Raw genomic sequence first — 104031 nt, 5'->3', positions numbered from 1 at the left:
GCGCGGCGGCCGCGGGGACGAGCACCGCGGCGGCGCAGGCGGCCGCGGCGAGCGCGGCGGCCGGACGGGCGGGGGGACGGGGGGTCCTCATGCTGGCGGGGGCCTTCCGTGTCGGCTGCGTCACATTAACGTTCACGTGATCGTTCACACACCATCGATGCGCAGGCCCCGCCCTGTCAAGAGCGAATCGAGAACGCGGGTCAGCGGCCTCCGCCGCCGAGGCGGGCGGCGGCCTGGTCGGAGAGGGCTCGGGCCAACTCGGTGGCCTGTGCCTCGCCGAGCGGCTCGTGGCCGACGAGGACGCGGTACCAGAGCACGCCGTAGACCTGGTCGACCATCAGGGCGAGGTCGGCGCCGGCCGCGATCTCGCCGCGGTCGCGAGCCCGTTCCAGCAGCCCGGACAGGACGCGGCGCCGCGACTCGGCGAACGTGCGCATGTGCTCGCGGGCGTGCGGGTCGCGCTGCGCCTCGGCCATCGCGTTGCGCAGCACGGACGCGGTGAGCCGCCGGCCGGCGCCGCGGAACGTCGCGGTCAGGAACGCCTCCAGGTCGCCGCGGAGCGTGCCGGTGTCGGGCACGGGGATGTCCGCGCCCGCGCGCTCGGCCATCGCCTCCAGCAGCACCGCGCCCTTGGACGGCCACCAGCGGTAGATCGTCTGCTTGCCGACGCCGGCGGCGGCGGCGAGCGTGTCGATCGTGACCGGGGCGCCGTCGTCGCGGGCCAGCAGGTCGACCGCGACGTCGAGGATCGCGCGCCGCGCAGCCTCGTTGCGGCGCCGCCCGGTGTGCGGCCGTTGCCTGTCACTCATGGCACCACCCTACCCATTTGACGAGACCTGTGGTCTCGACAATACTTGTCGAGACAGAAAGTCTCGGCAAGAGGAGTTCGGCCATGACGCTCACCGGAAAGCGCACCCTCGTGTTCGGCGGCACCTCGGGCATCGGCGCGGCCACCGCCGCGCTGTTCGCCGCGCAGGGCGCCGACGTCGTGATCACCGGCCGGGACGAGGAGCGGCTCGCCAAGGCCGCGGCCGGCGGCCTCATCGCCCGCCGCGTCGACGCCTCCTCGCCGGAGGAGGTGACCGCGTTCTTCGCCGAGGACACCCGCTACGACCACCTGATCCTCGCGCTGAGCGGCGGTTCGGGCGCCGGCCCGTTCGCCACCCTCGACCTGGCCGACCTGCGGCACGGCTTCGAGGCGAAGTTCTGGCTGCACCTGCGGATCGTCCAGGCGGCGCTGCCCCGGCTGGCCGGGGACGGCTCGGTCACCTTCATCACTGCCTCCTCGGCCCGCGCCGCGCTGCCCGGAACCGCCGGGCTCGCCGCGATCAACGGCGCGCTGGAGGCGATGGTGCGGCCGCTGGCGACCGAACTGGCACCGCGGCGGGTCAACGCCGTCTCCCCCGGCGTCATCGAGACGCCCTGGTGGGACGGCATGCCGGCCGAGCAGCGCGAGGCGATATTCGCCGAGCACGCCGCCGCGCTGCCGGTCGGCCGCGTGGGGCGGCCCGAGGACGTCGCGCAGGCCGTCCTGCTCGCCGCCGCCAACGGCTTCGTCACCGGCCAGGTGATCGAGTGCAACGGGGGGCTCAGCCTGCCGACCGGCAGGTGACGGTCTACGCTGTCGCTTCCGATCACCTCCGGAGGACGACGTGGCCGACGACGAGCCCGACGAGGCGGGCGGACCGGGCGAGGCGGGCGGACCCGACGCGCCGGACGGGGCGGCGGGCGAGCCCGTCACCCCGGACCGGCTGCGCGCCTTCAGCGACGGCGTCTTCGCGATCGCCGCGACCCTACTGATCCTGGAGGTCAAGGCGCCGGCCGCCGACGAGCGCGTCTGGCACGCGCTGCGGCACGAGTGGCCGGCGCTGGCCGCCTACGCGGTGACGTTCCTGGTCATCGGCATCGCGTGGATCCACCACCACAACCTGTTCCACCAGGTCCGGACGGTGGACCGCGGGATGCTGCTGCTCAACCTCGGCATGCTGGCGACGATCAGCTTCCTGCCGCTGCCGACCGCCACCCTCGGCGGGCATCTGCGCGGCGGCGACGCGTCCGCCGCCGCGGTGTTCTACTCGGTGTCGATGGCGGCGGCGTCCGCCTGGTTCACCCTGTTCTGGCACCATCTGCACCGGCGGCCGTGGCTGATGCGCCCCGCCGCGCGCGGCTCGGCGCGCACCGCCCGCCGCAACTCGCTGCTCGGCCCCGTCGGCTACGTCGTCGCGGCGCTCGTCGCGCTCGTCAGCCCGTACGGGTCGCTGGCCCTCAGCGCGGCCATCGTCGGGTACTTCGTCGTCGGGCGCCGCGCCCCCGCGACCCGCACCCGCATCCCCGCCGCCCCAGGCGAATGACGACGGGCCGCCTCCCCGCAGGGAGACGGCCCGATTTCGCGTCGTGCCTTACTTGATGAGGTTCCGCAGGACGAACTGGAGGATGCCGCCGTTGCGGTAGTAGTCCGCCTCGCCGGGGGTGTCGATGCGGACGTCGACCTTGAACTCCTTGCCGTCCGCCTTCACCGTCACCTCGTCCGGGATGCCGCCCTCGTTGAGCGCCGTGACGCCGGTGATGTCGAACGTCTCGGTGCCGGTCAGCCCGAGGGACTCGGCCGAGTCGCCGTCCTTGAACTGCAGCGGCAGGACGCCGAGGCCGATCAGGTTCGAGCGGTGGATGCGCTCGTAGGACTGCGCGATGACGGCGCGGACGCCCAGCAGCGCGGTGCCCTTGGCGGCCCAGTCGCGGGACGACCCGGAGCCGTACTCCTTGCCCGCCAGCACCACCAGCGGGGTGCCCTGCGCGGCGTAGTTCTGCGCGGCGTCGTAGATGAACGCCTGCGGCGCGCCGTCCTGGGTGAAGTCGCGGGTGTAGCCGCCCTCGACGTCGTCCAGCAGCTGGTTGCGCAGCCGGATGTTGGCGAACGTGCCGCGGATCATCACCTCGTGGTTGCCGCGGCGCGAGCCGTAGGAGTTGAAGTCCTTCACCGCGACGCCGTTGTCCTGGAGGTACTGCGCGGCGGGCGTGCCGACCTTGATGGACCCGGCGGGCGAGATGTGGTCGGTGGTGACCGAGTCGCCGAGCTTGGCCAGCACGCGCGCGCCGTGGATGTCAGAGACCGGCTCCGGCTCGGCGCCCATGCCGTCGAAGTACGGCGCCTTGCGGACGTAGGTCGACGCCTCGTCCCACTCGAACAGGTCGCCGGTCGGGATGTCGAGGCCGCGCCAGCGCTCGTCGCCCTTGAAGACGTCGGCGTAGTCCTTGGTGAACATCTCCTTGCCGATGGACGACTCGACGATCTCGGCGACCTCCTCGGAGGAGGGCCAGAGGTCGCGCAGGTACACCGGGCCGTCGGTGCCCTCGGCGATCGGGTCGTTGAGGATGTCGATGTCCATCGTCCCGGCCAGCGCGTAGGCGATGACCAGCGGCGGGGACGCCAGGTAGTTCATCTTCACGTCGGGGCTGATGCGGCCCTCGAAGTTGCGGTTGCCCGACAGCACCGCGGTGACCGCCAGGTCGTTGTCGTTGACGGCCTTGGAGATCTCCGGCTGCAGCGGGCCGGTGTTGCCGATGCAGGTGGTGCAGCCGTACCCGACCAGGTTGAACCCGATCTTGTCGAGGTACGGGGTGAGGCCGGCGCGCTCGTAGTAGTCGGTGACGACCTGGGACCCGGGCGCCAGCGAGGTCTTCACCCACGGCTTGCGGGTCAGGCCCCTCTCCACCGCGTTCTTGGCCAGCAGCGCCGCGCCGATCATCACGTACGGGTTGGAGGTGTTGGTGCAGGAGGTGATGGCCGCCACGGCGACGTGACCGTGGTCGAGCTCGAAGCTCGTGCCGTCCTCCAGCGTGACCGGCACCCGGTTGTGCGGGCGGCCCGAGCCGTTCTCCTCCAGGTGGCGCGGCTTGTCGCCGTTGCCGCCGTGGCCGATCGCCGGGGAGTCGGAGGCGGGGAAGGACTCGTCGGACGCCTCGTCCGCCGGGCCCTGCACGCTCTTGACGTAGTTCTGCACGTCGCGCCGCCAGGTCTGCTTGGCGGCCGACAGCGAGATGCGGTCCTGCGGGCGCTTCGGGCCGGCCAGCGACGGGACGACCGTGCCGAGGTCCAGCTCGAGGTACTCGGAGAAGTCCGGCTCGACCGACGGGTCGAGCCACATGCCCTGCTCCTTGGCGTACGCCTCGACGAGCGCGATCTGCTCGTCGCTGCGCCCCGTCAGCCGCAGGTACTTCAGCGTCTCGTCGTCGATCGGGAAGATCGCGCAGGTGGAGCCGAACTCGGGGCTCATGTTGCCGATCGTGGCGCGGTTGGCCAGCGGCAGCGCGTGCACGCCCTCGCCGTAGAACTCCACGAACTTGCCGACCACGCCGTGCTCGCGGAGCATCTCGGTGATCGTCAGCACCAGGTCCGTCGCGGTCGTGCCGGCGGGCAGCTCACCGGTCAGCTTGAAGCCGACCACGCGCGGGATCAGCATGGAGATCGGCTGGCCGAGCATCGCGGCCTCCGCCTCGATGCCGCCGACGCCCCAGCCGAGCACGCCGATGCCGTTCTCCATCGTCGTGTGCGAGTCGGTGCCGACGCAGGTGTCGGGGTAGGCGACCCCGTTGCGGTCGAACACCACCCGCGCCAGGTGCTCGATGTTCACCTGGTGCACGATGCCCGTCCCCGGCGGGACGACCTTGAACTCGTCGAACGCCGTCTGCCCCCACCGCAGGAACTGGTACCGCTCCTTGTTGCGCTCGTACTCGACCTGCACGTTGCGCTCGAACGCCTGCGGCGAGCCGAAGTACTCGACGATGACGGAGTGGTCGATGACCATCTCGGCCGGCGCCAGCGGGTTGATCTTCGTCGGGTCGCCGCCCAGGTCCCGCACGGCCTCGCGCATCGTCGCCAGGTCCACCACGCACGGCACGCCGGTGAAGTCCTGCATGATCACCCGGGCCGGGGTGAACTGGATCTCCTTGCTGGGCTGGGCCTTGGCGTCCCACCCGGCCAGCGCGCGGATGTGCTCGGCGGTGACGTTCGCACCGTCCTCGGTGCGCAGCAGGTTCTCCAGCAGCACCTTCAGGCTGTACGGGAGACGGGCCGAGCCCTCGACGGCGTCCAGCCGGTAGATGTCGTACGACTTGCCGCCCACCTGAAGCTTACTCAGGCTGCCGAAGCTGTTCGCGGACACGGACTCCTCCTCCGTCACACGCCGCGCGTCCGGTCCGGGACATGACCGCGCGGCGCACGCTCATCGTGATCTTCAATGTGCGCCCGCCCACGCGGCCGGCGCGAGTCGGGCGTCGCGGCGCGCGACGAGGCGGGTGTGCTCGTCTACCTTGATCCTGCCCTAGTCAAGCCCCTGACCGGGAACCGGGTCCGCCTAACTTCCGCAGGATTTTTCTTGATGTCAAGATACATCCAATTTATCTCGACATCAAGTTACCTAGCCTCGATCGCCTGCCCGAACCGCCTGCCACCAGCGGCCTTGGCCCTATCCGCCCCGTCCGCCGGGGAGCCACGAGCGCCTCACCACGGCGGAGGCCACCTCCACAGGGTGAGCGCGATCAAGGCCCGCTCCGACGATCTCCTCGCCGACATTCGATGCGTCGCCTTGGTTCTGGGTGTACTCGTCGTTGGGATGCCCGAGAGAAACAGCACGACAACGATCTACGCCCCGATGGTTCTATCTAGCGACACATTGGAGGCGCGGTTGTGTAGTACGAATGCATTTCCTCAAGAGTCATGCATTCTTAGTGTTCTTCCTGGCGGTCCAGGTGGCCTTCATCCTCTGGCTGGCCAGCGGGGCCACCACGTATCAGTCCTGTTCCGACCAGGACGTCAACTGCCAGGCGGGCCAGGTCGGAACAACTATCGGTTTGGGCCTGATGATCGGACTATGGGTCGCCGTGGACCTCATCCTCGGCATCACTTACGGCATCTACAGGCTGGCCACTCGGGGGCGGCGTAACGTCGACGGCGATGCGCGGAGCCACTCCGCCGAGCACCGCGCTCGAACCGCTCCGGCGCAGACCCCTTCGAATTTTCAGGGTGACGTCAACGGCCCATGGCATATCACCACCACCGAGGTCACGTACATCTCCGCGCAGGAGGCCACGAACTTTGTCGCAGGCGTCCAGACCTTCAACCCGAGCGAGCCGGTCGCGAAGATCCAGTACTGGTACAGGTCTGACGCCAGGATTCCGATCGAGGTGAACGCCGACGCCGTGATCGATCAGCAGGGACGTGAGTTCGATGCCACGGCCGGATACGAGACAACGCCGAACAATGTCACCACCCTCAATCCCGGTACGAGCAATAACTCGATCCTGTTCCTGTCGGTTCCGCAGGGGGATCACGTCAAACTGCTGCGCACTACTGGATTTGCCGAGAACGACCCCACCGACGACCTGGGCAGGGTCACTGCGTCGCTGAAGGGCTAGCCGCATGCTAGGGGTGGCTGCATGCGGGGACAGGACTGCCACTCTCGGTCACAACCTGGCGGTGGTGTGCTGGCAGTTCCGCCCGATCGTCGTCCTGGCAAGATGGGGCCATGGAACGTGTGCTTGGCATCGGTGGATACTTCCTGCGGGCGGCCGACCCTGCGGCCTTGAGTGCGTGGTATCGCGATTTCCTGGGCCTGGAGGCTGACGAAAACGGCCTGTGGCGTCAGGAAGCCGGGGTGACGGTGTTCGCGACGTTCGACTCCGAAACCGACTACTTCGGGTCGCGCGCCCAGCAGACCATGCTCAACTTCCGCGTCCGCGATCTGGATGCGATGCTCGCGCAATTGCGCGCCAAGGGGGCGGAGGTAGCCCAGGAGACTCAGGACATGGAGGGCGTTGGTCGATTCGGCTGGGTCACCGATCCGGAGGGCAACCGGCTAGAGCTGTGGCAGCCTGCCTGACCATCACACAGGCACCGCGCGGTCTCCAACCGGCTTGCCACGGTGGCAACTCCGCCGCTGATCTGTACTGATTGCCCCTGATAAGTCGTTCTGCCTCGACATCAAGCTACTCGCGTCGGGTCAGGTTCGGTCGGGGCGGACGATGTACCAGGCGCCGGCGGGGGTCGTCCAGATGAGGAGACCGGGCCAGAGTTGCAGGAGCGTCCAGCCCGGGCTCTGCTTGAGCCGGTGGTGCCTCCGGCAGAGCGGCGCGAGGTTGCAGCGGCAAGTCGTCCCCGGCCGCCACGGGATCGTGTGGTCGAGGTCGCACCTGCGCGAGGGGCGGTTGCAGCTCGGGAACACGCAGGTGGCGTGCCGGGTCTCGATCTCACGCCGCAGAGCCGCCGAGGGTCGGTAACCGGGCCGCCCGTGGGCCTCGTCGTCGCCCTGGCATACCGCGTCGCGCCGTTGCGCGAGCTTGCCGTGCATCTCTTGCGCCGCCTGCCTGATGGCGACGGGCAGCTCGTCCGGGGGCACATGGTCACTCACATCGGCAAGGCGCCGTTCGACCATGGCTGCCAACGCGGGAATCGCGACGTCGTCGGCAGGCTGCGGCGAGGATTCGGTGTCGGCCGCCTGAGCAAGTAGCGCACTGACCGCGGCGGGAAACTCGGGACCGCCGAGAAGCTGCTTGGCCAGATCAACGCGAAGGACGCCAAGGGGCCGAGGGTCACCATCCGCCTTCAGACCACGTGCCGCTGCACTGATCTTGTTGTAGATGGCGTGGATCTCTTCCGGTGGAAGGTCGCACAGGGCCAGGCTCGCCGTTCCGGACGGGTTCTCCCACACTTCCAGCCGCCGTCCGCGCACCGCGTCACGCTTGCGCTCCTCAATCGCATCGGGCGCGAGCCGACGAGCCATCCGCGTAATGCGACGACGCAACTGCCCTGAAGTCTGACCGGACGCCTTATCGAGGGCCACGGCTTCGAGGTGTTCGACGACGTCCCCCGAAAGGCTCTCGGTGACATCGCAGATGACCCGGGCCTTGGCGAGATCGATGCGCCCGGCCTCAAGTGCTTGCCGAGTCGCGGGCAATTCGTCTGCCAGCCGCTCGGCCAGATGCACGAGCGTGGCGGCGGCGTTACCGGTGACGGTCAGCGCAGCCGCCACCTCATCGGTTACCGACTCATGCGCTGACAGGACCCGCGCATCGTCCTCGGAATCCCCATCGGCGCGCCGCCCCGCCAGCTCGGCGATCGCGGCCAGCTCACGGGCCTGCGCCCACGATGTCTGACGACGAGCAGCGGCAGCTACCTCCAGCAGCTCCCCGTCGGTCAGATCCGCCAACCGCTCTTTACCGCCCGAGAGGCAAACGGCCAATTGAGGCCCCGGCGGAAACCAGCTCCGCCCCTCCCACTCCCGCGCATCGCCAACCACTTCGGCGATCTCAGCAGGCAACGCCACCACAACTCACCCCCGATCAAACGGCTTCTTCAAATTATAATGCCCCACTCGATACCAGGCGACCGACAATCCAGGCAAGCCGCGCAATTATCACAACTTTTTTCAAGATCCCAACCAAAAGAAGGAGCCAATCCCTGCCCTAGGCGACCGCTTTTAAGCGCAGCGCGCAGCGCGAAGCGCTGCGCTGCACTAAGCATCACCACGCAGGACCAGCACCGAAGACCAAAACCCAAACCCCACTACCGCAACCACGACACAGCAACCACCGACCAAGAGAAACAAGCGCACAGACCCGCAGGGGCCACCTCAGCCACCCACCCGCCGCAACCACACTTATCCGATAAAAAGAGACCAGCCACCAACGCAACAACAGGAGCCAGCAACAGAAAAACAACACCCACCCCCACTACCCCCCCCACGAACGGTAGCGATCAACGCGTCGCCGGCCTCCGGTTTGCGGGCTAGCCGTGCCGCCTCGCGGATCTCCTCGTCCGTCATGGTCTTCGCCAACTGCACGGCGTGGTGGACGCCGTTGCCGTCGCCCATGGTCAGCATCGCGATGAACCACCGGACGGCCTGGACGCGGTCGGCCGGTCCGCCCAGGCCGTCCCGGTACCAGTTCGCGGCGGCGAGCATGGCCGGTACGTGGCCGCCCTTTGTACATGGCGTATCGGTCGCCCGCCGTCGCGGCCGCGCTGAAGAGCCGTTCGGCCTTCGCGAGGTCGCGCGGTACGCCCTGCCCGGACGCGTAGAGATGGCCGAGGCCGCACTGTCCGGCGGGGTCGTTCTGGTCGGCGGCGAGGGTCCAGTATCTCGCCGCCGTCTGCGGGTCCTGCCGGTATTCGAGGGCGATGCCGCCGAGGAGGTTCTGCGCGTGCCGGCCGTTCCAGCGGACTCGCCTCTTGACGACCGAAATCTGACAGTGCACTATCAGTTGATAGTTCACTGTCACTTTGAAGGAGACGGGCACCATGACGAACCAGGCACCGGACCGGGACCGCTCGCCCCGCCGCTGGTGGGCGCTGGCGGCGCTCACGCTGAGCGTGCTGATCGTGGGACTGGACGGGACGATCATCAACGTCGCGCTGCCGACGCTGTCGGACGAGCTGGGCGCCACCAGCGCGCAACTGCAGTGGATCGGCGGCGGCTACCTGCTGGCGCTGTCGGTCGGGATGCTCCCGGCGGGCCTGCTGGGCGACCGGTACGGCCACCGCCGGCTCCTCCTCGCCGGTATCGCGCTGTTCGGCCTGGCGTCGGCGGCCGGATCGCTGGCGGGCAGCGCCGGGGAGGTGATCGCGGCGCGCGCCGTCCTCGGCCTCGGCGCCGCGATGATCACGCCGCTGTCGATGGCGATCCTGCCGCGCGTGTTCGGCAGGGACGAGCTGCCGCGCGCCATCGGCGTGTGGACGGCGGCGACGGCGGTCGGCATGCCGATCGGCCCGCTCGTCGGCGGATGGCTGCTCGACCACTTCTGGTGGGGTTCGGTGTTCCTGTTCAACGTCCCCGTGACGGTGCTCGCCGTGGTCGCGTGCCTGCGGCTGCTCCCTGCCGACGGCCCGCGCGTCCGGAACACCAAGCCGTTCGACTACCTCGGCACCCTGCTCGGCACGCTCGGCATCACCGCGCTCGTCTACGGGACCGTCGAGGTGCCCGGGCACGGCTGGGTGAGCCCGTCGGTGCTGGCGCCGCTCGCCGCCGGCGCGGTCCTGCTCGCGCTGTTCGTGCGGCGGCAGCGGCGGACGGCCGCGCCGCTGGTCGATCTCGGCCTGTTCACGGACGGGACGTTCCGCTGGGGATCGGTGATCACCGTCTTCGTCAACTTCGCGGTGATGGGGCTGCTGTTCGTCGTCCCGCAGTACCTGCAGGCCGTGCTGGGCAACGACGCGTTCGGCAGCGGGCTGCGGCTGCTGCCGCTGATCGGCGGACTGATGGTGGCGGCGACGCTGGCCGAGCCGCTCGTCCCGCGGCTCGGCGCCCGCGTCGTGATCCCGGCGGGACTGCTGCTGCTGGCCGGCGGCGCGCTCCTCGGCGCGACCACCGGCCCCGATGACGGCTACGGCCTGGCCGCGGGATGGCTGTCGATGGCGGGTCTCGGGTTCGGGCTCGCGGTCGTCCCGGCGACGAGCATGGTGATCGGGTCGCTTCCCGAGGACGGCCCCGGCACCGGGACGAGCCTGCTGGAGACGATCCAGCAGCTCGGCGGGGTGCTGGGCGTCGCGGCGCTCGGCAGCGTGCTGAACGCCGGGTATCTGGCGCGGCTGCCGGTCAACGGCCTCCCGGACGCGGCGGCGGACGCGGCGCGCGGCTCGGTGACCGGCGCGGACGCGGTGGCGGAGCGGCTCCACGACCCCGCCCTGCTCGTCTCGGCGCACGGCGCGTTCGTCCACGGGATGAGCCTGACGCTGCTGGTCTGCGCCGCGGCGGCCGTGCTCGCCGCCGGTCTGGCGCTCGCGTTCCTGCCCCGCCGCTCGACCACGACGGAGCCGGCAAGCGCGCCCACCACGCGACCGGACACCACGGCACGCGCGGGAGAATTGCCGGCATGAGCACCAGGGAGACCCCGGCCAAGGCGCACGGGCTGCGCGAGCGGAAGAAGGCGAAGACCCGGCTGGCGATCCGCCGCGCCGCGTTCCGGCTGTTCGCCGAGCAAGGCTATGAGGCGACGACCGTCGACCAGATCGCCGAGGCGGCCGAGGTCTCCCCCAGCACGTTCTTCCGCTACTTTCCGGCGAAGGAGGACGTGATCCTCTCGGACGAGTACGACTCGGCGCTCGTCGAGGCGCTCGCCGCGCGTCCGGCGGACGAGCCGGTCGTGCAGTCGATCCGGCATTCGATGACCGAGTCGTTCGGCCGGGTGCTGGAGGCCGACCGCGAGGAGCTGTTCACCCGGGTCCGGCTGTCCTTCACCGATCCCGGCATCCGGGCCCGCGCGATGGACGAGCAGCTGCGCAACCAGGACGCGGTGGCCGCGGCGATCGCCGAGCGGACCGGCCGGGACGCCGCGGACCTGGAGGTGCGGTGCGCGGCGGCGGCGCTGATCGCGGTGTCGATGACGGTGATGCGGCACTGGGTGGAGGCAGGTGGCAGCGAGGACCTGGTCGCCCTGTACGACCACCATCTGGGCATCCTCTTCGAGGGCCTGCGCATCTGACCTGCCTTCGGCACCTGCCAGCGGCACCCGCAGATCAAGGAGGCCGCGATGACGCTGCTCACCCCATGGGCCGCAACCCTCGATCCCGACGCGGTGCTGCCGGAGTACCCGCGCCCCCAACTCGCCCGCGACAGCTACCTGAACCTGAACGGCCGCTGGAACTACGCTTTCACCAACGGCGAGGAACCGACCGAGTACGACGGCGAAATCATCGTGCCGTTCTCACCGGAATCCCCACTGTCGGGCGTAGAACGGCAACTCCAACCGGACGAAACACTCTGGTACCGGCGCGAGGTAGTCCTACCAGACGGCTTCCAAGCCGACGACAACGACTGATCCTGCACTTCGGGGCGGTGGACCGAACCTGCCGGGTATCGCTCAACGGCACGACGGCAGGCACCCACGAAGGCGGCTACCTCCCCTTCTCCTTCGACGTCACCGACCTGCTGCGGGACGGCCCGAACACGCTCGTCGCGGAGATCCGCGACCCGTCCGACACCGGCGACCGGGGATGGGGCAAGCAGAAACTGGACCGCGGCGGCATCCTCGACCAGGGCTACTGGCCGGACGGCCTGTACACGGCGCCGTCCGACGAGGCGCTGGTGCACGACATCGCCACGATGAAGCGGTTCGGGCGCGGTGACGCGGCCGGACGCGAACGCTTCCGCAACGAGATGCGCGCGACGCTCCAGGCCGGTGACCTGCGCAGCCTGCACGTCTATCTGCGGCGCTTCCGCGTCCCGCGCGGCGCCGACCCGCGGGTGCTCGTGCTGTCGGAGTACGGCGGCTACAACCTGCGGGTGGACGGGCACGCGTTCAACGACAAGGACTTCGGTTACCGGCGCTACGGCTCCGCAGAAGGGCTCAGCGAGGCGTTCGTCCGGCTGCACGAGGAGCAGATCGTCCCGGCCATCGCGCGCGGGCTGAGCGCGACGGTCTACACGCAGCTGTCCGACGTCGAGGACGAGCTGAACGGGCTGCTCACCTACGACCGCGCGGTCGTCAAGCTGCCCGAAGAGCTGGTCCGCTCAGCAACGAAGCGGCTACGGCTCGACGGCTGACGAGAGGCGGTCACCAGCGCTGCCGGGCCTCCTCGGCCCAGCCGGTGAGCCCGTCGAACTCGATCCAGGCGCCGTCGTCGGTGCGGACGCGCCCGCCGAAGTGACCGAAGCACTGGTGCGTCTCGGAGCCGACGACGCCGAGCTCGGTGCGCGAGGCCCGCTCGTGGAACGGCCGGAACTCCACCTCGACGCGCTCGCCGGTGATCGCCCACGGGCGGGTCCAGCCGGACCGGTCGTAGGTCCACTCCAGCTCTTCGCCGATCTTGTGCAGCCGGCCCTCGACGAGGACGCCGTTCTCCGTCATGCCGGTGCCGGCCGTCCACTTGCCGCCGAGCTGGAGCGCCAGGCCGGGGCCGGCCGCGGCGGCCCAGTTCCACGTCATCCGGTACGGCCACTTGCCGCGCCCGTGGTCGAGGACGGCGAACGCCCAGTCCCCGCCGACGGCGTGCTCGCCGGACGGGAGGACCAGCCGCCCGTGCACGGGGCGCCCCACGTCCTTCACCGTGTACTGGAACCGGGTGTCGCTCCACGGGATCACCACGCCGAGCGACTCGTGGCCGTCCGGCAGCGGGACCTCCAGCTCGATCCGGACGTCGCGGGCGGCGGCGCGCAGCGAGGTGCCGTCCGGGCGCTGCCGGATGCCGATCGCCACTCCCCCGCCCCGCACGGCGGCCTCGCCCTCGCCGCTGCGGTCGGGGAACGCGGCGCCGCGCGCGAACGGGACGACCGCGTCCCGGGTGAGCTCCTCGCCGGTCTCGCGGTCGAGCACGTAGAGGCCGTGCACGCCCGCGTAGTCCAGGGACGAGGCGACGAGCCCGACGATGTGCCGCGGCGTGACGACGCCCCAGTACTCCCAGCGCTTGGCGCGGCCCCAGCCGCGCAGGTTCGCGCGGTGCAGGGGCCGCCGCGTCCAGCCGACCGCCGCCGGATCGAGGCGCCCGCCGGGCAGGCACAGGTCGACGGGCTCGGTGATCTCGCGCTCGGGGGTCGGCATGGCCCCGAGCCTAACGACCCGGCCGCCCCGCCTACCTCCCGGTGGCAGGGCCCCGTTTCCGTCGAGTACCACGACGCCCGAAATGTTCATTTCACTGCTCGCCCGGCGGCACGGACACGAACCACCACCAGCAATTCCCAGCATGTCCGTATTTCGCAGCCGAAAGGGCTCTACGCGAGGGATGGCCTGGTCAATGCCCTAGACGCCGGGGACTCTGGAAGGGTTCAGCCCGGGACACGCGGCGCTTCAATAAGTCCATACCTTGGCCAGAGTTTCTTTAGTGCCGGACCGGCGAATCTCACAAAGGTGATCACCGATTCACCCTGGAGCGCGTTCGACCACGATCGCATGCTGGACGCGCTGGCGGCGCGGGAGAACTTTCCCGTCGCCGCCCGGCTGCTGCCCGCGCGGCACCGCGACGACCTGCGGGCCGTCTACGGCTTCGCGCGCCTCGTCGACGACATCGGGGACGAGGCGCCGCGCGGGCAGCGCGCGGACCTGCTCGACCTGGTCGACGACGACCTGGACCGGGTCTTCAAGGGCGGGACGCCGAAGCTGCCGCAGCTGCGCCGGCTGGCCGGCACGGTGCACGCGCACCGGATCCCGGCCGAGCCGTTCCGGCGGCTGGTCGAGGCCAACCGGCAGGACCAGGTCGTCCACCGCTACGAGACGTTCGACCAGCTGGTGGAGTACTGCACGCTGTCGGCCGACCCGGTGGGCCGGATCGTGCTGCACGTGTTCGGCGCCCGGGACACCGGGCTGGAGCGGGCGTCGGACAAGGTCTGCACGGCGCTGCAGATCATCGAGCACTGCCAGGACGTCGCGGAGGACCACCGCGACGGGCGCGTGTACCTGCCGGCCGAGGACCTGCGCCGGTTCGGCTGCCAGGACGGCGACCTCGCCCGGGCGGTGACGCCGACGCGGCTGCGCGGGGTGCTGGCGCTGGAGGCCGGGCGGGCCCGCGACCTGCTGGACGAGGGCGCGGCGCCGCTGCTGAGGGGGCTGTCCGGCTGGGCGCGGGTCGCCGTGGGCGGCTACGTCGCCGGCGGGCGGGCCGCGCTGGCGGCGCTGGCCGGCGCCCGTTACGACGTGCTCGCGCATCCGCCGCGTCCCCGCCGGGCCGCCGTGCTGGCCGGGTGGGCGCGCGCACTGGGAAGGGGCTGAGCGATGACGGTTTCAGAGACGTGTGAGCGCACCGACCAGGTCGCCGAGGCGTACCGGCACTGCGAGCGGGTGGTGCGCGAGGAGGCCCGCAACTTCTCCTACGGGATACGGCTCATGCCGCCGCCGAAGCGCCGCGCGATGAGCGCGATCTACGCGTTCGCGCGCGGCATCGACGACATCGGGGACGGGCCGGAGCCGGCATCGGTGCGGCTGGACCTGCTGGACCGGTCGCGGCGGCGGCTGCTGACCGTCCAGGAGGTGCTGCGGCACCGCAGCGACGTGCGGGCGCTGGAGGGCCATCCGGTGCTGACGGCGCTGGCGGACGCGGCGGGCCGCTTCCCGATCCCGCTCGCCGCCTTCGACGAGCTGATCGACGGCTGCGAGAGCGACGTGCGGGGCGCGCGCTACGAGACGTTCGACGACCTGCTGCGCTACTGCCAGCAGGTCGCGGGCTCGGTGGGGCGGCTGTCGCTCGGGGTGTTCGGGTCGGACGGCCGGCAGCGCGCCGAGGGGCTCGCGGACTCGCTGGGCGTCGCGCTGCAGCTCACCAACATCCTGCGCGACCTGCGGGAGGACCGGGCGGCCGGGCGGGTGTACCTGCCGGCCGAGGACCTGGAGCAGTTCGGCTGCACGCTGGAGCTGGACGAGTCGGGGATGTTCATCGACCCGCCGTGGCGGCTGCACAAGCTGGTCGGGTTCCAGGCCGAGCGGGCCCGCGCCTGGTACGCCGAGGGGATGCGGCTGCTGCCGCTGCTGGACCGGCGCAGCGCCGCGTGCACGGCGGCGATGGCGGGGATCTACCGGCGGCTGCTGGAGAGCATCGCGGCGAACCCGTCGGCCGCGCTGAACTCGCGGGTGTCGCTGCCGACGTGGCAGAAGGCCGTGGTGGCGGCCCGCGCGCTGACGGGGGTGGAGCGGTGAGCGTCGTCGTCGTGGGCGGCGGGCTGGCCGGCATCAGCACCGCGATCGCCCTGCAGGAGACGGGCGTCCCGGTCACGCTGCTGGAGGCGCGCCCGTGGCTGGGCGGCGCGACCCACTCGTTCCGCCGCGCCGAGCTGAGCGTCGACAACGGCCAGCACGTGTTCCTGCGCTGCTGCACCGCCTATCAGGGGCTGCTGCGGCGGCTGCGCGCCGAGCACCTGGTGCGGACGCAGGACCGCTTCGACGTCCCGGTGCTGCGGCCGGGCGCGCGGCCCGCGCGGCTGCGCAGGTCGCCGCTGCCGAGCCCGCTGCACATGCTGCCGTCGCTGGCGCGGTACTCGCACCTGCCGGTCGCCGACCGGCTGCGCGCGATGCGCGCGTCGGCGGCGCTGCAGCGGCTCGACCCCGACGACCCGGCGCTGGACCTGCGGTCGGCCGGCCGGTGGCTGGCCGAGCACGGGCAGCGGCCGTGGGCGCGGGAGGCGCTGTGGGGGCTGTTCATCACCGCGGCGCTGAACGCGGAGGTGGACGAGGCGGCGCTCGGCCTGTCGGCGATGGTGTGCCGGCGGGCGCTGTTCGGGCGCCCGGACGCCGCCGACATCGGCGTCCCGACCGTCCCGCTCGCCGAGCTGCACGGCGGCCCGGCGCTGCGCCGGATCGCCGAGATGGGCGGCACCGTCCGGCTGAAGGCGAAGGTCGAGTCGGTCACCACCGACCCGAAGGTGGTGGTGGACGGGGTGCCGATCGCGGCGGACGCGGTGGTGCTGGCCGTCCCGCACGAGGCGGCGGCGCGGCTGCTGCCCGCCGAGGCGCTGCCGCGGCCGCTGCGCTGGCACGAGCTGGACGCCAGCCCGATCGTGAACGTGCACGTCGTCTACGACCGGCGGGTGCTGGACGAGCCGTTCGCCGCGGCGGTCGGCTCCCCCGTCCAGTGGCTCTTCGACCGGAGCGGGACGGCCGGGCTGCGCGACGGCCAGTACCTGGCGATCTCGCTGTCGGCCGCGGACCGCTGGATCGACCGGCCCACCGCCGAGCTGCGCGAGCGGTTCGTGCCGGAGCTGGCGCGGCTGCTGCCGGGGGCGCGCGGGGCGCGGGTCCGGGAGCTGTTCGTGACGCGGGAGCGGCGGGCGACGTTCCGGCAGCGGCCGGGCAGCCGGTCGCCGCGTCCGGGGGCGGCGACCCGGGCCCGGGGACTGTTCCTGGCCGGCGCGTGGACCGACACGGGCTGGCCCGACACGATGGAGGGCGCGGTGCGCAGCGGCCTGACCGCCGCCCGCCTGGTCCGCCGCCACCTGGAGGGGGTGAGGGACCGGTGACCGCCGCGTCCGCCACGGCTCACCCGACCCACCGCCATTCGGAGAGGTGTGATCGATGACGGCCGTACCGGTCTCGATGACCGACGTTCGCGGGCTGGTCGACGGGGCGCTGCGCGCCGCGGTGGGCCGGCTCGATCCGCGTACCTACCGGGTCGCGGCCTACCATCTCGGCTGGGCCGACGAGGAGGGCCGCCCGCTGACGGCGCCCGCCGGGAAGGCGCTGCGGCCCGCCCTCGCGCTGCTGTCGGCGCGGGCGGCGGGGGCGCCGCCGGAGAGCGCGCTGCCCGGCGCGGTCGCGGTGGAGCTGACGCACGCGTTCTCGCTGCTGCACGACGACATCATGGACGGCGACCGGACGCGCCGGCACCGTCCGGCGGCGTGGACGGTGTTCGGGGAGCCCGCCGCGATCCTGGCGGGCGACGCGCTGCTGGCCCTGGCGCTGGAGGTGCTGCTGGAGGCGCCCGGGCAGGGGTCGGCGCGGGCGGCGCGGTCGCTGGCGGTCGCGACCCGCCGGCTCATCGCGGGCCAGTCGCTCGACCTGGAGTTCGAGACGCGCCGGCACGTCGGCCTCGACGAGTGCGCGGCGATGGCGTCCGACAAGACCGCCGCGCTGCTGGCCTGCTCCTGCGCGATCGGGGCGGTGCTGGACGGGGCGCCGGAGCGGCTGTGCGCCGCGCTGGAGGCGTTCGGCGCCGACCTCGGCCTGGCGTTCCAGCTGGTGGACGATCTGCTCGGCATCTGGGGCGACCCGGGGACGACCGGCAAGCCGGCGCTGTCGGACCTGCGGTCCCGGAAGATGTCGCTGCCGGTGGTGGCGGCGCTGGAGTCCGGCACGCCGGAGGGCGCGCGGCTCGCCGAGCTGTACGCCAGGCCGCCGGACCCGGAGGGCCCCGACGAGGACGAGCTGGCCGAGGCCGCCGCGCTCGTCGAGGCGGCGGGCGGCCGGGCGTGGGCCGAGGCGGAGGCCGACGAGCGCATCGCGAGCGCGACCGCGCAGCTGGCGTCCGCGGGGCTGCCCGAGCCGGTCCGCGCCGAGTTCCTGCACATCGCCGCCTTCGTCACACGCCGGGACCACTGATGACCGCGACCGACCCCGCCGGGACCACCGCGTCCGCCGGAACGACCGGAACCCCTGGAACAACCGGGACGCGCACGGCCGCCGAGGCGATGGCGGCCGCCCGCGACCGCCTGCTCGCCCTCCAGGCGCCGGAGGGCTGGTGGAAGGGCGAGCTCCAGACCAACGTGACCATGGACGCCGAGGACCTGCTGCTGCGTGAGTTCCTCGGCATCCGCACCGACGCCGACACCCGCGAGGCGGCCCGCTGGATCCGCTCGCAGCAGGCGCCCGACGGCACCTGGGCGAACTTCCACGACGGGCCGCCGGACCTGTCCACGACCGTCGAGGCGTACGTGGCGCTGCGGCTGGCCGGCGACGAGCCGGACGCCGCGCACATGCGCCGCGCCGCCGCGTTCGTCCGGGGCGAGGGCGGCATCCCCGCCACCCGCGTCTTCACCCGGTTCTGGCTGGCGATGTTCGGGCAGTGGCCGTGGGACGAGCTGCCGGTGGTGCCGCCGGAGATGGTGTTCCTGCCGCGCTGGTTCCCGCTGAACGTCTACGACTTCGCGTGCTGGGCGCGGCAGACGATCGTGCCGCTGACGGTGGTCGCGGCGAAGCGGCCCGTCCGGCCGCTGCCGTTCGAGCTGGAGGAGCTGCGGTCGGGACGGCCCGTGCGCCGCGCGCGGCGGGTCCTGCCCGGCTGGGAGGAGGCGTTCGGCGCGCTCGACCGGGTGCTGCACGCCTACGAGCGGCGGCCGCTGCGCGGGCTGCGGAAGGCGGCGCTGCGCCGCGCCGGCGAGTGGATCATCGCGCGGCAGGAGCCGGACGGCTCGTGGGGCGGCATCCAGCCGCCGTGGGTGTACTCGCTGCTCGCGCTGCACCTGCTCGGCCACGGCCTGGACCACCCGGTGGTGCGCCGCGGCCTGGAGGGGCTGGAGCGCTTCACCATCCGGGACGCCGGGGGGCGCCGGCTGGAGGCCTGCCAGTCCCCCGTCTGGGACACCGTGCTGGCGATGAACGCGCTGGTCGACGCGGGCCTGCCGGCCGGGCACCAGGCCCTGGAGGCGGCGGCCGAGTGGGTGATCGGCGAGGAGGTGCAGGGGCCGGGCGACTGGTCGGTGCGCCGCCCCGACCTGCCGCCCGGCGGCTGGTCGTTCGAGTTCGACAACGACTACTACCCCGACACCGACGACACCGCCGAGGCCGTCCTCGCGCTGAGTCGCGTCGACCACCCGAAGGCCGAGCCCGCGATCGAGCGCGGCGTGCGGTGGATGGCCGGGATGGTGTCCCGGGACGGCGGGTTCGGCGCGTTCGACGCCGACAACACCCGCGCGCTGTGCCGCCGGCTGCCGTTCTGCGACTTCGGCGAGGTCATCGACCCGCCGTCCGCCGACGTCACCGCGCACGTCGTGGAGGCGCTCAGCCACCGCGGCATGGCCGACTCGACGCTGGTGAAGCGGGCCGTCGTGTGGCTGCTGAAGGCGCAGGAGGACGACGGCTCGTGGTTCGGCCGGTGGGGCGCCAACCACGTCTACGGGACGGGCAGCGTGGTGCCCGCGCTGGTCGCGGCGGGCGTCCGGACGGACCGGCCGGCGATCCGGCGGGCCGTCCGCTGGCTGGAGCGCCACCAGCGCGAGGACGGCGGCTGGGGCGAGGACCTGCGCTCCTACCGCGACCCGGAATGGATCGGGCGCGGCGTCTCGACCGCGTCGCAGACCGCGTGGGCGCTGCTGGCGCTGCTGGCCGCCGGGGAACGCGGCCCGGCCGTGGAGCGGGGCGTGCGGTGGCTCGTCGAGCACCAGCGCCCGGACGGGACGTGGGACGAGGACCACTTCACCGGCACCGGGTTCCCCGGCGACTTCTACATCAACTACCACCTGTACCGCCTGGTGTTCCCGCTGTCGGCGCTGGGCCGCTACGTGAAGGAGACGGGGTCCTGAATGGCCATGCCACTGCGCCAGAGCCTGCGCGTCGGCGGGTACGTCCTGCGGAACAAGCTGGCGGGGCGGAAGAAGTTCCCGCTGATCGTCGAGCTGGAGCCGCTGTTCGCCTGCAACCTCGCGTGCGCGGGCTGCGGGAAGATCCAGCATCCGGCGAGCGTCCTCAAGCAGCGCATGCCGGTCGAGCAGGCCGTCGCCGCGATCCGCGAGTGCGGGGCGCCGATGGTGTCGATCGCGGGCGGCGAGCCGCTGATGCACCCGCAGATCGGCGAGCTGGTCCGCGAGCTGACCCGGATGAAGCGGTACGTGTTCCTGTGCACCAACGCCGCGCTGATCCCGAAGAAGATCGACGACTTCGAGCCGTCGCGGTACTTCGCGTGGGCGGTGCACATCGACGGGCTCCGCGAGCGGCATGACGCGTCGGTGTGCAAGGAGGGCGTGTTCGACGAGGCGGTCGCGGCGATCCGGATGTGCCAGGAGCGCGGCTTCCGCGTCACCACGAACACCACCGTGTTCAACACCGACACCCCGCAGACCGTCATCGACGTGCTCGACTACCTCAACGACGAGCTGCGCGTCGACCAGATGATGATCTCGCCCGCGTACGCCTACGAGAAGGCGCCCGACCAGGAGCACTTCCTGGGCGTGCAGGAGACGCGGTCGCTGTTCCAGAAGGCGTTCGCGGGCGGCAACCGCAAGCGCTGGCGGTTCAACCACTCGCCGCTGTTCCTGGACTTCCTGGAGGGGAAGGTCGACTTCCCGTGCACGGCGTGGGCGATCCCGTCGTACTCGCTGAAGGGCTGGCAGCGTCCCTGCTACCTGATGGAGGACGGCTACGCCGAGTCCTACCGGGAGCTGCTGGAGGAGACCGACTGGGACTCCTACGGCCGCGGACGCGACGACCGCTGCGCCAACTGCATGGCGCACTGCGGCTACGAGCCCACCGCCGTGTTCGCGACGATGGGCTCGCTGAAGGAGTCGCTCCGCGCGGTGCGGAGCGTCTGATCACCTGATCACTCGTCCCGCAGTTCGCGGACGACGTCGCGGACGGCGGCGGCCAGCGCGCCGGCGTCGTCCACCAGCCCGGTGTCGGCGCAGATGCCGAAGCACAGCTCGCGGTCGACGCCCAGCGCGGCGACCGCGAGCGGCGCTCCGGGCGCGAGCGGCACGACCGGGTAGACGCCGGTCACCGGGACGCCCGTCAGCAGCAGCCGCTCGCGGCTGGCCGGCAGGCTCGACACGATCCCCTGCAGGAACCGGCCGCCGTAGACGGCCCGCGCGAACCGCGCGTGCAGCGGCGCGGGCATGAGCCGTCCCACCTGCCGCATCACGAACCACGCCGCGAGCGCGCGGGTGCCGGACCGCAGGACGCGGCTGCGCCGGGCGATCTCGGCGAGCCGCTCGGCCTCCGGCATCGCGCCGATCGGCAGGTCGACCATGACGGCGGTGGTGTGGTTGCCCTCCATGCCCTGGCCGGGCGACCGCATCATCAGCGGCACCGCGACGCGGCACTCCCGCGGCGGCTCGCCGCCCGCCGGCCGGACGGTCCGCGCGAGGCCGCCGGCGACCGCGCACATCACCACGTCGGAGACCCGGGTGCCGTGCCGCCGGGCGATCGTGCGGGGGTCGTCGAGCGGGATCCGCAGGGTGCCGAAGCGGCGCTCGGCCGTCCCGGCGGCGGGCAGCCGCGCGGGCGGCGCCGCGCCGACCCCGCTGTCCGCGGCGAGCTGCGCGAGCCCGACGACGCCGGCGAGCGCCTCCCGGACGCGGCGGCGCGGCGGCGGCGCCGCCTCCTTCGGGCCGTCGGGCACGGCGGACGCGCCGGGCGCGGGCGCGGCGGGCTCCATCAGCGAGATGGCCTGCGCGACCACGCCGACGCCGTCCGCGACGACGTGGTGCATCAGGAACACCAGCGTGGTGCGGCCGGGCGCGGCGCCGGTGACCAGGATCATCCGCCACAGCGGCCGGTCGCGGGGCAGCGGCTCGGCCTGGATTTCGGCGATCATCGCGCGCAGGCCGTCCATGCCGTCGACGTCGCGCTCGGTGACGTGCCAGGACCAGTCGACGGCGGGGTGGTCGAGCCAGACCGGCCGCCGCCAGCGGCCCCGGTCGGCGAGCCGCTGCCGGAACCGGGGCAGCCGGTCGAGCCGGTCGCCGATCAGCCGGACCAGGTCGAGGCGGCCGAGCGCGCGGCGCGAGGTGTCGAGCATGATGACGCCGCCGGCGTGCTGCGGCGCGGTGCCGGTCTCCACCGCCAGGAAGAACGCGTCCTGCGCCGGGACGCGCTCGGCCGCCTGGGGCCGGGCGGCCAGCCGTCCGGCGGCGAGCACCGACAGCGCCACCAGCGGCACCGCCGCGACCGCGTCCAGGACGTGGTGGTCGGCCGCGGCGACGATGACGTACGCGGTCACCGCGATGTGCGCGCCGTTCAGGGCCCGCACCCACCGCCGCGCCTTCGCCCGGGCCAGTTCGGCGCCGACCCACAGCGTCCAGGCCATGGGCAGGGACGGGACGGCCGCGAGCCGGTCCGCGCGCTCGGCCGGCGGCGAGCCCCACGGCGCCACCGGGAACAGCGCGAAGCACGCGATCGCGACCACGTTGATCATGACGAACGCGTTGCGCGCCGTCCGGTACCGCTCGGGATGCCGCAGGAACAGCCAGACGAGCAGCGCGAACGCGGCCGCGGCGTAGGTGGTCGCGTACTCGTAGTCCGCGAGAAGCCGCAAGCCGGGCCGTCCGGCGAGCCAGCCGTTGAGCGCCGGCTCCACGTCGAGGTGCAGGGCCCGCTCCAGGCCGTGCACCAGCGCGCCGTGCCGGCGGGCCGCGTGCTCCCTGGCCTGCTCCGGCAGCATCGCCACCAGGGAGTACAGCCCGAACAGCGCCAGCCCGAGCAGCACCTCGCCGCTCGCCCGGGCCCGCGTCCCGGTGCCGTCCCGGGCGAGGACGGCGTCCTGCGCGGTCACCGCGTCCTGAGTCCCCATGGTCCCCCCGCACGGCTGTTTACCCAGCATTTCCGCCGGTCAGACGGCCATGACCGGAATAAAGGATCTTGTCTGGGATGTCGGCGAGAACCGGCCGCGTGGGGCCGCGGCGGATCCGGGAACCCTCTGGCCTTCCGACGCGTCTTCGATATATCGTTGTCGTATCGCGAGGGATCAAAGAGAGATCTCAGAAGGAAGGTCCAGAACATGGGAGCGGCACACGCGCACGGGGGACCCGACTGGCGCTGGGCGTTCGCGGCGGCGGCGCTCGGGGCGAAGGCCGCGCACGCGGCGTCCCGGCACCACGCGCACGCGCACGGGCCCGGGCCCCGCGGCGAGTTCCCCGGCTTCGGCCCGATGTTCGGCGGCGGGCCGGGCGCCCCCTGGGGGCCGCCCGGCGGGTTCGGTCCCGGCCGGGCGCCGTGGGCGCGCGGGCGCGGCCCGTGGGGCCGGGGCCCCAAGGCGCGCAAGGGCAACGTCCGCGCGGCGATCCTCGTCCTGCTGGCCGAGGAGCCCCGCAACGGCTACCAGATCATCCAGGAGATCAACGAGCGCAGCGACGGCGCCTGGAAGCCCAGCCCCGGCGCGGTCTACCCGGCGCTGCAGCAGCTCGCCGACGAGGGCCTCATCGCGGGCGAGGAGGGCGGCGGCCGCCGCACCTTCCGCCTCACCGACGAGGGCCGCGCCCACGTCGAGGAGAACGCCGAGCGGCTCGCCGAGCCGTGGGCGGAGATGACGCCGGAGTTCGGCGAGGGCGTCCCCGAGCTGTTCAAGCAGGCCGCGCAGACGGGGGCCGCGGTGATGCAGATCGTCCATTCCGGCAGCCCCGAGCAGGTCGCCCAGGCCCGGGACGTCCTGTCGGACGCGCGGCGGAACCTGTACCGGATCCTGGCCGACGACGCCCCCGACACCGACGCGGGCCCGACGGCCGACGACGACGAGGAGTAGGACTGTGACTCGCCCGGACGACATCCGCATCGGCGACGCCGAGCGGGACGCCGTGATGGTCGCCCTGCACGACCACTTCGCGGCGGGGCGGCTCGACCGCGGTGAACTCGACGAGCGCCTGGACGCCGCGCTGTCCGCCAAGACGCGCGGCGACCTGCGCGCCCTCGTGCGCGACCTGCCCGCGCCGACCGGCCTGCCCGAACCCGAACGGCCCGCGGCGGCCCTCGGCGAGGTCCCCTGGGACCTCGGCCCCGGGCTCATGTTCGGCGGCCCGGGGCGTCCGATGCGCCGGCATCACCGCCACCACGGGCACATGGCGCACCGGCACGGGCCGCGCTTCCCGGCGTTCCCGCTGATGATCGCCGTGTTCTTCGCGGTCGCGTTCACGGTGGGCGTGGGGACGGCGGCCCTGGCCGTGCTGCACGTCGCGCTGGTGATCTGGCTGGTCCGCGCGGTGATGCTGCTGACCGGCGCCCGGCGCTCCCGCCGCCACCTCACACCCGGCGCCTGACGCCGGGGAAGGCTAGGCGGCGGGCGGCTCGGACAGGAGGGTGCAGCGGGACGGGACGGCGGCGCGGAGCGCGTCGAGCGCGCGGACGATCAGCGGGTTCGCGCGGCTGCCGCGCCGCACGCAGGTCAGCACCCGCCGCATCGGCACGGTGCCGCCCGCCAGCGGGACGCGCACGACCGGCTGGTCGGCCGGGCCGTCCGCGAGCCGCGGCACGAGCGACACCCCGAGCCCGTTGGCGACCAGCGCCCAGATCACCGACCAGGTGGTGGCGTTGTGCGCGATCCGGGGCGTGAACCCGGCCGCCGCGCAGTAGGCCATGACCTGCTGATGGTGGGCGCAGCCCTCGGGCTGCACGCTGATCCACGCCTCGGCCGCGGCGTCCTCCAGCCGGACGCCGCGGCGCCCCGCGAGCGGGTGCCCGGCCGGGACGATCAGGTCGAGCGCCTCCGCCATCAGAGGCTCGCGGTCGAACCGCGGGTCGCCGGGCGGCGGCGCGTCCGCGGTCGGCTCGATGACCGCGATGTCGGTCTCGCCGGCCGCGAGCAGGCCCAAAGCCACGTCGGTGTCGCACTCGCGGATCTCGACCGTGAGGGCCGGGTCCGCGCGCAGCAGGGCGCCGGCGGCCGGGGCGACCAGCCCGCCGACCGCCGTGGTGAACCCGCACATGCGCAGCGGCCCGGCGGCCCCGGCGCGGTGCGACTCCAGGTCGGCGAGCGCCTCCTCCCACCGCGACAGCATCGCGTCGGCGTGCTCGATCAGCAGGTGCGCGGCCGGGGTGAGCCGCACCCGGCGGCCCTGCGGCTCCAGCAGCGGCACCTTGAGCTCGCGCGCCAGTTCCCGCAGGTGGTGCGAGACGGCCGACGGGGTGAGGTGCAGCGCGTCCGCCGCCGAGGTGACCGTCCCGTACTGGTGGACGAGCCGGAGCGGGGTGCGGCTGGGCGCCGGGCCGTGCTCGCACCGGGACGGGGGTCACGCGTCGAGCGTCAGCTCGTAGTGCAGGGTCCTGTAGTGCTTCATCCGGTGGAGCAGCGGGACCGCGATGCCCTGCTGGAGGCGGTGCTTGCGCGCCAGCATCCGGCGGACCGGCTTCGCCTCCTCCTCGGTGAGCAGCCGGACGCGGCCGTGCACCGCCGGTCCGGTGACCTTGCCGCGGTAGGTGCTCGGCGCGACCTCGACCTCGGGGTTACGGGCCAGCCGCTTGGCCTTGTAGGCCTTGTCGTAGGTGCGGAAGTAGGCGTGGTCGCCGCGGACCACGATGTTCACCGGCGTCCCGACCGGCGTGCCGTCCTTGCGGTAGGTGGTCAGCAGGACGGTGCGCTGCCGGGCCAGGCCGTCCAGCGTCTCGCGGATCCTCGTGGTCTCCATTGCGGGCCTCCCTCGTTCTCGCTCCTGCCCAGGAGACGGGAGGGAGACCCGCGGATGTGACATCAGGCCGGGCGGAGCTTCGCGGCCTCGGCGGCGAGGACGCGGACGCGGTCCCAGTCGCCGGCGCCGAGGGCGTCGGACGGGGTGAGCCAGGTGCCGCCGACGCAGCCGACGTTCGGCAGGGCGAGGTAGTCGGCGGCGTTGCCGGGCCGGATCCCGCCGGTCGGGCAGAACCGGATCTGCGGCAGCGGCCCGCCGAGCGCCTTGAGGTAGGGGACGCCGCCCGCCGGCTCGGCGGGGAAGAACTTCATCGCGGTGATCCCCTCCTCCAGCAGCGCCATCGCCTCGGAGGCACTGGAGACGCCCGGCAGGAACGGCAGGCCGGTCTCCGCCATCGCGGCCCGCAGCCGGGGCGTGCAGCCGGGGCTGACCAGGAACCGGGCGCCCGCCTTGCGCGAGCGTTCGGCGTCCTCGGCAGTGACGACCGTCCCGGCGCCGACGACGGCGTCCGGCACCTCGGCGGCGATCCGCTCGATCGACTCGACGGCGGCGGGCGTGCGCAGCGTCACCTCGATCGCCGGGAGGCCGCCCTCGACCAGGGCGCGGGCCAGCGGCACCGCGTGGTCGGCGTCGTGCAGCACGACGACGGGAACGACGGGCGCGAGGCCGAACAGGTCATCGGTGTTCATGCGGTCTCCAGTGTCTCCAGGACGGCCGGGTGCCGCGCCAGCCGGGCGGTGGCGCCGGCGAGCGCCGGGCGGGGGTGGACGATCAGCGCGGTCGGGACGGGCCGCACGTAGTCCTCGACGGGCGGCTTCGCCTCGAAGCGGGCGCGGAAGTCGCTGCGGGCGAGGGCGCCGGCGATGCGCGGGAGGATACCGCCGCCGAGGTAGACGCCGCCGCGCGCGCCGAGCGTCAGCGCGACGTTCCCGGCGAGCGAGCCGAGGAGCGCGCAGAACATCGCGACGGTCTCCGCGCAGCGCGGGTCGCCGTCGTGCGCGCAGATCCGCGCCGGGTCGAGGGGCTCGGCCCGCACGCCGTCGATGATCGCCAGGTAGCGGTGGATCGCGGCCAGGCCGCCGCCCGACAGCAGGGACTCGGCGCGGGACGCGCCGGTCTCGGCGCGCAGCAGCCGGACGACCTCCAGTTCCCGGTCGGTCGCGGCGGGCACGTCGACCTGGCCGCCCTCGCCGGGCAGCGGCACCCAGCCGGCGGGCGTCGGGACGAGCCCGGCGACGCCGAGCCCGGTGCCCGGGCCGAGCACGGCGAGCGGGGCCGCCTCGCCCCGGCCGGTTGTGGTCGGCCCGGCGGGGCCGATGGGGACCACGTCGTCCGGGCCGAGGCGCGGCAGTGCCAGCGCGAGCGCCTCGAAGTCGTTGATGATCTCCAGGTGCGGGACGCCGAGGCGGTCGCGCACCTGCTCCGCGGTGCCCTTCGGCCAGCCGGCGTTGGTCAGGTGGTAGGTCCCGTCCGCGACGGGGCCCGCCACGGCCAGGCACGCGGCCGACGGGCGGACGTCCGGTGCGTGCCGGTCGAGGTAGGCGGCCGCCGCCTCCGCCAGGCCCGCGTGCTCGCGGGTCGGCAGCGACGCGACCTGGTACGGGACGCCGTCCGGGCCGTCCACCAGCGCGAAGCGGGCGTTCGTGCCGCCGATGTCGGCGACCAGCCACACCCCGCTCACGCGAACACTCCAGCGCCGAGCTCGGCGGTGCTGACGGAGCGGCGGAACGTGTCGAACAGCTCGCGTCCGGTGCCCGTCCACTCCGCGGCGGACGGCGCCGCGCCGCTGGGGATGCGCGCGTCGAACTCCTCGTCGGGGACGAGCACCTCGAGCAGCCCCTTGTCGGCGTCCAGCCGGACGATGTCGCCGTCGCGGACGCGCGCGAGCGGCCCGCCCGCCGCCGCCTCCGGCGACACGTGGATCGCGGCGGGCACCGCCCCCGAGGCGCCCGACATGCGTCCGTCGGTGACCAGCGCGACCCGGAACCCGCGGTCCTGGAGCACCGACAGCGGCGGGGTGAGCCGGTGCAGCTCCGGCATCCCGTTGGCCCGCGGGCCCTGGTACCGGACGATCGCGACGACGTCCCGGTCCAACTCCCCGGCCGCGAACGCCTCCTGCAGCGCCTCCTGCGACTCGAACACCCGCGCGGGCGCCTCGACCGTCCGGTGCTCGGGCCGCACCGCCGACACCTTGACCACCGCGCGGCCGAGGTTGCCGGACACGGTGTGCAGGCCGCCGTGGGTGTCGAACGGCTCGGCGGCCGGGCGCAGGACGCCGGTGTCGCCGGACTCGGCGGGCGCGTCGCGCCACACGACCTTGCCGCCCTCCAGCTGCGGCGTCTTCCGGTACGCGGCGAGGGTGGCGCCGCCGACCGTCCGGGCGTCCTCGTGCAGCAGGCCCGCGTCGATCAGCTCGCCGATCAGGAACGCGGTGCCGCCCGCGGCGTGGAAGTGGTTCACGTCGGCGGTCCCGTTCGGGTAGAGCCGGGTGAGCAGCGGCGTCACCTTCGACAGCTCGTCGAAGTCGTCCCAGGTCAGCTCGATGCCCGCGGCGGCGGCCATCGCGACCAGGTGCAGCGTGTGGTTGGTCGACCCGCCGGTCGCCAGCAGCGCGACGATCGCGTTGGCGAACGCCCGCTCGTCCAGCAGCTCGCCGATCGGGGTGTACTCGCCGGCGAGGTCCGTGATCTTCAGGACGCGGCGCCCGGCCGCCTCGGTCAGCCCGTCGCGCAGCGGGGTGCCCGGCGGGACGAAGCTGGCGCCCGGCAGGTGCAGGCCCATGACCTCCATCAGCAACTGGTTGGAGTTGGCCGTCCCGTAGAAGGTGCAGGTGCCGGGCGAATGGTAGGAGGCGGCCTCGGCGGCGAGCAGCTCGTCCCGCCCGATCTCGCCCGCGGCGTACCGCTTGCGGACCTTCGCCTTCTGCGCGTTCGGCAGCCCGGACGCCATCGGCCCGGCCGGCACCAGGATCACCGGCAGGTGCCCGAACGCCAGCGCGCCGATCACCAGGCCGGGGACGATCTTGTCGCAGACCCCGAGCAGCAGCGCGCCGTCGAACATGTCGTGCGACAGCGCCACCGCCGTCGCCATCGCCACCACGTCCCGGCTGAACAGCGACAACTCCATGCCGGCGCGGCCCTGGGTGATGCCGTCGCACATCGCCGGGACGCCGCCGGCGAACTGCGCGGTGCCGCCCGCCTGCCGGATCGCGGCCTTCAGGATGTCCGGGTAGTCCTTCAACGGCTGGTGCGCGGACAGCATGTCGTTGTACGCCGACACGATCGCGATGTTCGGCGTGACGTTCCCGCGCAGCCACAGCTTGTCCTGGACGCCGCAGGCCGCGAACCCGTGCGCCAGGTTCGCGCAGCCCATGCCGCCGCGCGCCGGGCCCTGCGTGCGGGCGGCGGCGATGCGGTCGAGGTAGGCGGTGCGCCGGGCGGCGCTCCGCTCGGCGATGCGCTGGGTGACGCGTTCCAAGACGGGATGCAACAGGGGTTGCCGAGCGGGTTGCAGGGCCATCGCAAGCTCCAGATCAGGGGGATCAGTTGATCGCCAAACTATCGAGACATACGTCACGCTTACAAGCCGACTTATGAACTTCAACTGACAAAAGTCGGTCGGTTCGCCTAACTGGACGTACCGAACGGGGCCGTGCTTCACTGACCGGATGCCGCGTCCCCTCACCCGCCCGTGCACGACCGGCGACGTGCTGCGCCTCATCCGCGAGGACGGCGTCGCCACCCGCGCCGAGCTGGGCCGCGTCACCGGCCTGTCCCGTCCCGCCGTGGCGTCCCGGGTCGCCGACCTGATCGGCCGCGGCCTGGTCGCCGAGCGCGCCGACGGACCGTCCACCGGCGGCCGCCCCCCCGCCCGGCTGGAGTTCAACGCCGCCGGCGGCGCCGTGCTGGTCGCCAACCTCGGCCAGTCCCGCGGCCAGCTCGCCGTCTGCGACCTCGCCGGCCGCGTCCTCGCCCAGACCGACGCGCCGCCCGCCGACACCAGCGCGGGCAAGACCCTGCCGCGCCTGCTCGACCACTGGGCCGACCTGCTCGCCGGCTCCGGCGTCGACCCGGCGGCGGTGCGCGGCGTCGGCCTCGGCGTCCCCGACGCCGTGGAGCACGTCCCCGGACGCTGGGACGGCGTCGAGGTCGGCCCCCCGGTCCGGGACCGGTTCGGCGTCCCCGCATACCTCGACAACGAGGTCAACACCGCCGCGCTCGGCGAGCACCAGGCCCACCCGGGCGTCCGCGACCTGCTGTTCGTCAAGGTGTCCACCGGCATCGGCGCGGGCGTGATCGCGGGCGGCGCCATCCAGCGCGGCGCGCTCGGCGCCGCCGGGGAGATCGGCCACGTGCCCGTCCCGTCCGGCACCGAGGCGCCGTGCCGGTGCGGCAACACCAACTGCGTCGAGGCCGTCGCGGGCGGCACCGCCCTGCTCGCCCGCTCCCCCGCGGCCGACCTGCCCGCCCTGGCCGCCCTCGCCCGCGCCGGCGACCCCGCCACGGTCGCGCTGCTGCGCGAGTCCGGGCGCCGCATCGGCGAGGTCGTCGCCACCGCCGTCAACCTGCTGAACCCCGCCGTCGTCGTCCTCGGCGGCGACCTCGTCGGCGCGGACGAGGCCCTCATCGCGGGTCTGCGCGAGGTCGTCTACCAGCGCTCCACGGCCCTGGCGACCCGCAGCCTGCGCATCGAGCCGAGCCGCCTCGGCGAGACCGCCGGCCTCACCGGCTGCGCCGCCATGGTCCTGTCCAACGTCCTCTCCCCCGAGGCCATCGACACGCTGTGACCCGCCTCAGGGGGCGGTGGGGGCGAGGTCGTCGGCCACCTTGCCGTCGGCGACGGTGAGGCGGCGGGTGGTGCGGACGGCCTGGAGCATCCGGCGGTCGTGCGTGACCAGCAGGAGCGTGCCGGTGTAGCCGTCCAGCGCGGATTCGAGCTGCTCGATCGCCGGGAGGTCGAGGTGGTTGGTCGGCTCGTCCAGCACCAGCAGGTTGACGCCCCTGCCCTGGAGCAGGGCGAGGGCCGCGCGGGTCCGCTCGCCGGGCGACAGGGTGCCCGCCGGGCGCAGCACGTGGCCGGCGCGCAGCCCGAACTTCGCCAGCAGCGTCCGGGCGGGCTCGGGGTCCAGGCCGGACGCGGCGCCGAACGCGTCCAGCAGCGGCTCGTCCCCGAGGAACAGGCCGCGCGCCTGGTCGACCTCGCCGACGACCACGCCGGAGCCGAGCGCCGCGTCGCCCTCGTCCGGGGCGATCCGGCCGAGCAGCACGCCGAGCAGCGTCGACTTGCCCGCGCCGTTCGCGCCGGTGATCGCGACCCGGTCGGCCCAGCCGATCTCCAGGTCCACCGGGCCCAGCGTGAACGCGCCGCGCCGCACCACCGCGCCCCGCAGCGTCGCCACCACCGCGCCGGACCGGGGCGCCGCGGCGATCTCCATCCGCAGCTCCCACTCCTTGCGCGGCTCCTCGACGGTCTCCAGCCGCTCGATGGCCCGCTCGGTCTGCCGCGCCTTCGCCGCCTGCTTCTCGCTGGCCTCCGACCGGAACTTGCGGCCGATCTTGTCGTTGTCGGTGGCCTTGCGGCGCGCGTTGCGGACGCCCTTGTCCATCCAGGCGCGCTGCATCTGCCCGCGCTCGCGCAGGGCCGACAGCCTGCCCGCGTACTCCTCGTACTCGGCCCGCGCGTGCCGCCGCGCGACCTCGCGTTCGGCCAGGTAGGCGTCGTATCCGCCGCCGTACAGGTTGATCTGGTGCTGGGCCAGGTCCAGTTCCAGGACGCTCGTCACCGTCCGGGCGAGGAACTCGCGGTCGTGGCTGACGACGACCGTCCCCGCCCGCAGCCCGGTGACGAACCGCTCCAGGCGTTCGAGGCCGTCCAGGTCCAGGTCGTTCGTCGGCTCGTCCAGCAGGAACACGTCGTAGCGGCTGAGCAGCAGCGACGCCAGGCCCGCCCGCGCCGCCTGGCCGCCGGACAGCGCGGTCATCGGCTGGTCGAGCGCGACTCCCAGGCCCAGCTCGCCGGCGACCTCGCCGGCCCGGTCCTCCAGGTCGGCGCCGCCGAGCGCGAGCCAGCGCTCCAGCGCCACCGCGTAGGCGTCGTCGGCGCCCGCGCGTCCCTCGACCAGGCCCTCGGTCGCCGCGTCCAGGTCGGCCTGCGCCTTCGCCACGCCCGTCCGGCGCGCGAGGAACCCCGCCACCGACTCCCCCGGCCGCCGCTCCGGCTCCTGCGGCAGGTACCCGACGACCGCCGACGCCGGGCTCAGCTGGACGGTGCCGTCCTCCGGCGTCTCGATCCCGGCCAGCAGCCGCAGCAGCGTCGACTTGCCCGCACCGTTACCGCCGACCAGCCCGACGACGTCACCGGGGGCGACGACGAGATCGAGGCCGTCGAACAACGCCCGGTCCCCGTGGCCGGCCGCGAGATCCTTGACAACGAGAGTGGCGCTCATAGACCCCCAACGCTATCCGTCCCGGCCCGCGGGCCGCCCCGCCCGTTGATCGCCAGGAGTCATCCGGCCCCTCCCGGGCGTTGGGGTGGACATGAACCCGCTTTACCTGCAGACCGGAACGGCTTGGCCCCCCGATGGCACCGCCGGTTCCCGCGCGTCCGCGCAGGTCCGAGCGTTCACCGAGAGCGACCGGACGGAACTGCTCGCCCTGTTCGGCCGCGCCCGCGAGGGCTCCCCGTCCGCGTCCGTGTGGGGTCATGAGGAGTCCGAGGCGGCCATCTACCTCACCCCCTACATGGATCGTGAGCCGGAGTCGCTCTTCGTCGCGGAGTCCGGTGGACGGCTCGTGGGCTGCCTGACCGGATGCCCCGACTCGTCCCGCCTCCCGAGCGAGGAGGAGCGCACGCTGCAGGCCATCCGGCGGCACCGCCTCATGCTGCGCCCCCGGCTCGCGGCCTTCTTCGCGCGCAGCACCGCGGACCTGCTGTGGGCCGCGGCCCGCCGCCGCCCCCGGGCGACGGCCTTCGAGGACGCCCGGTGGCCCGCGCATCTGCACATCAACCTCGTTCCCGAGGCGCGCGGGACCGGTGCCGCCGAGAACCTCATGACCGCCTGGTTCGACCGGCTCAGGTCCATCGGTTCCCCCGGCTGCCACCTGCAGACCCTCTGCGAGAACACCCGCGCGGTCGCCTTCTTCCGGCGCATGGGCTTCACCGAGCACGGCCCCGCCCGCCTCGTCCCCGGCCTCAGACACGGAGGCGAACGCCTCCACCAACGAACCATGGTCTGGACCCCCTGATCGCTGCCTGACCTCCTCCACGCCAGGTTCACCGCCGATCGAGAAGATCGACGAACCGGTGAGCGACACGCAACAGGCGGGGCTGCCGCTATGGCGGGACGAGGCGATCACGTCCGAGATCGCGCCACGACGGCCCGGGTGTGGCTGCTGGAGGGCGCAAGCCTCTGGCGCGGCCGCGGCATTACGCTGACACTGTTGCGGCGGTGACGGCCGCCGGTTACGGCTCGTCCCGAAAAAGATCGGCCCCGCGTGCAACATCGGCGCCCCGGGTGCGTCTCTTCCCCGTGAGCCTCCTCAAATACCGCGAGGACGACCCTCCGGACCTGGCGGAGCCCTCCGCCGAGAGGGCCGTTACGCAGCTGTACGAAGCGCACGCCCTGAGCCTCGTCCGCCTGGCGCTGGTGATGGTCGGGGACAGGCAGACCGCCGAGGACGTCGTCCAGGACTCCTTCCTCGGCCTGTACCGGCGCTGGGGGCGGCTGAAGGACACCGGCAAGGCGCTGACGTATCTGAGGTCGTCGGTGCTCAACAACTGCCGGTCCGTGCTGCGGCGCAGGGGGCGCCGCCTGCCCGGCACCCGGGACCTGCCCGCTGCGTCGGCGGAGAGCCGCGTCCTGGACCTGGAGCAGGGCAGGGAGATCCTCGACGCGCTGCGCCGCCTGCCACACCGGCAGCGGGAAACCCTGGTGCTCCGGTTCGTCCTCGAACTGTCCGAGGAGGAGACCGCGCAGGTCATGCGCGTGAGCAGGGGCACCGTCCGGTCCAACACGTCCCGCGGTCGCACCGCCCTTGAGCGCATGCTGGGAGACAAACCGTGAACATCGAACGCCTGCTGAAGGACGCCGCTGCCGACGAGATGCGCGAGGTGACGCGCGAGTCGCTGCCGCCGCTGGCCCTGCCCGCCGCCCGCCGCCGGTCGATGGGATGGTGGCCCGTGCCCGTCGCCGCCGTCCTCACCGTGATCGCGGTCGTGACCGTGACCGTCGCACTCCGCAGCACCGTGCGCGACGTGGACGCGCTCGGCGCGCACGAGGGCGGCCCCCCGTACTTCCTGGCGACCCAGCACAAGGGCGTCGTCGGGGTCTTCGACTCCTGGACGGGACGCAAGACCGCCGACATCGAGCCCAGCGCCGGGCACTACACCGCGCTCGCGGCCGCGGCCGAGCGGCGCACCTTCTTCCTGGCGGACGAGGTAGGCACCTGCCGCACCCGCATCGACAAGGTGACCCTGCGCCGCGACGGCTCCGTGGCGCGCAGGACCACGCTGCCGGGCGAGTTCAGCGCCCAGGTGGAGGAGATGGCCGCCACGGCGGACGGGCGCCGCGTCGCCTTCACCGACGCGAACACCGAATGCCGCGGCGACGATGTGACGATCGTCGAATCCCCGTCCGGCCGCCATCAGGGGTGGCGCGCACCGAGCGGCGACCCACCGATGTACGTGTGGTCCCTGGCATGGGAGGCCGACGGCCACACCCTCCTCATCGGCACCGCTCCCCCGGAGAGCATCGCCCGGAAGGACGACTCCGTCAGCGGGGTCCTGCGTACGCTCGACACCCGAACCACCGACCCGACCCTCGCCGCCACCAGCGTCGCCCTGACCATCCGGGACGACGACCTCGACCTCTCGTCCTTTCGGCCCTCCCAGGACGGACGGACGGTCATGGCCGTACAGAAGGACTCCTTCGAGGATGTGTTCGGCTCCGTCGCGGTGGTGGAGCTGCTTCTGTCCAGGGACACCGATCGCAAGACGTCCGTCCGCATACTGGGCCGCATGACGGCCCAGCAGATAGCGCCTGCGACACCGACCGATTTCCGCACCACCCTCGACGCGACCGGTAAGCATCTTCTCGTCAGCTCCCGACACGACCGGGCCATTTTCCGCATGGACGAGGGAAGGTTCCACCGCCTCCCCGACATGCACCGCACCGACCTGGGCCTGATCGCCTGGTGAATCGGAAAATTCTTTTGTCGCCGGCATGCAACAAACGGGGTCCGCCGACGTCTCTACTATGTGAAAATCGAACAAGAAGAAAACGCTCGGCCCGATACCGGGGCTCATGCAGCGAACGCCAGTGAAAAGAGAGCTTCGGCAACGCGGATTTTACGGGTCGGGCGGGCCTGGGTACGGGTTCGATTCGCGCGCGATGCCCTGTTCCTCGCGCTTCTCGTAGCCGGTACCGCTCTCCGGGTGGTCGCGGCGCTCGGGTATCGCCCCGCACTGTGGTTCAACGACAGTTACGACTACGTCCGCATCGGACTCTCCCCGTTCCCGCATCCACTGCGCGCCGACGGCTACGGGCTGATGCTGTGGCTCCTCAAACCATTCCATTGCCTGGCATTGGTGGTGGCCGTCCAGCATATTCTGATGCTGGGCACGGCCGTTCTGGGATATCGGCTCATGGTGGGCGCACTGGGCGTCGCCCGGCCGTGGGCGTCGCTCGCCGGCCTTCCCGTGCTCTTGGACGCGTACGAGATCGACCTGGAACACCTCCTGCTGTCCGACACGCTGTTCACCGCCCTGCTCTTCGCCGCGACGGCCGTGCTGGTGCGGACGGAACCGGCGTCCTGGCGGCGGGCCGCGGCAGTGGGCGTCCTGCTGGGCGCGGCCGCCGTCACCCGCACGGTGGGCGTGCCGCTGATCTTCGTCGCGGCGTCCTACCTGCTGCTGCGGCGACGGCCCCGCTGGGCGGCCGCGGCGGCACTGTGCGCGGCCTTCGCACTCCCCCTGGGCGGGATGGCACTCTGGTTCCACGCCGCGAACGGCCGTTACGAACTGTCGGGAGCGGACGGCATTTACCTGTGGGGGCGGACGGCCGCGTTCGCCGACTGCTCCAAGCACGCTCCGCCCAGGCACCTGTCCCGAATGTGTCCCGCCCTTCCTCCCGAGCAGAGACTGGCGTCTTCAAGCCAGATCTGGGCGGCCGGTTCCCCGACCGGATGGCGGCACGGGCACGCCTTCACGCCGGAGACCAACGAGCTCGCCTCGCAGTTTGCCGTGTGGGCCCTGACGCATCAGACCGCCGCCTATGCAAAAGTCGTGGCCTACGATCTGTTCGTCCGGACGTTCTCCTGGAACAGGGCGGGATATCCGACTCGGGGCACCGAAGCGCTGTACCACTTCCCGGCGTACTCGTCACCGAACGCCTCCTTCCCCGTCATCGGCGGCGGCACCGCCGACAGCGTGGCCCGGGCTTACGAGAAAGGGCCGGCCGAGACGCATGCCTCCGATCCGTACGCCGTCTTCCTTCGCGGCTACCAGAAGATCTTCTACACACGCGGAACAATCCTCGGACTGATCGCTCTCGTCGGCCTCGCCGGGCTCGTCCGGCCCCGTAACCGAGCCCGCGCGACCCGCCGCCCAGCCGCACTCCTCTGGACGACCGGCTTCGGCCTTCTCGCCATCCCGCCGCTGACCGTCGATTTCGACTACCGCTACACATTGCCGGCGCTGCCGTTCCTGTGCATGGCAGCGGCAGCCGCATGGCGCCGTCCGCACGACGCCCCTTCACCGGGCCGTCTACCGCAGGGACGACGGGCGCTTCCACCGTCTCCCCGACATGCACCGCACCGACCTCGGCCTGATCGCCTGGTGAAGCGTGCCACCTCTGGCCGCTCCTTCACGCCGTGGGGTTCTGGGCGGGTCAGGGGTCGGTTACGGCGCGGGTGAAGACGAGGTCGCGGGCCGTTTTCAGGCCCGTCGCCAGGGCGCCGAGGACGACGGCGTCGTCGCCGAGGGCGGAGACCTCCACGCGGGGCGCGCCGAGCGGGGTCATCGTCTCCAGGCGGTCGCGCACGGCGCCGAGGAGCACGTCGGCGCCGTGCCCGCCGATGCCGCCGCCCAGCACGATCAGGTCGGGGTCGAGGAGCGCGACGACGCTGGCCAGGGCCCGGGCGACGTGACCGGCCTCGTGCGCGACGGCCTCCGCCGCGAGCGGGTCTCCGGCGCGGGCCTCGTCGAAGACGCGCTTGGCGGTGATCGGCCCGGTCATCCCGAGCCGACGCGCGGCGGCCACGACGCCGGGGCCGGACGCGACCGACTCCAGCATCCCGTGCGAGCGGGCCTCCCGCGGGTCGGCCTCACCGAACGGCAGCCACGCGATCTCCCCGGCCGCGCCGCGGGAGCCGCGGTGCAGCTCGCCGTTCAGGACGATCCCCATCCCGATGCCGGTGCCGATCGACATGAACGCGAAGTTCGCCACGCCCTCGCCCAGCCCGTACCCCTGCTCCCCCAGCGCGGCCAGGTCGATGTCGTTCTCGATGGTGCAGGGCGCGGGCAGCCGCCGCGCCAGCCGGCCGGTGACGCCCGGCGCGTCCCAGCCGGGCAGGTTGGGCGCCAGGCGCAGGCGGCGGTTCTCGACGTCGTGGACGCCGGGGGTGCCGAGCACGATGGTGGTGACGGCGCCGTCCGCGGCCTTCGCCAGGTCGTCGACGATCCGGCCGATCCGGTCGATGAGCGCGGCCGGTCCGGCGCCGGCCGAGCGGACGTCCTCGCGCACCGCGATCTCGCCGGACAGGTCGGCGAGCGCGGCGCGGATCCATTCCCGGCCGACGTCGAGCCCGATCACCCAGCCCGTCTCGGGCCGGATGCCGTACAGCCGGGCGGACCGTCCGGCACCGCCGGCGCGCCGGCCGGTCGCCTTGACCAGCCCGACCCGCTCCAGGTCGGCGAGCGCGAGCGAGATCGTGGGCTTGGACAGCCCGGTCGCGGTGGCGAGCTGCGGGCGCGACACCGGCCCGAGCAGGCGGATCTGCTCGTAGACGGCGCGCTCGTTCATGATCCGCAGCACGCTGGTGGTGTTGGCGGTCTCCCGGCTCGGCACGTGTAAAGACTGACATATCCCGGCACGGCGCTCGCCTCGGGTGTTGATTTGTTAGGGAGCCTCCCTTACATTCGCACCGGCGTCGAGCGGGGGGGAGACGTCCCGATCGACAGGAAGGGAGAGACCGCGATGACCGCTCCCGCGGGTTCGGGGTTCGAGCGGCGGCTCGGCGTGTTCCAGGCCACCACCGTGAACATGACCCAGATGTGTGGAATCGGCCCGTTCGTCACCATTCCGGCGATGATCTCCACGATGGAGGGCCCGCAGGCCATGTTCGGCTGGCTGGTCGGCGCGCTGATCGTGCTGGCCGACGGCCTGGTCTGGGCCGAGCTGGGCGCGTCCATGCCCGGCGCCGGCGGCACCTACCTGTACCTGCGCGAGGCGTTCCAGTACCGGACCGGACGGCTGATGCCGTTCCTGTTCGTCTGGTCCGCGGTGCTGTTCATCCCGCTGATCATGTCGACCGGGGTGATCGGGCTCGTGCAGTACGCGGGCTACCTGTGGCCCTCGCTCGTGGACGGCTCCGGCCTGTCGACCGCCGGCCACGTCCTCGCGATCGCCGTCGTCGCGGTCGTCGTCGCCGCGCTGTACCGGAAGATCGGCGACATCGGGCTGCTCACGACGGTCTTCTTCGTCGTCATGCTGGTCTCCGTGCTCGGCGTCATCCTCGCCGCGTTCACGCACTTCCACTCCGACCTGGCGTTCACCTACCCGCACGACGCGGGGTCGAAGTTCTTCCACGGCCTCGGCGCCGGGCTCGTCATCGCCGTGTACGACTACCTCGGCTACAACACGGCCGCCTACCTCGGCGCGGAGGTCCGGCAGCCGGGCCGGGTGATCCCGCGGGCGATCATCTTCTCGATCCTCGGCATGATGACGCTGTACTTCCTGCTCCAGGTCGGGATCCTCGGCGTGATCCCGTGGGAGAAGACGCAGGAGTCCAGCTCGTTCGCGTCGCTCGTCCTGGAGTGGACGTGGGGCAAGGGCGCCGCGCGGGTCTTCACGGTCGGGATCATCGTCACCGCGTTCGCGTCGGTGTTCGCGGGCCTGCTCGGCGGCTCGCGGGTGCCCTACAACGCGGCCCGCGACAAGCTGTTCCTGCCGTGGTTCGCGCGGATGCACCCGCGCCTGAAGTTCCCGACGTTCGGGCTGTACGCGATGGGCGTCATCACCGCGATCGGCTCGCTGTTCACCCTGACCGCCGTCATCAGCATGCTGACCGCGGTGTTCGTGCTGGTGCAGTCGGTGGCGCAGATCGTCGCCCTGACCGTGCTGCGGCGCCGGCAGCCGGACCTGCCGCGCCCGTACCGGATGTGGCTGTATCCGCTGCCGAGCCTGGTCGCGCTGGCGGGCTGGATCTACATCTACAAGTCGGCGGGCACCAAGCCGATCGTGCTGTCGCTGGTCTGGCTCGCGGCCGGCGTCGTCGCGTACCTGGTCTGGGCGCGGCTGGAGCGGATCTGGCCGTTCGGGCCGAAGGAGATCAGCGAGCCCTTCACCGAACCCGGCGGCGCCGAACCGCAGGCCGCATGATCCTCGGGATCGACTTCGGGGGGACCAAGGTCGCGCTGGCCACCGCCGACCCGACCGGGACGCCGCTGCGCCGCGCCCGCCTGGAGACCCGGGCCGCGGACGGTGCGAAGCGGGTGCTGCGCCGGGCGCTGGACGCGGCGCACCGCCTGCTCGCCGAGACCCCCGGCACGCTGACCGCGGTGGGCGTCTCGACGTTCGGCGTCGTCCGCGAGGGGCGGGTGCGGCTGGCGCCCAACGTCCCCGGATGGGAGGACCTGCCGCTGCCCGACCTGCTCTCCGGCGATCTCGGCGCGCCCGTGCGCATCGACAACGACGTGAACGCGGCCACCGCCGCGGAGGCGCGCTGGGGGCGGCTCGCGGGCGTCGGCACCGGCGTCTACGTGAACCTCGGCACCGGCCTCGGCGCGGGGCTCGTCGTCGGCGGACGCGTCGTGCCGGGCGCGCACGGCGCCGCCGGCGAGATCGGGTACCTGCTGCGGCGCCCCGGCGAGCCCGGGTGCGCGGACGGCCGCGCGCCGCTGGAGGAGTACGCCTCGGGCAGCGGCCTGGCCACGCGGGCCTCGGCCCTTCTCGGTGAGCCGGTGACGGCCGCCGGCCTGTTCGCCCGCCGGGACGAGCCGCAGGTGGCCGCGCTGCTGGACGACGCCGCCGGGGCGCTCGGCCTGGCGGTCGCCAACCTCGCGACGACGCTCGATCCCGAGCGGGTGGTCCTCGGCGGCGGCATGGCGGCCGAGCCGTCCCTGCTTCCCGCGATCCGCGCGACCGTCGCGCGGGCGGTCCCGTTCCCGCCGGAGGTGGTGACGGCCCGGTTCGTCGACGACGCCGCGCTCATCGGCGCTATCGCGCTCGCGGGGACCGGGTCGTGAACCCGCTCCTCGCGTCTACGGCGCAGCGGGAACGGTACGAAGCGGCAGGTTCATCCCGGTCAGGCTGACGACCGGGACGGCGCCGCGCAGGTCGGAGGCGCGGTAGCGGGCGGTCAGCGTCTGCGACTGCCCGGGCCACAGCGTGACGTCGTTGTCGTTCCAGCGGATCGGCAGCACCTGGTCGTCGCCGGGCAACCGGCGCCCGCCGGACGCGCCCCGCCGCACGTCCGCCCTGGTGAAGACCGTCGGTGCCGTCCCGGTCGCCGTGATCGTCACGGTGGTCACCAGGTCGGCGCCGTCGCGGCGGGTGGCGGCCGTCGCGCGCACGGCGGCGCGGGGCAGGCCGCGCAGGCCGGTCAGGTCGGCGTATCCGTCCGGCCGGAAGGCCGTGCCGCTGCCCTTGCCGAGGGTGTTCTTCCAGTCCACCGCGTCCGGCTTCGTGGACAGCCAGTAGACGTTGCGGCTCACGGTCGCGCCGCGCCGGGTCAGCGTGAGCTCGAGGAAGTAGGTGCGGGAGATGCCCTTCGGCGCCCGCGCGGCGGTCACGGTCCGGACGTCCTGGGTGTCCAGTGCGGGAACGGCGACGAGGGAGGTCCCCTTCACGGTGCCGTCGATGTCGATCAGCCGCGCCCGCGCCGTCAGCCCGACCTGCCGGCTCCCGGTCAGGTTGGCGACCTTCACCGCACCGGACGCGTAGTCGTACATGACGTGCACCGGCTCGCCGGCCTTCTTCGCGCCGAAGTACACGCCGGGCTGGTCGAAGTCCTGGTTATACAGGTTCCACTGAAGCGACGGCCAGGCCTTGTTCAGCATCCAGTAGATGACGCCGGTGCTCGGGTTGGCGGGGTCCTTGGAGTTGCCGAGGTACGCCTCGAACTGCGCGCGGGCGGCCTCGTACCCGCCCATCTGCGCGATCCGCTGGTAGGAGGCCATGTCGGACCAGGGTCCGTACCGGTGCCACAGCGGGGTGTTGTACTGCCCCATGCGCGCGGTCCGGGTGTAGTCGTTGTAGGCGTACACGTGGAAGAGGTCCCGGCCGGAACGCGGACCGCGCGCCGTGGCCGGGTCCCAGATCGCGGCCTGGTCCTGCGGGGTCAGGAAGCGGTCGAGCGAGTCCTGCGTCGGGACGGTGTTGCCCGCGCTCGTCTCGGTGTCGAAGCCCCAGGCGCTTCCGGCGTTGGTGTACGACGGGTCGTTCACGGCGGCGGTCTCGCGGCCGTTGCTCCACCAGTAGACGGGCGGCACATAGTTGTACGGCCCCTCCTTTGCGCCGGACGGGCCGAGCCGCGGCGACGCCTTGTCCTCCGCGGACGCGATCTGCGGCGTGCCCCAGTCGGCGGCCTCGAACGCCGGCACGTACACCGACTCCTTCGCCGCGTCCGGCGCCGCATCGCTCCCTTGGAAGAAGGTGAACACGCTCGGGTGGTCGCGCAACCGGCGGGCGACGGCCGCGGCTTGGACGGCGGCGTTGTCCTGGAGCTCCTTGCTCCACTTGGCGTACGGGTCCTCCCAGCGGTCGCAGCACTGCCAGCCGGTCATGGCGAGCAGCCCGTCGCGGTCCATCTGCCGGAACATGTCGTCCGGCGGGAAGTTGCCCTCGAACCGCAGCGCGTTCAGGCCCAGGTTCTTGACGTAGGCGAGCTGGTCCCGGACGTTCCGGGGCGAGTAGCGCAGGAACATGTCCGGCGACCAGCCGCCGCCGCGGATCACGATCGGCACGCCGTTGATCTCGAACCGCCGGTAGCCGTGCGGCACGTGCGTCCGGCCGGGGACGGCGCGGGTCAGCGACGAGGTGACCGTGCGGATGCCGAAGTCCTCGGCGTACCGGCCGGTCTCCCGCCCGTCCGTGCGCAGGTGCGCGGCGAGGCGGTAGAGCGGCTGGTCGCCGAGCTGGTACGGCCACCACACATCCGGATGGTCGAGGCGCAGACCGAGCGCGACCGGGCGGACGGTGTTCGGCGGCAGGGTCAGCGCCGTCCTGAACGGCAGCCGCGTCGCGCCCCGGCCGACCGTGCCGGAGAACTCGGCCCGCCGCACGGTTCCGGTGTTGTTGCGCAGCAGCGCCTTGACGGTGAGGTCGGAGCGGGAGAGGTCGCGGGCGTTGCGCTGCACGACGTGGACGTCGCGCAGCGACACCGGGCCGTCCTGGACGATCTTCGGCGGGCGGTCCAGGCCGGTCCCCTGGTCCGGCGCGGCCGGGTTCCAGTCGAGGCGGCTGCCGGTGAGGTAGGTCTTCGCCTTGTTCGGCGCGATGTCGAGCGCGATCGCGTTGGCGCCGTCGCGCACGTACCGGGTCACGTCGTACTCGAAGCGCGCGTAGGAGCCCTGGAGCCGCGAGCGGCCGTCGATCCGGGCGCCGTTCACCCACAGGTCGGCGGTGCCGGAGACACCGTCCATGATCAGGAAGGTGCGGCCGCCGCGCCGCGGGTGCAGGATCACCTCGTCCCGGTACCACCAGTTCACGGCGAACTGCCCGGTCGGCACCGACTTCAACCGGTCGGAGTAGAAGACGTGCGGGTACCGGCCGTTCTCCAGCAGCCCCGCCATCAGCGTCCCGGGACGGCCGATCGGCAGCCAGCCCGACGTCCGGTATCCAGGCCGGGAGATCCGCGCGCCGTCGCTCCCGGCGACGGCCGAGGACTGGATCCGCCAGCCCCGGACCAGGTCGGAGGCGCCGTCCTCGCCCGGCGGCGCGAGGGCGACGGGCTCCGCGCGCTCCCGCGCGACGCCGCTCGCAGCCCACGGCGGGGCGGCGACGGCGAGGACCGCGCAGGCGGCCAGGGCCACCGGCGGTCGTCCGAGCTTCAACATGGGCGCCTCCGCCGCACAATCAGGTCAGCTCGTCAGTTCGTTTCGTTGGACTTTGGGGAGGCGGGCCACCACCAGGTCGTAGGAGTGGTCGATCAGCTCCCGGAGTTCGTCGTCGGGGACGGAACCGTCCAGCGCGACGGTGTTCCAGTGGCGTTTGTTCAGGTGGTAGCCGGGGGTTATCGCGGCGTGGCGGGCGCGCAGGTCGAGGGCCAGGCCGGGGTCGCATTTGAGGCTGACGCTGCCCGGGGGCGGGCCCAGTGACACGAGCGCGAACATCCGTCCGAAGACCTTGAACACGGCCACCTGGTCACCGAACGGGTAGTCCTCCACCGCGCCCGCCTTGGCGGTGCATTCGTCGAGGACGCGGTCGCGCAGGGAGGGCATCGGGGCTCCGTTCTCCAGGGGCGTCTTCAGGATTCCATGCGCCGGCCCCGGCTCCGCGCCAAGCGGGGCCGGGGCCGGTGCCGGTCAGGGGTTGCGGTGTGCTCCCTGGGAGCCGGGGATCAGGGACGCGTAGACGATGATGTTGTCGTCGTAGTGGCCCCGCTTGCGGTCGAAGTCGCCGCCGCAGGTGACGAGGCGCAGTTCCGGGCCCCCTTCCTGCCCGTAGACCTTGTCGGTCGGGAACTTGTCCTTGGCGACGCGCTGGACGCGGTCGATGCGGAAGGCCGGCGCGGTGCCGTCCTTGCGGGCGACCTCGATCCGGCGTCCCGGCCGGAGCGCGCCGAGCCGGTAGAAGACGCCCGGCTTGGTCTTGGAATCGACGTGGCCGACGAGGACGCTGCGGCCGTTCTCCCCCGGGGTCGGACCGTCCTCGTACCAGCCGACCTCGTCGACCCTGCTCAGCGGCGGCACCCCGAGCTCGCCGTCCTGGCGGGTCGCGACCGGCACGACCGGGGCGTCCACCTTGATGGACGGGATCTCGATCCGCTCCGGCGCGGACGGGGAGAGCGCCTGCTCCGGGTTCGGGGCCGCATTCTCGGGCGCCTTCGCGACCAGGTCGGACGTGGGCGGTTGCGGTGGCGCGTCGGGGCCGCCGAGCCGGAACCCGACGACGCACATGGCGGTTCCTGTCGCGATGAACACGGCGGCCAGCCAATACCACAGGTGGTTCGGCCGGCCGCTGCGCCTTGCTCTGCTCATGGGCTCAGGAAAGACCCTTCGCCCGGCGGCGCAGTGCGGCGATCGCGACGCCGCCGCCCAGCGCGATGACGCCGAGGCCGGCCCCGGCCAGCAGCGGGCCGTTCGACGCGGCGGCGGTGCCGCCGCCACCGGCCATCACGCCGCCCCTGGGCGTGATCGGCTTGAGGTAGGTGCGCGAGACCCACTTGCCGATCTGGTTCGCCGGCACGCTCTGGCGCAGCCGCACCCAGCCCTTCGTCGCGGTGCAGTCAGCGCCGATGTGCTTGGCGTAGGGCAGCGGCGGCGGCACGAGCTTGCCGTTCGGCGTCTCGCGGACGTTCAGGCCGTGCCGGGCGGTGACCTCGTACCGGCAGATCCCGCCGGTCGTGATCGGCCTGAGGTAGGTCGTGGAGACCCACTTGCCGATGTCCTTGGCCGGCACGCCGCCGCGCAGCTGCGTCCAGCCCGACGCCTTGCAGTCGGCGCTGAGGTGCTTGCGGTACGGCAGCGTGTCGACGACGGCGCCGTTCGGCTTCGTGCGGACGTTCAGGCCGTGCCGGGCGGTGACCTCGTACCGGCAGACCTTCGCCGCGGCCTCCGCCCGGTGCGGCGCCGCCGCCGCCTCGGCGGCCGTGCCGCCGCCCAGCAGCGACAGACCGCCCGCCGCGCCGGCCACCGCGAGCGCCATCCCGGTTCGCGCACTTGTCCTCATTCTTCTCCCTACCTAGTGATCTCGTCGATTGCCGGACGTGTCCAACATCGTTTCGTTGATCACACTTCCCGCAGAGAATTCGGCGCATGTCGTCCCGGTCGCAAACAATCGGGATAGCGTTCGGAGCGCATCATGAAAAGCATGCCGGACGATGCCCAAGTGAAATTTCCATGGCGTCCCGCAAAAATACGAATACCGGGACATGCTGATCATGTACGACAAGGCGGGAGCGGCGGGCGGATGGCGGCCGGCCGTCACCCCGGGTGAACCGGCCGGCCGCCGTGCGAGCCTCGCTCCGCGTCAGGCGGTGCCCCGCACCTGGCGGCGCCGCGCCGCCACGGCGATGCCGGCGCCCAGCGCGATGACGCCGGCGCCTCCCCCGGCCAGCAGCGGGTTCACCGCCGCGGACGTGCCGCCGCCACCGGCGGACACGCCGCCGCTGGGCTTGATCGGCTTGAGGTACTGGCGGAAGACCCAGCCGCCGATCTGGTTCTTCGGCACGCTCTGGTGCAGCTGGACCCAGCCGCCGTGGCTGGACTTGCAGTCGGCGCCGATGTGCAGGCGGTACTTCAGCGGCGGCGGGATGAGCTTGCCCCGCGGCGTCTTGTGGACGTTCAGGCCGCTCCGCGCGGTGACCTCGTACCGGCAGATGGTGGCGGCGGGCCCTCCGTGCGGCGCACTGGGCGCCGCCAGGGCGGCGGCGCCGCCGCTCAGCAGGGTCAGGCCGCTCGCGGCCCCGGCCACCGCGAGCGCCAGGCCGGTACGCGCGCTTGTCCTCATTCGTCTCCCCCAACTAGTGATCTTGGTGTTTGCCGGAGCTGTCCGACATGGTTTCGTTGATCACACTTCCCGCAGAGAATTCGGCTGATGTCGCACTGATCGCAAACATTGGGGCGCGGTTCCGGCGGACATCGTGAAGGCTCCGTCCGGCGATCTCCAAGGGAAATTTCCTCGCCGCCGCAATGCCCCGCATTGCGGACATGCTGATCATGTACGACAAAGAAGATAAGTAATGCGAGGCCGCCCGGCGGTGCTCCCGGCCGTAGGGTGGGGCGCATGGTGCCGATGCACACGAGCACGGAGGAACGGGACGTCCGGGTGGCGCTGCTGCCGGTCGGGAGCTTCGAGCAGCACGGGCCGTTCCTGCCGCTGGCCACGGACACGGTCGTCGCCTGCACGGTCGCGGCGGAGATCGCCGAGGCCCATCCGGTGCGGCTGCTGCCGCCGGTGACGATCTCCTGCTCGCACGAGCACGCGGGGTGGCCCGGGACGGTCAGCATCTCGGCGGCGACCCTGCACGCGGTGGTGCGGGACGTGGCGGAGTCGCTGCGCAGGGCGGGCGTGCCGAAGCTGGTGCTGGTCAGCGGGCACGGGGGCAACTACGTGCTCGGCAACGTCGTCCAGGAGTCGGGCGGCGACATGGCGCTTTTCCCCGGAATGGACGAGTGGGAGGACGCGCGGGCCGCGGCGGGAATGGAGACGTCCGGAATCAGCGATATGCACGCCGGTGAGCTGGAGACGTCCATCCTGCTGCACGCCCATCCGGAACTGGTGCGGCCCGGATACGAGGGTGCCGACCACCTGGCCGACGACCGGCGGCACCTGCTGACCGCCGGAATGGCGCGCTACACCGGGTCGGGGGTCATCGGACGGCCGTCACTGGCCTCCGCCGGCAAGGGCCGGGATGCGCTCGCGAACCTCGTCGGTGCGTTCGGGCACTGCCTCGCGGTGCTCGACGAGCAGGGTCAGGGCGCCCGGCAGGGCGGAGACGAACGTCAGGACGCCGTAGACGACGGAGATGGTGAGGCCCGCGGCGGAGCCTAGGCCGGCGGCGCCGAACGCCAGTGCGGTCACGGCCTCCCGGGGGCCCCAGCCGCCGACGTTGATCGGCAGGCCCATGACCAGAAGGGCCAGCAGGAGCAGCGGCAGCAGTTCGGTGAGCGGGGCGTGCGAGCCGGCGGCGCGGGCGGCGACGACGAACAGCGCGAGGTGGCCGACGAGGGCCGCGGCGGACAGCGCGGTGATGCCGGGCCAGGCCGCCAGGACGCCGCGGGCCTCGGCGAACGCGGCGGCGACGGCGCGGTGCCGCCAGCGGGCCAGGGCGGCGAGCAGGCTGAGCAGCAGCACGGCGGGGATCAGGGCGGGCTTCAGTGACGCCAGCAGCGACGGGCGGGCCGGCAGGACGGCCAGGCAGGCGAGCACCAGGACGGTCTGCCCGGCGGCCCGTTCCAGCACGACGGCGCGGACGCCCCGTCCGAGGTCGCCGGACCGGTGGCCGTGGCTGACCGCGCGGTGCACGTCGCCGAGGACACCCGCGGGCAGCACGGCGTTCAGGAACAGCGCCCGGTAGTAGGCGGTGACGGCATCGCGCAGCGGCAGCGGAAGGCCGAGCCGCCGGGCGATCAGCCGCCAGCGGGCGGCGGCGCAGACGGTGCTGAGCAGGCCGACGAGCAGGGCGGCGGCGATGGACGGGCCGTCGACGGCCTTCAGCGCGGCCACGAACGCCGACGTGCTGTGCCACCACAGCAGGCCGCCGAGGATCGCCAGCGCGGCGAGGACGCGCAGCCAGGGCCAGAACTTCACGAGGCGCTCCCGGGGAGTGCGAGCAGGTCGATGTGGTGGACCTCGACGGTGAGGCGTCCGGCGTCGCACTCGCCGAGCCGGCGGCGCAGGTACTCGGCGGCGGGTTCGGCGAGGTCGGGGCGCTGCTCGACGGCGGCGCCGACCCAGCCGCGCAGCCATTCGCGGGCGAGCGCGGCCTGTGCGGGGCCGAGCCGCCACGGGCTCGGCCGCGTCGCGACGGTCGCGCCGCGGCGGCGGAACGCGGTGGCGGCGGCGGCCGGGGCGTCCGGGCCGAGCAGCCCGTGCCGCCGCTGGTGGGCGTCGAACGCGGCGCCGATCGCGCCGTCCAGCGGGTCGGACGGGAAGAGCCGGACGCGCCCGGCGACCGACAGGGTCAGCAGCGCGGGGCAGCACGCGGCGGCGGCGATGCCGTCGACCTGCTCGGCGGTGAGGACGTCCAGCAGCGCGGACGCGGCGACCAGCGACGCGCCGACGAGGTCGGCGGCGTGCAGGTCGGCGAGGTCGCCCTCGCGGGTCTCCAGGGTGGCGGGCGCGCCGTCGGCGGTGCGGTAGGTGTTGGCGCGCGCCTCCTCCAGCAGGCCGGGGTCGCGGTCGTGCAGCACCCAGTGCTGGGGCCCGGGCAGCCGGGGGGCGAGCCAGCGGCCGAGCGCGCCGGTGCCGCAGCCGAGGTCCCAGATGACCAGCGGCTCGCCGGGCGGCGGCAGGTGGGCGCGCAGCGGGCCGAGCAGCTCGCCCGCGCGGGCGGCGGCGTCGGCCTCCTCGCGCAGCGCCAGCCAGGTCGGGGCGTAGGCGGTCATGTCGTCTCCTTCCCGAGTCCGTCCAGCACGGCGGCCATGCGGCGGGACGCGGCGTCCCAGCCGTGCAGCGCGCCGCGCCGCTGCCGGGCGGCGGACCGGAGGGCCGCGCGCAGCCCGGGGTCCAGCAGCCAGCGGCGCAGGGCCGCGGCGAGCGCGGCCGGGTCGTCCGGGGGGACGAGGAGACCGGGGGCGGTGCCGTCCGGGGCGTGCCCGAGCGTGCCGGGAACGCCGTCGGCGTCGCTGGTCAGGACGGGGATCCCGCGCGCGAGGGCCTCGGTGACGACCATGCCGTAGGTTTCCGAGCGGGTGGGCAGGACGGCGAGGTCGGCGGCGTCGTAGGCGGCGCCGAGCCGGTCCCCGGTGAGGGGGCCGGCGAGGTGCACGCGGTCGCCGAGGCCGTGCCGGTCGATCGACTCGCGCACCCGCCCGGCGTGGGCGGGGTCGCGGTCCAGGGGCCCGGCGCAGACGCACGTCCACGGCAGGTGGGCGACGGCGGCGAGGGCTTCGACGAGGACGTCGTGCCCCTTGCGCGGCGTCACGGACGCGACGCACAGCAGCCGGGACGCCCCGTCGGTGCCGGTGGCGAGCGGCGCGGGATCGACGCCGGGGGCGACGGCGTGGACCCGCGCGGGGTCGAGGTCGTGCCGTCCGATCAGGCGTTTCATCGCCCACGGGCTGGTCGCCACGACCGCGGCGGCGGCGTGCAGGGTGGCGCGTTCGAGCGGTTCGAGGTCGGCGCCGCCCTCGTCGGCGAGGGGCAGGTGGACGAGGACGGCGAGGCGCAGCCGCGACGCGTGCGGGACGACGACGTCGGGCACCCCGCATGCGACCAGGCCGTCCATCAAGGCGACGGTGCCGTCCGGCAGCGCGGCGAGGGAGCGGCCGAGGGCGGCGCGGGCGGCGGCGTCCGGGCGGGGCCAGGCGCCCGGCACGGCGATCTCCCGCGCGGTGCGTCCCGCCTCGGCGAACTCCTCGCAGAGCCGGCGGTCGTAGACGTTGCCGCCGCTCGGCACGGTCGGGTCGTCGATGTCACCGGGGACGACGAAGCACACTTCAGCGGTCATAGCGGGCGCTCGTAGCTCGCCCAGGCGACGTGCGACTCGCGCAGCGTCACCGCGATCTCCGACAGCCCGCGCGCGCTCTCCCCCATCGTCCCGGCGCGGATCCGGGCGGCGAGCCGGTCGGCGACGACCTTCGCCAGGTACTCGGTCGTGGTGTTGACCCCGGCGAACTCGGGTTCGTCGTCCAGGTTGCGGTAGTTCAGCTCCCGCAGCACCTCGCCGAGCTCGCGGGTGGCGAGCCCGATGTCGACGACGATGTTGTCGGCGTCGAGTTCCGCGCGGCGGAACGTCGCGTCCACGACGAAGGTGGCGCCGTGCAGCCGCCGCGCCGGGCCGAAGACCTCGCCGCGGAAGCTGTGCGCGACCATGAAGTGGTCGCGGACGGTGATGCCGAACAAGGGCCCTCCCTGTTTCCTGTGCCGGCGTTCCTGTGTGACCGTTCCTGTGCGCCTAGGCCTGCGGGTAGTCGATCCGGTGGCAGAGCGCGGGGAGCTCCCCGCCCGCCAGCCGGGCCATGACCTGGGGAATCTCCTCGAACGGGCTGTTCCCCGTGATCAGTGCGTCGAACGCCGGGGCGGCCAGCAGCCGCAGCGCCAGCGCGAGCCGGTCGGCCGGCGACCGGCGCGAGCGCCGCGCCGGGGCGACCATGCCGACCTGGCTGGCGCGGACGGCGAGCCGGCGCGAGTGGAACGACTCGCCGAGCGGGACGCGCACCGGCCGGTCGCCGTACCAGCTCAGCTCGATCACCTCCCCCTCGGGCGCGAGCAGCTCCAGCGAGCGGACCAGCCCGGCCTCCGTCGCGCTGGCGTGGAAGACCAGGTCGCGGCCGCCCGTGGCGTTGCCGGGCAGGGCGAACCGGACGCCGAGCGCCCGCGCCGTCTCCGCCCGCGCCGGGTCGACGTCGACCAGCTCGACGTCGCAGCCCGGCAGCCCGGCGAGGACCCCGGCGACCGAGCAGCCGACCATGCCCGCACCGACGACCGCGATCCGGTCGCCGACCAGCGGCGCCGCGTCCCAGCAGGCGTTCACGGCGGTCTCCACGGTCCCGGCGAGGACGGCGCGTCCGGGCGGCACGCCGTCCGGCAGCGGGACGACCGCGCTCGCCGGCACCACGTAGCGGGTCTGGTGCGGGTAGAGGCAGAACACGTGCCGCCCGAGCAGCTCCGGCGGGCCGTGCTCGACCACGCCGACGTTCAGGTACCCGTACTTGACCGGGCCGGGGAACGCGCCGTCCTGGAACGGCGCCCGCATCACCGCGTGCTGGTTCTCCGGGACGCCGCCGCGGAACACCAGCGCCTCCGTGCCGCGGCTGACGCCGGAGAACACCGTCCGGACGACGACCTCGCCCGGCCCCGGCTCCGGCAGCACGACCGGGCGGATCTCCCCCTCACCTGGCGACCGGATCCAGAACGCGCGCGCGTCGAGTTCCATGAGCACCCCTTCCCCGCCGAACCCCGTGATGCCGTACGGCCAGCCACAGCACGTCCCGTCCGAACGACCACGCCAGCAGGGCCAGCGCCGCCGCGACGGCCGCCCACGCGTGGGGGACGGCGCCGGACGCGGCGGCCGCCAGCACGACGCCCTGCACGACCGCAACCGCCTTGCGCGCGAAGCTCGGCGGCAGCGGCGACCGCAGCCACGGCGCCGCCCACGACGCCGCGACGAACGCGTACCGCATCGTCCCGATCGCCAGCACCCAGAGCCCGGCCACCGTCGCCACCTGCACGCTCAGCACCAGGATCAGCAACGCGTCGGCCTCCATGTCGAACCGGGCGCCGAGGTCGGACGCCGTCCCGGTGCGGCGCGCGACCCATCCGTCGGCCCCGTCCAGGACGAGCGCGGCCGAGGCGAGCGCGACCAGCACCGCGACCGGCCCGCCATGGACCAGATGCCCCGCGACGAGCGCCGCGACGCATCCCACGAGGACGACCCGCGCCAGCGTGACGTGGTCGGCGGGCCCCAGCGCGCGCCGTCCCCGGAACGCGAGGCCGAGGACTCCCCACGACGCGAGCGCGTAGCCGAGGCCGACGGCGAGCCCCACCGCGCCCGGACGCAGCGCCGCCACGGCTGCCGCCTGGACGCACGCGGCGCCCGCCAGCTCCCATGCCCGCCACACAACGGGCCCGCGCCGCACCGGCCGGAACACCGGCCGGGAGACGGTCATCGGCCGCGCCATCAGCGGGCCTCGCCGGCGTCCATCCGGGCGCCGTTCAGGGCGGCGCCGTTCACGGCCGCACCGTTCACCGCACCACCGTTCACCGCAGCACCGTTCACGGCGGCGTCCAGTTGCGGCAGGTCGTGGCCGAGGCGGTCGCGCTTGGCGGTCAGGTAGCGGATGTTGTCGTCGTTGACCGGGGCGAGGAGGGGCACCCGGGCCGCGACGTCGATGCCGTAGGACTCCAGGGCGCTGACCTTCGCCGGGTTGTTGGACAGCAGCCGCACCGACCCGACGCCGAGGTGGCGCAGCACGCGGGCGGCCGGGCCGTAGTCGCGGGTGTCGACGGGCAGCCCGATCGCGGTCGCGGAGTCGACGGTGTCGAGCCCCTGGTCCTGCAGGACGTGCGTGCGCACCTTCGCGACCAGCCCGATCCCCCGGCCCTCGTGGCCGCGCAGGTAGACCAGGACGCCGCCGCCCTCCCGCACGATCGCGTCCAAGGACGCGTTCAGCTGGTCGCCGCACTCGCACCGGGTGGCGCCGAAGATGTCGCCGGTCATGCATTCGGAGTGCATCCGGACCAGGACGCCGGCGCGGCCCGCCACCTCGCCCCGGACGAGCGCCAGGTGCTCGTTCCCGTCGACCGGGTCCCGGAACGCCACGGCGCGGAACACCCCGCGCCGCGTCCGCAGGTCCGCCTCCGCGACGTCCCCGATCTCCGCGGCGTCCCCCACACCACCGCCGTCCCCGACGTCGCCGCCGCCCCCGACGTCCTCGCGGCCGATGCCCTGGTCGTGCATCTTCCCTCCTCGGCTCGTGATCACCGTGCTCCGCAGCGACCGGTACGCGGCGGCCACGGCCCGTGGCCGCGCCCCGTCAACGGGGTACGACCGGGCCGCTACACCGAGTGGCACGGAGGAGAGGTACCCGAAGGTTCAGCCGAGCCGGGCGCGGACCACCAGTGCGTGCAGCGCGCGCCGCGCCGGCGGCTGCTCGGGCAGGGCGCTGCGCTCGCGCTCCTCCTCCAGCCGGGACGTGAGCGCCTCGACGTCGGCCCGCAGGACCTCCGGGGACGGCGCGTCCGGCGGGAGCGGCCCGTGCTCGGCGGCGCGCTTGGCCTCGACCAGGTCCGGGAGGTAGGGCGGGCCGTATCCGGTCAGCCGGGTCAGGTCCGCCTGGAGCCGCGCCTCCCGCATCAGGCGGATGCCGGTGAGCAGCACGCGGAAGGTGTAGAGCAGCGGTTTCAGCTCGCCGGTCTTCTCGAACAGCTTCCACTGGGACCGCGCGAAGCCGAGGTAGTGGTGCGCGTGGTGGGACGTGAACAGTCCCGGCGCCAGCGCCACGAGCTCCTCGTGCAGCGGTGACGTCGCGACGACCAGCGGCGAGAGGACCTGCTCCAGGACGTAGCCGTTGCGCCGCAGCAGCAGGTGGCAGAACTTCGCGAGGTCGTGGGTGACGACGTCGGCCTCCACCCCGGCGTGGTCCCACATGAGGGTGACGGTCTCCTCGCCGGTCTCCAGCCCGACGATCTCCTCCAGCGGCAGGAGGTGGACGCCGCGCAGGTCGACGTCGGAGTCCTGCGACGGGAAGCCGTACAGGTGGGCGCCGCTGACCGTGACGAACGCCCGCGGGTACGGGTGGCCGGCGGCCAGGGCGTCGAGCATTCCTTCGGGGAGGTTCACGGGTTCACGCTCCTGCGGCGGACGGAGATCAGCAGGTTCTCGACGCGGTCGCGGTCGGGTTCGGCGGGCAGGGGGCTGCGGTCGAGGGCGCCGTCCAGGCCGGCGGTGAGGGACGCGCGCCACCGCTCGATCTCGTCCCAGCCGGTCTCGCCGCGCCGGACCGCGAGGAGCCGGTCGCGCAGGGCGCCGACGTCCACCAGCGGCTCGCCCGTCCGGACGAGGTGCTCGCCGCTGACGAGCAGCCGCAGCAGGTGCATGACGTGCTTCCAGTTCGGCTCGCCGCGGTTGCGCAAGTCGCCTTGCAGCTTGCGGAACTGGGCGTCGGCGTACCGGAGGAAGGTGCGGTGCGCGTGCCGGGACAGGAACGCCTGCCGGACGGCCAGCAGCTCCTCGCCGACCGGCGTGATCTTCTCGACGATCGGCGACCAGAGGCATTCCAGGACGGTCGGGTTGGCCGCCAGCGCCAGCTCGCAGAAGCGCTCGAACTCCCAGGAGAACTGCTCGGGCAGCGGGCCGTCCAGGTGGGTGGGCGGCTTGGTGAAACGCCAGAACAGCGGGGCCGGCGCGGCGAACACGCCGCGCCGGTCGACGTCGCTGTCGCCGGTCGCCAGGCCGTACGCGCGCGAGCCGGTCACGACCGACAGCACGGTGTGGTCGCGCACGAGCCGCAGATCTTCGGAGGTCACGGTCGGCAGCCTCGCGCAGGCCGCCGCCGGGCGCCACCCGGTTTCCGGACGGTCTGTAAGCCGTTACGAGTTCGGACCGAACTTGCAGAAAGTTTCTGCAAGCTATTTACGGAGCTGCAACCCCTTGCTAGCGTCCCGGTCCAGCCACCCCTATCCCGGACCTGCGGGGCGGCCGTCCGGCCCGTCCCGCGAAGGAGGACCCCCATGCGGCGCATCCCCCCAATCGGCGCCCAGAGAACCCCCGGCCCGCTCCTCGCCGGTACCGCCGTCTGCGCGGCCCTCGCGCTCTCGCTCTCCGCCTGCGGCGGGGACGGCGGCGGCGGCTCCAAGGGCGGGTCCGGCGCCGCGAGCCTCACCGGCCGCGGCCCGATCACCTTCGTCACCGGCAAGGACCGCTCCGGCTACCTGCAGAAGCAGATCGACGGGTGGAACATCGACCACCCGAAGGAGAAGGTCCGGGTCATCGAGCTGCCGGACGAGCCGAACGACCAGCGCCAGCAGATGATCCAGAACGCGACGACGAGGTCCGACGCGTACACGGTGCTGAACCTGGACGTGGTGTGGACCGCGGAGTTCGCCGCGAACCGGTGGCTGACCGTGCTGCCGAAGGACCGGATCGACCTGGCGAAGCTGCTGCCCGCGACCGTCACGACCGGGCAGTACCGCGGCAACCTGTACGCGGTGCCGTCCACCTCCGACGCCGGGATGCTCTACTACCGCAAGGACCTGCTCGACAAGGCCGGGATCTCCGCGCCGCCGAAGACCTACGCCGAGATGTGGTCCGACTGCGACAAGGTCAAGAAGCTGCCCGAGGGCAAGGGCGTCGACTGCTACTTCACCGAGGTCAACAAGACCGAAAGCATCACCATCAGCGCGGTCGAGGCGATCGGCAGCGCCGGCGGGTCCATCGTCGGCCCGGACGGCAGGCCCACGCTGAACACCCCGCAGGCCAAACAAGGCCTGGAGTTCCTGGTCAACGCCAAGAAGGACGGCCGGATGCCGAAGGAGGCCGTCACGCTCGACACCGAGGGCGGCCGCCGCTACTTCCAGTCCGGCAAGCTGCTGTTCCAGCGGCAGTGGCCCTACCAGTACGCGCTGGCGAACGCCGACGACGGCTCGTCGAAGGTGGCGGGCAGGTTCGCGGTCGCACAGCTGCCCGGCCCGAACGGGCCCGGCGTCGCCAACCTCGGCGGCCACAACCTCGCGATCTCCGCCTTCGCCAAGAACAGGGCGACCGCGCTGGACTTCGTCCGGTACCTGACCGGTGAGCAGTCGCAGCGCGCGAACCTGCTGGCCACCTCGCAGGCGCCCACGCTCGCCTCGCTCTACGACGACCCCGAGATGACCAAGAAGTTCCCGTACCTGCCGGTGCTCAAGCAGGCCATCAGCAACGCCAAGCCGCGTCCCGTCGCGGTGAAGTACGGCGACGTGACCGCCGCGATCCAGGCCCAGGTGTACGACGCGGTGACCGGCAAGAAGCCCGCCGACCGGGCGCTGGCCGACCTGCAGACCGCGCTCGGCCCGCTGACCGCGCAGTGAGCGGCATGACCACGGCGTACGACGGCACGCCGCCCGCCGCGGGCACCACCGCGGCGGGCGGGCGGCGCTCCCGCAGGCGCGACGTGCAGGGGACGAGGCGGCTCGCGGCGCTGCTGCTGTCGCCGACCCTGCTCGTGCTCGCGCTGGTCATCGGCTACCCGGTGCTCGCCGGGTTCCGCGAGTCGCTGTACGCGCGCGGCGAGGGCCTGGACGCCGACGGCTTCGTCGTCCAGGGCGACCGGTTCGCCGGCCTGGACAACTACACGGCGATCTTCCACGGCGACCGCGCCGGCGCGTTCTGGAACGCCTTCGGCAACACGACGTTCTTCACCGTCACGACCGTGGTGCTGGAGACGGTGATCGGCGTCGCGATGGCGCTGATCATGCAGCAGGCGTTCCGCGGCCGGGCGGTCGTGCGGGCGAGCATCCTCGTCCCGTGGGCGATCCCGACCGCGATCTCCGGGCTGCTGTGGCGGTGGATCTTCCAGGCGGACGGCGCCGCGAACGCGGTGCTGCGCCACCAGATCCTGTGGACCGCCGACGGGTTCCCCGCCAAGCTGGCCGTCGTCATCGCCGAGGTGTGGAAGACCTCCCCGTTCATCGGGCTGCTCGTCCTCGCCGGCCTGCAGATGATCCCCCGGGACGTCCACGAGGCCGCGAAGGTGGACGGCGCCGGCCCGCTCCAGCGGTTCTGGTGGATCACGCTGCCGCTGGTCAGGCCCGCGCTGCTGGTCGCGGTGCTGTTCCGGATGCTGGACGTGCTGCGGATGTTCGACCTGCCCGCCGTGCTGATCGGCGTCAACCAGAGGTCGGTGGAGACCCTGACGATGATCGCCTGGTTCGAGGCGTCCAACCTGCGGTACGGGTCGGCCGCGGCGTACGCGACGATCCTGTTCCTGTACATCGCGCTGATCGCCTACCTGTTCGTCAGGCTGCTCGGCGCCGACATCATCGGCGAGGCCCGCCAGCAGACGAGGCGGGCCCGCGGGAGCCGCCCGGTCAGGGGCCGCCGGAAGAAGGTGACCGCATGACCGGCTCGCTGCCGAGGCGGCTGCCGTCCTACCTCGGGCTCGCGCTCGTCGCCGTCTACTGCCTCGCGCCGTTCTACTGGATGACCGTGTCGGCGTTCCGGCGGCCGCAGGACCAGTTCGACAACTCGATCGTTCCCACGCAGTGGTCGTGGCAGAACTTCCACGCGGTTTTCTCCGGCGACAACGGCTTCGGCCGCGCGCTGCTGAACAGCGTCGTCGTGGCGGGCTGCACCACCGCGTTGACCCTGGTCATCGGCACGTTCACCGCCTACGCGCTGGCCCGGCTGGACTTCCGGTTCAAGAACGCGGTGCTCGGGCTGATCGTCGCGACCACGATGTTCCCGGGAATCTCCCAGCTGGTGCCCTTGCTGAAGCTCTTCACGGACATCAAGTGGATCAACACGTACCAGGCGATGATCGTGCCCAGCCTCGGGTTCGCGCTGCCGCTGTCGGTGTGGCTGCTCACGGCCTTCTTCCGGCAGCTGCCGCGCGAGCTGGAGCAGGCCGCGATGGTGGACGGCTGCACCCGCGGCCAGGCGTTCCGCAAGATCATCGTTCCGCTGGCGGCGCCGGGGGTGTTCACCACGGCGATCCTGACGTTCATCGCCGCGTGGAACGAGTTCCTCATCGCGCTGTCCATGGTCAACAGGAAGGAGATGCAGACCGCCACCGTGGCGATCTCGAAGTTCACCGGCGTGTCGGGCTTCGACCAGCCGTTCGGCACCCAGATGGCGGCGGGGGTCGTGGTGACCGTCCCGCTGATCGCCGTGGTGCTGGTCTTCCAGCGCCGGATCGTCGCCGGCCTCACCGCCGGCGGCGTCAAGTGACCCGCCGACCCGAAGGACGTACATGACGCAGGACACCCTCGCCGTCCCCGCACCCCGCGCCCGGGGCACCGCCCGCTGGTGGCGCGACGCCGTCATCTACCAGGTGTACGTGCGCAGCTTCGCCGACTCGGACGGGGACGGCGTCGGCGACCTGCCGGGCATCCGGTCCCGGCTGCCGTACCTGGCCTCCCTCGGCGTGGACGCGCTGTGGCTGACCCCGTTCTACGTCTCGCCGATGGCCGACTTCGGCTACGACGTCGCCGACTACCGCGACGTCGACCCGCTGTTCGGCACGCTCGCCGACGCCCGCGCCCTGATCGAGGACGCGCACGCCGCCGGCCTGCGGGTCATCGTCGACGTCGTCCCGAACCACACCTCCGACCGGCACGCCTGGTTCCGGGCGGCGCTGGCCGCCGCGCCGGGCTCGCCGGAGCGCGCCCGCTACGTCTTCCGCGACGGCCGCGGCCCGGACGGCGCGCAGCCGCCCAACGACTGGGAGTCGGTGTTCGGCGGCCCCGCCTGGACCCGGCTGCCGGACGGGCAGTGGTACCTGCACCTGTTCGCCGCCGAGCAGCCCGACCTGGACTGGGAGAACCCCGAGGTCCGCGCCGAGTTCGAGGGCATCCTGAGGTTCTGGCTCGACCTCGGCGTGGACGGCTTCCGCGTCGACGTCGCGCACGGCATGGCCAAGGCGCCCGGCCTGCCCGACGTCGGCCACCCGAACCAGGTGGAGATGCTCGGCACCGCCGTCCTGCCCTACTTCGACCAGGATCCGGTGCACGACATCCACCGCGAGTGGCGCCGCGTCCTGGACTCCTACGCCGGGGAGCGGATCACCGTGGCCGAGGCGTGGGCGCCGACGCCCGAGCGCCTCGCCCTCTACACCCGCCCGGACGAGTCGCACCAGGCGTTCAACTTCCACTACCTGACCGCGCCGTGGGACGCGGCCGGGATGCGGGAGGTGGTCGAGGAGTCGCTGCGCACCGCCGGGGCGGTCGGCGCGCCCGCGACCTGGGTGCTGTCGAACCACGACGTCAAGCGGCACGTCACCCGCTACGGCGGCGGCGACACCGGCCTGCGGCGGGCCCGCGCGGCGGCGCTGCTGACGCTCGCGCTGCCCGGTTCGGCGTACGTCTACCAGGGCGAGGAGCTGGGCCTTCCCGAGGTGCTCGACCTGCCGGAGGAGTTCCAGCAGGATCCGCAGCGGCTGCGCGGCGAGGGCCAGGGGCGCGACGGCTGCCGGGTGCCGATGCCGTGGGACGGCGAGGAGCCGCCGTTCGGGTTCGGCGCCGGCGCCGCGTCCTGGCTGCCGGTCCCGACCTCGTGGCGCGACCTGACCGTCGCGGCGCAGACCGGGGACCCCGATTCGATGCTCGCCCTGTACCGCGCGGCGCTGCGCGTCCGCCGCGAGCATCCCGCGCTCGGCGACGGCCCGCTCCGCTGGCTGGACGGCCCGCCCGGCACGCTGTCGTTCGTCCGCGAGGACCCCGGGACGGGCCGCGCCTGCGCCTGCGTCGTGAACATGGGCGACCGCACGGTCCGCGTCCCCGTCCCCGGCGCCCCGCTGCTCGCCAGCGGACCGGTCCACATCGAGGGCGCAACGGCCGAACTCCCGCCCGACACCGCGCTGTGGCGGGACGTTGAAGAGGGATAACTTGAGACCTATGACGACACGCCTGGCGGACATCGCCGCGCATGCCGGGGTGAGCGAGGCGACGGTCAGCCGGGTGCTGAACGGCAAGCCGGGCGTGTCGCCGAGCACGCGCCAGGCGGTGCTGACCGCGCTGGACGTGCTCGGCTACGAGCGGCCGGCCCGGCTGCGCCAGCAGCGGGCCGGGCTGATCGGGCTGATCATCCCGGAGCTGACCAACCCGATCTTCCCGGCGTTCGCCGAGGTCATCGAGAGCGCGCTGGCCCGGCACGGGTACATGGCGGTGCTGTGCTCGCAGGCGCCCGGCGGCGTCGCCGAGGACGACTACATCGAGATGCTGCTGGAGCGCGGCGTCTCCGGGATCATCTTCGTCAACGGGCTGCACGCCAACGCCCGCTCCGACCGGGCGCGGTACGCGCGGCTGCTCGAGCAGGCGCTGCCGATCGTGCTCGTGAACGGGTACCGGCCCGACATCGACGCGCCGTTCGTCTCCAACGACGACGTCGCGTCGCTGGAGGCGATCGTCGGGCATCTGGCCGCAATGGGCCACCGGCGGATCGGCCTGGCGATCGGGCAGGACGTGTACGTGCCGACGCGCCGCAAGACCGAGGGGTTCCGGCGGGCGATGGCGGCGTACACCGGGCTGCCGGCGGCCGAGGTCGACGAGCTGGTCGTCAACACGATGTACACGGTCGAGGGCGGGCAGGCGGCGGCGGCGAAGCTGCTGGACGCGGGCTGCACGGCGATCTGCGGCGGCAACGACATCATGGCGCTCGGCGCGATCCGGGCGGCCCGGGCGCGGGGCCTGCGGGTGCCCGAGGACGTGTCGGTGACCGGCATGGACGACTCGCTGCTGACCGCCTACCTCGACCCGCCGCTCACCACGATCCGGCAGGCCGTGCGGGAGATGTCGATGGCGGCGGTGAGCACGGTGCTGGACGAGATCCGCGGCGCCCGGGCTCCGCGCACCGAGCTGCTGTTCCGGCCGGAACTGGTCGTCCGGCGGTCCACCGCGCCGGTCCCGGCGGCCCCGCCCCCGACCGGCCGGCGGCTGTCCACCGTACCGGAGGGCTGAGCCGGGGCCTCCCGGGGCCCCGCGCCGGTCCGTTCGAGTTGTAACGGTTGTGTTGCGGCGGATTGACAGTGAGGCCCGTCACGGTCTTTCATCCGTGGGAGCGCTCCCACGCAATGGAAGACACAACCTGAGAGGGGTCCGCCATGAGGGCCATCATGCGGCGCGGACTGGGCACGGCGATGGCGGTGGTGCTCGCCGGCGGTCTCGCGGCCGCCTGCGGCGGCGGCGACGACGACAAGAAGGACTCGGACTCGGGGCCGGTGACGCTCACCGTCGACGTGTTCGGCGAGGTGGGCTACGACCAGCTCTACAAGCAGTACGAGCAGTCCCACCCCGGCGTCACCATCAAGCAGCGCAAGGTCTCGTCGCTGGACGAGTACAAGCCGCGCATCCAGCAGTGGATGGCCACGGGCAGCGGCGCCGGCGACGTGGTGATGCTCGAGGAGGGCATCCTGCCGCTCTACATGCAGCAGCGGTCGAAGTTCCTCAACCTGTTCGACTACGGCGGCAAGGCGCTGCAGGACAAGTTCCTGCCGTGGAAGTGGCAGATGGGCGTCAGCCCGGACGGCAAGCAGCTGGTGGGCCTCGGCACCGACGTCGGCCCGCTCGCCATGTGCTACCGCAAGGACCTGTTCAAGAAGGCGGGCCTGCCCACCGAGCGCGAGGAGGTCGGCAAGCTCTGGCCGACGTGGGACGCGTTCCTGCAGACGGGGCAGAAGTTCCAGCAGAAGGTGTCCGGCACCAAGTGGCTCGACGGCCCCACCGCGGTCTTCCGCGCGACCGTCCTGCAGAACGCCGGCGCCGGCCCCGGCTACAGCTTCTTCGACAAGAACGACAACCTCGTCTTCGACAGCAACCCGGCGGTCAAGCAGGCGTTCGACACCTCGCTCAAGTTCGAGCAGAGCAAGCTCACCTCGGACATGTCGATCTTCACCCCGCCGTGGCAGACCGGGCTCAAGCGCGACACCTTCGCCACCGTGCCCTGCCCGTCGTGGATGCTCGGCGGCATCGAGCAGTTCTCCGGCGCCTCCGGCAAGGGCAAGTGGGACGTGGCGACGACGCCCGGCGGCTCGGGCTACTGGGGCGGCTCGTGGCTCGCCGTGCCCAAGCAGACCAAGCACGCCAAGCAGGCCGCCGCGCTGGCGGAGTTCCTGACCTCCCCGCAGGGGCAGGCCGGCGCCTTCAAGTCCGCCAGCACCTTCCCGTCGTCGCCGCAGGCCGAGCAGGACCCGGCGGTCGCCGACGCCAAGAGCGCCTACTTCAACGACGCGCCGATCGGCACGATCTTCGGCGGCCTGGTCGCCTCGGTGAAGCCGGTGCACCTCGGCCCGAAGAACGAGGACGTGCGGGCGGCCGTGGAGAACGTGCTGATCTCGGTCGGGCAGGGCAAGGTCAAGCCCGACGAGGCCTGGTCCAAGGCCGTCGACGAGGCCAAGAAGGCCGCCAGGTAGCCGCCTCCCGCCACGGCGGCGGCGCCGTGCCCCACCTCCCCGCACGGCGCCGCCGCCGTTCCACTCCCGCTCAGTCCCGTCCTCGGAAAGGAGGCGCCCGGCCCATGGCCACCGATCTGCGCCCCAGCCGGAACGGTCCGCAGCAGCCCACGGCGCAGGCCCCACCGGCCGGGCGCCGCTCCCTGCGGACCCGCCTGACCAGGCTCGACGTGAAGGCCTCGCCCTACGCCTTCATCTCGCCGTTCTACATCGTCTTCGCGATCTTCGGCGCGTTCCCGCTCGTGTACACGCTCTGGGTGTCGCTGCACGACTGGGAGCTCGCCTCGGGCACCCGCAAGTGGGTCGGCCTGGACAACTACAAGTACCTGTGGAGCGACGCCGACTTCTGGCACGCGACGGTCAACACCGTCGGCATCTTCGTCCTGTCGACGGTGCCGCAGCTGCTGATCGCGCTGTTCGTCGCCAACGCGCTGAACCGGCGGATGCGGCTGCCGACGCTGTTCCGGATCGGCATGGTGGCGCCGCTGGTCACCTCGACCGCCGCCGTCGCGATCGTGTTCACCCAGATGTTCGACCACGACTGGGGCATGATCAACTGGGCGATCGGGCTGGTCGGGATCGACCCGGTCAACTGGACCAGCAGCCGCGGCTGGTCCTGGGTGGCGATCGCGACCATGGTCGACTGGCGCTGGACCGGCTACAACGCGCTGATCTACCTCGCCGCGATGCAGGCGATCCCGAAGGACCTCTACGAGGCGGCCTCGATCGACGGCGCGTCCCGGATCCGGCAGTTCTGGCAGATCACCGTGCCGATGCTGCGCCCGACGATCATCTTCACGACGATCATCGCGACCATCGGCGGGCTGCAGCTGTTCACCGAGCCGGTGCTGTTCAGCGTGGGCACCCCCAACAAGATGGACGGCGGCCCGCTGCACCAGTTCCAGACGCTGACGATGTACATGTACGACAACGCCTTCGGCCATGACCGGTACGGCTACGGCGCCACGATCGCGTGGGCCCTGTTCCTGATGATCATCCTGTTCTCGCTGATCAACTTCCTGTTCGTGCGGCGCACGGGAGGCACCAAGTGACCACGCTCCTGGCCGGTCCCGGCGACGCCCGGCACGCCCGCGACCGCCGGTCCGGCCGGTTCCGCAACCTGTGGAACGCCAGCCCGCTGACCTACCTCACGCTGATCGTCGCGCTCGCCCTGTCGGTCTTCCCGATCTACTGGATGATCGCGGTGGCGACCCGGACCAACGACGTGGTCGCCGACGTCCCGCCGCCGATGCTGCCCGGCGGGCACGGCGGGGACAACGTGCGCCGGCTGTTCGACAACCCCGACGCCTACTTCGCCAAGGGCCTGGTGAACTCGGCGATCGCCTCGGCGTGCGTGACGGTCTCCACCGTCTTCTTCGCCTCGCTGGCCGGCTTCGCCTTCGCCAAGCTGCGCTTCCGCGGCAAGAACGCGCTGCTGGTGTCGATCGTCGCGACGATGATGATCCCGGTGCAGATGGGCATCATCCCGCTCTACATGATCATGGTGAAGCTGGGCTGGCAGAGCCATCTGCAGGCGGTGATCGTGCCGTTCCTGGTCACCGGGTTCGGCGTGTTCATGATGCGGCAGTACGCCGACCAGGCCGTCCCGGACGAGCTGATCGAGGCCGCCCGGGTCGACGGGTGCACGACGTTCGGCATCTACTGGCGGGTCGTGCTGCCCGCCCTGCGGCCCGCCGCCGGCGTGCTCGGCCTGTTCACGTTCATGCAGACCTGGAACGACTTCATGTGGCCGCTGGCGGTGCTCACGCCGGAGAACCCCACGGTCCAGATCTCGATCAACAACCTGGCGAACGCGTACTTCAAGGACTACACGCTCATGTTCGCCGGCACCACCGTGGCGATCCTGCCGCTGCTCGTGGTGTTCGTCGTGTTCGGCCGCCAGATCATCGGCGGAATCATGGAAGGTGCGGTGAAGGCGTGACCTCTCTGGAATCGAGCGCCGTCCAGGACGACGCCGCCGCCGCGACCGGGCCACGGTTCCCCACCGGGTTCCGCTGGGGCGCGGCCACCGCCGCCTACCAGATCGAGGGCGCCGCCGCCGAGGACGGGCGCGGACCGTCGATCTGGGACACCTTCGCCCGCACGCCCGGCAAGGTCCTCGGCGGCGACACGGGGGACGTCGCCGTGGACCACTACCACCGGTACCCCGAGGACGTCGCGCTGATGAGCGGGCTCGGCCTCACCTCCTACCGGTTCTCCATCTCCTGGCCCCGGGTGCAGCCGACCGGGGCCGGGGCCGTCAACGAGCGGGGGCTCGACTTCTACCGGCGCCTCGTCGACGCGCTGCTGGAGGCGGGGGTCGAGCCCTGGCCGACGCTGTACCACTGGGACCTGCCGCAGCCGCTGGAGGACGCGGGCGGCTGGCCGGAGCGCGAGACCGCGCACCGGTTCGCCGACTACGCCGCCGCCGTGCACGAGGCGCTCGGCGACCGGGTGAAGCACTGGACGACGGTGAACGAGCCGTGGTGCGCGGCGTTCCTCGGCTACGCGTCCGGGGACCACGCGCCGGGGCGGCTCGACCCGTCCGGCGCCCTGCTCGCCGCGCACCACCTGATGCTGGGGCACGGCCTGGCGGTGGAGTCGATGCGGGCCCGCCACCCGGGCAACCGGTTCGGCGCGGCCGTCAACCTGTACGCGGTGTCCCCCGCGACCGACGACCCCGCCGACGTGGACGCCGCGCGCCGCATCGACGGCATGCAGAACCGGCTGTTCCTCGACCCGCTGCTGCTCGGCCGCTACCCCGAGGACGTGCTGGCCGACACCGCCCGGTTCGGCTTCGAGCCCGACGCGGCGGACCTGGCCGTGATCAGCCGGCCGATCGACCAGCTCGGCATCAACTACTACTCGCGGCACACGGTCGCCGGGACGCCCGGCGAGGCGGCGCAGACGGCCTCCTCGCCGTTCGCGACGAACTCCCCGTGGGTGGGCAGCGAGCACGTCCGGTTCGTCTCGGCGGGCCGGCCGACGACCGGCATGGGCTGGGAGATCGACGAGAGCGGGCTGCACGAGGTGCTGACCCGGGTGCACCGCGACTACCCGGCCGTCCCGCTGTACATCACCGAGAACGGCGCCGGCTACGACGAGGCCCCGGACGGCGATGGCACGGTCCACGACGCGGGGCGCATCGCCTACATCGACGCGCACCTGCGCGCGTGCCACGCCGCCATCGCCGACGGCGTACCGCTCGCGGGCTATTTCACATGGTCGCTGCTGGATAATTTCGAGTGGGCCTGGGGCTACTCCAAGCGCTTCGGGCTGGTCCACGTGGACTACGCGACGCAGCGCCGGACGCCCAAGGACAGCGCACGCTGGTACTCGGACGTGATCCGGCGGGGCGGCCTGCCCGGGCGCGGCTGAGGCATCGCCGGGACCGGCACCGCCCCGCCGCGGGCGGTGCCGCCCCACCGGGCCGGTGCCGGGCCGGCGCGGGCGCCACAGGAAGGACGGAGGGGCCTGATGACGCAGAGGGGCACGCGCCCGACCCTGGAGGAGGTCGCGGCGCGGGCCGGGGTCGGCCGCGGCACGGTGTCCCGGGTGGTCAACGGGTCGCCGCGGGTCAGCGAGCGGGCCCGGCAGGCCGTGCTGAAGGCGATCGACGAGCTCGGGTACGTGCCCAACCGGGCGGCCCGCACGCTGGTCACCCGGCGCACCGACACGGTCGCGCTGGTGATCGCCGAGTCCGACCAGCGGCTGTTCGGCGAGCCGTACTTCGCCGGCATCATCCGCGGGATCAGCAACGGCCTCGGCGACACCGGGCTGCAGCTGCTGCTCGCGCTCGCCCGCTCCCCCGCCGAGTACGCGCGGCTCGAGCACTACCTGACCACCCAGCACGTGGACGGGGTGCTGCTCACCTCGCTGCACGCCGAGGACCCGCTGCCCGCCAAGCTGGAGGCCAACGGGGTGCCGACGGTGCTCGGCGGGCGGCCGCCGGGCCTGTCGCCGGTCAGCTACGTCGACGTCGACAACCGGCTCGGCGCCCGCGAGGCCGTCGGCCACCTCATCACCGGGGGGCGGCGGCGCATCGCAACGATCGCCGGCCCGCAGGACATGGGGGTGGGCATCGACCGGCTCGCCGGCTACCGGGAGGCGCTCGGCGAGGCGGGGCTGCCGGAGTACGTCGCGTTCGGCGACTTCGGCGAGGCCACCGGCATCAGCGCCGCCGAGGAGTTGCTGGCCCGCGAGCCGGAGCTGGACGCGGTGTTCGCCGCCAGCGACCCGATGGCGCTCGGCACGCTGCGGGTGCTGCGCCATGCCGGACGCCGCGTCCCCGGCGACGTCGCGGTGATCGGCTTCGACGACTCCGCCGCCGCGCCGCTGGCCGACCCGCCGCTCAGCAGCGTGCACCAGTCGCCGGAGGAGATGGGCGTGGCGATGGCGCGGCTGCTGATCTCGCGGATCCGCGGCGAGGCCGTCGCCGACCCGGTGGTCATCATGCGCCCGCACCTCGTCCTGCGCGAGTCGGCGTAGCGGCGTCCGCCGGGGTCATGAGTCCGGCCTATGATCATTCCTGACATCGCCGGACCGAGAGGAGCCCGCCATGGCCTACGCGCCAACCGACGAGGAGCTGGTCCACCTGCGGCGTGCCGTCGCGCTGGCCGCCGAGGCGCTCGCCGACGGGGACGAGCCCTTCGGCACCGTGCTGGTCTCGGCGTCCGGCGAGATCCTGTTCGAGGACCGCAACCGCACCGCCGGCGGCGACCAGACCCGGCACCCGGAGTTCGAGGTCGCGCGCTGGGCCGCCACGAACCTGGCTCCGGACGAGCGCTCCGCCGCGACCGTGTTCACCTCCGGCGAGCACTGCCCGATGTGCTCGGCCGCGCACGGCTGGGTCGGCCTCGGCCGCATCGTCTACGTGCACTCCTCCGCGCAGGTGGGGGCGTGGCGCGCCGCGCTGGGCGTCCCGCCGTCCCCGGTCAACGCGATCCCGATCCAGGACGTGGTGCCGGGGATCCGGGTGGACGGGCCCGTCCCCGCGCTGGAGGCCGAGGTCCACGACCTGCACGTCCGCGCCTGCTCCTGAGTCCCGCCGAACGGGACCGTTCCACGGGGTCCGGCGCGCCGCGGCGGTCGCCGCGCTGTTCGCGCACGGCGACTTCGGTCGTACTTCACCGTCTTCCAGGCAACGCCGGACCTGCCCTTCCAGGCGATCTGCGCCGGCCGCTACGACGACCGCTTCGAGCTGCACGACGGCGAATGGCGCTTCGCCGAACGCCGCATCACCCTGGAGCCGGTCGGCAACGTGGCCCACCACCTGCGCCGTCCCGACATCCTGCGTTGAGCTGCGGTGCGTGTTGTCATGAGCGGCTCATGGCTACGAAGGACTCGTCCAGGGCGTCGATCAGGCGGGTGAAGGTGTCGTCCAGGGACTCCGGGAGGCCGAAGGCCGCGTCCCGCTCCAGCGACGCGAACCCGTGGCAGGCGATCCGCCACATGCGGATCGCGTGGACGAGATCGCCGCCCTCGAGCCGGTAGCCCTTGAACGCGGACGCGATGACGGCGACCGCCCGGTCGGAGACCGCTTCGTGCTCCGCGTCGCCGGGTGCCGGGGCCCGGACGCTCGCGGCGTACCGTCCGGGATGCGCGGCGGCGTAGGCGCGGTAGGCGGCCGACAGCTCCGCGAGCGCCTCCCGCCCGGTGACGCCCGCGGCGGCCGCCGCGAGCCGCGCCGCCATCTCCTCCACGGCCAGCATCGCGATGCCGCGCTTGACCGCGTCCAGGCCGTCGACGTGCTTGTACAGCCCGGGCAGCGACACCCCGCACCGCTTCGCGACGGCCGCGAGGGTCAGCTTTTCGAGGCCCGTCTCGTCGGCGACGTCCGCGGCCACCCGGACGACCCGCTCCGGGGTCAGGCCCGCGCGCGGCATGCCCTACGCGGCCTTGCGGGCGAGGGCGACACCGGTGCCGGTGACGAAGAGGATCAGCAGGGGGAGCGACACGTACGCCAGCGTAGCGACGCCGGTGAGCAGCAGCGCGTACCCGATGCCGGAGCCGGCGATGGCGACGGCCAGCGTGAATCCGACGTAGCGGAGCCAGCGCGGAAGGGTTCCCGACAGGGCGCCCGCGGCCCCGACGGCCGCGAGGAAGAACATCTTGACGCCGTCCGCGCGGTTGAGCGCCTCCAGCAGCGCGTGCGCGGTGCCCGGCGCCGACGTGGCGACCAGCACCAGCCCGATCGCGAACTGGGCCAGCGAGATGACCGCCGCCACCAGCCCGGCGCCCGCCGCGATCCGTCCGGCCCGCGACCAGCGCGCCGCCCGTCCGAGCGCGAGCGGGACGAGCGCGAGCGCGGCCGCGGGCAGCCCCTCGGTGAGCAGGAACTGCACGGTCAGCGCGCCCCCGTGCCCCGCGTAGTCCCGGACGATCTCGCTCCCGCTCGCGCCGAACCCGGCCGCGGGCACCGGAACCGAGAGCCCGGCGGCCCACGAGAGCGCGAACCCGATCCCGGCCACGGCCGGAACGCTCAGCAGCCCCTTGCGCGGCGCGGCGGCGATGCTCACCATGTCACCCTCCCATGTTGGTTAATGCAATTAACTTTAAGTTAATCACATTAGCCTCGGAGCGCAAGCCCCCGAGCCGAATAAGAAGGGGTGCCGGTCACCAGGGGTAGGTGCCTCCGTTCTCGTTGAGGAAGGCGCCGGTTTCGGGCCGTTCCAGCTGGCGGGCGATGTGGGCTCCGCCCTCGTCCGCGGTCAGGACACCGGTATGTCCGTTGAGGTCTGTGGCGCAGAACCCCGGCGAGAGCGCGTTGACCCTGATGCCCTCGCCGCGCAGCGCGTTGGCGTAGATGAGCGTGACCGCGTTCAGGGCCGCCTTGGACGAGTTGTAGCCGAGCAGGTTCGCGTAGCGCGCCAGCTCCTCGTCCGGCTTCTCGAGGAACGCGAACGTGCCGAGCCCGCTGGAGACGTTGCCGATGAAGGCGGCCGGCGACCTGCGCAGCAGCGGCAGCATGGCGTTGGTCACCGCGACAACGCCGAGCACGTTGGTCTCGTAGACCTCGCGCAGGTCGGCGACCGGCATCTCCGCCGGCGGGCGCGACCGGTCGCGGGTGATGGCGGCGTTGTTGACGAGGACGTCCAGCCGGCCGTGGTCGGTGTCGATCAGCGCGGCGGCGGCCGCGATCGTCGCGGGGTCGGTCACGTCGAGATGCACGAAGCGCGCGTCCAGCCCTTCGCCCGCCAGCGCCGCGGCGGCCGCCTCGCCGCGTCCGGGGTCGCGGGCCCCGAGCAGGACGGTGTGGCCCGACCGCGCCAGCGCGCCCGCCGTCGCGAAGCCGATGCCCTTGTTGGCGCCCGTGATCAGAACGATCTTCTCTGTCGTCATGGGACCCACCGTGGCCGCGGGCCGCCCGGTCCGGGAGAGGACCGTTGAGACTGGTACCGGCGGTCCCATGGTCGCCGTGCGCCGGGACGGCCACACTTGAGAGGTGGAGCACGGAGACCGGGCGGAGCTGGCCGCCTTCCTGCGGCGGTGGCGCGCACGGGTGCAGCCGTCCGACGTCGGGCTGAACCCGGGGCGCCGGCGCACGCCCGGGCTGCGGCGGCAGGAGGTCGCGCAGCTGGCGGGGATCTCGGTGGACTACTACGTCCGGCTCGAACAGGCCCGCGGCCCGCGGCCGTCGCGGCAGGTGCTCGTCTCGCTCGGGCGGGCGCTGCGGTTGTCCGATGCCGAACGGTCCCATCTGCACTATCTGGCGGGCGAGGTGCCCGCGCCGCCGCCGACGCCGGTCCGGAAGGTGCGGCCGAGCGTCCTCCGCCTCCTGGAGGGGCTCGACGACACGCCCGCGCTGGTGTGCGACGCCAAGTTCGACGTCCTGGCGTGGAACCCGATGGCGTGCGCGCTTCTCGGTGATTTCGCCGCCGTGCCGGAGCGCGAGCGCAACATCGTGTGGCGGTTCTTCGCCCGGCCGCAGGCGCGCAGGCGGGTGGACGCGGCCGACGCGCCCCGGTTCGCGCGCGAGGCGGTGGCCGACCTGCGGGCGGTCGCCGCCCGGTATCCGCGCGACCACGGCGTCCACGACCTGGTCGAGCGGCTCCTGGCCGCGAGCGCGGAGTTCCGGAGCCTGTGGGAGCGGCAGGACGTCCAGGTCGAGCGGTCGGTCCGCAAGCGCATCCACCACCCGGTGGCCGGCCTGCTCGATCTGGAGTGCGAGGCGTTGCACGATCCGGACCGCGACCAGTGGACGGTCTTCTACACCGCGCCGCCGGGGTCGGCGTCCCGCGACGCGCTGCTGTCGCTCAGGGCGGCGGCCCCGCCCCGGACGAGCCGGGACGGGGACCGCTGGATCAGCGGAGGGTGAGCGTGGACAGGCGGGCCTCGCCGGTGAAGACGAGGTAGAGGTCGTGGCGGCCGGTCGCGTGGAGGGCGGCCGTCACGTCCTTGTAGGTGTACTTGTCGCCGGTGGACGGGACGGTCAGCGTCGCGGCCAGGGGGCCGGTCGGGCTGTCGAGGCGGACCTGAACGGTGGTGTTCCCGGCGGTCTCCTTGGCCGCGCGGAGGGTGAGGGTGCCGTTCTTCAGGGCGGAGTCCTTGAAGGCGAGCCAGGAGCCTTCGGCGCCGGCGACCGCGTCGCCCTTCGCCTTGGACTCGTCGACGAGCTGGACGGCGTTCTGGTCGTCGAAGTCGGCGGCGCGGGTGGGCTGCGTGAGGTCGCGGGCCGGGACGCGCTCCCCGTGCACGCCGACCGTGGCGCGCTGCCGGATGTCGGTGGACGAGGAGCCGATCAGGACGTCCTGCTTGGCGGTCTCCAGCGTCCACTTGTTGCGGGTGACGTCCCAGGTCGCCAGGTCGGACGCCTTAACGCGGAGCGTGACGGAGGCGGTCCGGCCGGGGGCGAGGTGCACCTTCTGGAAGGCGCGCAGCTGCTCGACGGGCTGCTTCACGCGGGACGTCCGCTGGTGCGTGTAGAGCTGGACGACCTCGTCGGCCGCCCGCGTCCCGGTGTTGGTGACCGGGACGGTGACGGTCAGCGTCTTGCCGCCGGACAGCGAGTGGCTGCTGAGCTTCGGCTTGCCGTACCGGAACGTCGTGTAGGTGAGGCCGTAGCCGAAGGGGTAGAGCGGCTTGCCCTTGTAGTACAGGTAGGTGCGGTCCGACTTGATGATGTCGTAGTCGAGGATGCTGGGCAGATCGCTTTCGGAGCGGTACCACGTCTGCGGGAGCTTGCCCGACGGGCTCTCGTCGCCGAACAGGACGGACGCGAGGGCGCTGCCGGTCTCGGCGCCGGCGTGGCTCGTCCACAGGATCGCCGGGACGTTCGCCTGCTCCCAGGTGAGGGTCGTCGGGTAGCTGTTCTCCACGACGACGACCGTGTTCGGGTTGGCCTTGCGGACGGCCTTGATGAGCTCTTCCTGGCCCTCGGCGAGCGCCATCGTCGTGCGGTCGTGGTCCTCGCGGCCGTTGATGAACGGCATGCTGCCGACCACGACGACGGCGGTGTCCGCGCTGGTGGCGGCCTTGACGGCGGCGTCGACGCCGCTGCTGACGACGTCCTTGGCGAAGGCGCTGGCGTCGTCCTTGGTGGTGAGGACGAGCGTGCCGTCGTCCTGGACCTTCACGTAGATCTTGGTCGGGTCGGCCCAGTCGTAGGCCTTCTCGTAGCCGGCGTAGCGCATGAGGTACGAGCCGTCGCCCTGCTTCTCCAGCTTGAACATCTGCTGGACGAACCAGCCGTTCGGCTGGTCCTGGTCGTTGGCGAAGGTGTTGCCGGAGTGGATGCCGACGGTCTTGCCGTTGGCGGCGCTGCGCAGGGTGACGATGCCCTGGCCCCAGTCGAACACGTCGAACTGGGTGGACGCGTCGGCGCTGGTCGGCCCCGTCTTCAGAACGGCTCCGGCGGCGGTGGTGCCGCCCGCCACGTACTTGCCGGTCTTGACGTCCTTGAGGGCGATGCGGTCGACGCCCTCGCTGGACGCGACGTTGCCGGCGCCGGCCTTGGCCTTGATGCCGTCCAGCGGCGTGACCTTGTACGGCAGCGAGCCGGAGTACCAGTCGGTGTAGAGGGTGTTGGAGAGGGGGCCGACGACGGCGACCTTCTTGCCGGACGACAGCGGCAGCGCCTTGTTCTGGTTCTTCAGCAGCACCATCTGCTCGGTCGCGGCCTTGCGTTCGAGGGCGCGGTGGGCGGGGCTGCCGACGACGTCCTTGGTGATCTTCCCGTACTTGCCGCCGCCCGGGTCGAACTCGCCGAGTCGCACCCGGACACTGAGGATGTCGCCGACCGCGCGATCGAGGTCGGCCTCGCTGAGCAGGCCCTTCGACAGGGCCGTCTTGACCGCGTTGACGGTGATGGACGAGTTGGTGTCGTCGGTGGTGAAGCTGTCGACACCGGCCTTGATGGTGGCGGCGTCGCCGGTGGCCAGGTCCGGGTAGTACTGCTCGGACCCGACGAGGTTGTTGGGCGCGCCCGCGTCGGTGACGTTCAGCAGCGTCCTGGCGCTCCACTTCCGGGCGTCGTTGACCAGCGGCGATGCCGTCGCCGGGCGTCCGTTGACCAGGTTGTAGGAGGTCATCAGGCCGGTAGCGGCGTCCTGCGTCAGCGGCAGCTTGAACGGCACCTCGTCGTACTCCTTGAGCACGCGGGGCCGCACGCTGGAGGACGTCTGGTCGCGGCGGATCTCGTTGTTGTAGGCGAGGTAGTGCTTGAGGACGGGCGCCGCCTTGAGGTGGTCCGGGTCGTCGCCCTGCATGCCCTTGCCGTAGGCGGTGGCGAGCAGGCCGGTGAGCAGCGGGTCCTCGGAGTAGCCCTCCTCGTTGCGTCCCCAGCGCGGGTCGCGGAGCAGGTTGACGACGGGCGCCCACAACTGCAGGCCCCACACGTCGGGGTCGATGCTGTTGTAGCCGCGGGCCTCGTCGCCGACCGCCGACCCGATCTGCTTCATCAGCGCCGGGTCCCAGGTGGCGCCCAAGCCGACCGACTGCGGGAACACGGTGCCCTTGGCGGTCCGGACGGCGCCGGAGGCGTTGATGTCGGTGGACCAGGCGACGCCGTGCAGCGCCTCGGTGCCGGTCTTGAACCGCTTGATCCCGAGGCGCGGGATCGCGGGCTCGTACTGGTGCAGGAGCGAGACCTTCTCGTCGGTCGTGAGCCGTCCCAGCAGGTCCTTGACGCGGGCGTCGACCGGCAGGTGCGGGTCGCGGAACGGATAGGTCTCGACGGCCGAGGCCGGGACGGCCGCCAGGGCGACCGGGGCCGCGAGCACGGCGGCCACGGCCAGGGACACGGCCCGGCGGCGCCGGGCGGGGAAACGGGGGGTGGGGCGGGTGGTGTGCACCGGTTTCTCCTCTTGGACTGGTCCCCCGAGCAACGGTGTCGAAGCGCTTCGACAGTCGGGCCGCGCGGGCCCGGGCGCATGCCTCCTTCGGATTCGGCGGGATGTGGGAGCGGGATGTGGGCGGGCGGGCGGGTCGTCAGCGCGGCGCCGGAGCGGTGCTCGCGCGCGGGGTCAGGGTCGGCGGCAGCAGCGTCGCGGCCGGGACGCTCTCGCCGTCGAGCTTGTCCATCAGCAGCTCGACGGCGCGCCCGCCGACCTCCTGGGCCGGGATCGCGACGCACGACAGCGGCGGCTCGGCGTGCTCGGCCATCTCGTCCGGGCAGATCGCCACGACCGACACGTCCTGCGGGACGGCGCGGCCGTTCGCGCGCAGCGCCCGCACGACCGTGTCCACGACCGGCTCGTTGTGGACGAGGATCCCGGTCAGCCCGGGACGCTCGGCGAGCAGCCGGGCGACCAGCGCGCGGGCGGCCTCCGGGGTCGCCTCGCACGGGTGGACGCCGCCGGTCAGGCCGTGCTCGCGGACGGCCGCGCCGAACCCGTCGGCGACCCGCTGCGCGAACCCGGTCTGCCGGGCGTACACCTCGGGCGGCGAGCCGATCAGCGCGACCTCGCGGTGCCCGAGCCCGGCCAGATGCTCCACGCAGACCGCGCCGGCCGCGTGGAAGTCCAGGTCGATGCAGGTCAGGTCGTCGGCGTCGGCGGGGAACCCGATGAGCACGCTGGGCCGGTCGAGGGAGCGCAGCAGCGGCAGCCGGGGGTCCTTCATCTGCACGTCCATGACGATGAGGGCGTCCACGAGCGCGCTGTCGGCGACGCGGCGCAGACCGTCCTCGCCCTCCTCCTGGGTCAGCAGGAGGACGTCGTGGTCGTGCCCGCGGGCGGCGGTCACCACCGACATCGCGAACTGCATGACGACGGGCACCGCGATGCCCGAGCGCAGCGGGATCATCAGCGCGAGCACGTTGGAGCGGCTGCTGGCCAGGGCGCGGGCGCCGGCGTGCGGGCGGTAGCCGAGCTCGCGGATGCTGTCGCGGACGCGCCGCCGGGTCTCCTCGGAGATCGTCCGCTTGCCGCTCAGCACGTAGGACACCGTGCTCGGCGACACCCCGGCGTGCCGCGCCACATCAGTGATCTTGACCACGGACCGTCCCGTCGTCGAGCGGTTCATTTGTCGTCCGATGCTAGCGATGCGGCGATCGCGTCGCGGTACCAGAAAGCACTGTCCTTCCAGGTCCGTTCGCCCGTGCGGTAATCGACGTGGATCAGCCCGAAACGCCGGTCGTATCCGTAGGCCCATTCGAAGTTGTCGAGCAGCGACCAGGCGACGTATCCGCGCAGGTCGACGCCCGCCGCGCAGGCGCGCTCGGCGGCCGCGATGTGGTCGCGCAGGTAGGCGATGCGGCGGTCGTCGCGCACCCGGCCGCCGGTCACCTCGTCGTCGAACGCCGCGCCGTTCTCGGTGATCATCAGCGGGGTGCCGGGGTACTCGCGGTGCAGCCGCAGCAGCAGCTCCTCCAGGCCGGACGGGTCGATCGGCCAGCCCATCGCCGTGTACGGGCCCGGCTGCTTCACGAACTCCAGGCCCTCGCAGCCGACGAACGGGGTGGCGGCGCCGCGCTTGTGGCCGTCGTCGTCCTCGCGCGGCGACGTCCCGTCCCACACGCGGACGAGCGTCGGCGAGTAGTAGTTGACGCCGAGGACGTCGATCGGCGCGGCGATGACGCCGGCGTCGCCGTCGCGGACGAACGCCCAGTCGGTGATCTCCGCGGTGTCGGCGAGCAGGTCGGCGGGGTAGCCGCGGCCGAGCACCGGGTCGAGGAAGATCCGGTTGGCGACGGCGTCGGCCCGCCGGACGGCCTCGGCGTCCCCGCGCAGGTGGTGCAGGTTCAGGGTGACCGAGTGCCGCGCGTTCGGCGCCACGACGCCGCGCAGCGCCCGCACCGCCAGGCCGTGCGCGAGGTTGAGGTGGTGGGCGGCGGCGAGCGCGTCCGCCGGGTCGGTGCGTCCCGGCGCGTGGACGCCCGCCGCGTAGCCGAGGAACGCCGAGCACCACGGCTCGTTCAGGGTCGTCCAGGTGTCGACGCGGTCGCCGAGCACCCGGCCGATGCGCTCGGCGTAGTCGGCGAAACGGCGCGCGGTGTCGCGCACCGGCCAGCCGCCCGCGTTCTCCAGCTCCTGCGGAAGGTCCCAGTGGTAAAGGGTGGCGACGGGCGCGATTCCGTTCTCGAGCAGCGCGTCGACGAGCCGCGAGTAGAAGTCGAAGCCCTTCTGGTTGGGCTTTCCCTCCGGCAGGACGCGCGACCAGGAGATGGAGAACCGGTAGGCGCCGATCCCCAGCCGCGCCATCGACGCGACGTCCTCCGGCCAGCGGTGGTAATGGTCGGTGGCGACGTCACCGGTGTCGCCGTTCAGCACTTTTCCCGGCGTGTGGCTGAAGGTGTCCCAGATGGACGGCGTGCGGCCGTCCTCGGCGGCGGCCCCCTCGATCTGGTAGGACGCCGTCGCCGCTCCCCACAGGAATCCCTCGGGGAATCCCATCAGTTCTCCTCTTCCAGAGTGATGACGAGTTCGTCACCGGCCGCCTTGACCAGAACCCCGTGCGGATGACGCGACGCGTCGCCGTTCTCGACCGCGGACACCCGCGCGTTGACCAGCAGAACGTTCCAAGAGCCTTCGCCCGTCACGCGGACCGTCGCGCCATTCCGGGTGGTGGTGAACACGGCGTCCTCCACCTGGGTGACGGCGTGCATTCCGTCGGACGGCTCGTACACGCGCAGCGTGACGCCGTCGGCGTGGTCGTAGTCGGGACGGTCGTCGACCGCGCCCTCCGGAATGACCGAGCCGGGGCGGGCCAGCAGCGGCACGCTGCCGAACCCGTGCCGTTCCTTCACCCACCGGCCGCCGTGCACCCGTTCGCCGGTCAGGTAATGGGTCCACACGCCGTCCGGGACGTAATAGGAGACGTCGCCGTCGGACGAGAAGACGGGCGCCACCAGCAGATCGTCACCGAGCATGTACTGCCGTTCGAGGTGCGTGCAGGCCGGATCGTCCGGGAACTGCAGGACCATCGCCCGCATCATCGGCACACCTTCGCCGTACGCCTGCCGCGCCGCCCCGGAAAGGTAGGGCATCAGCCGCATCTTCAGCTTGGTGAAGTCGCGGAGGACGTCCACCGACTCCTCGTCGAACAGCCACGGCACCCGGTAGGAATGGCTTCCGTGCAGCCGGCTGTGCGACGACAGCATGCCGAACGCGATCCACCGCTTGAACAGCGCGGGATCGGGCGTCCCCTCGAAGCCGCCGATGTCGTGGCTCCAGTAGCCGAACCCCGACATGCCGAGGGAAAGGCCCCCGCGAAGGCTCTCCCCCATGGCCTCGAACGTCGACTCGCAGTCGCCGCCCCAATGCACCGGGAAACGCTGCCCGCCAGTCGTTGCCGACCGCGCGAACACCACCGCCTCCCCTTCGCCGCGCTTCTTGCGCAGCAGTTCGAAGACGGTCTGGTTATAGAGGTAGGTGTAGTAGTTGTGCGCCCGCTCGGGGTCGGACCCGTCGTGGTAGACGACGTCGGTCGGGATGCGCTCGCCGAAGTCGGTCTTGAAGCAGTCGACGCCCATGTCGAGCAGCGCCTCCAGCTTCGCCGAGTACCATTCCCGCGCCTCGGGATTGGTGAAGTCGACCACCGCCAGGCCGGGCTGCCACTTGTCCCACTGCCACACGTCCCCGTCCGGCCGCGTCAGCAGGTAGCCGCGCGCCCGGCCCTCCTCGAACAGCGGCGACCGCTGCCCGATGTAGGGGTTGATCCAAAGGCAGATCCGCAGCCCGCGCTCCTTGAGCCGGCGCAGCATCCCGGCCGGGTCCGGGAACACCCGCGGGTCCCATTCGAAGTCGCACCACTGGAACTCGCGCATCCAGAAGCAGTCGAAATGGAACACGCTGAGCGGCAGGTCCCGCTCCGCCATCCCGTCGATGAACGAGGAGACGGTCGCCTCGTCGTAGTCGGTGGTGAACGAGGTGGACAGCCACAGCCCGAACGACCAGTCCGGCAGCCGCGCGGGCCGCCCGGTCAGCGCCGTGTACTTGCGCAGGATCTCCCGCGGCGACGGCCCGTAGATGACGAAGTACCGCATCGACTGGCCCTCGACGCTGAACTGCGTCCGTGCGACGGCCTCGGAGGCGACCTCGAACGAGACGTGCCCGGGATGGTCGACGAAGACCCCGTATCCCGCGTTCGTCATGAAGAACGGCACGTTCTTGTACGCCTGCTCGCTGGCGGTGCCGCCGTCTGCGTTCCAGATGTCGACCGACTGGCCGTTCCTCACCAGCGGCCCGAACCGCTCACCGAGCCCGTACACGAAATGGTCGACGCCGAGATCGAGCTGCTCGCGCACGTAATGCTTGCCGTCGTCGGTGTCGATGACGGCGGTCGCCTTGGGCGCGGTCCCGGTCAGGCGACGTCCGTCTGCGAGGAAGTCGACGCCCCATTCTCCGCCGCGCCTCACCCGCACGGTCAGCGCACCGGACGTCAGCGAGGCCGCCTCGTCGTCCACGTGCACGTCACCGGTGGGATCGGCGGCCAGTTCGAATTCCGGCCCGCGCCGCTTCGCGCCCGCGAAATGGGTGATCGTGACCCCGATGACGTCCGGCATGGGCGACGCGCAGTCGATCGTCACCACCGGGCCCCTGAGAAGGTCGCCCCGGTGCCGGATCCGCTGGACGGGCGCCTGCACCGAGAACGCGCCGGCCCCTTCCGCGACGTCGAGGACCTCCACCGGATGAACGGCGTGCACACCCTCCCGCATCATCCAGTAGCCGTCACTGAACTTCATTACTTGATTGCCCCCGCAGTCAGTCCGCGCGACAGGGTGCGCTGGAAGATGAGGAAGAACACGACGGTCGGGAGGAGGCCGAGGAGCGCGGCGGCGCTGGACATGGTGGCGTCCATGAGGCGCTGCCCCTGCAGCACGCCGAGCGCGACGGAGACCGTCTGGTTCTCGTTGGAGATGAGGAAGACCATGGGGATGAGGAACTCGTTCCACGTCCACACGAAGAAGAAGACGAGCAGCACGCTCAGCGTCGGCCGCACGACCGGGACGACCACCCGCCACAGGATCTGCCAGCGGTTCGCGCCGTCGATGCGGGCCGCCTCCAGCAGCGGGCGCGGGAACGCCGACATCACCGACGACAGCAGGTAGGTGCCGAAGGCGCTCTGCACCACCGTGAACACGATGATCACGCTGAGCCGGGTGTCGTAGATCCCGATCTGCTTGGCCATGTAGTACAGCGGGTAGACCAGCGCCTCCTGCGGCAGCGTGTTGGCGAGCAGCAGCAGCGCGAGCAGCCAGATCCGGCCCTTGATGCGGCCGATGCCGAGCGCGTAGGCGTTGAACACCGACAGCAGCACCGCCAGCACCGCGACCGAACCGCTGATCAGCACGCTGTTCCACAGGACGTGCCCGAAGTCGACCCGCTCCCAGAAGTCGCGGATCGCGTCGAGGTCGAACCCGGACGGCGGCGAGAGCGGCCCCTTGGAGGTGTACTCCCGCGGCGTCTTCAGCGCGTTGAACACCACGACCAGGAACGGGATCAGCATGATCCCGGCCAGCGCGACCAGCGCCACCAGCACCGCGTAGGCGGACGGGCCGCGGCGCCGCCGCCGGCGCGGAGCCTCCCGCCGGTCCCTCGCCGCCGGGGCGCCGGGCTTGGTCATCGTCACGGTCATCGCTCCTCCCCCAGGTCCCGTCCCTGCAGCCGCAGGAAGACGACGGTCAGCGCGATGATGACCAGCGTCAGGACGGTCGCGATCGCCGATCCGTAGCCGACGTCGGACTTCTCGAAGAAGTTGACGTAGGAGTAGTACGACGGGACGTTCGTGGCGCCGCCCGGCCCGCCCTTCGTCAGCACGAAGATCTGCGGGAACGCCTTGAGCGCCGCGATCGTCGTCCACAGCAGCACGACGAAGATCTCCGGGCGGATCTGCGGGATCGTGATGTGCCAGAACCGCCGCGCCCAGGTCGCGCCGTCCAGCTCCGCCGCCTCGTACAGCGCCGGGTCGACGCGCTGGAGGCCGGACATGAACACCACCAGCGGGAACCCGATCTGCATCCAGACCATGACGCCGAGGACGCTCCACAGCGCGGTGTCCGGGTCGCCGAGCCAGTCGTGCGCGAGCGAGCCGAGCCCGACGTCGTCCAGCAGCGTGTTCACCGCGCCGTTGTCGGGCGACAGCAGCCAGCTCCACACCACGCCGCCGATGACGATCGGCAGCACCTGCGGCAGGTACAGGCAGGCGCGCAGGACCGCGGCGGTGCGCGGCCCGAAGTGCCGGTGGATCAGGTCGGTGAGGGCGGAGGCCAGCACCAGCCCGATCGCGGTCGGGACGATCGCCATCCCGACGATGACCAGGACGTTGTGCCGGAACGAGGCCCAGAACTCGCCGTCCCTCACCAGCTCCCGGTAGTTGTCCAGGCCGGTGAAGGACGGGCTGCCGACGCCGGACCACTGGGTGAAGCTCGTGCCGATGTTCATCAGGAACGGGACGCCGATGACGGCGGTGAACAGCAGCAGCCCGGGCAGCAGGTACGGCAGGTAGCCGAGCTGCTCGCGCGCCCGCGCCCGTCCCCCCGGGCGGGGAGCGGCGCCGGTGGCGGCGCCGCGTCCCCTCCGGACCCGGTCGTGCGTCGTCACTTCGGCAGGCCGTCTTCGTAGGTCTTCTGCAGCGCGCTCATCGCCTCGCCGGGCGCGGTCCCGTTCATGATCTTCTGGGTCTGCGCGACCCAGGCGTCATAGAAGCCGGAGACCGGCCAGTCCGGGTAGTAGGCGAGCTGGTTGCTCTGCGCCAGCGCGGTGAAGTCGTCGGTGAGCTTCTTGACCTTCGGGTCGGTGATCGCCGAGGAGTCGGCCGCGACGGGGATGCCGCCGAGGTTGCCGAGCATGTTCTGCACCTTCTTCTTCATCGTGATGTCGATGAAGTCGTAGGCGAGGTCCTTGTTCTTGGAGCCCTTGGGGACGACCCACAGGTTGCCGCTGGAGCCGAGGGTCATCTTGGCGCCCGGCCAGACCGCGGTCTCCCAGTCGAACTTGGCCTCCTTGGCGACCCGGCCGAACCACCAGCTGCCGGAGAACATCATCGGGAACTTGCCGCCCATGAAGGCGACGCCCGCGTCCTCGGCCTTCTTGCTGACCGAGTCCTTGGCGATGTAGCCCTTCTTCACCCAGTCGGCGAAGGTGGTGGCGCCGTAGCTCCAGGCCGCGTCGTTGAAGTTCGGCTTGGCGGTGTAGCGCTGGTAGGCGTCCACCCAGGAGCGGTCGGGCGCCTTGTCGAGGGCGAGCTGGTAGACGAACTGCTGCGCCATGTACTCGGCGCCGGCGTTGGTCAGCGGCGTGACGCCCTTGGCGACGAACTTGTCCATCGCGGCGGTGAGCTCGGCGAACGTCGTCGGGATCTGGACGCCGTTCTTCTTGAACAGGTCCTTGTTGTAGTAGACCTGCAGGTACTCGCCGTAGTTGGGGACGCCGTACCATTTGTCGCCGCCCATGGTGCCCTTGGCGTCGTACTTGGCGGTGACCTGGACGCCGGGGCTGACCAGCTTGTCCCAGCCGCGCTTGGTGACCTCGGGGGTGAGGTCCTGGAGGAGGCCCTGCTTGGAGAGCGTGCCGGCGGTCGCGTTGCCCTTGTTGTACTCCATGACGTCGGGGGCGTCCTTGGAGTTGAGGACCATCGGCGCGGTCTTCTGGATCTGCTCGAAGCCCTTCTCCTCGAACTTCACCTTCACGCCGGGGTGGGCGGCCTCGAACTCCTTGACCGCCTCGTTCCACGCCTGGCCCATGGCGCTGTCGGGGGCCTCGTAGTGCCAGAGCTTGAGCACCTTGCCGTCGGAGTCGCCGCCGCCGTCGCCGCCGCAGGCGGACAGCGACAGGGCCGCGGCGGCGAGGGCGGCGAGCAGCGCCGCGCTCCTGCCTGCCTTGAACATGGGGGATCCTTCACGGGGGTGGGACCGGTGAGGTCGTGTCCGTCGCGCATTGTCGAAGCGCTTCGATTGACCGGGATGCTAAGCCCTCGGTGAGCCACCGCACAATAGGACGATCCGGATCGATCACCAAAAATGGCCGATGAGCTGCGGGAACTTTCTGGGAGCGCTCCCATGTGCGGCCCGGGCTACCGGCACTCCACGCCGTTGAGGGTGAACCGGCCGGGGCGCCCGTTGCTCCCGTCCCAGCGCCCGAGGAAGCCGAACTCGACCGTCCCGCGCGGCGGGATCGCCTCGTTCCAGCTCGCCGCGGTGACCGTCACCGACGCGCCGCGCTGCTCCTGCCCGGCGTTCCACACCTGCGTGATCGACTGGCCGTCCGGGAAGTCGAACGCCAGCCGCCAGCCGTCGACCCGAACCTTTCCGAGGTTGGTGATCCGCACCGTGGCCTGGAAGCCCTGCGGCCACGACCCGTCGATCCGGTAGGCCACCGAGCACGCGGTGACCGCCGCAGTCGCGGTGGTCTTGGACGGGGCGGGCGCCTTCGACGGACCGCCGGTCTCCGGCGGGGAGTCCGGGGTGAGCACGCCGATCAGCAGCGCCGCCAGGCCGAGCGCGCCGACCGCCGCGCCCGCGATGACCAGCGGCTTGCGCGACGGCACCGGCCCGCCCGACGGAGGTCCACCCGGCGGCGGCGCGGCCGCAGGCGGCTCGGGCGGCGGAGGCGGGCTCGGCGCGGGCTCGCTCGAGGTGGGCTCGTCGGACGGCTCCGGGAGCGGCTCGTCCAGCACGCGCGTCGGAGGGTGCTCGCCGCCCGCGGCGGCCGCCGCGGCCCCGGCGGGCTGCGGGAACGCGGCGAGCTGGACGCCGCCGGCGCCGGCCAGGATCCGGGCGGCCTCCACCGCGGACGGGCGGGCCTCGGGATCCTCGTCGAGGCAGCGGCGGCAGAGGGCGGCGACCTCGGCGGGGACGTCCGGCGGCGGATCCGCGACCGGCGAGGGCGCGCCCCCGGCGAGCGCCTGGTTGAGGACGACGCCCAGCGAGAAGATGTCCGCCGCGGGCGTCGGCGGCGTCCCGGTGAGCAGCTCGGGGGCGACGTAGGCGGGGGTGCCCATCATGGGCCCGCCGGACCCGTCGGGTTTCGGGGGGCCGGTGAACGCGATGCCGAAGTCGAGGACCTTCACCCCGAGCGGGGTCAGGAACACGTTCGCGGGCTTGACGTCGCGGTGCACGATTCCGGCGGCGTGCGCGGCGGCCAGCGCGTCGGCGATCCGGGCGCAGATCCCGGCCGCCTCCCGCCACGGCAGCGGCCCCCGCGCCAGCCGCGCCGACAGGGTCTCGCCGTCCAGCAGCTCCATCACCACGTACGGGACGCGCCGCCGCCGGCCGAACCGCCCCGTGCGCGGGGTGAGCTCGTCCTCGCCGTAGTCGTAGACGCCGGTGATGCTCGGATGGGCGAGGCCGGCGGCGGCCTTGGCCTCCTGGCGGAGGCGGCGGCTGAACTCCTCCGGCCAGCCGTCCGCCGGCACCTTCACCGCGACGGCGCGGTCCAGGACGAGGTCGGTGGCGCGCCAGACGGTGGCCATCCCGCCGGCGCCCAGCGGCGCCTCCAGCAGGTAGCGCTCCCCGAGCCGGTCACCCGGGGCGACGATCTCGGGCATGGGGGCAGCCTATGCCGACTCAGGGCACGAGGTACCGGGTGTCGCGGACGTCGGTGATCGCCATGTGCCCCGGCGCGTGGCCGATCGCCAGCTTGGGACGGGACGCCATGACCGCGGCCTGCGGCGTCACCCCGCACGCCCAGAACACCGGGATCTCGTCCACCCGGACCTCGACCGGGTCGCCGAAGTCGGGCGCGTCCAGGTCGTCGATGCCGAGCTCCACCGGGTCGCCGACGTGCACGGGCGCGCCGTGCACGGACGGGTACCGCGCGGTGACCCGGACGGCGTCGGCGACCTGCGCGGCGGGGACGGGCCGCATCGAGACCACCAGCGGGCCGCCGAACTCGCCCGCGCGGCGGCACATCCGGTTCGTCCGGTACATCGGGACGTTGGTGTTCTGCTCGATGTGCCGGACGGGGACGCCGGCCTCGCGCAGCGCGTCCTCGAAGGTGAAGCTGCATCCGATGAGGAAGCAGACCAGGTCGTCGCGCCAGTGTGCGGTCACGTCGGACACCTCGGCGACCGGTTCGCCGTGCTCGTAGAGGAGGTAGCCGGGCAGGTCGGTGCGCAGGTCGCCGGCGAACAGCGACGCCGACACCTCGCCCGGTTCGGTGACGTCCAGCACCGGGCACGGCTTGGGGTTGCGCTGCGCGAACAGCAGCAGGTCGTAGGCCTGGTCGCGGGGGACGGCGATGAGGTTCGCCTGCGTCCAGCCCGAGCACCAGCCGGCCGTGGGGACGCGCAGCCCGGCGCGGAACAGCGCCCTGGCCTGGTCCGGGGACAGCGCGCCCGGGTCGATCGGGTTCGTCACGTTCCCTCCTGGGTGGAGTGCGGTCCTGCGAGGGCGGGGGCCGGATGCGGGCGGAACCGCAGCCGCTGCCCGGGGCGCGCCTGCGCGGCGCGCCCGATGTCGGCGGAGACGACCACCGCGATGACCGGGTAGCCGCCGGTCACCGGATGGTCGGCGAGGAACAGCACGGGGAGCCCGGACGGCGGGACCTGCACCGCGCCGGTGACGGTGCCCTCGCTGGGCAGCTCGCCGCGTCCGGCGTGCTCCAGGCGCGGGCCGTCGAGCCGCATGCCGACCCGGTCGATCTCGCTGGTCACCTCGTAGGGCGCGCCGAACAGGGCGTCCAGGGCGCCGGGGACCAGCCAGTCGGCGCGGGGGCCGGGGATCGCGCGCAGCTCGATGCCGGACGCGGGCGGCGGCGCGACCGGCAGCACGTCCAGCAGCGGGTTCGCGCGCGGCGGCGGGCCGACCGGCAGCACGTCGCCGGCCTTGAGCGGCGGCGGGCCGAGCCCGGACAGCGTGTCGGTGGAGCGGGAGCCGAGGACGGGCGGGACCGCGATCCCGCCGCGCACCGCCAGGTAGCTGCGCAGGCCGGCGGCAGGCGTGCCCATCCGCAGTTCGGCGCCGTCGGGCACGTGGAAGACCGAGTAGGGGGCGACGGCCCGGCCGTCGACGGTGAGGGGCGCGGGCGCTCCGGTCAGGGCCGCGAACACTCCCCCGCGGGACCGGACGCGCAGCCCGCCGAAGGTGACCTCGATCGCGGCGGCGCTCTCCGGATTGCCGACCGCGCGGTTCGCGAGCCGGAACGAATCCGGGTCCGCGGCGCCCGCCACCCCCACGCCGAGCGCCGCGTGACCCGGACGTCCCAGATCCTGAACGGTTGCCAGGAGTCCTGATTGCAGAACGTCCAGGCCCCGCTTCATGGTTCCCTCCGGACGAAACGAACTTTCGCCCCGGGTCGGAACAGGGCGGGCGGGTCGCGGTCCAGGTCCCATAGGACGGCCTCCGTTCGCCCTATGAGCCGCCAGCCTCCCGGCGACTCGACCGGGTAGACGCCGCTGAAGCGGCCCGCCAGCCCGACCGCGCCGGCCGGGACCCGGACGCGCGGCGTGCCGCGGCGCGGGACGTCCAGCCGCGGGTCCCCGCCCTCCAGGTAGCCGAAGCCGGGCGCGAACCCGGTGAACGCGACCCGCCACGGCGTGCCGGTGTGCGCGGCGACGACCCCGTCCGGGGTGAGGCCGGTGAGCGCGGCGGCCTCGGCGAGGTCCGGGCCGTCGTAGACGACGGGGACCTCGACGGTCTCCGCGGTCCCGGCCGCCGCGCCGGGCCGCGCGCCGCGCACGGCGGCGGCGACCTCGGCGGGGTCGGCGGACGGGTCGAGCAGCAGGGTCAGGGTGCGGGCCGCCGGGACGACGTCGGCGACGCCGCGCGGCGGGTCCTGCGTGAGCGCCGCGTACAGGCCGAGCATCACCTCCAGGCCGGGCAGTTCGACGAGGACGGCCCGGTCGCCGTCCGGCAGGATCCGCATCCCCTCCCCCATCTCAGTTCCAGAGGTCCTTGATGCCGGTCAGGGAGTTCCATCCGAGGTAGAGCGAGAGCAGCCAGGCCGCCACGCCGAGCGCGAGCAGCCAGGCCGGGTAGCGGTAGCCGCCGAGCAGGTCGCGGCGGCGTGCCGCGACCCACAGCAGCACCGCCAGCCCGAACGGCAGGATCAGCCCGTTGAGGGCGCCGGCGAGGATCAGCAGCTTGGCGGGGGTCGTCCCCATCGCCAGGTAGATCGCGGTGGACACCACGATGAACGCGACGACGAGCCGGTTGCGGTTCCGCTCGATCCAGCCGGAGAACGACACCAGGAACGACACCGAGGTGTAGGACGCGCCGATCACCGAGGTGATCGCGGCCGACCACATGATCAGGCCGAACACCCGCAGGCCGGTCTCCCCGGCGGCGTGCTGGAAGGCCGACGGCGCCGGGTTGTCCTTGGCGAGGGTGACGCCGCCGGCGACGACGCCGAGCACGGCGAGGAACAGCAGCACCCGCATGACGCCGGTGACGATGATGCCGGTGATCGCGCTGCGGTTGATCTCCCGGACGTTGTCCGGCCCGGTGAGCCCGGACTCGATCATGCGGTGCGCGCCCGCGTAGGTGATGTAGCCGCCGACGGTCCCGCCGATCAGCGTCGTGATGACCAGGAAGTCGACCTGCTCGGGCGCGACGGTCTGGCGCAGCGCGTCGCCGAGCGGCGGCCCGGACTTCACCGCGACGTACAGCGTCATGACGATCATGACGGCGCCGAGCACCACCACGATCCGGTCCATCGCGACGCCGGCCCGCCGGATCAGGAAGACCGCGATCGCCACCAGCGCGGACAGCGCGCCGCCGAGCTTGACGTCCAGGCCGAGCAGCGCGTTCAGCCCGAGCGCGCAGCCGGCCACGTTGCCGATGTTGAACACCAGGCCGCCGAAGACGTCCAGGGCGGCCAGCGCGTAGCCGCCGCCGGGCACCACCGAGTTGCCGAGGTCCTGGGCGCGCCGGCCGGAGACGCCGACGATCCGCCACACGTTCAGCTGGATGGCGATGTCCACCAGCACCGAGACCAGGATCGCGAACGCCATCGCGGCACCGAGCTTGGCGGTGAACGAGGTGGTCTGGGTGATGAACCCGGGGCCGATGGCGCTGGTGGCCATCAGGAACATGGCGCCGAGGAGGGCGCCGCGGCGGGACGAGGAGGAGGCGGGCGGGGCCGGGGTCTGGTCGAGGGCGGTTTCCGTCATGGCTGCCCCTTCCGGGGTGTCGGGCTTTCCGACAGCGTAAGGATTGTTCAACAATCCATCAATCCCCTTGTTGATGATTTCTACGCGGAAGGGGATACGGTGGGGGTCGCACAAGTTCCGCGCGCGGCCCGGCGGCGCCGCGCGCCCGGCGGGGAGGCGGGCCGATGCCGGCGCAGGAGTCGTGGCTGGACACCATCGCGGCGGCCCGCGACGACATCGGCCGGCACAGCACCGCCGACCGCGTCGCCCACCTGCTGCGCGAGCAGATCACCGACGGGCGCCTCGTCCCCGGCCAGCGCATCCCCGAGGAGGACCTCGGCCGCGCCGCCAAGGTCTCGCGCAACACCATCCGCGAGGCGTTCCGGCTGCTGATCAACGAGCGGCTGCTGGTGCACGAGTTCAACCGCGGCGTGTTCGTCCGCCGCGTCACCGCCGACGGCCTCGCCGACCTGTACCGCGTCCGCCGGATCCTGGAGTGCGAGGGCGTGCGGTGCGCGCCGTCCGCCCCGCCCGGGGCGCTCGCCCGCGTGGAGGCCGCCGTGACCGACGGCGAGCGCGCCGCCGCCGACCACTGCTGGGAGCAGGTCGGCACCGCCGACATCCGCTTCCACCAGGCGCTCGCCGCGCTGGTCGGCAGCCCCCGGGTGGACGAGATGACGCGGCACCTGCTCGCCGAGATGCGCCTGGTCTTCCACGAGATGGGCTCGCCCCGCGAGTTCCACGAGCCCTACCTCGCCCGCAACCGGCGGCTCTACGACCTGCTGGAACGGGGCGACACCGAGGGAGCCGAGGCCGAACTGCGCTCCTACCTCGACGACGCGGAGGCGCAGCTCACCAAGGCCTACCGCGAGCAGGGGTGAGGGGCCCCGTCCGGGCGGCTCACGGCGCGGCCTCCTTCGGCGCCTGCGGCGCGTAGTTCATGACGTGGTCGTGCAGCAGCTGGGGGGCCTGCGGGTCGCGGCGGCGGAACGCCTCGATCAGCTCGGCGTGCTCGGCCGACTTGGAGTAGATCTCGGTGTGGTGCAGCCGCAGCGACAGCGTCGTCCACAGCTCGATGCCGAGGCCCTCCCACACCGAGAACAGCAGCCGGTTGCCGGCCGCCTCGACGATCTCGCGGTGGAAGGCGATGCTGAGCCGCATCTGCTCGTGCAGGTCGCCCTCCCGCGCCGCCTCGCCGAGCTGCCGGTTGCGCTGCTCCAGCGCGTCCAGGCAGCCGGCGATGCGGGCCATGCCGAGCTCGGCGGCGGTGCGCTCCAGCCCGGCGCGGACGGGGAAGATCTCGGCGAGGTCCTGCTCGGTGAAGTCCCGGACGCGGGCGCCCCGGTTCGGCAGCGACTCGATCAGCCGCTGCGCCTCCAGCTGCCGCAGCGCCTCGCGCACCGGCCCCTGGCTGACGCCGAGCTCGGTGGCGATGCGCCGCTCGACGATGCGCTCGCCCGGCTCCCACCGCCCGGAGCTGATGCCCTCCACGATGAACTCGCGGATCTGGTCGGCGAGCCCGGTGCGCAGCAGCTGGGCGGGGACGGGCGTGTTCACGGGAGCCAATATTAGACGGGGCGACGGTAAGTGAGTCTTGACGCCCGACCGGATAGACTCGAATATGATCGATCATTGATCAATGATGATCGGTGAGCGTCGTGGCGATCCTACGGCGTTCCCCCGGACTAAGGAAGGTCGCCGATGGCTGAGACCACACGGTCGGCTACCAAGGCCGCTCCGGCCCGCACGACCCGGAGAGCGCGCGGCACCAAGGCCTCCGGGCCGGCGGCCGCTCCGGCCGGAGGCGGCGCCGCGCGCACGGTGAACGGCACGGCGCCCGGCGTCCCCGCGGACGAGCCCGAGACGCTGGTCGGCTACTACCGGCAGATGCTGCTGATCCGGCGCTTCGAGGAGCGGGCCGCCCGCGCCTACACCGAGGCGAAGATCGGCGGGTACTGCCACCTGAACCTCGGCGAGGAGGCGACCGTCGTCGGCCTGATGACCGCGCTGCGCCCCACCGACTACCTGTTCACCAACTACCGCGAGCACGGCTACGCCCTCGCCAAGGGCATCTCCGCCGAGCGCGTGATGGCCGAGCTGTACGGGCGCTCCACCGGCGTGTCCAAGGGCTGGGGCGGGTCCATGCACCTGTTCGACGCCGAGGCGCGGCTGCTCGGCGGGTACGGCATCGTCGGCGGCCAGGTCCCCCTCGCCGCCGGCGCCGCCCTCGCCGTCTCCTACAAGGGCGGCGACGAGGTCGTCATGTGCCACATGGGCGACGGCACCACCGCGATCGGCGCCTTCCACGAGTCGCTGAACATCGCGGGCCTCTGGGACCTCCCGGTCGTCTTCGTGGTGATCAACAACGGTCTGGGCATGGGCACCACCGTGGAGCACTCGGCCGCCGAGCCCGAGCTGTACCGGCGCGGCGCCGCCTACCGAATGGAGAGCGTCCGGGTGGACGGCACCGACGTGGTGGCCGTGCGGGACGCCGCGCGCCACGCCGTCGAGCGCGCCCGCGCCGAGAGCAAGCCGTACCTGCTGGAGACCACGAGCCCCCGGCTCAAGGGCCACTCGGTCGTCGACCCGGCCCGCTACCGGTCCAAGGAGGAGAAGGAGGCCCTGAAGGCCGCCGACCCCCTCGCCCGGATGGCGCTGGAGCTGGAGGAGGCCGGGATCCTGTCGCACGACGAGCGCGACCGCCTCGACGCCGAGGTCACCGCCGAGATCGACGCCGCCGCCGCGTTCGCCGACGAGAGCCCCGCGCCCGAGGTCTCCACGCTGTTCGACTACACCTACGCCACCCCGGTCCCGGGCGAGCTGCGCCGCCTGCCCGCCGACCCCGTGTTCAGTTCCTGAGGAGCAGTTCCATGGCACCCGTCACCTACCGCCAGGCGCTCCGGGACACGCTGCGCGCGGAGATGCTCCGCGACGAGAACGTCTTCCTGATGGGCGAGGAGATCGGGCTCTTCGAGGGCTCGTACAAGATCACCGAGGGGCTGCTCACGGAGTTCGGGCCCAAGCGCGTCCGCGACACCCCGATCGCCGAGGAGGGCTTCGTCGGCGCCGCGATCGGCGCCGCGATGCTCGGCCTGCGCCCCGTCGTGGAGATCATGACGATCAACTTCTCGCTGCTCGCGCTGGACCAGATCGTCAACCACGCCGCCAAGATCTACGGCATGTTCGGCGGCCAGGCCAGCGTGCCGATGGTGATCCGCACCCCGGGCGGCGGCGGCCAGCAGCTCGGCGCCACCCACTCGCAGAACGTCGAGCTGTTCTACTCGTTCATCCCCGGCCTCAAGGTCGTCGCGCCGAGCACGCCCGCCGAGGCGTCGGCGATGCTGAAGGCCGCGATCCGCGACGACGACCCGGTGCTGTTCCTGGAGAACCTCGCCCTCTACAACACCAGGGGCGAGCTGCCGGCCCCGGTCGAGGAGATCGAACCGGCCGAGATCGGCCGCGCCGCCGTCACCCGTCCCGGCACCGACATCACGATCATCGGCTACTCGCGGATGGCGCGCGTCGCCACCGAGGTCGCCGAGACCCTCGCCGCCGAGGGCGTGTCCGCCGAGGTCGTCGACCTGCGGAGCCTGCGCCCGCTGGACCGTGCCACCATCGTCGAGTCGGTCCGCAGGACCGGCTGCGCCGTGGTCGCCGAGGACGACTGGCTGACCTACGGGATCGGCGCGGAGATCGCCGCGACGATCCAGGAGGGCGCCTTCGACTGGCTGGACGCCCCGGTCCGCCGCGTCGCGATGGCCGAGGTGCCGCTGCCCTACGCCAAGTCCCTGGAGACGGCGGCGCTGCCGTCCGCCGACTCCCTGCTCACCGCCGTCCGCGCCACGCTCCGCGCGACCGGCCGTATCCCGAGGGGGACGACCCCCACACCCCCGCCGACCGTGCTGGAGCCGACCTCATGACCGAGATCCTCATGCCGCGCCTCTCCGACACGATGGAGGAGGGCGTCATCAGCTCCTGGCAGAAGAAGCCGGGCGACGAGGTGGCGGTCGGCGACGTCCTGGTGGACATCGAGACCGACAAGGCGGTCATGGAGTACGAGGCCTACGAGGCCGGCGTGCTGGAGAAGATCCTCGTCGGCGAGGGCGAGACCGCCGCGATCGGCGCGCCGATCGCCGTGGTCGCCCCGGCGGGCGGCGCCCGTCCCGAGGCGCCCGCCGCCGAGCAGGCCCCCGCTCCGGCCGCCGAGCCGGAACAGGTCGCCGAGCCGGAACAGGTCGCCGAGCCGGAACAGGTCGCCGAGCCGGAACCGGCGCCCGAGCCGGAACCGGCGCCCGAGCCCGTACCGGCGGCCGCCGCGCCGGCCGCGGCGCACCCGGCTCCCGCGCCGGACGGGCGCCGGCCCGGAGCGTCCCGCCCGCCGTCGTCGCCGCTGGCGCGCCGGCTGGCCCGCGACCACGGCATCGACCTGGCGACGCTGACCGGCTCCGGCCCGGGCGGGCGCATCGTCCGCGCCGACATCGAGGCCGCGATCCGCAACGGCGCCCCGGCCGCGCCCGCCGCCCAGGCGCCCGCCGCTCCGACCCCGGCCCAGGTGCCCGCGCCCGCCGCCGCGAAGCCGCAGCAGGCCGCCGAGGACCCCGACGTCGAGGCCGTCCCGCTGAACCGGTTCCGCAAGGTCGCCGCGCGGCGGCTCACCGAGAGCAAGCAGAACGCGCCGCACTTCTACCTCAACCGGGAGGTGGACGCCGAGGCGCTGCTGGCCTTCCGCGCCACCCTCAACGAGGCGCTCGCCCCGGCCAAGGTCAGCGTGAACGACCTGGTCGTCAAGGCGGTGGCCACGGCGCTGCGCGAGCACCCGGAGGTCAACGTCTCCTACACCGAGGAGAACCTGCTCTTCCACAAGCGGGTGAACGTGGGCGTCGCGGTCGCGGTCGCGGACGGCCTGGTCGTCCCGGTCGTGAAGGACGCCGACCGCAAGAGCGTCTCGCAGATCGGCGCGGAGACCCGCGAGCTGGCCGGGCGGGCGCGGGACGGCAAGCTGTCCGCGCGGGAGATGAGCGGCGGCACGTTCAGCGTCAGCAACCTCGGCATGTTCGGGGTCGACTCGTTCTCCGCGGTGATCAACCCACCGGAGGCGGCGATCCTCGCGGTCGGCGCCGTGCGCGACGAGCCGGTGGTGCGCGACGGGCAGGTCGTGCCGGGCAAGCGAATGGCGGTGACCCTCTCGGTGGACCACCGCGCCTGCGACGGCGCGACCGCCGCGAAGTTCCTCGCCCGCCTCGCCGAGCTGCTGCAGAATCCGCTGCTGATCGTCGCCTGAGCGCGGTACGGGCGCGCGGCCCGGTGATCGGGGAGGTCACCGGGGCCGCGCGCCACTTGTCGTCTTTCTGACGACATGTGATCATTGCCGGCATGGCGGTCGACGTTCCGCTGGGTCCCCTGCTGGATCCGGCCTTCCATCTCGGGTCCGTGCCCACCACGTGGGCGGAGCTGCTCGGCTTCGCCACCGGCGCGGTGAACGTGTGGCTGGTCGTCCGGCAGAACATCCTGAACTGGCCGGTCGGTATCGCCAACGTCGTCCTGCTGGGGCTGGTGTTCCTGGACGGCGGGCTCTACGCCGACGCCGGGCTCCAGGTCGTCTACGTCGTGCTCCAGCTGTACGGGTGGTGGGTGTGGCTGTACGCGGGCGACGGGCGCGACGAGCTGCCCGTCCGGCGCACCGGCCGCACCGAGTGGGCGGCACTGGCCGTCGCGGGCGCGGCCGGGACGGCGCTGCTGACCTGGATGCTGTCGGCCTGGACCGACTCGACCGTCCCGTTCTGGGACGCGCTGACCACCGCGCTGTCGCTCGTGGCGACCTACGGGCAGTCCCGCAAGCTGCTGGAGTCGTGGTGGCTGTGGATCGCCGCCGACCTGATCTACATCCCGCTCTACTTCTACAAGGAGCTGAAGCTGACCGGCGCCCTGTACGTGCTGTTCCTGGCGCTCTGCGTCGCGGGCCTGGTCGCCTGGCGCCGCGACTTCCGGCGGCGGGAGACGACCGCGGTGGCGGCATGACGCACGAGCACGGGCTCGTCATCGGCAAGTTCTATCCGCCGCACGCGGGACACCACCATCTGATCGACACGGCCGCCGCCGCGTGTGCGCGGGTGACCGTGGTCGTCGCGGCGTCGACCGTGGAGAGCATCCCGCTCGCGCTGCGGACCGCCTGGCTGCGCGAGGCGCACCCGCAGCCGCACGTGGAGATGGTCCCGGTGGTGGACGACGCGGAGATCGACTACGGGTCGGACGAGATCTGGTCGGCGCACGTCGCGGCGTTCCGGGCGGGCTTGGCGCTGCGGTCCGGGCTCGGCGTGGCCGTCCCGCCGGTGGACGCGGTGTTCAGCTCCGAGCCGTACGGCGCCGAGCTGGCCGCGCGGTTCTCCGCCGTGCACGTGCCGGTGGATCCGCCGCGCGAGCGGTTCCCGGTCAGCGGCACCGCCGTCCGCGAAGATCCGGTCGCGGCGTGGGAGTGGCTGTCGCCGGCCGTCCGCGCGTATCTGGCGCGGCGCGTCGTGGTGACCGGTGCCGAGTCGACCGGCACGACGACGCTGGCCCGCGCGCTCGCCGCACATTACGCCGCGCGCGGCCGGGTGTGGGCGGCGACGCGGTGGGTGCCGGAGTACGGCCGCACCTTCACCGAGGAGAAGCTGGCCGCCGCGCGGCGCGCCGCGTCCGACCCGTCGCTGTGGCTGGACGACCTGGTCTGGGAGTCCTCCGAGTTCACCGCCATCGCCGAGCGGCACGCCGCGCTGGAGGACGCCGCCGCCCGCACCGGTTCGCCGCTGCTGGTGTGCGACACCGACGCGTTCGCGACCGCCCTCTGGCACGAGCGGTACCTCGGTGCGCCGGCGCCGGAGGTGGAGGCCGTCCACGCGCGCGTCCCGCACCATCTGTGGGTTCTGACCTCGCCGGACGGTGTGCCATTCGAGCAGGACGGCTGGCGCGACGGCGAGTCGATCCGGTCGTGGATGTCGGGCCGTTTTCAGGAGGAGCTGGAGAAACGCGGCCTGCCGCACATCGTCGTGACCGGCCCGCACGAGGAGCGGCTCGCCGCCGCCGTCGCGGCCGCGGACGCGCTGCTCGACGGCGGCTGGTCGTTCAGCGCTCCACTGGCGCCGTAGCCCCGGGCGCCGGGCCGACGCGGAACAGGTCCTCGTCGATGCGGTCGAGCGCGAGGCGGACGGCGCCGAGGGCGACCGCCTCGTCCCCCAGCCCGGACGCCTCGATGCGGACGGGGCTCAGGCACAGCGGCGGGACGTGCCGGCGCAGCGCGGCCACCAGCGACGCGCCCGCCCCGGCCAGCGGTCCGCCGATGACGATCATCTCGGGGTCCAGGGCGAGGGCGATGGCGGCGACGCCGCGGGCCATCCGGGCGGCGAGCCGGTCGACGGCGGCCAGCGCTGCGGGCTCGCCGCGGCCCGCCGCCGCGAGCACGCGGTCGGCGTCGTCGAGCGCGGGACCGGCGGAGGCGAGGCCGGCGAGGGCGGCGCCGGACGCCCCCGAGCCCGGGCCCGCGCCGGTGACCAGGAGCGCGGTGGTGTCGAGCAGCCCCAGCTCGGGCAGCATGCCGATCTCCCCGGCGGCGCCCCAGCGGCCGCGGTGCAGCCGGCCGCCGATGATCGCGCCCGCGCCGGTGTGCAGCCCGGCGAGGACGCAGACGACGTCGTCGGCCGCGCGGGCGGCGCCGCGCCAGCGCTCGGCCACCGCGGCGAGGTTGGCGTCGTTCTCCACCAGGACGGGGCAGGGGAACGAGCGGCCGAGGTCGCGGGCGAGGTCGACGCCCTCCCAGCCCGGCACGACGGCGCAGCGGGTGACGGTGCCGTCGGGTCCGACGACGCCGGGGGTGCCGGCGGAGACGGCGCGCAGCGACCGGCGGCCGATCCCGGCGGCGGCGAGGCACTCCTTGACGGCGCCGCGGACGGCGGCGATCCGTCCGGCGGGACGGCCGTGCAGGTCCAGCGGGGCGCGGTGGCCGCCGACGACCTCGCCGGTGAGGTCGGCGACCAGCAGCCGGACCCGGTCGGCCTCGATGTCGATGCCGAGGGCGTGGCCGGCCTCGGCGCGGAACCGGTAGCGGCGGGCGGGCCGGCCGAGGCCGCTGCCGGGACGCGGCGCGACCTCGGCGACCAGGCCGCGGCCGATCAGCTCGCCGAGCACGCCCTCGGTGGTGGGGCGCGACAGCCCGACGCGGCTCGCCAGCCCGGACAGCGTCGACTCCCCGCCGTCGCGCAGCTCCCGCAGGGTGGCGGCGGCGTTCAGGCGGCGCAGCATCGACGGGTCGCCGCCGTGCAGCGAGCGTTCGGTCACCGCACCCCTCCGGCTCGCCTGCCGTGGGACGACCGGTACGCCGACGGCGTCAGCCCGACCCGCCGGACCATGTGCTCGCGCAGCGAGTCCGCGCTGCCGAGGCCGCTGCGGGCGGCGACCTGGTCCATCGAGAGCGTCGTCGTCTCCAGCAGCTCGCGGGCCCGGCCGATCCGCTGCTGCAGCAGCCACTGCAGCGGGCTGCACCCGGTCTCCGCGTGGAACCTGCGGGTCAGCGTCCGGGTGCTGACGCGCGCGTGCCGGGCCAGGGCGGCGAGCGTCAGCGGGGTGTCGAGGCGGCGCAGCGCCCACGCGCGGGTCGCGGCGAGCGACTGGTCCGGCTCGGCGGGCAGCGGGTCGTCGAGGATCTGCGCCTGCCCGGCGGGACGCGGCGGCGCCGCGACCGTCTGCCGCGCCGCCTCCGCCGCGACCGCCGCGCCGTGGTCGGCGCGCACCAGGTGCAGGCACAGCTCGATGCCCGCCGCCGCGCCCGCCGAGGTGAGGACCGGCCCGTCGTCGACGTACAGGACGTCCGGCACGACGTCGATCGCGGGGAACCGGCGCGCCAGCTCCGCCGTCAGGCCCCAGTGGGTGGTGGCGCGCCGCCCGTCCAGCAGACCCGTCTCCGCCAGCACGAACGCGCCGGTGCAGATCGCCGCGATCCGCTTGCCCGCCGCGGCGGCGCCGCGCAGCGCGTCCAGCGTGCGCGGGTCGTTGCCCTCCCGGCCGCCGCTGCCGACCACCAGGACCGTGCCGGCGCGGTCCACGGCGTCCAGCCCGTGCGGCGCCACCACGTCCAGCCCGCCGACGGTCTCCAGGGCGCGTCCCGGTTCGGCGGCGCAGACCAGCAGCTCGTAGCCGGGGCCGCCGTCGACCACGGCCGCGCCCAGCACCATCTCCGGGATCGTGACGTCGAACGCCATCACCGGCGGCGCGACGACCACCGCGACCGTGTGCACCGTGTGCATGGCCAGAACCTCCGGACGGTTGGCGAGCGGCCCCCTGCCGCCGTCGCGTGGAGGACCGCAGAGTTGGAGCGCGCCGGGGCACGCGGGTCCCGGCCCGATCCACTGGAGAAGATAATGCCGCTTCATGTCGTCATCGGCGCGGGCGGGACCGGCGCCGCCACCGCTCGCCTGCTGGCCGAGGGGGGTGAGCGCGTCCGGCTGGTCACCCGGAGCGGGAGCGGTCCGGAGCATCCGCTGATCGAGCGGGTCGCGCTCGACGCCACCGACACCGGCGCGCTGGCGCGCGCGGCCGAGGGCGCCGGGACCGTGTTCAACGCCGCGATGACCGCGTACCACACCTGGCCGCAAACCCTTCCGCCCCTGTTCACCTCGATCCTCACCGCGGCCGAGCGGACCGGCGCGGACTACGTGATGCTCGGAAACCTCTACGCCTACGGGCCCGTGGACGGCCCCGTCACCGAGGACCTGCCGCTGGCCGCGACCGGTTCCAAGGGACGCGTCCGCGCCGAGCTGTGGCACGCGGCCAAGGAGGCGCACGACGCCGGACGGGTGCGGGTCACCGAGGTGCGCGCCGGGCAGTTCGTCGGCGCCGGCGCCGTCTCGGCGTTCTCGCTCATCGTGCAGCCGAACGTCCTGGCCGGGCGGCTCGCGCTCGCCCCCGCCGACCTGGACGCGCCGCACGGCTTCACGGCGATCGGCGACGCCGCCCGCACCCTCGTCGCCGTGGCCCGCGACGACCGCTCCTGGGGACGCGCCTGGCACGCACCGACGATCAACGTGTCCGTCCGCGAGGTGGCCGGGCGGCTCGCCGAGCTCGCCGGTGCGCCCGCGCCGCGCCTGGATGTGATGACCGACCGCGACCTCGCGCTGCTCGGGTTCGGCAACCCGTTCTGGAACGAGCTGTTCGAGACGCAGCACATGTCGCACCGGCCGTTCGAGGTCGACTCCTCGGCGGTGGAGACGGCCTTCGGGCTCACCGCCTCGCCTCTGGACGCCGTCCTGAAGGAGACGCTCGGCTAGCCGCCGTAGGTCAGGCCGTAGCCGTAGGGGAACAGCGGCTTCTTGCCGTCGCCGAGGTTGATCGGCTCCTGGTCGCCGGCGCGCGGCCAGGTCACCGGGAGCCGGCCGGCGGGACGGGCGTCGCCGAACAGGACGTCGGCGACGCCCGCGCCCTCGGTGCCCGGAAGCCAGGACGCGACGAGGGCGTTCCAGCCGCCGACCTGCGAGGCGACGTCCAGCGGGCGGCCCGAGACCAGCACCACGACGACCGGCACGCCCGAGGCGCGCAGCCGGCCGATGGTCTTCAGGTCCTCCTCGTCGAGGGCGAGGCCGTCGGGCCGGTCGCCGTGGTACTCGGCGTACGGCTTCTCCCCCACGACGGCGACGGCGGTGTCGTAGGACTTGTCGATGCCCTCGCCGTCGCGGTCGTAGTCGATCTTCGCCGCCGTGCCCGCGTCCTGCCGGATGCCCTGCAGGATCGTCGTTCCGGGCGTGGTCTTGCCCGGCGAGCCCTGCCAGGTGACCGTCCAGCCGCCGGACTGCATGCCGATGTCGTCGGCGCTGCGTCCGGCCACGAAGATCTTCCCGCCGCGGCGCAGCGGCAGGGCGCCGTCGTTCTTCAGCAGCACCTGCGACTCGGCGACGGCACGCCGGGCGAGCGCGCGGTGCGCGGCGTTCCCGACCGTCCGCAGGCCGCTCCGGTCGGCGAGCGGCCGCTCGAACAGCCCGAGCTGCACCTTCTTGGTGAGGATGCGGCGGTTCGCGTCGTCGATGCGCGCCATCGGGACGGTCCCGTCCTTGACCTCGGCGCGCAGGTCGGCGATGAACTGCTTCCATTTCTGCGGCACCATCACCATGTCGATTCCGGCGTTGACCGCCTTGGCGACCTCGTCCCTGGTGAGGTCCGGCCTCCCGTCGATCCGGCCGACGCCCTCGTAGTCGGACACGACGAAGCCCTGGAATCCGAGTTCGCCCTTCAGCACATCGGTGATCAGGTACCGGTTCGCGTGCATCTTCACGCCGTTCCAGGAACTGTAGGAGACCATCACCGAGCCGACGCCGTGCCGGACGGCCTCCTGGAACGGCGGCAGATGCACCGCCCGCAACTCCTCTTCGGAGATCTTCGCGTCGCCGCGGTCGCGGCCGCCTTCGGTGCCGCCGTCCCCCACGAAATGCTTCGCCGTCGCCAGCACCGACGACGGCCCGCCCAGTTTCCCGCCCTGGAGGCCGTCGATGAGGGTCGTCATGGCGGACGGCAGTTCGGGGACCTCGCCGAACGACTCGTAGGTCCGGCCCCATCGATCGTCGCGGGCCACGCACACGCACGGCGCGAAATCCCAGTCGACGCCGGTGGCGGTCATCTCCTCGGCCGTCGCGGCGCCGATATCGCGGACGAGCGCCGGATCGCGGGTCGCGCCGAGACCGATGTTGTGCGGGAAAATGGTCGCGCCGACCACGTTGTTGTCGCCGTGCACCGCGTCCACCCCGTACATCATCGGGATGCGCAACGGCGCGGACAGGGCGCCCTTCTGGAACACGTCGTACATGTCGGCCCAACTCTCGGGCGTGTTCGGTTTCGGCGCCGAGCCCCCGGCCGACAGGACCGACCCGATGCGGTACGTGCCGACCTCGGCGGGGGTGATGTAGCGGCGTTCGGGCTGGGTCATCTGACCGAGCTTGTCGTCCAGGCTCATCCGCGAGAGCAGGTCGTCCACGCGGGCGGCGACCGGCTCCGCGGGGTCCAGGTAGGGGACGGCGGACGCGCCGGCCGGGGTCCCGGCGCCGCCGGTGCCGAGCGCGAGCACGGCGGGCGGGCCGAGGACGAGGAGCGCCGGCAGTCCGAGGGAGAGCAGCCGGAACCGGGCCGCCTTCGCGGAGAAACTGTGCATGAGGAGGGTTTTTCCGGCGGCGGCCAATTCCGGCGCAAGCGGACGCAAGCGGCCGGCAATATCTGCCGGCCGCCGTCCCACCAATCACCGCATTTCCGCACAAAGGGCGACCGCCCGGGATCGAACCGAGGACTTCCAGGGCCACAACCTGGCGTGCAGACCACCACACCACGGACGCCGTGTCTCCGGTAGGGATCGAACCTACGACCTCCGGGTCCGCAACCCGGCGCGCTCTCCTCTGCGCCACGGAGACTCGATTTTCGGTTGTCGTGCGTACCGGGCGCAGGAATCGAACCTGCCTGATGCGGCTTATGAGACCGCCGGACGCACCAGCATCCCTGCCCGGCCCGTGCGGAGGGTGCGAGATTCGAACTCGCGCAGGGTGACCCCTGACCACGGCTTAGCGGGCCGCTGCCTTTCCGCTCGGCCAACCCTCCGGGAAACGTTCGGGAAAACGAAAAGACCGCCCGTCATGCTCGGGCGGTCGGCGTCGGGACGCGGTGGTTCACGTCCCTCGGCGGCTCCCGAGACCGGAGTGGCTGCTGCGGTGCATTCGGTGATGGCGCATCTTTCCCTCTCCTTCCGGTCTCGTTCCGTTCGACGCCCATATTGCCGAACCGGTTCCGGTGCCGCAACGCATTTATTCGAGGCGGCCCGCCGGCGCGGGACGGACCGCCTCGTTCCCTTACTCGTCGAAATCGGTGCTGCGGGTCAGCGACTCCCAGGCCCCGAACTCCTTCTGCAGCCCGTCGAGGCTGGCGGCGACCGCGTCGGCGGCGTCGCTGCCGAGCGGCAGCCGCAGCGGCGTGTCGTCGGCGTCCAGCGCGGCCAGGATGGCGGCGGCGGCCTTGGCGGGGTCGCCCGGCTGCTTGCCGTCGCTTTCGGGCAGGCCCTTGCGCACCTGGCCGACGGTGTCGGCGTACTCGGGCATCTCGGCGGCCATCTGCAACGCGCCGCCACCGGCGAAGGACGTCCGGAACGCGCCCGGCTCGACGATCATCACCTTGATGCCGAACGGCGCGACCTCCCCGGCGAGCGCCTCCGACAGGCCCTCCAGCGCGAACTTGGTCGCCGAGTAACCGCCGACGCCGGGGAACGACAGCCGGCCGCCCTGGCTCGTCATCTGCACGATCGCGCCCGACCCCCGGGCCCGCATGTGCGGCAGCACCGCCCGGGTCAGCGCCGCGGGGCCGAAGAAGTGCAGGTCCATCAGGTCGCGCAGCTCGCGGTCGGTGGTCTCCTCCACCGCGCCGACCAGGCCGCGCCCGGCGTTGTTGACCAGCACGTCGATCCGGCCGTGCCACAGCAGCACGTCGGCGACCACGTCCGCGATCCTCGCCTGGTCGGTGACGTCCAGCGCGACCGCGGTGACGCGGCCGGGGTGCCGCTCCGCCAGGTCGGCCAGCGCCTGCGGGCGGCGCGCCGCCGCGACCACCGTGTCGCCCGCCGCGAGCGCCGCCTCCGCGATCGCCCGCCCGAATCCCGAGGTCGCACCGGTGATCAGCCAGACCCGTCCGTCCGTGTTCACAGTCTCGTTCGTCATGCCTCGTTTATCGCAGCCGCCCGCGGCCGGCGTCCAAGACAGAGATCAACACGACCGATAAAGAGCCTTTATCATCGCAGCATGGAGCTGCGGCAGCTGCGGTACCTGGTCGCGATCGCGGACGCCGGCAACCTCGGCCGGGCCGCCGAGGCGCTGTTCGTCAGCCAGCCCGCGCTCTCCTACGCGCTGCGCAGGCTGGAGTCCGAGCTCGGGGTGCGGCTGTTCGACCGGCACGCGGGCGGCGTCACCGCCACCGCCGCCGGGCTCGAGATCGTCGCCGAGGCCCGCCGCACCGTCCGCCAGGCCGAGCGGATCACCGCGGCGGCGGAGCGGCACCGGCGCGGCCGGACCGGCGTGCTGCGCGTCGGGTTCGAGGCGAGCGGCGCCGGGGAGCTGACCACCCGGGCGCGCGCCGAGTTCGCCCGCGCCCACCCCGGCGTCCGGGTCGAGCCCAAGCGGTTCGACTGGGGCGGCGAGGCGGAGGCGCTGCGCTCCGGACGGGTCGACGTGGCGTTCGTGTGGCTCCCCGCGGACCTGACCGGCCTGCACGCCGAGGTCGTGCACACCGAGCCCAGGATCGTCGGCCTGCCGGCCGACCACCCCCTCGCCGACCGCGACACCGTCGGCATCCTCGACGTCAAGGACGAGCCACTCCTGTGGACGGAGCGTGCTCCGCGCGCCTGGGTGGACTGGTGGGCGGTCAACCCGCGCCCGGACGGCTCCGAGCCGCGCTGGGGCCCGACCAACGACAACGTCGAGGAGATGCTCGAACAGGTCGCCGAGGGCACCGCGATCTGCTTCGCGCCGTCCAGCATGGCCGGCTACTACACGCGGCCGGGCCTGGTCTGGGTACCGCTGACCGGCGTCGAGCCGCTGCGCGTCGCCCTCGCCTGGGCCGACGGCGCGGACGGCCCGCTGGTCCGCGCGTTCGCGGAGGTCGTCCGCGGCCTGGTCAGCGGGTGACGGGCGCGCCCAGGGTCGCGTGCAGGGCGCGCAACGCCCGGTAGACCCGGACCTTCACCACGTCGACCGGCACGCCCAGCTGGGCGGCGGCCTCGTTGACCGACCGCTCGCGGAAGACCGTCTCGGTGAGGATCTCGCGGTGTGCCGGCGGGAGCGCCTGGAAGGCCCGGGCGACCGCCGCGGAGGGCGTCCGCTCCCCCGGACCGCCGGGGGCGAACGAACCGGTGTGCTTGCCCATTCGCGTTGCCACGCAACGAACTTCGCACCCGCCCGCCGCCCCGGCACCCCCCTTATGCCGTCTTTAAGGAAGAGTTGAGGGGCCGATCCGAAGGGCTGGATCCGATCATGTCCGGCACGGTCGGGAAGAGTCGCCCTCGCAGCCGCTCACCTGCGCAAACGCAGGAAGGGAAGCCGACGGTCCGTCCGGCGTGGACGAGGTGGGGTGTCGTAAGTCGGGGGTGGGGGTGGGCTTTCGGGTGATGTGGCGGGGGGCGGGAGATCCCTAGCGTCGGCCGCATGGAATCGATCTTGGATGGTGTGGACGCGGCGGTGGCGTCGCCGTGGTTCGGGCTGGTGCTGTTCGCGGTGGCGGCGCTGGACGGGTTCTTCCCGGTGGTGCCGAGCGAGAGCATGGTGATCACCGGTGGGGTGTACGCGGCGTCGGGGTCGCCGGACCTGGTGCTGGTGGTGGTGTCGGCGGCGCTGGGCGCGTTCGTCGGTGACCATGTCGCGTATCTGCTGGGGCGGGGGCCGGGAGGGCGGTTGCTGCGGCGGGCCCGGCCGGGGACGCGGCGGTATCGGGCTCTGGTGTGGGCGCAGGGTGCGCTTGCGGAGCGGGGCGGGCTGGTGCTGGTGGTGGCGCGGTACGTGCCGGGAGGCCGGACGGCGGTGACGGTGACGATGGGGGCGTTGGGGTGCCCGCTGCGGCGGTTCTCGATGTTCGCGGGGCTGGCTGCGGTGTCGTGGGGGGTGTACGGCGGCGTTCTGGGTTATGTGGGCGGTGCGGCGTTCGAGGATGATCCGGTGAAGGGCGTGGCGGTGGGGCTGGGGTTGGCGTTGTCGGTGACGGGTGTGGTGGAGGCTGCCCGGTTCGTGCGTCGGCGGCACAGGGGTGTTTCGAGGGGGGTGGGTTCGTCGAGGAGGCGCGCAAGGAGCCAGGCGGCGGCGGGGGCGGCGATCAGCGGGAGCAGTGCGACGCGCGGGGACGCGGCGTCGGCGAGCGCGCCCACGGCGGGGCTGACGATGCCGCCGGCGCTGACGGCCAGGCCGAGCGTGACGCCGCTGGCGGTGCCGACGCGGCGCGGCAGGTAGTCCTGGCCGAGCGTCACCTGGATGGAGAACGGGGCGTAGAGGGCGATCGCGGTCAGCGCGACGAACGCGTAGATCGCGTAGGACGGGGCGAGCGCGACACCCGCGACCGCCGGAATCGCCAGCAGGTAGGCGGCGCGGAGCGACCGCACGCGTCCCCGGCGCGCGGCGAGGCGCCCGCCGAGGACCGTCCCGACGGCGCCGCCGGCGAACAGGACGAACAGGGCGACCGCCCCGGCGTCGGCGCCGCCGCCCGTCCGCTGCCGGGCGACGACGGCGAGCAGGGTGCTGAGGCCGAAGAAGACGACCGAGCGGCACAGCACGACCAGGGACAGCCGGACGAACATCGGCCAGTCGTCGCGGCCGGCCACCGGGCCCTTCTTCTTCGCCGCGCCGGACGTGCCGCGGCGCATCGCGGTGAGGCTGAGCACCGTCCCGAGGACGGCCGGGACCGCCAGCCAGGGTGTGGCGTGCAGGCCGCCCGCCGCGAGGACGGGCGTGACCAGCAGCGGCGACGCGGCGAACCCGAGGTTGCCGCCGAGCGAGAACCAGCTCATCCCGGCGTGGTCGCCGCCCGTCACGGCCCGCGCGATCCGCGCCGACTCGGGGTGGTAGGCGGCCACGCCGAGCCCGGACACCGCGATCGCCGCCCAGGTCAGGGCGTAGGCGTCGGACACGCCGGACAGCGCGACGCCGAGCCCGGCGGCGCCCGTCGCGGCGGGGATGAGCCACGGCATCGCCCACCGGTCGGTGAGCATCCCGAACGCCGGCTGGACGACCGAGGACAGCAGCGTGGCGGCCAGCACGATCCCGGACGCGGCGACGTAGCTGTAGTGCCGGCCGGTGACGAGGAACGGGACGATCGCGGGCACGGCGCCCTGGTAGACGTCCACGCAGGCGTGGCCGGCCGACAGCAGCACGACGGGGGCTCGGCGGTTCATACCGGCCAGCCTCGTCCCGCACGCCCGTGTCGCGCTTCCGATATTTCGCCACGTGATACCGATGAACCGCCATACAAGGACGCGTGCGTACCCTGAACCGATGACTCGGTACACCCCGCGCGCCAGCACGGGTCTGCGGCCGTTGCCACCCGGCGGCGAGATCGACGCGCACCGGCATGACGACCACCAGCTCGCCTACGCGGGTGCCGGCGTGCTGTCGGTCACGACCGACGCCGGGATCTGGCTGGCGTCCCCGGCACGGGCGCTGTGGATCCCGGCCGGGACCGTCCACGAGCACCGCGCGTTCGGCGGCGCCGACCTGCGGCTCGTCGGCGTCCCGGCGGCGCGCGACCCGCTCGGCCTCGCGCGCCCGGCCGTCCTCGGGGTGGACGCGCTGCTCCGCGAGCTCATCGTGGCCTGCACCGGGGTCCCCGCCGACGACCGGGACGGCGCCGAATGGCTGCGGCTGCGCGACGTCCTGCTCGACCGGGTCGCCCGCGCGCCCCGGTACGCCGACTACGTCCCGTCCGCCCGGGACCCGCGGCTCGCGGCGGTGTGCCGGATGCTGTGCGACGACCCCGCCGACGACCGCACGCTCGCGGAACTCGGGGCGCGGGCGGGAGCCGGCGAACGCACCCTCACCCGGCTTTTCCGCGCCGAGCTCGGCATGACGTTCCCGCAGTGGCGGGCGCAGTTGCGCCTGCACCACGCCATGGTCCTGCTCGCCGAGGGGCTGCCGGTGACGACCGTCGCGCACCGGTCCGGCTGGGCGTCGGCCAGCGCGTTCATCGACGCGTTCCGCCGCACGTTCGGCCATACTCCCGGCACGCACCGCGCCCGCGTGGACGGCCGGCTCCTGCTGCGCTGAGCCCCGCCTCCCGCGAGGCCGCCGCGCGCCCGCCGCGCCAGCGCCTAGGATGAGGCGCGGGGAGGGGGTGGACGTGGGCAAGCACACCAAGCCGGCGACACGGGCCTGCCCCGGTTGCGAGGGCACCGGAACGAGCACCGCCACCGGCGAGACGTGCAACGTCTGCCGCGGGACGGGCCGCATATGACGTTCCCTCCCGGCGGCTGCTCCTACGAGGTCCGCTACACGCTGGGCCGCCGCGGCGCGGGGCTGGAGGCGTTCCCAGACGAGTTCGAACTCGGCCGGTGGTTCACCGCGATGACCGCCGAGGGGATGTTCGTTCCCGAGGACTTCACCGTCCCCGACGAGGACGGCCGCAACGG

General features: G+C 72.9%; 94 protein-coding genes, 4 tRNA genes and 5 pseudogenes (1 of these 103 cut by a window edge). 48 read left to right on the top strand and 55 right to left on the bottom strand.

The window, feature by feature from the left end; all coding sequences use genetic code 11:
* Window positions 1-200: 200 nt before the first annotated feature.
* Window positions 201-809 (bottom strand): TetR/AcrR family transcriptional regulator, encoded by a 609-nt coding sequence (locus QP089_RS18125; protein ID WP_285912807.1) that lies wholly within the window; start codon window positions 807-809, stop codon window positions 201-203.
* Between the two features lie 83 nt (window positions 810-892).
* On the opposite strand from QP089_RS18125, the gene QP089_RS18120 reads away from it, so the two are divergent.
* The gene (locus QP089_RS18120) at window positions 893-1612 is read left to right on the top strand and encodes an SDR family oxidoreductase (protein ID WP_285912806.1); all 720 of its coding nucleotides are present in this window, start codon (window positions 893-895) and stop codon (window positions 1610-1612) included.
* Between the two features lie 40 nt (window positions 1613-1652).
* The gene (locus QP089_RS18115) at window positions 1653-2351 is read left to right on the top strand and encodes a TMEM175 family protein (protein WP_285912804.1); all 699 of its coding nucleotides are present in this window, start codon (window positions 1653-1655) and stop codon (window positions 2349-2351) included.
* Between the two features lie 48 nt (window positions 2352-2399).
* Here QP089_RS18115 and QP089_RS18110 read toward each other — a convergent pair whose 3' ends face one another.
* The gene (locus QP089_RS18110) at window positions 2400-5162 is read right to left on the bottom strand and encodes an aconitate hydratase (RefSeq protein WP_285912802.1); all 2763 of its coding nucleotides are present in this window, start codon (window positions 5160-5162) and stop codon (window positions 2400-2402) included.
* 535 nt (window positions 5163-5697) lie between these two features.
* On the opposite strand from QP089_RS18110, the gene QP089_RS18105 reads away from it, so the two are divergent.
* Together QP089_RS18105 and QP089_RS18100 are read left to right on the top strand one after the other, a co-directional pair.
* Window positions 5698-6414 carry a hypothetical protein gene (locus QP089_RS18105; RefSeq protein WP_285912801.1) on the top strand — a complete coding sequence of 239 codons (717 nt, stop codon included), beginning with the start codon at window positions 5698-5700 and terminating at the stop codon, window positions 6412-6414.
* 110 nt (window positions 6415-6524) lie between these two features.
* Complete coding sequence (locus tag QP089_RS18100; RefSeq protein WP_285912800.1) at window positions 6525-6878, top strand: VOC family protein; 354 nt, start codon at window positions 6525-6527, stop codon at window positions 6876-6878.
* 120 nt (window positions 6879-6998) lie between these two features.
* Here QP089_RS18100 and QP089_RS18095 read toward each other — a convergent pair whose 3' ends face one another.
* The 3 genes and pseudogenes from QP089_RS18095 to QP089_RS48805 all read right to left on the bottom strand — a co-directional run.
* Window positions 6999-8321 carry an HNH endonuclease signature motif containing protein gene (locus QP089_RS18095; protein WP_285912799.1) on the bottom strand — a complete coding sequence of 441 codons (1323 nt, stop codon included), beginning with the start codon at window positions 8319-8321 and terminating at the stop codon, window positions 6999-7001.
* A gap of 333 nt (window positions 8322-8654) precedes the next feature.
* On the bottom strand, window positions 8655-8957 hold the full coding sequence (locus QP089_RS18090; protein ID WP_285912797.1) for a hypothetical protein: 303 nt from the start codon (window positions 8955-8957) through the stop codon (window positions 8655-8657).
* A 49-nt stretch (window positions 8958-9006) separates the two neighbouring features.
* A pseudogene (locus tag QP089_RS48805) lies at window positions 9007-9294 on the bottom strand (tetratricopeptide repeat protein); the annotation flags it as partial.
* Here QP089_RS48805 and QP089_RS18085 point away from each other — a divergent pair.
* Genes QP089_RS18085 through QP089_RS18070 form a run of 4 tightly spaced genes read left to right on the top strand, consistent with a single transcriptional unit; the run spans window position 9293 to window position 12533 of the window.
* On the top strand, window positions 9293-10867 hold the full coding sequence (locus QP089_RS18085) for an MFS transporter (RefSeq protein ID WP_285912796.1): 1575 nt from the start codon (window positions 9293-9295) through the stop codon (window positions 10865-10867). The pseudogene QP089_RS48805 and the gene QP089_RS18085 sit on opposite strands and share 2 nt — an antisense overlap.
* Window positions 10864-11472 (top strand): acyl-CoA-like ligand-binding transcription factor, encoded by a 609-nt coding sequence (locus QP089_RS18080; protein ID WP_285912795.1) that lies wholly within the window; start codon window positions 10864-10866, stop codon window positions 11470-11472. Before QP089_RS18085 ends, QP089_RS18080 begins: the two co-directional genes overlap by 4 nt.
* Before the next feature lie 48 nt (window positions 11473-11520).
* A complete protein-coding gene (locus tag QP089_RS18075; RefSeq protein WP_285912794.1) occupies window positions 11521-11808 on the top strand; it encodes a hypothetical protein in 288 nt (95 codons plus the stop codon).
* Between the two features lie 17 nt (window positions 11809-11825).
* Window positions 11826-12533, top strand: coding sequence for a hypothetical protein (locus tag QP089_RS18070; RefSeq protein WP_285912793.1), 708 nt, complete (start codon window positions 11826-11828; stop codon window positions 12531-12533).
* Between the two features lie 10 nt (window positions 12534-12543).
* On the opposite strand, the gene QP089_RS18065 is transcribed toward QP089_RS18070, so the two are convergent.
* Entirely contained in the window at window positions 12544-13527 is a 984-nt protein-coding gene (locus QP089_RS18065; RefSeq protein ID WP_285912792.1) for a DUF2804 domain-containing protein, read from the bottom strand.
* A 306-nt stretch (window positions 13528-13833) separates the two neighbouring features.
* Between QP089_RS18065 and hpnC the strand changes: the two genes are divergently transcribed.
* The 6 genes from hpnC to hpnH are packed head-to-tail and all read left to right on the top strand — an operon-like array spanning window position 13834 to window position 20930.
* Complete coding sequence (gene hpnC / locus QP089_RS18060; RefSeq protein WP_285912791.1) at window positions 13834-14691, top strand: squalene synthase HpnC; 858 nt, start codon at window positions 13834-13836, stop codon at window positions 14689-14691.
* A gap of 3 nt (window positions 14692-14694) precedes the next feature.
* Window positions 14695-15612 carry a presqualene diphosphate synthase HpnD gene (gene hpnD / locus QP089_RS18055; protein WP_285912790.1) on the top strand — a complete coding sequence of 306 codons (918 nt, stop codon included), beginning with the start codon at window positions 14695-14697 and terminating at the stop codon, window positions 15610-15612.
* On the top strand, window positions 15609-16928 hold the full coding sequence (gene hpnE, locus QP089_RS18050) for a hydroxysqualene dehydroxylase HpnE (RefSeq protein ID WP_285912789.1): 1320 nt from the start codon (window positions 15609-15611) through the stop codon (window positions 16926-16928). The genes hpnD and hpnE overlap by 4 nt, the downstream gene beginning before the upstream one ends.
* Window positions 16929-16983: 55 nt before the next feature.
* Window positions 16984-18006, top strand: coding sequence for a polyprenyl synthetase family protein (locus tag QP089_RS18045; protein ID WP_285912787.1), 1023 nt, complete (start codon window positions 16984-16986; stop codon window positions 18004-18006).
* Window positions 18006-19925, top strand: coding sequence for a squalene--hopene cyclase (gene shc, locus QP089_RS18040; protein WP_285912786.1), 1920 nt, complete (start codon window positions 18006-18008; stop codon window positions 19923-19925). Before QP089_RS18045 ends, shc begins: the two co-directional genes overlap by 1 nt.
* On the top strand, window positions 19926-20930 hold the full coding sequence (hpnH, locus tag QP089_RS18035) for an adenosyl-hopene transferase HpnH (RefSeq protein ID WP_285912785.1): 1005 nt from the start codon (window positions 19926-19928) through the stop codon (window positions 20928-20930).
* 8 nt (window positions 20931-20938) lie between these two features.
* Here hpnH and QP089_RS18030 read toward each other — a convergent pair whose 3' ends face one another.
* Entirely contained in the window at window positions 20939-22906 is a 1968-nt protein-coding gene (locus tag QP089_RS18030) for a bifunctional phosphatase PAP2/O-acyltransferase family protein (protein WP_285912784.1), read from the bottom strand.
* A gap of 207 nt (window positions 22907-23113) precedes the next feature.
* Here QP089_RS18030 and QP089_RS18025 point away from each other — a divergent pair, with 207 nt between their 5' ends.
* Window positions 23114-23854 (top strand): PadR family transcriptional regulator, encoded by a 741-nt coding sequence (locus QP089_RS18025; RefSeq protein WP_285912782.1) that lies wholly within the window; start codon window positions 23114-23116, stop codon window positions 23852-23854.
* Between the two features lie 4 nt (window positions 23855-23858).
* Window positions 23859-24365 (top strand): DUF1707 SHOCT-like domain-containing protein, encoded by a 507-nt coding sequence (locus QP089_RS18020; RefSeq protein ID WP_285912781.1) that lies wholly within the window; start codon window positions 23859-23861, stop codon window positions 24363-24365.
* A gap of 12 nt (window positions 24366-24377) precedes the next feature.
* On the opposite strand, the gene QP089_RS18015 is transcribed toward QP089_RS18020, so the two are convergent.
* From QP089_RS18015 to edd, 6 genes and pseudogenes are all read right to left on the bottom strand, one after another.
* The gene (locus tag QP089_RS18015) at window positions 24378-25103 is read right to left on the bottom strand and encodes a LysR substrate-binding domain-containing protein (RefSeq protein WP_285912824.1); all 726 of its coding nucleotides are present in this window, start codon (window positions 25101-25103) and stop codon (window positions 24378-24380) included.
* 39 nt (window positions 25104-25142) lie between these two features.
* A pseudogene (locus tag QP089_RS18010) lies at window positions 25143-25268 on the bottom strand (helix-turn-helix domain-containing protein); the annotation flags it as partial.
* A gap of 66 nt (window positions 25269-25334) precedes the next feature.
* The gene (locus tag QP089_RS18005) at window positions 25335-25730 is read right to left on the bottom strand and encodes a PPOX class F420-dependent oxidoreductase (RefSeq protein ID WP_285912779.1); all 396 of its coding nucleotides are present in this window, start codon (window positions 25728-25730) and stop codon (window positions 25335-25337) included.
* Window positions 25731-25792: 62 nt separating this feature from the next.
* On the bottom strand, window positions 25793-26419 hold the full coding sequence (gene eda, locus QP089_RS18000; RefSeq protein ID WP_285912777.1) for a bifunctional 4-hydroxy-2-oxoglutarate aldolase/2-dehydro-3-deoxy-phosphogluconate aldolase: 627 nt from the start codon (window positions 26417-26419) through the stop codon (window positions 25793-25795).
* A complete protein-coding gene (glk, locus tag QP089_RS17995) occupies window positions 26416-27411 on the bottom strand; it encodes a glucokinase (protein ID WP_285912775.1) in 996 nt (331 codons plus the stop codon). Before glk ends, eda begins: the two co-directional genes overlap by 4 nt.
* Window positions 27408-29249, bottom strand: coding sequence for a phosphogluconate dehydratase (edd, locus tag QP089_RS17990; RefSeq protein ID WP_285912773.1), 1842 nt, complete (start codon window positions 29247-29249; stop codon window positions 27408-27410). The genes glk and edd overlap by 4 nt, the downstream gene beginning before the upstream one ends.
* Window positions 29250-29397: 148 nt before the next feature.
* Here edd and QP089_RS17985 point away from each other — a divergent pair, with 148 nt between their 5' ends.
* Window positions 29398-30516, top strand: coding sequence for an ROK family transcriptional regulator (locus QP089_RS17985; RefSeq protein WP_285912772.1), 1119 nt, complete (start codon window positions 29398-29400; stop codon window positions 30514-30516).
* Between the two features lie 6 nt (window positions 30517-30522).
* Here QP089_RS17985 and QP089_RS17980 read toward each other — a convergent pair whose 3' ends face one another.
* Window positions 30523-32175 (bottom strand): ABC-F family ATP-binding cassette domain-containing protein, encoded by a 1653-nt coding sequence (locus QP089_RS17980; protein ID WP_285912771.1) that lies wholly within the window; start codon window positions 32173-32175, stop codon window positions 30523-30525.
* Window positions 32176-32266: 91 nt separating this feature from the next.
* On the opposite strand from QP089_RS17980, the gene QP089_RS17975 reads away from it, so the two are divergent.
* From QP089_RS17975 to QP089_RS17960, 4 genes are all read left to right on the top strand, one after another.
* Window positions 32267-32974, top strand: coding sequence for a GNAT family N-acetyltransferase (locus tag QP089_RS17975; RefSeq protein WP_285912770.1), 708 nt, complete (start codon window positions 32267-32269; stop codon window positions 32972-32974).
* 284 nt (window positions 32975-33258) lie between these two features.
* Window positions 33259-33792 (top strand): RNA polymerase sigma factor, encoded by a 534-nt coding sequence (locus tag QP089_RS17970; protein WP_285912768.1) that lies wholly within the window; start codon window positions 33259-33261, stop codon window positions 33790-33792.
* Window positions 33789-34925, top strand: a complete 1137-nt coding sequence (locus QP089_RS17965) for a hypothetical protein (RefSeq protein WP_285912767.1) — start codon at window positions 33789-33791, stop codon at window positions 34923-34925. Before QP089_RS17970 ends, QP089_RS17965 begins: the two co-directional genes overlap by 4 nt.
* Window positions 34926-34985: 60 nt before the next feature.
* The gene (locus tag QP089_RS17960; protein ID WP_285912766.1) at window positions 34986-36641 is read left to right on the top strand and encodes a hypothetical protein; all 1656 of its coding nucleotides are present in this window, start codon (window positions 34986-34988) and stop codon (window positions 36639-36641) included.
* On the opposite strand, the gene QP089_RS17955 is transcribed toward QP089_RS17960, so the two are convergent.
* Window positions 36616-37794, bottom strand: a complete 1179-nt coding sequence (locus tag QP089_RS17955) for an ROK family transcriptional regulator (RefSeq protein WP_285912765.1) — start codon at window positions 37792-37794, stop codon at window positions 36616-36618. The two genes, QP089_RS17960 and QP089_RS17955, sit on opposite strands and share 26 nt — an antisense overlap.
* 129 nt (window positions 37795-37923) lie before the next feature.
* Here QP089_RS17955 and QP089_RS17950 point away from each other — a divergent pair, with 129 nt between their 5' ends.
* Together QP089_RS17950 and QP089_RS17945 are read left to right on the top strand one after the other, a co-directional pair.
* Complete coding sequence (locus QP089_RS17950) at window positions 37924-39327, top strand: APC family permease (protein WP_285912763.1); 1404 nt, start codon at window positions 37924-37926, stop codon at window positions 39325-39327.
* A complete protein-coding gene (locus QP089_RS17945; protein ID WP_285912762.1) occupies window positions 39324-40193 on the top strand; it encodes an ROK family protein in 870 nt (289 codons plus the stop codon). The genes QP089_RS17950 and QP089_RS17945 overlap by 4 nt, the downstream gene beginning before the upstream one ends.
* 15 nt (window positions 40194-40208) lie before the next feature.
* Here QP089_RS17945 and QP089_RS17940 read toward each other — a convergent pair whose 3' ends face one another.
* From QP089_RS17940 to QP089_RS17920, 5 genes are all read right to left on the bottom strand, one after another.
* Complete coding sequence (locus tag QP089_RS17940) at window positions 40209-43004, bottom strand: glycosyl hydrolase 2 galactose-binding domain-containing protein (protein WP_285912760.1); 2796 nt, start codon at window positions 43002-43004, stop codon at window positions 40209-40211.
* Window positions 43005-43028: 24 nt separating this feature from the next.
* Window positions 43029-43388, bottom strand: a complete 360-nt coding sequence (locus tag QP089_RS17935) for an MmcQ/YjbR family DNA-binding protein (RefSeq protein ID WP_285912759.1) — start codon at window positions 43386-43388, stop codon at window positions 43029-43031.
* Window positions 43389-43472: 84 nt separating this feature from the next.
* Window positions 43473-44147, bottom strand: a complete 675-nt coding sequence (locus tag QP089_RS17930; protein ID WP_285912758.1) for a class F sortase — start codon at window positions 44145-44147, stop codon at window positions 43473-43475.
* Window positions 44148-44151: 4 nt separating this feature from the next.
* Window positions 44152-44838, bottom strand: coding sequence for a hypothetical protein (locus tag QP089_RS17925; RefSeq protein ID WP_285912757.1), 687 nt, complete (start codon window positions 44836-44838; stop codon window positions 44152-44154).
* 300 nt (window positions 44839-45138) lie between these two features.
* A complete protein-coding gene (locus QP089_RS17920; RefSeq protein ID WP_285912756.1) occupies window positions 45139-45618 on the bottom strand; it encodes a hypothetical protein in 480 nt (159 codons plus the stop codon).
* Between the two features lie 276 nt (window positions 45619-45894).
* Here QP089_RS17920 and QP089_RS17915 point away from each other — a divergent pair, with 276 nt between their 5' ends.
* Window positions 45895-46662: a creatininase family protein gene (locus QP089_RS17915; RefSeq protein ID WP_285912755.1), complete on the top strand. Its 768-nt coding sequence runs from the start codon at window positions 45895-45897 to the stop codon at window positions 46660-46662.
* On the opposite strand, the pseudogene QP089_RS17910 reads toward QP089_RS17915, so the two are convergent.
* From QP089_RS17910 to QP089_RS17870, 9 genes and pseudogenes are all read right to left on the bottom strand, one after another.
* Window positions 46654-47337: pseudogene (locus QP089_RS17910) on the bottom strand (lysylphosphatidylglycerol synthase transmembrane domain-containing protein); the annotation flags it as partial. The gene QP089_RS17915 and the pseudogene QP089_RS17910 sit on opposite strands and share 9 nt — an antisense overlap.
* 80 nt (window positions 47338-47417) lie before the next feature.
* On the bottom strand, window positions 47418-48218 hold the full coding sequence (locus QP089_RS17905; protein ID WP_285912754.1) for a class I SAM-dependent methyltransferase: 801 nt from the start codon (window positions 48216-48218) through the stop codon (window positions 47418-47420).
* Window positions 48215-49282 carry a glycosyltransferase family 4 protein gene (locus tag QP089_RS17900; protein ID WP_285912753.1) on the bottom strand — a complete coding sequence of 356 codons (1068 nt, stop codon included), beginning with the start codon at window positions 49280-49282 and terminating at the stop codon, window positions 48215-48217. Before QP089_RS17900 ends, QP089_RS17905 begins: the two co-directional genes overlap by 4 nt.
* Window positions 49279-49677 carry a 6-pyruvoyl trahydropterin synthase family protein gene (locus QP089_RS17895; RefSeq protein WP_285912752.1) on the bottom strand — a complete coding sequence of 133 codons (399 nt, stop codon included), beginning with the start codon at window positions 49675-49677 and terminating at the stop codon, window positions 49279-49281. The genes QP089_RS17900 and QP089_RS17895 overlap by 4 nt, the downstream gene beginning before the upstream one ends.
* A 52-nt stretch (window positions 49678-49729) precedes the next feature.
* Entirely contained in the window at window positions 49730-50710 is a 981-nt protein-coding gene (locus QP089_RS17890) for a zinc-dependent alcohol dehydrogenase (RefSeq protein ID WP_285912751.1), read from the bottom strand.
* Window positions 50667-51443 (bottom strand): CDP-alcohol phosphatidyltransferase family protein, encoded by a 777-nt coding sequence (locus QP089_RS17885; protein WP_285912750.1) that lies wholly within the window; start codon window positions 51441-51443, stop codon window positions 50667-50669. The genes QP089_RS17890 and QP089_RS17885 overlap by 44 nt, the downstream gene beginning before the upstream one ends.
* Window positions 51444-51454: 11 nt before the next feature.
* Window positions 51455-52234, bottom strand: a complete 780-nt coding sequence (ribA, locus tag QP089_RS17880; RefSeq protein WP_285912749.1) for a GTP cyclohydrolase II — start codon at window positions 52232-52234, stop codon at window positions 51455-51457.
* A gap of 135 nt (window positions 52235-52369) precedes the next feature.
* On the bottom strand, window positions 52370-53116 hold the full coding sequence (locus QP089_RS17875; protein WP_285912748.1) for a nucleotidyltransferase domain-containing protein: 747 nt from the start codon (window positions 53114-53116) through the stop codon (window positions 52370-52372).
* Complete coding sequence (locus QP089_RS17870; RefSeq protein ID WP_285912747.1) at window positions 53113-53802, bottom strand: nucleotidyltransferase domain-containing protein; 690 nt, start codon at window positions 53800-53802, stop codon at window positions 53113-53115. The genes QP089_RS17875 and QP089_RS17870 overlap by 4 nt, the downstream gene beginning before the upstream one ends.
* 204 nt (window positions 53803-54006) lie before the next feature.
* Between QP089_RS17870 and QP089_RS17865 the strand changes: the two genes are divergently transcribed.
* The 12 genes and pseudogenes from QP089_RS17865 to QP089_RS49030 all read left to right on the top strand — a co-directional run.
* Window positions 54007-55341 carry an ABC transporter substrate-binding protein gene (locus QP089_RS17865; protein ID WP_285912746.1) on the top strand — a complete coding sequence of 445 codons (1335 nt, stop codon included), beginning with the start codon at window positions 54007-54009 and terminating at the stop codon, window positions 55339-55341.
* A 5-nt stretch (window positions 55342-55346) separates the two neighbouring features.
* Entirely contained in the window at window positions 55347-56372 is a 1026-nt protein-coding gene (locus QP089_RS17860; RefSeq protein ID WP_285912745.1) for a carbohydrate ABC transporter permease, read from the top strand.
* Entirely contained in the window at window positions 56369-57199 is an 831-nt protein-coding gene (locus QP089_RS17855; RefSeq protein WP_285912744.1) for a carbohydrate ABC transporter permease, read from the top strand. Before QP089_RS17860 ends, QP089_RS17855 begins: the two co-directional genes overlap by 4 nt.
* Before the next feature lie 22 nt (window positions 57200-57221).
* A complete protein-coding gene (locus QP089_RS17850) occupies window positions 57222-58853 on the top strand; it encodes a glycoside hydrolase family 13 protein (RefSeq protein ID WP_285912743.1) in 1632 nt (543 codons plus the stop codon).
* A gap of 10 nt (window positions 58854-58863) precedes the next feature.
* The gene (locus tag QP089_RS17845; protein WP_285912742.1) at window positions 58864-59925 is read left to right on the top strand and encodes a LacI family DNA-binding transcriptional regulator; all 1062 of its coding nucleotides are present in this window, start codon (window positions 58864-58866) and stop codon (window positions 59923-59925) included.
* Between the two features lie 143 nt (window positions 59926-60068).
* Window positions 60069-61376, top strand: coding sequence for an ABC transporter substrate-binding protein (locus QP089_RS17840; RefSeq protein ID WP_285912741.1), 1308 nt, complete (start codon window positions 60069-60071; stop codon window positions 61374-61376).
* A 104-nt stretch (window positions 61377-61480) separates the two neighbouring features.
* Window positions 61481-62467, top strand: a complete 987-nt coding sequence (locus QP089_RS17835) for a carbohydrate ABC transporter permease (RefSeq protein WP_285912740.1) — start codon at window positions 61481-61483, stop codon at window positions 62465-62467.
* Window positions 62464-63357: a carbohydrate ABC transporter permease gene (locus QP089_RS17830; RefSeq protein ID WP_285912739.1), complete on the top strand. Its 894-nt coding sequence runs from the start codon at window positions 62464-62466 to the stop codon at window positions 63355-63357. Before QP089_RS17835 ends, QP089_RS17830 begins: the two co-directional genes overlap by 4 nt.
* Window positions 63354-64793: a GH1 family beta-glucosidase gene (locus QP089_RS17825; RefSeq protein WP_285912738.1), complete on the top strand. Its 1440-nt coding sequence runs from the start codon at window positions 63354-63356 to the stop codon at window positions 64791-64793. The genes QP089_RS17830 and QP089_RS17825 overlap by 4 nt, the downstream gene beginning before the upstream one ends.
* 99 nt (window positions 64794-64892) lie before the next feature.
* Window positions 64893-65903, top strand: coding sequence for a LacI family DNA-binding transcriptional regulator (locus QP089_RS17820; RefSeq protein ID WP_285912737.1), 1011 nt, complete (start codon window positions 64893-64895; stop codon window positions 65901-65903).
* Window positions 65904-65973: 70 nt separating this feature from the next.
* Window positions 65974-66456, top strand: a complete 483-nt coding sequence (locus QP089_RS17815; RefSeq protein ID WP_285912736.1) for a nucleoside deaminase — start codon at window positions 65974-65976, stop codon at window positions 66454-66456.
* An 81-nt stretch (window positions 66457-66537) separates the two neighbouring features.
* Window positions 66538-66714, top strand: a pseudogene (locus QP089_RS49030) (hypothetical protein); the annotation flags it as partial.
* Window positions 66715-66730: 16 nt separating this feature from the next.
* Here QP089_RS49030 and QP089_RS17810 read toward each other — a convergent pair.
* The 3 genes from QP089_RS17810 to QP089_RS17800 all read right to left on the bottom strand — a co-directional run bounded on the left by QP089_RS17810 (window position 66731) and on the right by QP089_RS17800 (window position 68756).
* Window positions 66731-67300 (bottom strand): TetR/AcrR family transcriptional regulator, encoded by a 570-nt coding sequence (locus tag QP089_RS17810; protein ID WP_285912735.1) that lies wholly within the window; start codon window positions 67298-67300, stop codon window positions 66731-66733.
* Between the two features lie 3 nt (window positions 67301-67303).
* The gene (locus QP089_RS17805) at window positions 67304-67936 is read right to left on the bottom strand and encodes a hypothetical protein (protein WP_285912734.1); all 633 of its coding nucleotides are present in this window, start codon (window positions 67934-67936) and stop codon (window positions 67304-67306) included.
* A gap of 94 nt (window positions 67937-68030) precedes the next feature.
* On the bottom strand, window positions 68031-68756 hold the full coding sequence (locus QP089_RS17800; protein ID WP_285912733.1) for an SDR family NAD(P)-dependent oxidoreductase: 726 nt from the start codon (window positions 68754-68756) through the stop codon (window positions 68031-68033).
* A 103-nt stretch (window positions 68757-68859) separates the two neighbouring features.
* Here QP089_RS17800 and QP089_RS17795 point away from each other — a divergent pair, with 103 nt between their 5' ends.
* Window positions 68860-69732, top strand: coding sequence for a helix-turn-helix transcriptional regulator (locus QP089_RS17795; protein WP_285912732.1), 873 nt, complete (start codon window positions 68860-68862; stop codon window positions 69730-69732).
* Here QP089_RS17795 and QP089_RS17790 read toward each other — a convergent pair.
* From QP089_RS17790 to QP089_RS17735, 12 genes are all read right to left on the bottom strand, one after another.
* Window positions 69719-72706: a glycoside hydrolase family 3 C-terminal domain-containing protein gene (locus tag QP089_RS17790; protein WP_285912731.1), complete on the bottom strand. Its 2988-nt coding sequence runs from the start codon at window positions 72704-72706 to the stop codon at window positions 69719-69721. The two genes, QP089_RS17795 and QP089_RS17790, sit on opposite strands and share 14 nt — an antisense overlap.
* Before the next feature lie 136 nt (window positions 72707-72842).
* Window positions 72843-73877 (bottom strand): LacI family DNA-binding transcriptional regulator, encoded by a 1035-nt coding sequence (locus tag QP089_RS17785; protein ID WP_285912730.1) that lies wholly within the window; start codon window positions 73875-73877, stop codon window positions 72843-72845.
* Window positions 73874-75247 (bottom strand): GH1 family beta-glucosidase, encoded by a 1374-nt coding sequence (locus QP089_RS17780; protein ID WP_285912729.1) that lies wholly within the window; start codon window positions 75245-75247, stop codon window positions 73874-73876. The genes QP089_RS17785 and QP089_RS17780 overlap by 4 nt, the downstream gene beginning before the upstream one ends.
* Window positions 75247-77538, bottom strand: a complete 2292-nt coding sequence (yicI, locus tag QP089_RS17775) for an alpha-xylosidase (RefSeq protein ID WP_285912728.1) — start codon at window positions 77536-77538, stop codon at window positions 75247-75249. The genes QP089_RS17780 and yicI overlap by 1 nt, the downstream gene beginning before the upstream one ends.
* Window positions 77538-78431, bottom strand: coding sequence for a carbohydrate ABC transporter permease (locus tag QP089_RS17770; protein ID WP_285912727.1), 894 nt, complete (start codon window positions 78429-78431; stop codon window positions 77538-77540). The genes yicI and QP089_RS17770 overlap by 1 nt, the downstream gene beginning before the upstream one ends.
* The gene (locus QP089_RS17765; RefSeq protein ID WP_285912726.1) at window positions 78428-79396 is read right to left on the bottom strand and encodes a carbohydrate ABC transporter permease; all 969 of its coding nucleotides are present in this window, start codon (window positions 79394-79396) and stop codon (window positions 78428-78430) included. The genes QP089_RS17770 and QP089_RS17765 overlap by 4 nt, the downstream gene beginning before the upstream one ends.
* On the bottom strand, window positions 79393-80682 hold the full coding sequence (locus QP089_RS17760; RefSeq protein WP_285912725.1) for an ABC transporter substrate-binding protein: 1290 nt from the start codon (window positions 80680-80682) through the stop codon (window positions 79393-79395). The genes QP089_RS17765 and QP089_RS17760 overlap by 4 nt, the downstream gene beginning before the upstream one ends.
* 185 nt (window positions 80683-80867) lie before the next feature.
* Window positions 80868-82340, bottom strand: a complete 1473-nt coding sequence (locus QP089_RS17755; protein ID WP_285912724.1) for a protein kinase domain-containing protein — start codon at window positions 82338-82340, stop codon at window positions 80868-80870.
* A 19-nt stretch (window positions 82341-82359) separates the two neighbouring features.
* Complete coding sequence (locus QP089_RS17750; protein WP_285912723.1) at window positions 82360-83151, bottom strand: putative hydro-lyase; 792 nt, start codon at window positions 83149-83151, stop codon at window positions 82360-82362.
* Window positions 83148-84053: a 5-oxoprolinase subunit C family protein gene (locus tag QP089_RS17745; RefSeq protein ID WP_285912722.1), complete on the bottom strand. Its 906-nt coding sequence runs from the start codon at window positions 84051-84053 to the stop codon at window positions 83148-83150. The genes QP089_RS17750 and QP089_RS17745 overlap by 4 nt, the downstream gene beginning before the upstream one ends.
* On the bottom strand, window positions 84050-84658 hold the full coding sequence (locus QP089_RS17740) for a 5-oxoprolinase subunit B family protein (RefSeq protein ID WP_285912823.1): 609 nt from the start codon (window positions 84656-84658) through the stop codon (window positions 84050-84052). The genes QP089_RS17745 and QP089_RS17740 overlap by 4 nt, the downstream gene beginning before the upstream one ends.
* Window positions 84659-84671: 13 nt before the next feature.
* On the bottom strand, window positions 84672-85904 hold the full coding sequence (locus QP089_RS17735) for an NRAMP family divalent metal transporter (RefSeq protein ID WP_446474048.1): 1233 nt from the start codon (window positions 85902-85904) through the stop codon (window positions 84672-84674).
* 164 nt (window positions 85905-86068) lie between these two features.
* On the opposite strand from QP089_RS17735, the gene QP089_RS17730 reads away from it, so the two are divergent.
* The gene (locus QP089_RS17730; protein WP_285912721.1) at window positions 86069-86764 is read left to right on the top strand and encodes a GntR family transcriptional regulator; all 696 of its coding nucleotides are present in this window, start codon (window positions 86069-86071) and stop codon (window positions 86762-86764) included.
* A 19-nt stretch (window positions 86765-86783) separates the two neighbouring features.
* Here QP089_RS17730 and QP089_RS17725 read toward each other — a convergent pair whose 3' ends face one another.
* The gene (locus tag QP089_RS17725) at window positions 86784-87440 is read right to left on the bottom strand and encodes a GntR family transcriptional regulator (protein ID WP_285912720.1); all 657 of its coding nucleotides are present in this window, start codon (window positions 87438-87440) and stop codon (window positions 86784-86786) included.
* A gap of 144 nt (window positions 87441-87584) precedes the next feature.
* Between QP089_RS17725 and pdhA the strand changes: the two genes are divergently transcribed.
* The 5 genes from pdhA (at window position 87585) to QP089_RS17700 (ending at window position 93007) form a co-directional block, all read left to right on the top strand.
* Window positions 87585-88742 carry a pyruvate dehydrogenase (acetyl-transferring) E1 component subunit alpha gene (gene pdhA, locus QP089_RS17720; RefSeq protein WP_285912719.1) on the top strand — a complete coding sequence of 386 codons (1158 nt, stop codon included), beginning with the start codon at window positions 87585-87587 and terminating at the stop codon, window positions 88740-88742.
* A gap of 11 nt (window positions 88743-88753) precedes the next feature.
* Window positions 88754-89803, top strand: a complete 1050-nt coding sequence (locus tag QP089_RS17715; RefSeq protein WP_285912718.1) for an alpha-ketoacid dehydrogenase subunit beta — start codon at window positions 88754-88756, stop codon at window positions 89801-89803.
* Complete coding sequence (locus QP089_RS17710) at window positions 89800-91164, top strand: dihydrolipoamide acetyltransferase family protein (protein ID WP_285912717.1); 1365 nt, start codon at window positions 89800-89802, stop codon at window positions 91162-91164. The genes QP089_RS17715 and QP089_RS17710 overlap by 4 nt, the downstream gene beginning before the upstream one ends.
* Window positions 91165-91256: 92 nt before the next feature.
* Entirely contained in the window at window positions 91257-91901 is a 645-nt protein-coding gene (gene pnuC / locus QP089_RS17705) for a nicotinamide riboside transporter PnuC (RefSeq protein ID WP_285912716.1), read from the top strand.
* A complete protein-coding gene (locus QP089_RS17700; RefSeq protein ID WP_285912715.1) occupies window positions 91898-93007 on the top strand; it encodes an AAA family ATPase in 1110 nt (369 codons plus the stop codon). Before pnuC ends, QP089_RS17700 begins: the two co-directional genes overlap by 4 nt.
* On the opposite strand, the gene QP089_RS17695 is transcribed toward QP089_RS17700, so the two are convergent.
* Together QP089_RS17695 and QP089_RS17690 are read right to left on the bottom strand one after the other, a co-directional pair.
* A complete protein-coding gene (locus QP089_RS17695; protein ID WP_285912714.1) occupies window positions 92985-94193 on the bottom strand; it encodes an ROK family transcriptional regulator in 1209 nt (402 codons plus the stop codon). The genes QP089_RS17700 and QP089_RS17695 overlap by 23 nt on opposite strands.
* Complete coding sequence (locus tag QP089_RS17690) at window positions 94190-95158, bottom strand: GlxA family transcriptional regulator (protein WP_285912713.1); 969 nt, start codon at window positions 95156-95158, stop codon at window positions 94190-94192. The genes QP089_RS17695 and QP089_RS17690 overlap by 4 nt, the downstream gene beginning before the upstream one ends.
* Before the next feature lie 114 nt (window positions 95159-95272).
* Between QP089_RS17690 and QP089_RS17685 the strand changes: the two genes are divergently transcribed.
* Window positions 95273-96178, top strand: a complete 906-nt coding sequence (locus tag QP089_RS17685; protein ID WP_285912712.1) for an NAD-dependent epimerase/dehydratase family protein — start codon at window positions 95273-95275, stop codon at window positions 96176-96178.
* Here QP089_RS17685 and QP089_RS17680 read toward each other — a convergent pair.
* The 6 genes from QP089_RS17680 to QP089_RS17655 form a co-directional block, all read right to left on the bottom strand.
* Window positions 96175-98046 (bottom strand): glycoside hydrolase family 3 protein, encoded by a 1872-nt coding sequence (locus tag QP089_RS17680; protein ID WP_285912711.1) that lies wholly within the window; start codon window positions 98044-98046, stop codon window positions 96175-96177. The two genes, QP089_RS17685 and QP089_RS17680, sit on opposite strands and share 4 nt — an antisense overlap.
* Window positions 98047-98150: 104 nt before the next feature.
* A tRNA-His gene (locus QP089_RS17675) sits at window positions 98151-98225 on the bottom strand.
* Window position 98226: 1 nt separating this feature from the next.
* Window positions 98227-98299 (bottom strand) — tRNA-Arg (locus QP089_RS17670).
* 21 nt (window positions 98300-98320) lie between these two features.
* A tRNA-Met gene (locus QP089_RS17665) sits at window positions 98321-98393 on the bottom strand.
* Window positions 98394-98398: 5 nt separating this feature from the next.
* Window positions 98399-98483, bottom strand: a tRNA-Ser gene (locus QP089_RS17660).
* A gap of 248 nt (window positions 98484-98731) precedes the next feature.
* On the bottom strand, window positions 98732-99589 hold the full coding sequence (locus QP089_RS17655; RefSeq protein ID WP_285912710.1) for an oxidoreductase: 858 nt from the start codon (window positions 99587-99589) through the stop codon (window positions 98732-98734).
* A gap of 81 nt (window positions 99590-99670) precedes the next feature.
* Between QP089_RS17655 and QP089_RS17650 the strand changes: the two genes are divergently transcribed.
* The gene (locus QP089_RS17650; RefSeq protein WP_285912709.1) at window positions 99671-100552 is read left to right on the top strand and encodes a LysR family transcriptional regulator; all 882 of its coding nucleotides are present in this window, start codon (window positions 99671-99673) and stop codon (window positions 100550-100552) included.
* Here the strand turns inward: QP089_RS17650 and QP089_RS17645 are convergent.
* Window positions 100542-100802, bottom strand: a complete 261-nt coding sequence (locus tag QP089_RS17645; protein ID WP_285912708.1) for a sigma factor-like helix-turn-helix DNA-binding protein — start codon at window positions 100800-100802, stop codon at window positions 100542-100544. The genes QP089_RS17650 and QP089_RS17645 overlap by 11 nt on opposite strands.
* A gap of 266 nt (window positions 100803-101068) precedes the next feature.
* Between QP089_RS17645 and QP089_RS17640 the strand changes: the two are divergent.
* Window positions 101069-101512: pseudogene (locus QP089_RS17640) on the top strand (DedA family protein); the annotation flags it as partial.
* A gap of 29 nt (window positions 101513-101541) precedes the next feature.
* On the opposite strand, the gene QP089_RS17635 reads toward QP089_RS17640, so the two are convergent.
* On the bottom strand, window positions 101542-102801 hold the full coding sequence (locus tag QP089_RS17635) for an MFS transporter (RefSeq protein ID WP_285912707.1): 1260 nt from the start codon (window positions 102799-102801) through the stop codon (window positions 101542-101544).
* Window positions 102802-102901: 100 nt separating this feature from the next.
* Here QP089_RS17635 and QP089_RS17630 point away from each other — a divergent pair, with 100 nt between their 5' ends.
* Window positions 102902-103669 carry an AraC family transcriptional regulator gene (locus QP089_RS17630; protein WP_285912706.1) on the top strand — a complete coding sequence of 256 codons (768 nt, stop codon included), beginning with the start codon at window positions 102902-102904 and terminating at the stop codon, window positions 103667-103669.
* 183 nt (window positions 103670-103852) lie between these two features.
* On the top strand, window positions 103853-104031 hold the 5' portion of the coding sequence (locus QP089_RS17625) for a hypothetical protein (protein WP_285912705.1). Its footprint extends 112 nt past the window's final position; the window shows 179 of its 291 coding nt (coding positions 1-179); its start codon is at window positions 103853-103855; the stop codon falls past the right edge of the window.

The organism is Actinomadura opuntiae (assembly GCF_030283205.1).
Classification (GTDB): Bacteria; Actinomycetota; Actinomycetes; order Streptosporangiales; family Streptosporangiaceae; genus Spirillospora.
The sequence above is the reverse complement of the archived record's forward strand: the minus strand, read 5'-3'. Positions and strand labels throughout refer to the sequence as shown.

Coding starts and splice junctions, on each gene's coding strand:
- QP089_RS17815 (WP_285912736.1), top strand. CDS start 65,974: ATGGCCTACGCGCCAACCGACGAGGAGCTGGTCCACCTGCGGCGTGCC.
- QP089_RS17840 (WP_285912741.1), top strand. CDS start 60,069: ATGAGGGCCATCATGCGGCGCGGACTGGGCACGGCGATGGCGGTGGTG.
- QP089_RS17930 (WP_285912758.1), bottom strand. CDS start 44,147: ATGAGCAGAGCAAGGCGCAGCGGCCGGCCGAACCACCTGTGGTATTGG.
- QP089_RS17975 (WP_285912770.1), top strand. CDS start 32,267: ATGAACCCGCTTTACCTGCAGACCGGAACGGCTTGGCCCCCCGATGGC.
- QP089_RS17730 (WP_285912721.1), top strand. CDS start 86,069: ATGCCGGCGCAGGAGTCGTGGCTGGACACCATCGCGGCGGCCCGCGAC.
- QP089_RS17835 (WP_285912740.1), top strand. CDS start 61,481: ATGGCCACCGATCTGCGCCCCAGCCGGAACGGTCCGCAGCAGCCCACG.
- QP089_RS17630 (WP_285912706.1), top strand. CDS start 102,902: ATGACTCGGTACACCCCGCGCGCCAGCACGGGTCTGCGGCCGTTGCCA.
- QP089_RS17710 (WP_285912717.1), top strand. CDS start 89,800: ATGACCGAGATCCTCATGCCGCGCCTCTCCGACACGATGGAGGAGGGC.
- QP089_RS18085 (WP_285912796.1), top strand. CDS start 9,293: ATGACGAACCAGGCACCGGACCGGGACCGCTCGCCCCGCCGCTGGTGG.
- QP089_RS17745 (WP_285912722.1), bottom strand. CDS start 84,053: ATGAAGCGGGGCCTGGACGTTCTGCAATCAGGACTCCTGGCAACCGTT.
- QP089_RS18105 (WP_285912801.1), top strand. CDS start 5,698: ATGCATTTCCTCAAGAGTCATGCATTCTTAGTGTTCTTCCTGGCGGTC.
- QP089_RS17680 (WP_285912711.1), bottom strand. CDS start 98,046: ATGCACAGTTTCTCCGCGAAGGCGGCCCGGTTCCGGCTGCTCTCCCTC.
- QP089_RS17655 (WP_285912710.1), bottom strand. CDS start 99,589: ATGACGAACGAGACTGTGAACACGGACGGACGGGTCTGGCTGATCACC.
- QP089_RS18065 (WP_285912792.1), bottom strand. CDS start 13,527: ATGCCGACCCCCGAGCGCGAGATCACCGAGCCCGTCGACCTGTGCCTG.
- QP089_RS17685 (WP_285912712.1), top strand. CDS start 95,273: ATGCCGCTTCATGTCGTCATCGGCGCGGGCGGGACCGGCGCCGCCACC.
- QP089_RS18075 (WP_285912794.1), top strand. CDS start 11,521: ATGACGCTGCTCACCCCATGGGCCGCAACCCTCGATCCCGACGCGGTG.
- QP089_RS17920 (WP_285912756.1), bottom strand. CDS start 45,618: ATGAGGACAAGCGCGCGTACCGGCCTGGCGCTCGCGGTGGCCGGGGCC.
- QP089_RS18125 (WP_285912807.1), bottom strand. CDS start 809: ATGAGTGACAGGCAACGGCCGCACACCGGGCGGCGCCGCAACGAGGCT.
- QP089_RS17940 (WP_285912760.1), bottom strand. CDS start 43,004: ATGTTGAAGCTCGGACGACCGCCGGTGGCCCTGGCCGCCTGCGCGGTC.
- hpnH (WP_285912785.1), top strand. CDS start 19,926: ATGGCCATGCCACTGCGCCAGAGCCTGCGCGTCGGCGGGTACGTCCTG.
- QP089_RS17855 (WP_285912744.1), top strand. CDS start 56,369: ATGACCGGCTCGCTGCCGAGGCGGCTGCCGTCCTACCTCGGGCTCGCG.
- QP089_RS17890 (WP_285912751.1), bottom strand. CDS start 50,710: ATGGAACTCGACGCGCGCGCGTTCTGGATCCGGTCGCCAGGTGAGGGG.
- QP089_RS17690 (WP_285912713.1), bottom strand. CDS start 95,158: ATGCACACGGTGCACACGGTCGCGGTGGTCGTCGCGCCGCCGGTGATG.
- QP089_RS17785 (WP_285912730.1), bottom strand. CDS start 73,877: ATGAACCGCTCGACGACGGGACGGTCCGTGGTCAAGATCACTGATGTG.
- QP089_RS18080 (WP_285912795.1), top strand. CDS start 10,864: ATGAGCACCAGGGAGACCCCGGCCAAGGCGCACGGGCTGCGCGAGCGG.
- QP089_RS17650 (WP_285912709.1), top strand. CDS start 99,671: ATGGAGCTGCGGCAGCTGCGGTACCTGGTCGCGATCGCGGACGCCGGC.
- QP089_RS18030 (WP_285912784.1), bottom strand. CDS start 22,906: ATGGGGACTCAGGACGCGGTGACCGCGCAGGACGCCGTCCTCGCCCGG.
- pdhA (WP_285912719.1), top strand. CDS start 87,585: ATGGCTGAGACCACACGGTCGGCTACCAAGGCCGCTCCGGCCCGCACG.
- pnuC (WP_285912716.1), top strand. CDS start 91,257: ATGGCGGTCGACGTTCCGCTGGGTCCCCTGCTGGATCCGGCCTTCCAT.
- QP089_RS17740 (WP_285912823.1), bottom strand. CDS start 84,658: ATGCGGATCCTGCCGGACGGCGACCGGGCCGTCCTCGTCGAACTGCCC.
- QP089_RS17845 (WP_285912742.1), top strand. CDS start 58,864: ATGACGACACGCCTGGCGGACATCGCCGCGCATGCCGGGGTGAGCGAG.
- QP089_RS17950 (WP_285912763.1), top strand. CDS start 37,924: ATGACCGCTCCCGCGGGTTCGGGGTTCGAGCGGCGGCTCGGCGTGTTC.
- shc (WP_285912786.1), top strand. CDS start 18,006: ATGACCGCGACCGACCCCGCCGGGACCACCGCGTCCGCCGGAACGACC.
- QP089_RS18005 (WP_285912779.1), bottom strand. CDS start 25,730: ATGGAGACCACGAGGATCCGCGAGACGCTGGACGGCCTGGCCCGGCAG.
- QP089_RS18120 (WP_285912806.1), top strand. CDS start 893: ATGACGCTCACCGGAAAGCGCACCCTCGTGTTCGGCGGCACCTCGGGC.
- QP089_RS17900 (WP_285912753.1), bottom strand. CDS start 49,282: ATGACCGCTGAAGTGTGCTTCGTCGTCCCCGGTGACATCGACGACCCG.
- QP089_RS17860 (WP_285912745.1), top strand. CDS start 55,347: ATGACCACGGCGTACGACGGCACGCCGCCCGCCGCGGGCACCACCGCG.
- QP089_RS17935 (WP_285912759.1), bottom strand. CDS start 43,388: ATGCCCTCCCTGCGCGACCGCGTCCTCGACGAATGCACCGCCAAGGCG.
- QP089_RS17635 (WP_285912707.1), bottom strand. CDS start 102,801: ATGAACCGCCGAGCCCCCGTCGTGCTGCTGTCGGCCGGCCACGCCTGC.
- QP089_RS17770 (WP_285912727.1), bottom strand. CDS start 78,431: ATGACCGTGACGATGACCAAGCCCGGCGCCCCGGCGGCGAGGGACCGG.
- QP089_RS18100 (WP_285912800.1), top strand. CDS start 6,525: ATGGAACGTGTGCTTGGCATCGGTGGATACTTCCTGCGGGCGGCCGAC.
- QP089_RS18015 (WP_285912824.1), bottom strand. CDS start 25,103: ATGCTGTCGCGGTGGGAGGAGGCGCTCGCCGACCTGGAGTCGCACCGC.
- QP089_RS18045 (WP_285912787.1), top strand. CDS start 16,984: ATGACGGCCGTACCGGTCTCGATGACCGACGTTCGCGGGCTGGTCGAC.
- QP089_RS18025 (WP_285912782.1), top strand. CDS start 23,114: ATGGGAGCGGCACACGCGCACGGGGGACCCGACTGGCGCTGGGCGTTC.
- QP089_RS18090 (WP_285912797.1), bottom strand. CDS start 8,957: ATGCTCGCCGCCGCGAACTGGTACCGGGACGGCCTGGGCGGACCGGCC.
- hpnD (WP_285912790.1), top strand. CDS start 14,695: ATGACGGTTTCAGAGACGTGTGAGCGCACCGACCAGGTCGCCGAGGCG.
- QP089_RS17865 (WP_285912746.1), top strand. CDS start 54,007: ATGCGGCGCATCCCCCCAATCGGCGCCCAGAGAACCCCCGGCCCGCTC.
- QP089_RS17760 (WP_285912725.1), bottom strand. CDS start 80,682: ATGTTCAAGGCAGGCAGGAGCGCGGCGCTGCTCGCCGCCCTCGCCGCC.
- QP089_RS17820 (WP_285912737.1), top strand. CDS start 64,893: ATGACGCAGAGGGGCACGCGCCCGACCCTGGAGGAGGTCGCGGCGCGG.
- QP089_RS17780 (WP_285912729.1), bottom strand. CDS start 75,247: ATGGGATTCCCCGAGGGATTCCTGTGGGGAGCGGCGACGGCGTCCTAC.
- QP089_RS17945 (WP_285912762.1), top strand. CDS start 39,324: ATGATCCTCGGGATCGACTTCGGGGGGACCAAGGTCGCGCTGGCCACC.
- QP089_RS17915 (WP_285912755.1), top strand. CDS start 45,895: ATGGTGCCGATGCACACGAGCACGGAGGAACGGGACGTCCGGGTGGCG.
- ribA (WP_285912749.1), bottom strand. CDS start 52,234: ATGCACGACCAGGGCATCGGCCGCGAGGACGTCGGGGGCGGCGGCGAC.
- QP089_RS17755 (WP_285912724.1), bottom strand. CDS start 82,340: ATGCCCGAGATCGTCGCCCCGGGTGACCGGCTCGGGGAGCGCTACCTG.
- QP089_RS17985 (WP_285912772.1), top strand. CDS start 29,398: ATGCCGCGTCCCCTCACCCGCCCGTGCACGACCGGCGACGTGCTGCGC.
- QP089_RS17850 (WP_285912743.1), top strand. CDS start 57,222: ATGACGCAGGACACCCTCGCCGTCCCCGCACCCCGCGCCCGGGGCACC.
- QP089_RS17805 (WP_285912734.1), bottom strand. CDS start 67,936: ATGGTGAGCATCGCCGCCGCGCCGCGCAAGGGGCTGCTGAGCGTTCCG.
- QP089_RS17700 (WP_285912715.1), top strand. CDS start 91,898: ATGACGCACGAGCACGGGCTCGTCATCGGCAAGTTCTATCCGCCGCAC.
- edd (WP_285912773.1), bottom strand. CDS start 29,249: ATGGCCCTGCAACCCGCTCGGCAACCCCTGTTGCATCCCGTCTTGGAA.
- QP089_RS17980 (WP_285912771.1), bottom strand. CDS start 32,175: ATGAGCGCCACTCTCGTTGTCAAGGATCTCGCGGCCGGCCACGGGGAC.
- QP089_RS17925 (WP_285912757.1), bottom strand. CDS start 44,838: ATGAGGACAAGTGCGCGAACCGGGATGGCGCTCGCGGTGGCCGGCGCG.
- eda (WP_285912777.1), bottom strand. CDS start 26,419: ATGAACACCGATGACCTGTTCGGCCTCGCGCCCGTCGTTCCCGTCGTC.
- yicI (WP_285912728.1), bottom strand. CDS start 77,538: ATGAAGTTCAGTGACGGCTACTGGATGATGCGGGAGGGTGTGCACGCC.
- QP089_RS17905 (WP_285912754.1), bottom strand. CDS start 48,218: ATGACCGCCTACGCCCCGACCTGGCTGGCGCTGCGCGAGGAGGCCGAC.
- QP089_RS17885 (WP_285912750.1), bottom strand. CDS start 51,443: ATGACCGTCTCCCGGCCGGTGTTCCGGCCGGTGCGGCGCGGGCCCGTT.
- QP089_RS17735 (WP_446474048.1), bottom strand. CDS start 85,904: ATGACGGAAACCGCCCTCGACCAGACCCCGGCCCCGCCCGCCTCCTCC.
- QP089_RS17715 (WP_285912718.1), top strand. CDS start 88,754: ATGGCACCCGTCACCTACCGCCAGGCGCTCCGGGACACGCTGCGCGCG.
- QP089_RS17810 (WP_285912735.1), bottom strand. CDS start 67,300: ATGCCGCGCGCGGGCCTGACCCCGGAGCGGGTCGTCCGGGTGGCCGCG.
- QP089_RS17800 (WP_285912733.1), bottom strand. CDS start 68,756: ATGACGACAGAGAAGATCGTTCTGATCACGGGCGCCAACAAGGGCATC.